Raw genomic sequence first — 96,120 nt, forward strand, 5'->3', positions numbered from 1 at the left:
ATTTGCTTCCTAGGCATACATCGATGATAGAGGACCTTCTCTTTTTTTGCCAATCATCAGTCTTCGTCGTTACCGAGAACTATTTTACACATACGCACCTTGTGCCGTGCTGTTCTATTCATTATAATATACTGGGTTCAAATGTCCGGCAGAAAAAGGAGTAATTCCATGACACAGCATATCAAAAACATCGTTTTTATCGTTCTCGGCTCCGCTGTAATGGCTTTCGGACTCGTATATTTTAATATGCAGAATAATCTGGCAGATGGGGGATTCACCGGTATCACACTGATTCTTTATTCTTTGATGAATATCGATCCAGCCGTGTCCAACATTGTATTGAATCTCCCTTTTTTTCTGATTGGTTGGAGGATCCTTGGAAGAACCGTGTTTATATACACCATCATTGGAACCGTCGGTCTTTCGTTCTTCTTATGGCTGTTTCAGCTGTACCCTCTTCTTGATTTCAGTCTGCAGGAAGACATGACGCTCGCCGCCTTGTTTTCAGGCGTATTCATCGGCAGTGGTCTTGGTTTGGTCTTCCGCTTTGGCGGAACAACCGGCGGGTCGGATATTATCGCCAAACTCGGCGTAAAATACCTCGGCTGGAGCATGGGCCGGACCCTTTTTATGTTTGATGCGGCGGTCATTACTTCTTCTTTGATTTATCTGGACTACAGAGAGGCGATGTACACGCTCGTTGCCGTCTTCACTGCCGCCAAAGTCATTGACTTCATTCAACAGGGGGCCTATGCCGCTAAAGCGGCTTTTATCATTTCCGAGCATCCACAAGTTATCGCGGATTTGATTTTAAAAGAAATGAACCGCGGCGCCACTTTGTTCCAGGGCAGAGGCTCTTTCACCGGCACTGAAAAGGAGGTCCTGTACTGTGTGGTAGCCCGAAACGAACTGGTCCGGTTGAAAAATTTGGTTGAACAGGCCGACCCGGCAGCGTTTGTGACAATTAACGAAGTACAGGATGTTGCGGGAGAAGGGTTCACGCTCGATCAAAACAAAGAACCGATTGACTCATAGATTCGCAGCGCGCAAAAAGAGTCTGGGACAAAACCTCTATAAGATAGAAAAATGCCGAACGATTTTAAAAAATCGTTCGGCATTTTTCGTTGCTGAGACAAACCGCTGCGCCAAAATGCTTCGCTTTTACTCCAGAGCACAAGGGCGACATCGATTCGCTGGCGCTTATCGTGTCTTCTTTGCCGCGGGCACGGCTCAAGCCTCCTCGGAAGAAAATCGCTTCCTGCGGGGTCTTGAGACTCGTGCTGTTCCCGCAGGAGTCGAAGCATTTTGGCTCCGCTACCATTCGACTGTTGAACAACGCCGCAAGACATTCGTGTTGTCCTTCATCTATTTTACTTTTGTCCCAGACTCTTAAGCAATATTTTTATCCTGGTTACTCATCCATGAAGAAATACATGGCGATAAAACGGCCGAGTTCCAAGACTGCTACCAGCGCTGCAGCAACGTAAGTCAATGCCGCGGCATTCAGTACTTTTTTCGTCTCTTTTTCCTCATTACTCCGGATAATACCGGTCGACACAATTTGATCCATCGCCCTGCTGCTTGCGTTAAATTCCACCGGCAGGGTGATGAGCTGGAACAACACAGCCGCCGACATGAACACGATACCAACAAGCACTAAATTGGAAATCGTCAGCAGAACACCGGCAATAATGAAAATGAACGACAAGTTAGAGCCGGTGCTGGCTGCCGGCGCAAGAGCGCTCCGAAATTTCAGGAAAGCGTAGTCCTCTGCATCCTGGATGGCATGTCCGACTTCGTGGGAAGCGACAGCCTGCCCGGCCACGCTCGTCCCGTAATAATTATCTTCAGACAACCGGACCGTCTTCTTTCTCGGATCATAATGGTCGGAGAGCTGCCCTTTCACGGGTTCCACCCCGACGTCGAAAATACCATTTTCGTGCAGGATCTTCCGGGCTACTTCCGCTCCGGTCATGCCGGAGGAGTTGGATATTTTTGAATATTTTTTAAACGCTCTTTTCACTTTAGCCTGAGCCATGAGCGGAATCGCCATGATGATAACAAGGTATACGAGCATTGATATAATACTCATTGCAATCCCTCCACAATTAGTTACTATCCTTATTTTATTTAAAACGTCAAAGAAAGTCAATAAAACCAATTCCGCAGCTTTGACGGTTCTGTGACGCCTTATTTATCCCGCATACGGTCATGCTGTTTTTCCCCTTTATATTTTTTCCATCCGGTATACGTCAACGAAACAAACAGGATGCTCCCTATCGAGAAGATGACCGCCCACAGGGAAGGATCCGCTCCATCCCTCGTATGATTTTCAATTACATCCGTCATAAACCGCTGAAGCGTTTCTATCCGTGGTATCTGCTCATTGTCTTCCCAGTTCAAGCTGTCCAGATAGCGGATATAGGACACAAGCGGCATGTAATCTTCTTCCTTCTCCGATGTATACATGGCAGAACGGATGATTTCAAATCCGGTCTGCCACTCATGGAACCTTTGCTCGGCATCGTTTGTATTTCCCTGCTTCAGGTTTTCTTTTAACGGTTCCAGTCGTTCTGAAAGAGTGCGGGCATATTCTTTCCATATCGGATTGGATGTCGTCACTGCTGCATCCACCGAAAGACGAAATGCCAAAATAATCCGGACACGCTCTGCCTCATCCATATCCGCATCCACAAGTGCCGTACCGGCTCGGTCGAACGCCCGAAGCAGTGCTGTAAGCTGCGTGGTGTCCATGTCATAATCATCAAATGAAACTTCAGGCAGACGCCCGGCAATCCACGAATGGACAGCTTTTGCCTCTTCAAACTCGCCGTTTACAGCCAAATCATGCATGGCGGCTGCTTTATCATCCACCTTCTCAAGCGGTAGCGCGGCATCTGTTTGTGCCTGCAGGTGGTGTGTATGAAAAAACATGAGGATAACAGCTGCGGCGCTGACAATCCAGGCCGCCCGCTTCCCTGGTATGTTGGACGTCATAAAAACCCCCTCCTTCTCATGGTCCATTGTATGACGAAATGGACAAGAGTAGACCGGAGGGGGATTTTTTGACTTTTTGTATCACAAAACGTGTTCTTGTGAGTATTCAGCCGGTTTTTATAGTTTTAAATAATGCCGGCGCTTTACGCTGAACACATATACAACGCTCACAGAGATGACACTCAGCCAGAAAGTGAAATACCCTATATGCATAATATCATCGGATAACACAGAAGAGACCCACGGGTTCATGCCGTACACATAATCAATGATATCATTATGTACCGTCCAGACTGCCGCGGCTGCCAAATGCCAGATCTTTATCCGGTAATAAGGGATAAACAAGAGAGCCTGCACCGCCATGGCCCCGTGGGAAACGATCAACATGTAATGCGACCAGATCAGATCTCCGCCTGCTGCTCCCGCTGCAATGTTCATAACTACCGCCCACGTGCCGTATTTCAGCAGGGTGACAGCGGCCAGTGCTTCAAGAAGTCCGTTGTTCTTTTTGAAAAGAAAAAAAGCAAGAACACCGCAGAAAAAAAGGCTGGCGGTCGGACTATCCGGAACAAAAATCAGGAAAACCGGAGGAGTCTCTACGAGCTGCGGTTTGTACCACCAGTATCCGTAGATGGTTCCAAGCAGATTTACGGTTAATAAAACCGCAAGTACCTGCGGCATACCTAGAATTCGTGGTATCATGCCCATTTTTAAACACCACCATTTTTTATCTCTCGTAAAAAAGGCTGCCCCGGTATACGGGGCAGCCTTAAACAACGAATGTATTATTCGCCTCCGCTGTTTTCACCTTGTGATCCTTCTCCTGAAGACTCTTCTCCGGATGATTCATCACCGGATCCTTCCTGAGAAGATTCCCCGGATCCACTGCCGCCGCTGCCGGGATTTCCACCGGAAGAAATGTATTCAGCAAGCGTCTGAAGGTCTTCATCACTTCCGTCAAACTGGCCGGCCGGCATTTCACCGATACCATTTACAGCGATGTCCTGCACTGTTGCCGCATCATACTGCGTGTTATAAAGGGACGGACCGGCTGATCCAGACCCTTGCAGCTGATCTCCGTGACAGCTGATACAGCCCTGGTCGGAGTATATCTGATACCCTGCAGCTTCCGTATCCACCTGCGACATCGCCTGCTGTTCTTCCTGATCAAGCATTTCCCCCTGATCAGCCGCTGCTTCCCAGTCATGGTGTTCCACTGATTCCCATGTAAGGAAAACAGTGGCCAGCGTACCGAGAATCATTAATCCTGAAGCTATCGGTCTTCTCGAAGCTTTCCGTTCCGGTCCTGTATCCAGCCACGGAGCAAGCAGAAGAGCGCCGAATGCAAGCCCCGGAATAACGACCGCTCCAATTACGGTAAAGTCACCGGCTGCGTATTCATACTTTAACAACTGATATAAAAACAGAAAGTACCAGTCCGGCAGCGGGATATAACCGGAATCAGTCGGGTCGGCAACCCTTTCAAGCGGGGAAGGGTGTGCTACCGTAAGACAAAGATAACCGATCAGAAATACTGCTCCAACCAGCCATTCTTTCAGCAGAAAGTTCGGCCAGAATGCCTCTGTCTTTCCGGGAAATTCCGAATAGTCTTTTGGAATATTCGGCTTACGCCCGGCCGGTATACGTGAATCCCCGACAAATTTCATGCCCTTTCCACGATGCATCGGTTTCCCTCCTTAGATTCTCAAACATATAAGTTCTGCTGCGGGCTTTTACAACGGTCCGGATATTCCCTGTTTCCGGATCATAATAAAGTGTGCCGCCATCAGACCCAGCAGTGCCCCCGGAAGGAAAAACACATGAATCGCGAAAAACCGGGTCAAGGTCTGTGCCCCGATGATTTCCGGATCTCCGGCAAGCAGTGTCTTTGTCAATGTTCCCACTAAAGGAACACTCTCTGCAATCTGCAGTCCTACAACGGTTGCGAAGTAGGCTTTCATATCCCACGGAAGCAGATATCCCGTAAAACCAAGTCCAAGCATAACAAAAAATATGAGAACACCAACTACCCAGTTCAGTTCTCTCGGTTTTTTATACGCTCCTGTAAAAAATACACGCAGAGTATGTAGGAATATCATGACGATAACAAGGCTCGCCCCCCAGTGGTGCATTCCCCTTACAATCGTGCCGAATGCCACGTCCCCTTGAAGGTACTTCACAGATTCGTGAGCGTTGACAATATCAGGAACATAATACATGGTTAAAAACATGCCGGATAAAATCTGAATGACAGTGATAAAAAATGTCAAACCGCCGAAGCAGTAGACAAAGGCTGAGAAATGGTGTGCCGGATTAACGTGTTCAGGCACTTCATGGTCAGCAATATCCCGCCACATCGGAGTAATATCCAGGCGTTCATCCACCCAATCATATACTCGCTGCAACATAAATAATGCCCCTCCTAAACTTGTGGTTCTGCCTTACCGACATAGACAGTTCCTTCACGTACTTCCACTTGGTATTTGTGAAGAGGTTCTGTCGGTGGAGTCCCTTCGATGTTGGTACCATCTTTCTCATAACGTCCTCCGTGGCAGGGGCAGTAGAATTGATTGGGATGGTCGGAACTTGACCCCCAGCTTACTTTACACCCCAAATGCGTACAGGTATTGGAAAGTGCCACAATTTCCTCTCCGCTTTGGTAAATAAATGCAGTCTCTGTCACTTCCGATGTGTTCCAGGCATCTTCCTGCTCGTAGGAAAAATCAAACCGCTGCGGAGTATCTGTCAGCTCCGATACATCGGTTACCGCTTTCATGTCCCCTTCAGACTCAGCCTGTAGAACAGGATCAATGGCAAACCGCGCCATCGGCAGTATGATGCCTGCAGCCATAAAGCCGCCCACACCGGTAAGAGTATAGGTTAAAAACTGCCTTCTTGAAACATTGTGATTCTGTTCATCACTCACCAGTATCCCCCCCTGTTGTATATCCGTCCTCCCGGACATTGTTTACACACACGTTACAAAACTAGGACATACTCATGATAGCCCAGCGGACAACGGCCTGTCAATCTTTTGTAGCACCAATTATGCAGGAATTTCAGCTGTTCCCTTCTTTCTTCCATATGTCCATGATAACAGGAAGAAGCTGTTTGATCTGCTCCGATATTACCTGCTTCTTATAGGAAGCCTCCAGATTTTCAAGTGGAACAAGCGGCATCCAGATCAAAAAGGCATCCAGATCATGTTCAGCTTTCTTCCAGGACGAATCAGCTGTAAGCAGAATAATATGCTTTAGCTTTTCCTTTTTCATGGATTCTATCCATTTATTCAGTTCTTCTGACGAAGGCCTGCTCTCTTCATCTGCTGCCAGGTATGTATAAGACGGGGCAAGCAGAATGCGGCCCCTGAACTGTTTTTCCAGCTCCGCTGTCATAACGGTAATGAATTCGGTCATTGCTGCACTTTGACGAATCCCGTCACCGAATTCGACCGGAAGAAGTGGAAGCAGCACGGTATCAACGTACTGCCTTTCTTTGACAAACGAAGGAATGTCTTCGGTCGACCATCTCATCACGATTCCCCTTTCTGTTCCAAAACATGAGAGACCGCCTCCCTGTTCCAAAGAAGATGGAAAATGACAGGGAGGTCCGGGGACGGTTTACATTCCGCTGTCCTCAAGATCTGTCACCAATTCCTGAATTTCTGTGTTGGCTGGATCCAGTGACAGCACACTGCGGAAATAACGCAATGCTTCCGTTCTGTATCCAAGTTCCAGAAGCAGACGCCCGTAATCTTCCAGAAATGATTCATTCTCCGTGTATTCCTGCTGAATTCCCTGATAGGTTTCCACCGCTTTGTCGAAGTCTTCTGTTTCCCACTGGGCTTTACCGAGGTACCATTCCAGCTTTGGATCATCTTCTTTAATTTCTTTCAAGTAGGAAATCAGGTCAATCATGGACTCATAGTCTTCCTGTGTAAGCCATAATTCAAGCACTGCAAATGCGGCATCTCTGTTAGCGGGGTTAAGGGACAGAGCTTCCCGCAGTCTTTTTTCAGCGGCATCCTGATCATCCAGCGCCATATTCAGTTTCCCTGCTTCAAGAAACAATTGATCATTAAACTCATCGACAGAAAGACCATCTTCTGCTGTCTGTAACGCCTGATCGAAATTTTCCAGTCCTTCGTAAGCCCGTACCAAATAAGGATACAGGGTGACAAATTCCGGATCCATCGCTTTCAGCTCTTCCAGCTGTTTTGACGCGGTCTGATAATCACTTATCTGAAGCGCTGTGTATCCGTAGCCAAACAGCGCCTGCGGCTCCTGCTTTTCTTTTATGCCTTTTTCATAATAAGACATTGCATCTTCAAAAGCCCCCGTTGAGCTGTAGGCTTCAGCGAGCCGCAGATCCAGGCTCCCTTCCGGAAATTCAAAGCCCTGCCGCTCTGCCTGCTTAAGATATGGAATACTTTTTGAAAAATCACCCTGGTCCAGATAATAATCTCCAAGGCCGGCAAGTAATATAGGTTCTTCAGGCGCTTCCTGAAGCGCTGCCTTCAGTTTTGATTCTGCGACCTCATTCAGCCCCTGCAGCTGATATAAATCCGCCAGAAGCATCTGAGCCTGAAGAAAAGCTTCATCTTTCCTGTCAACTTCCAGAAGCCATTCAATGGCTTCATCTTCCTTATCCATGTCTATTGCTGTCTCCGCCGCAGTGGTCAACAGCTCTCCTTCATCAGGATAATTCTGAATAAGCTCCTGAATGAGCGGTTCGGCTTTATCGGGTCTTCCCAGTTCATTATAAAGCTGCACAAGATCGTACTTCTGTTGATGATCAGCTTCTTTTTCAAATTCACTAAGAAGTTCCAGTCCTTTTTCGGTGTCACCCTGTTGAATAAACTCCATGATTTGTTCGAGACTATACTTCAATCCACTACCCCTTTGCTCGTTACGCGTAATCAATAGAACGCAGCCGCCCCGGGAAAATTCCAGCGCAGCAGTTTCCGGATGGAGCGGTCGATGTGAAGACACTTCCCGCTTTCAGGACGCGCCCTCTCATGACGACAATATCCGGATTTCTGTCCGAAATCAATGTCTGTTTCCGGGTTCTTCCCGCCTGTTCTGATTTATAGTATAACAGATAATCAGCATCACCTCGAACGACAGAACCCTTTTTCGGGTACAGGCCGCAAAACTGAAGCTCTTTTTTATTCAGCACCGGCCCTGTTTTCAGGGAAAGGACCGGAAATGCAGCAGCCAAACTGTTTTCCCATTCTGTTTTTAAGCGGATCTCTTTCAACGTTTCAGAAGGCGGAAAACGAAATATGAAACTTATGGTCGATGGCCCAACCGCCTGACGGATCCAGTCCCAGGGTACACTTTTGCAGGCTTCATACGAGGAAAATGTGATTTCAATGAGCGGGTATTTGTTTACAATCACCCCCTGAATAAATGAAGAAGTGAGTCTGTTCGAAGGAATGGATGGGACGAGCATATAATCAACCGGTGGTGCCAGCTTACGTTGAATATTTATCCTGTTATCTTCTAATTCACGACGCGATTGGACCGGCATCAAGAGAAGAACTGTCGTGATTCCTCTACAGATAATGTTTGTCCACTTTTTGTCTGCCTCCTTTCCGAAAAAGGAGTACACACTTCCTCCCAGAGCCGTTGCTGCCGGAGTAATAAGAAACTCTCCGGCCTCCATTCTCATCATTCTTTCACGTCGGTTCCGGTAGAGTCCGGTAAATGACTGGTTTTGAACCTTCACATTGCGCTCCTTTTTGCGGCCTGGTTCCTCTGCCGACATAAGCCAGTAGTTCATTCCGCTTCCCCCTCCTTTTATGTGAAGCATTATATGCAGGACAACTTCAGTAAAGAAGGGAATATCCAGAAAGGAGAAACAGCCTCCATACAAAAGACCCGGTAAGTAAACGCTTACATACCGGGTTAACAAAAAGTTATTCCATTTTGAGTATGGATAGGAGTGGAGAGAAACCATACGCTTGCCTTTATTATAACTTTTCTCACCTTTTTGTCAAGCGTACTTCAAAAAGATCTGGAAGGAAACGCCAGTTATACGCTTCCTTCTCTGCAGGTTCTCTAGTTCATAATATATGTTTCATAGAATGCTTGTTCAAGCCGTGTTTTCCCCTCAAGCCTTTCCTGGTCGGAGCGGAAAGTCAGCTGCAGCACCCCCATAATGTCCTCTCTTGTTTCAATGATTCTAATATTAATGATACTGATCCCGCTTTCAGCAAGCATGCCGGTAATGTCAGATATGACGCCGGGATGGTCCGGTACATCCACAAATAGATCATAGTGGGAAGGAAGTACTCCCCGTTCCTTGGCGGGAAGCCCGTCCCGAAACGATTTGGCAGATCCGAAGTATTCAAGAATACCTTCACTGTCTTCTTCTTTAAGCATAGCCTCTACAGATTCCATCTGGGCCTTCCACTGCTTCATAAGATCAAGCATCACCTGTTTATTATGGAGAAGAATATCCCGCCACATGACCGGACTGGCCGAAGCAATCCGTGTAATATCACGAAACCCTCCTGCTGCCATTCTCGTTACCAGGGAGTCGTCTTTATGGGTGTTTTTCACCTGCTGCACAAGACCTGCTGCAATAATATGCGGGAAATGACTGATCAGCCCGGCCAGCTCGTCATGCTGATCTGCTGTCAGCTCCAGAAATTGAGCACGGGTTCCTTTCAGCCAATCCTGCAGCTGCATAATAGTAGAAGCAAGTGTACCCTGGACAGGAGTCAGTACATAAAAAGCATTTTCAAATAAATGTGCTTTAGCAGCCTGGACGCCGCTTTTATGTGATCCTGCCATAGGGTGGCCTCCGACAAACTCAACCCCTTTTTCATGCAGCATGCCGGCTTTTTCCACAATTCTTTTTTTTGTGCTTCCGACATCTGTAATAATGGTCCCCTTACGCAGAGGCATATCGAGAAGCTGTTCTATCATTACTTCCGTTTTTGTTACAGGTACAGCAAGTATAATCAGTTCTGCCTTCCCTGCCGCAGTGGAAATATCAGTCGTATCATCATCAATGACACCCAACGAGCGCGCGAGTCTCAACTGATTCTCGTCTATATCGACTCCGGTAATATGTACATCATGTTCGTTTTTAATGGACAGGGCAATCGAACCGCCTATCAGCCCCATCCCCACTACACAAATGTTCCTTGGCACTGTCTCTCCCTCCTTCGTACCTGGGTGTCTGAATCACTAGACACAAAACAGACGCTCTGCGCACAGGCAGAGCGGCCGTTTAACATTACTGTTCAGACAACGTGCTGTTTTCGCTCAGGCTTTCGTCGAGCGCCTTCAGGAATAATTGATTCTGTTCTTTCGTTCCTGCTGTCACCCTTATGGAATCAGGGAAACCAAGGGATTCACCGGAACGGACGATAAACCCTTTTCTCAGCAGTGAATCAAACATCCTGTTTCCTGGAATGCCCGTATTTATCAGCAGAAAGTTTGTCTGGGACGGAAGATAGGATAGGCCGTGTGATTCGCAGAAACGTTCAAATTCATCCAGTGCTTCCCTGTTTTCTCTCCGGCAGCTTTCTACATATTCCTGATCTTTTAAAGCGGCTGCAGCTGCTTTCTGGGCAATCGTTGTCGTATTAAAAGGAGGCCGGATTGGATCAAGTGCCTGCACGAGTTCCGTTGAACCTGCACCGTACCCGACCCGGAGCGAAGCCAGCCCGTAGGCTTTGGAAAACGTGCGGAGCACCATAAGGTTCGGGTAATCATTCAATAAAGAAAGAGTGTCCGGGTAGTCCGGCGCTGTGACGTATTCGATATAGGCTTCGTCGGAAACGACGAGGACATCAGACGGAACCTGCTCTAAGAAAGATTCAAATTCCTCTTTTGTTGTATACGTACCTGTAGGGTTATTAGGGTTGCACACCCAGATGATGCGGGTGTTTTCATCGACTTGATCGAGCATCGCCGGAAGATCATGATACCCGTTTTTAAGAGGAACTTCTCTTATTTCAGCCCCTTCCACAACAGCATTATGTTTGTACTGTGAAAATGTGGGTGATGCCATTACTGTATTTGTCTCCGGTGTTAAAAGTGCACGGCACAACATCAGAATAACCTCATCGGATCCCGCTCCAAAAACAAGCTGCGACGGATCTATATTCAGGTGCGCAGCTGTTTGCGAGCGGAGTTCTGCCGCGTAGCCGTCCGGATAAATTTCCGGATGACCGGCAGCTTCAGCAGCAGCTTCAGCCGCTGCCGGAGAAGGGCCGTATGGATTTTCATTGGATGCCAGTTTATGCACTTCAGACAGCCCGAGTTCCTGTTTTACTTCTTCCATCGGCTTGCCGGGTTTGTAAGGCTCCATACCGATAATTTGTGTTTTTACCTTCATTGTCATCTGCACCTTTCATCGTTTCACAAAAATCTTCTTTCTCTATCTTACGACGAAATGAGAGAGGACACAAACGATTTTACCGCATCAAGTGCGTTTGATTTTTCTTCCGGATTCTTGAAACGTTCCAAGTTTTCCTCCACTTTTTTCATAATCGCGCTTCCTACAATAACACCGTCACAAACACCATCCAGGCTTTTAACCTGAGCCGGGGTGGATATTCCAAATCCAGCTGCGACCGGAACACTGCTGTTCTTTTTCACTTTTTCAATAAAGGAATAAGCCTCCGGAGGAAAGCTATCTCTCGTCCCTGTCACACCCAGACTCGAAACGCAGTACAAAAACCCTTCTGCTTCTCCGGCGAGTTTTTCAATACGGCCTCCGGATGTCGGAGCAACAAGCGTTATGTTTACCAGTCCGCGTGCCGCAGCCATGTTATGGATATCTCTACTTTCTTCATAAGGAAGATCAGGTATTAAAACACCATCGCCGCCATTTTCTTTTAATTGGTCAAAAAAGTACTTCTCCCCCATCTGCAGTACAGGATTGTAATAAGTAAAAGCAATCACAGGGATGGTCAAACCTCTCTGCCGCATAAACGGAATCAGCTCAACGGCGCGCCGCAGACTCATTTCGTTTTGCAATGCGCGGGAGGCGGACCGCTGCAGAAGTGGTCCGTCAGCGAGCGGATCGGAATACGGGATGCCGAGTTCAAGGATATGTGCGCCCGCTTCCTCAAGCTTCAGAGCTAGATCAATGGTCGTTTCCGGATCAGGGTCGCCCGCCATGATAAAAGGAATGAAAAGCGGGTATTCTGCCTGTTCAGCTGCTTTTTGCACCATGGTTCCTTCCATCATTGTTCCTCCTTTTCCATGAATTTCTTAATGGAATGGACGTCTTTATCGCCTCTGCCGGAAAGACAGATTACAATGGTCTGCTCCTTTGACATTTTTTCTGCCTCCTGAAAAGCAAGGTGCAGAGCATGCGCTGATTCTACGGCGGGAAGAATACCTTCTTTTTTTGTTAAAAGGGTTAATGCATCAAGTGCCTCTTTATCCGTCACTCCTTCATAAGTCACACGTCCTGATTCCGCGAGATGAGCATGCTCGGGGCCTATACCAGGGTAATCAAGACCTGCCGAAATGGAATACGGTTCAATAATCTGACCGTTTTCATCCTGAATCAAGTAAGTGAGCGAACCATGAATAACACCTTTTGTTCCTTTATTGATCGTGGCTGCATGGTTATCGGTGTGCATACCTTCTCCAGCAGCTTCAGCACCATAAAGCTTCACATCGTCATTCAGAAAAGGGTGGAACATTCCGATAGCATTACTGCCCCCGCCTACACAGGCAAAGACAGCGTCCGGAAGGGAGCCTGTTTTCTGCACCGTCTGTTCTCTTGTTTCATCCCCTATCACTCTCTGAAAATCCCGGACCATTCTCGGATAAGGGTGAGGGCCGACAACGGAACCGATGAGATAAAATGTATCTTCCACATTTGCCACCCAGTACCGTATCGCGTCATTAGTGGCATCTTTTAATGTTTTACTGCCGGAGTGCACCGGTACGACTTCAGCTCCAAGCAGCTCCATCCGAAAAACGTTCAGCTCTTGTCTGCGGGTGTCTTCCTCTCCCATAAACACTTTACACTCAAGACCCATAGCAGCGCATACCGTAGCCGTTGCGACGCCGTGCTGTCCGGCACCTGTTTCGGCAACAATTTTTTTCTTTCCCATTCTCCTGGCAAGCAGAGCCTGTCCGATGGCATTGTTCAATTTATGCGCCCCGGTGTGCAGAAGATCTTCGCGTTTCAGATAGACCGAAGCGCCGCCGAGATAATGTGTAATACGTTCAGCGTATGTCAGCGCTGTCGGTCTCCCCGCATATTCACGGAGGGTCTGGTGGTATTCATCAACAAACGCCTGATCCTGCACCGCCTCATCCAACGCTTCTTCCAATTCCTCCAAAGCATACATCAACGTCTCCGGCACAAATTTTCCGCCGAAATTTCCATATCTTCCTTTTTCATCGGGATACATGGTTTTCATTGCTGTTCAACCTCTTTTCCATTTCCATTACAAGGGATTTATCTTTTTTTCCTTCTTTTTCAATGCCGCTTGAGACATCGACACCCCACGGATGAAACGAGACAAGCTCCCCTGCGTTACCGGGATTGACGCCCCCGGCAATCAAAACAGGGATGCCGTGTTCTTTACCAAATGAAACATAGCCGGGAACGTGGGACCAGTCAAACTGCTGTCCGGTACCACCCCTGGCTCCCTTTACTTTGGCATCTACAATAAATCCATCCGCTGCTTCGTACTGCTTCATTTTTTCCAGCGTCTTTGTATCATGAGGTACTGCTTTCCAGATTTCTCTGCCGGTTGTCTTCTTTATATTTTCAAGATCACGGACTGTTTCATCTCCGTGCAGCTGTATAATGTCCGGGTTCACTATTTCCACCGCTCGTTTTATTTCCTCCAGGGGAGCGTTAACAAACAGTACAGCAATTTTCTTCCCCGGAAGCGGACATGTATCGAGCCAGATTTTTACGGTTTCCGGAGAAACGCGCCGGCGGCTCTCAGCCATTACAAACCCCGCATAATCAGCACTCGACTCCGCCACGGTCACCACATCATCCAGAGAGTGCAGGCCGCATAATTTCAGTTTCGGCACCGTCATATCAGGATTCTCCTTTCAACGCTCTCAGGGCTGACTCCACGTCGTCCCGGCGCATCAAAGATTCACCCACGAGCACAGCCTTGGCTCCTGCCTGCTGAACAAAGGCCATATCTTCGGGTGTATGAATCCCGCTTTCGCTTACCAGCAGAGTCTCAGGTGGTATATGGCGGCTTAGTTCGTTCGTAACTTGAAGAGTCGTTTCAAACGTTGTCAGATCTCTGTTATTGATACCGATAAGCATGGGACAAAACAATCCAAGCACTGCATCGAGTTCGGCCAGGGAATGGCATTCGACCAGTACTTCCATTCCTTTTTCCACCGCTGAAAGATATAAGTCATGGAGCTTTTTTGGTTCAAGGGCAGCTGCGATGAGCAGAACGGCATCCGCCCCCATCCGCCTGCTTTCTTCTATCTGGGTTTCTTCTATCATAAAATCTTTGCGCAGGACAGGCAATCCGGTTTTATGTTTCACTTCTGTTAAGTAATCCCGGCTTCCCTGGAAATACGTTTCATCGGTTAACACCGAAAGAGCTGCCGCACCGCCCTTTTCATACTGGCGGGCAATATCTGCGGGATCAAACGGAGAACGGATCAAACCTTTTGACGGAGATGCTTTTTTCACCTCGGCAATGACCTGCACCTCATCTGCTTCTGCTCTCAATGCCTTTGTCAGGGAATACCTTGTAACCGGTGCCTCCTCAGGCATTGTCAGTGTCTTCAATTCTTCTCTTTTAGTCTCAAGAATTCGATCAAGCATGATTTGCATCCACCTCGCTCTGCTGCAGATTGTTCAAGTGCTGCATTACTGTACCGTTATCGATCACTTCTGCAGCAAGGGCAGCCCCTTCTTTAAACGTACGGCAGCGCTCTGATGTATAAAGACCCGCAGCCATATTCATGAGTAGAATGTCTCTGGCTGCCCCCTGTTTCCCGCCATTGAATATAGATTGGATGAGTGCTGCACTTTCTTGTACATCCTGTACCTGTGCGTCTTTAACCGGTGACGTGCGGAGTCCAAAATCTTCAGGACTCACGGTATACTCATTCACTTCACCGTTTCGCAGTTCCGCTACATACGTTATCCCGGCTGTCGTAATTTCATCCATGCCGTCACCACCTGTCACAAAAAGCGCCCGTTCCGCTCCGAGTCTGTTTAATACTTGTGCCATTTTTCTGCCGTAGTCTTTGTTGAACACTCCTATCACCTGCGCGCGCGCCCCGGCCGGGTTTGTGAGAGGGCCCAGGAGGTTGAAAATAGTCCGGAATCCGATTTCTTTTCTCGGGGTCACAGCATGCTTCATCGATGTATGGTATAAAGGAGCAAACAAAAATGCCAGATGGTACCGGCGCAGCGACTCTGCCGCTGTTTCCGGGGTGGTCTGCACAGGAATACCGAGTGCTTCCAGGACGTCGGCGCTGCCGCTTTTTGAGGAAACCGACCGATTTCCGTGCTTAGCTACAGGAACACCCAGCGAAGACAAACCGATAGCGGATGCTGTCGATATATTATAGGTGGAGCTCATATCGCCTCCGGTGCCGCACGTATCTATAACGTATTCTTCATCATGCTTCATCGGTATGACATGGCTCCGCATCGAAGCCGCAAAGCCGGTCATCTCTTCTACCGTTTCCCCGCGGTAACGAAGAACCGTAACGAGGCTTGCGATCTGACTTTCTGTAGCCCGCCCTTCCATAATTTCGTCCATTGTTTCTTCTGCCTGTTTCTCTGAAAGGCTGCCGCCTTCCATACATGTTTCTAATATCTCTTTAAACATGATTAGTGTCCCCCTTTTCCGAAAACACCGCTTCTGCTGCTTCAACTGCCCTCAACAGAGCTGCTGCTTTGTTCTGTGTTTCCTCATATTCTTTTTCAGGTACAGAATCCGCTACAATGCCTGCACCGGCCTGTATCTTTGCTTTGCCGTTTTCAACAACCATTGTGCGGATGGAAATACAGGAATCAATATTGCCGTCATATCCAAGATAACAGACCGCACCGGAGTAAATGCCGCGTCGGTGCGGCTCAAGACTTTTAAGTATTTCCATTGCACGGAATTTCGGAGCTCCCGAAACGGTTCCTGCGGGAAAAGATGCCTGAAGCGCTTCAACAGGGGTTATTTCCTTTTTGAGCTCCCCGGTAACTTTGGAAATGATATGCATAACATGGGAAAACTTACCGACTTCCATTAGTACCGGTGTTTTTACCGATCCGTACTCTGCCACCCTTCCCGCGTCATTTCTGGCGAGATCAACAAGCATGTAATGTTCGGCGCGCTCCTTCTCGTCTTGAAGAAGCTCACGGGTCAGCTCTTCATCCTCTTCCACTGAGCGCCCTCTCTTTCTTGTTCCGGCAATAGGGTGGATTTCAATACGGCGGTCCTGCACCTGTATAAGCCTTTCCGGTGAACTGCCGACCACTTCTTTTTCCCCCAGCTTCAAATAAAACAGATAAGGGGAAGGATTGATCATTCGAAGCGCCCGGTAGATGTCGAAGGCTTCAACGGATACCCTCCGCTCAAAGCGCTGGGACAAAACAGCCTGGAAAATGTCCCCTGCATTTATATACTCCTTGATGCGTTCGACATCCTGTTCGAATTTTTCTTTCGGGTAACACGTGTATACCTTTGAAAAATCAGCTTCCGCGCTTTTCCCAAGGGGTGCCTGGAGATGTCCGGTCGTCCGGGCGCCAGCTGTCAAAACATCCAAAAGCCGTTTCACTCCGGCAGCCGCATGGTCGTATCTTTCAGATAGAGTGATATCCGTATCTTTGTTGTAATGGATAAATGTCAATTCCCTGTTTTCATGATCCATGGCTATAATCGTTTCACAAAACTGCAGGGTTACATGATCTTCTCCGGGAGCGTCTTCTTCCTTTTGAAGATCGGGTTCAAAATCTTCGATACTGTCATACGGAATGACACCAACGGCACCACCCAGAAAAGGAATATCAACTTCCGCCGGGGCAGGAGCAAGATACTGGATTGCTTCATCAAAAAGAACCGAGAGCGACGTGTTTTCCTTCAGGAGCGCTCCTTTTTCATTAACGAACGCATAGTTTCCACCGCGGTCCGTAATGGTAAATTGAGGATGCAGTCCAATAAAAGAATACCTGGACCACAGGGAAGCTTCATCTTTGCTTTCCAGCAGAAAAACCGCTTCTTCCTGAAACTTCTGAAACACTTCTATCGGGGTCAGGGTATCGGTGAAAAATGTACTGACATAGGGGATCATACTGTAAGTTTCTGCTTGTTTACAAAAAGTTGAAAAAGATGTTTCGGACATGTGCTCACCTCTTTACGTACTTGGAAGAAGAGAGCGGGCAGAAGTAAAGCGCATAAGACGGTTCACACGGAAACCGCCGCCGCTGCATATAGGCGGGGAAGGGTGTATTCATATAAAAAGCCTGAAACAGCGCTGTTTCAGGCACACGTATCCAATCCATGCTCTGCTGCGCTCTTCTCTGCTATTCTCATCACTCTCTGCTCTACTCTTCTCATGTACTGGCTATTCTAATCTATCTTTATCTTACCGGTTTTCTTTTCGTTTTGTCAACTCTAAATCCGGACGCAGGGTGACTGCGTCATTTAAGTAAACGTGATTGACTTCTTGCTGCATGGCTTCGGTCTCTGCCGTCATCATCACCCGTATACAAAGCGGCAGACTTTCCGGAACCGGTATTTCCTGTGCACACATCACCGGTACAAACTGCCACCCATCAATTAATCTAGTCGCTTTTGCCGGAAATGCTGCATCAAGGTCCTCTGTTACCGTAAACCATATGTGGGACACACTTTCAGGGAACATATGATTTTCCTTGATCATTTTTTCCAAAAGTCGTTTCGTGCTGCTTACAATCTGCTCCTCGGTATTCTTCTTCACCGTCGTCGCTCCGCGTACTCCTCTAATCATCCCGGCATTCCCCCTTTTTCATTTCTGACAACAGATGAAGGATGTCGCGTTCCTCCACATTTGCAAGAAATGGTTTCCCAGGGGAGGCAGCCAGTACAAACGTCAATTCGCCGGCTCGTGCTTTTTTATCACTTTTCATCGTTTCAACGAGTGCAGCCGGTTCAAAAGCAGCCGGTGCTTCCACCGGATACCCGAGTGCTTTAAACCACGCGGTTTCCGCGGCAGTATCCCACTCTGAATACTGAAGATAATTGCTTACTTTCATCGCAAAAATCATTCCTGCTGCAACAGCTTCCCCGTGGGTTAAGTCTTTATAACCCGATGCTTTTTCCAGTGCGTGGCCGAGCGTGTGGCCGAAATTAAGAAATGCGCGCACCCCTGCTTCGCGTTCATCTTCTTTGACTATATCAGCTTTCACAGTCATGGATTGTTTCAGAAACTGTTTCAGGGAGTCTTTTTTCATATCCTCCGTGTTTTGAACTTCCGTTCTGAGGCGGACCAGAAGATCCGGGTCTTTAATAACGGCATGCTTAATCATCTCGGCAAATCCGGAACGCCATTCCTTGTCGGGAAGAGAAGCAAGGGTGTCTGTGTCATACAGCACGGCTTCCGGCTGATGAAACGCCCCAATGAGATTTTTTCCTAGAGGGTGATTAATGCCTGTCTTTCCTCCTACACTGCTGTCCTGGGCAAGCAGGGTTGTGGGCATCTGTACAAAGGATATTCCTCTCATATATGTAGCAGCAGCAAACCCTGCAAGATCACCAACCATTCCGCCGCCAAGTGCCAAAATGACAGAATGCCGGTCGAGACGGGCATTGATACAGGCTGTCATCACCTGATCGTACCCTTCCAGCGATTTAGAGTGTTCTCCTGCCTGCAGCGTGTGAATATGAACCGAAAGCAGCGGTTCCAGTGAATCACGCACCGTTTCTGCATAAAGTGGTGCTGTGTTGGAATCACTGATAATCAGCGCCCGGCTCTTTCCTTCCAGTACAGAGGCCAAAAGCTCTGCACTCCGGTGCAGCAGACCTTCTCCTATATATACCGGGTACTCCCTGCTTGACGTATCAATAATCAACTGCTCCACTAAAAATCCCTCGCCCATTCTTTGTGCTGTTCTACCGCCTGCTTCACAGCGTCCACTCTGTCAGAACCGAACATATCCAGTACCGCAGCAGCCACTTCAAATGAAATCACATTTTCCATCACAACCGAAGCTGCCGGTACAGCACAGCTGTCCGACCGTTCGATGCTTGCGTTGAAAGGCTCCTTCGTCTCAATATCAACGCTCTGAAGAGGTTTATACAGTGTCGGAATAGGTTTCATGACTCCCTGGATGATTACGGGCATCCCATTGGTCATTCCACCTTCAAATCCACCCAGGTTATTTGTTTTTCGGTAATAACCGGTTGCAGCATCCCAGGCTATCTCGTCATGCACCCTGCTTCCCGGCATCCCTGCTGCATCAAAACCGATGCCGACCTCGACGCCTTTAAACGCGTTAATGCTGACGACAGCGCCCGCTATTTTGGAATCGAGCTTCCTGTCATATTGAACGTGACTCCCCATCCCTACCGGCACTCCACTGATTACAGTCTGCACGACTCCACCAATGGAATCACCGTTTGCTTTCGCGTCATCAATCGCTTGTTTCATTTTTTCCGCGGCATCCTCGTCAAGACAGCGCACCGGGGAGGCTTCCGACCGTTCCTTGAGATCCAGCATGTTTTCGTATTCTACTTTTTCCGCCTCGATTCCCCCGATTTCAAGAACCTGTCCTCCAACATCCATACCCAGCGTGTGCAGAACTTTTTTGGCAAGAGCTCCTGCACACACCCGGGATGTCGTCTCCCGGGCCGAGGAACGTTCGAGCACATTACGGAGGTCACGGTGTCCATATTTAACAGCGCCGTTTAAGTCAGCATGCCCGGGTCTTGGACGGCTGATCCGGCGTTTTACGTTCTGCTCTTCCTCTTCAGATAAAGGAGCCGTTCCCATAATTCCGGTCCAGGACTGGTAGTCTTTATTTTCCACTACCATCGTAATGGGGGCTCCAGTCGTACGGCCGTGACGGACGCCGCTCATAAACTGTACCTTATCTTTTTCAATCTGCATGCGCCGGCCGCGTCCGTAACCACCCTGGCGGCGCCGGAGCTCTTTGTTGATATCTTCTTCCACAAGCTCCATACCCGCCGGCACGCCTTCCACAATCGTAGTTAACTGGGGACCATGCGATTCTCCAGCTGTTAAGTATCTCATGTTCGTATTCCACTCCTTTTTCCGTATTCTCTCTTTCGTGCTTTTATGCATTAAATGATAACATATTTACAGACGCTTGTGTCGGGAAATACACATACGTTTCATGCTTTTATATATCTTTTGTTTTTTTATAAAAAAATGTATCTTCTGTTTCAAATCCGAACTGTTCCGGGTTGAAAATCTGTTCTGTACTTCCGACAAAAAGGATACCGCCTGATTTCAGCGCTCTATTAAATTTCCTGTAAATCTCCCGTTTCGCTTCATCGGTGAAATATATCAGAACATTCCGGCATATAATAATATCAAAGCCGGTTTCATATGTATCAGCAAGCAGATTATGTTTTCGAAACGTTACGTTACGTTTAACATCGTCTGTGATGCGCGAGCCTGTCTCCTCCTTTGTAAAATACCGGTTAATCACCGGGGTGGAAAGTTCTTTCAGCGCCCTTTCCGTGTACAGTCCAGCTTCCGCCCGTTTTAATATAACATCATCAATATCGGTAGCTGTAATACTGTAATCCTTTACCGAGTTGTTTTCTTTCAGGATTATCGACATCGTATACGGCTCTTCTCCTGTTGAACAGGCAGCCGACCATATTTTCAGACGGGAAGACTGTTTCAGAAGACGAGGCAGAATAACTTCGGTCAACACGTCCCAACGTTTTGAATTACGGTAAAATTCAGATACGTTTATCGTCATGCGCTCCAGAAACTTTTCAAGAACAGATTCATCTTTACTGATACCTCTATTAAAAAAGTCATGGAAGTTTTGATATCCGCGTTTCTCATAAAACGAGGTCAGACGCCGTTTCATCTGCGCTTCTTTATAGAGCGACAAATCAATGCCAGTCTTTGTTTTTACGTCCCTCTTAAATCTCTCGTAATCGGACTCCGTTCCGGTACGGAGTCCAGATTTTTCTTCTTTTTCACTCATGTGGGTGCCCTCTTTCACTTTCTAAATCATGCTGTTATTGTATCATGACATTCAGTAGGTGAATAGTCCGCAGATAAAGAGCCTTTCTCTGGTTTTCCATACAAAAAAGAGCAACGAAAAATGCCGAACGATTTTAAAAAATCGTTCGGCATTTTTCTGAATGATAAAGGTTTTGTCCCGGACTCTCCGTAAACTTTTATACCCAATCTGCTACATGCTTTTCATAGGATTGTATCTCACTTTTGTCAAAAAACAGGTCAATTTCACGTGCTGCACTTTCCGGGGAATCGGAACCATGAATGACGTTCATCCCGACCTGTACGGCGTAATCGCCGCGGATTGTACCGGGAGCAGCTTCGGCCGGATTGGTTGCCCCCATCATTTTGCGGGCTTCGGCGATGACGTTCTCCCCTTCCCAGACCATCGCAAACACAGGACCGGATGTAATAAACGATATCAGGCTGTCAAAAAACGGCTTGTCCTTTAATTCGTCATAATGTTTTTCCGCCATTTCTCCCGGGATGGACATTAACTTTGCTGCTGCCAGGGTGTAGCCCTTGTTTTCAAAGCGCTGCACGATGTCCCCGACAAGATTCCGCTGTACGCCGTCCGGTTTCACCATAATAAACGACTGTTCCATCTTCATCCCTCTTTCTTATGTAATCGTTTTCTGAACCCGTCTGATTATATCAAACACTGAAAGCGTTAGCAACTTCCATTACATAAGGTCTTCAGCTGTTTCGGCTTCCAATATAGGAAGCAATATCCAGAAGAGATTTTTTGGCTGAAATATCCTCCAGACCGTCCAGGGAACGAAATGCTTTCTGCAAATACTGTCTGCTCAAGGTTTTGGAGTATTCAATGCCGCCGGATTGGTTGATCATATCCAGAAGTGGAGATATGTCCCCGGGATCATCCCCTGATCTCCCGATAATGCGGTTGATTTCTTCCCGGCAGAACGAGTCATGATGCATCGCATATAAAGCCGGAAGAGTGACATTTCCCTGCCGCAGGTCGCCTCCGGCCGGTTTACCCAGTTCCTTTTCCGTCCCTGTGAAATCGAGGATATCATCAATAATCTGATAGGACATACCAACGTTATATCCATAGTAGTAGAGACGGTTTTGATCTTCACGTGACGCTCCCGCACTGATGGCCCCCAGCTGACAGCTTACTGCTATCAAAAGCGCGGTTTTACGCTTGATGCGGCGCAGATAGGTTTTGAAGTTCTGATCCCAGTTATACTGATCACGTATCTGCTCTATTTCACCCAGACACATTTCCATCATCGCATTGGAAATCACCCGGTGAATCGTTTCATTTTCAAAAAACGAGGCCTTTTCAATCGCTTTCGCAAAAATGTAATCCCCTGTGTACATTGCAACCCGGTTGTCCCACCTCGCCTTGATCGTTTTGCTGCCCCGGCGGAGATCCGCATCATCAATGACATCGTCATGAACGAGAGATGCCATGTGGATCAACTCAAGAGCTGCAGCAATATGTTTAACACGGTCTATTTCATACTGTCCAAATTTTGCACTAAGCAGCACAAATACCGGCCGGATCCGCTTTCCCCCTGAATGAAGGAGGTGCAAAGACGCTTCCTGAAGTACCGGATGATCAGCTTCCACCGCACGTTCAAGTTCTGATTCTATTTTTTTTATATCCGGCTTGAGAAACATGTACAGATCGGCCAACTTCATGATATTCACCTTCAAAATAAGTATTGCACCTCGTTTCCGGCTGCCCATAACGGAATATGGTTTACGGGGGTCTTCAAAAAACCGTATTTGTACAGAAGTTCAAAATAATAAAGCAATCCTTCTTTTTCTTTGTCCCGAAAATCATAATGCAGTCCGCGGAAATAGTCATCCCAGAATGAAAGGGTTCCGCCATGCTCCTTTTGCACATCCTGCACCATCTGTTCAAAGCAGCTGTGAAGTGAAAGAGCCTTGCTGTAGTGAAAGGCTTTGAACAGAGTTTTTATTATGCTCTGGTCCTTTTGAGCAGCTGCGTTGCGCACAGCAAACACCGCATACGTCATGGGGAGTCCGGTGTGTTGGTACCACAACTCGCCCAGATCATAGCAAAAGAAGGATCGGTCCGGACTCCAGGATTCACGAATCGCATCGTCCCCTATTAATAAAAAGGCGTCATGCTCCATTTTCATTGTTTTCGGATCAGGATGCATCGTCTCATAATTAATGTGTGTTAAATTATAAAATTCTGCGAGGATAATTTTCAGCAGGTGGACTGAAGTTGCGCTCGAAGAGGTGAGAGCAATCGAACTGCCTTCAAGCTTATCAATCTCTTTTTTGGAAAAAAAGAGAATGGATCCTACTTTTCCGTATGAGGAAACAGATAAGTCCGGAAACAGTTCCAGTTCTTCAGCATTTTCCCCGTAGGCGAAGGAGGAAATACCTGCTGCATCAATCGAGCCCTCTTTTATACCTGCATTCAGCTCGGCAGGCACCTTCGGGTAAAATAAGCATCCCTGGGTTTCCAGTTCCCTTTTATCAAGAAAATGAAAAGCAGGAATAATGTTTGTATAAGAAATTTCACCGATTCTAATGCTCACTTTTTCTGCCCCCATCTCGTAAATAAAGCGTGCCCCACACCAAGACTGTCCAGAATTTTGCCGGCTACAAAATTAATCAAGTCGTCCTTTGTCTCAGGAAGGTGATAAAAACCCGGCATTGCCGGTACAATCAGAGCCCCGTTTTTCTCTGCTTTGGACAGATTTTCAAGATGAATACCGTGCAGCGGGGTTTCTCTTGGCACAAGAAGGAGCGGTCGTTTTTCCTTGAGCTGTACATCCGCCGCCCTCTCAATTAAATTCCCTGAAATGCCGTTTGCAATCTTGGATAATGTTCCCATAGAGCATGGAGAGACAATCATTCCATCGGTATGATGAGAACCACTTGCGATTGGGGCTTTGAAGTCCTGGAGTTCATGCATCACCCATTGTTCGCTGTTGTATCCGGCAAACAGCTTCCGCACACACTCCTCTCTATCTGTCGTATCAAGGAGTAGTTCTTCCCGGAAAACCTGCCATCCTGCCTCGCTGACCAAAAAATGAACATAATGCCCCTGTCTCAGCAGTTCTTCTGTGATACGGATGCCGTATACTGCTCCACTGGCACCAGTAATAGCTACAGTAAATGTTTTTACAGTCATAACAGCATGTCCCCAATTGTGAAAAACAGCATGACAAAGCTGATGACCCCGTTCATCGGGAAGAAAGCCACCCCTACCCTGGACAGATCATTGGGTTTCACGATGGAGTGTTCATAGGTCATCACAACACCGGCAATCAGAACGCCCGCCAGATACACCCAGGACAGCGGCGAAAGAAAATGCAGAGACAATAACGCTAGAAAACTGATGCAGTGAAAAAGTCTCGCCGCCATCAAAGCTTTTGGAACGCCGAACCGGGAAGGAATGGAATGAATGCCTTCTTCATCGTCATGCTCTTTATCCTGTGTGGCGTAAATGACATCAAAGCCCGCAATCCAGAATGCTACAGCAAGAAAAAGCAGTAATGCTTCCGGACGAAGAGTTCCGGTTGCACCAACCCATCCTCCGAGCGGTGCAATGGCTATCGTTACACCAAGAAAGATGTGACAGAGCCAGGTAAACCGCTTTGTATAAGAATAAAATGTCAAAAAAAACACCGCCGCCGGAAGAAGATAAACCGACAACATGTTAAGTTGAAAAGCTGCTGTCACTAAAACAAGTAGTGATACAGCGATAAACAATATACTTTGATTCATGGAAATCAACCCGGCCGGAATCGCACGTCCGGCTGTCCGCGGGTTTCGTTTGTCAATGCGGGCATCAATAACACGGTTCATCGTCATGGCAGCACTTCTCGCCCCTACCATGGCAAGAGTTATCCATACCCATTCCCCAATGGCGGGCCATGTCCCTTCCACCATTAAACTTCCAAGTACCGCCCCGAGAAAAGCAAACGGAAGGGCGAATACGGTATGCTCAAATTTGATCATTTCAAGTATGATTTTTACTTTTTTCATTTATGTACTTCCTTTCCAGTACTTCAGCTGCTCTTCAAAGCGGAATGGGAAGCAGCTGTTCCCATCGCAAACGACGTCACATCCACTTCACAAAATCCGGCTTCTGCGAACATAATCGTGAGGAGGTTCTTGTTAGGAAAGGCGGCGGTTGACTCTTGAAGCCAGGAATACTCCTCATAATTTCCTGCAAACAGTTTTCCTAAGCCGGGCATCATATAGCTGAAATATACGGAATACATCCGCTTGAAACAGTTGTTTTCCGGTGTCGACGTCTCAAGACAGACCGCCCGTCCTCCTTTTTTAAGGACTCTGTGCATTTCGCGCAGCACCGTTGGATAATCCGCAGCGTTGCGCAGCCCAAAACCAATCGTAACATAATCGAATGATTCGTCGGGAAAAGGCAGATCCATCACATTCGCCTGAAGCAGTTCAACCTGGGAAAGTCCTTTTTGCTGTACCTTTTCCTGTCCGGTTTGAAGCATACTGCCACTAAAATCAACGCCTGTCACACTGCCGGCACTGCCCGTGGCTTCTGCAAGATCAATCGTCCATTCCGCGGTACCACAGCAAAGATCAAGTACTACGGCTCCTTGTTCCACATTCAGCGCCTCCATCGTTTTCTTTCTCCATGATTTATGAAGACGAAAGCTGATTACCGAGTTCATCAGATCGTATTTGTGGTGTATGTTTTCGAATACTTCATGTACTCGTTCTTCTTTTGTTCTATTCATGGAATTCCTGCCCCCGTTACTTAATCTCTGCTTTTATAAAATCGCGGGACCATGATGTCAGCACATTAAAGAGCAGCTCGTTTCCAATGGAAGTTGTTGTATGTAATTTTTGATGCAGTTCTTTTTGCAGCCTCGTGATATGATGGGTCAGCCACTGTTCTACACTTTGTGCCGGCCAGGAACCTGTCCATTCTATTCCGCCTTCCAAAAACGCATGGATAGAATTCGCCGGGGCAGAAAGATAACAGCTTTCTTTTGGGTTCCGTTCATGAACAAGACGCTTTAACAGAAAAAAAGTCTCCGCAAGCGATCCGGCCTCAGGCTTCTGATAAAACGAAGCAATATTCTTTAAAAAAGCACCTTCCACTAATGCAAGCCGGGAGAGGAGCACCTCTTCGCTTTCATTTTCGCAGAAATGAAGGCTCATTTTTTCTTCGTTGATTTTTTGAATAGCATCACTGAATACAGGTATCACCTTGGCATGGACATCTCTATCGAGCATGCTGTGGTAAAGGCTGCTGAAAAAATCACCGGCCAGAACGGTCAGCTGCCGGGGCTTTTTACCGAGAAGTACTTCCTGACCTCCGGTTTCCACCTTTTCATGGGTAACAAAGGCTGCCTGGACCAAAAGAGCCGATAATATCTGTTCTCTTTTTGCATCTGCAGAAAGAGGGGAATCCAAGAGCAGCTCCATCATGAACAAAATATAATCATATTCGATACCGGCCTCTTCGATATATTCTTTTAAATATGGATGACTTGTCAGCTGCTTAAACTCGTGTTCAATTTTCTGCACCTCTGCATCTTCATACAGCTCTTTCATACTTGAGAGGCCCCCCGATCTATTAAAATTTTCCGCTTTATTATTCTTCTGTTCTCAACTCGCCGTGACTCGTCTGAATCACTGCTTTTCCTCTGACCTTCACTGCGGAAGTATGTTCAGTGAACTGGGCAATCATCACTTCTCCCCGGTCAAGCTTCTCTGAATGATGGAATCTGGTGTCGGTTCCCCGGGTCAAGCCGATAACATGCACTCCGTCTTCTTCGGCCTTAATAACACAAAAATCATCAGACGACATTTTCTTTCCTCCTCTAGTTATGAACGGTTAATAAGTGTCAATACTTCCGCCCTTGATGCTTCATCGTTTTCAAACGATCCCCGGACCGCTGATGTTACCGTTTCGGTTCCTGGTTTCTGGATACCGCGCATCGTCATACACATGTGCTCGGCTTCCACCACGACAATCACACCATGAGGATTAAGTGTTTCAAGAATGCTGTCAGCCACCGTGGATGTGATTCTTTCCTGAAGCTGCGGTCTTTTCGCCACTGTTTCCACTGTTCTTGCCAGTTTACTTAACCCGGTAACCTGTCCTTCTTTTGGTATGTAACCGACGTGGGCTTTTCCGTAGAAAGGAACAAGATGATGCTCACACATCGAGTAGAACGGAATATCTCTTACAAGAACGAGTTCCTCATGTTCTTCTCCGAAAACGGTTTGAAGGTGTTCAGCCGGATCCTGCGACAATCCCTGAAAAACTTCCTCATACATTCTTGCTACCCTTTTGGGCGTGTCCAGAAGACCATCCCGGTCTGGATTTTCCCCGACAGCTTCCAAAATGGAGTAAACTGCTTTCTCTATTTTATCGTGATTAACGGTAGACACTCTCTTTTTCCCCCTGTCTCCACTTAATATGACCTTTGAAAAATTTTAGCATAAGGGTATGTAGAAAGCAAAGAATCAGAATTTTAGTTTTCTATAATATTATTATGTAAACTTAATTTTGAGATAATAGGTTTCTACGTAATAAAAAATGCTTCCGAATATCATAAAAGATAGTCGGAAGCATTTTGCCCGCACTTCAGAAAAGTACAAAGCGCCCTTAAAAGCCAGGGGCTTATTTAAAGATTCATTTATTACGAATCAAACACCCATTTCCCTCATACCACACCTTCTACAGTATGATCGCTATCAATCCTCCGGAGCCCTCATTGATAATACGTTCCAATGTTTCTTTCAGTTTGTATCGAGCATTTTCCGGCATCAAAGACAATTTTGCCTGTATTCCTTCGCGGACTATAGAGTTAAGGGAACGCCCGAAAATGTCCGAATTCCAGATGGACAATGGATTCTCTTCAAAGTCCTGCATGAGATACCGGACGAGTTCTTCACTTTGTTTTTCCGTCCCGATAATCGGAGCAAATTCAGATTCGACATCCACCTTAATCATATGAATGGACGGCGCCACCGCTTTCAGTCTTACTCCAAAACGCGATCCCTGTTTAATAATTTCCGGTTCATCGAGGCTCATGTCTGTTAAGGCAGGAGCTGCAATGCCGTACCCTGTCTGCTTCACCATTTTCAATGCTTCACTGACTTGATCATACTCTTGTTTGGCGTGAGAAAAATCCTGCATCAAATGGAGCAGATGGTCTTTTCCTCTGATTTCCACCCCGACGACTTCTTTTAATATCTGGTCGTATAGGTGCTCCGGCGCGTACAGATCTATTTCAGCAACACCGCGTCCCATTTCAATGCCCGCCAGACCGGCTTCTTCTATGAATTCAAAGTTTCCTGCAAACTGCTGGACCACTCGGTCTACATCCCGAAGCCGTTTAATGTCTTTCACCGTGTTGCGTACGGATTGTTCATATTCCTCACGAAGCCAGTGATTGTCCCGCAGCACCATGACCCAGCTCGGCAGGTTTACATTCACTTCATGAACTGGAAACTCAAAAAGTACTTCCCTTAAAACGTTGTGAATATCGTGCTCTGTCATACTTTCTATGCTGAGAGCCAGTACCGGAACATCATGTTCTTCCATCAATTGCTGACGAAGTGCCTCTGTTTCCGGATGGTGCGGCTGAACAGAGTTAATCACCATAATATAAGGTTTTCCTACTTCATTGAGTTCTTCCATAACCCTGTCTTCAGCTTCCACATAATCATCACGGGCAATGTCTCCAATTGTTCCATCCGTTGTAATCACTACTCCAAGTGTCGAATGTTCCTGAATAACTTTCCGCGTACCGATTTCAGCTGCTTCCTGAAATGGAATGGGATCTTCGTACCACGGGGTATTAATCATACGAGGGCCATTTTCATCCTCATATCCTTTTGCCCCTTCCACCGTATACCCGACACAATCGACGAGCCGTACATTCACTTCCAGGCCTTCTTCCACTTCGAGCGAAACAGCATTATTGGGCACAAATTTGGGTTCTGTCGTCATAATTGTGCGTCCTGCTGCGCTTTGCGGCAGTTCATCCGTTGCCCTTGTTTTATCGACTTCACTTCCCATGTTGGGAAGCACAACCAGCTCCATGAATTTTTTAATAAACGTGGATTTACCGGTACGGACGGCGCCGACAACTCCTAAATATATATCTCCTCCGGTCCGTTCTGCGATATCCTTGAAGATATCCACTTTTTCCACTGGATCCCCTCCTGTTCAATAAAATTCCGATACCGGTCTTACATGTATGACAATATATATCTATGATGAATACGAAAACTTATGCCTTGTTTATGTACAGGACTTCTATAGAATGTGGGACTGGCGGGGAGGGAGGCCGCTGACTCACCGTATAAAAAAAGCAGCACTCCGAAGAATGCTGCCAAACATCGTTCTATTGCACGCCTGTTGATTTACCATATAAAGGAATGGGAAAGGATTCTATGAGGAGGGTGCATCTGTGATCAAAGCATGTATACCCCCTTCTTTTTCGTTGGACGGAGCTGTCTGCCCGACTCCAGCGGGAGAAGCGTCAGCCGAAGATCACCGGGTGATTTTCCCGGTAGCTGAGGCGACGCCCGCGGAAAGCGGTCAGGAAAGGCGGAGTCCAACGAAACGCTTCCTATATTTGCATAATCAACAGCCGTGGTTCTATTGATTTCTTTCCTTGAAAACAGGATCCCCGTTTTCATCAAGTGTATACGGGACTGAGTAAGCTGGTACTATAGGAGAATTTTGTGCCAGGATGGATCTGATGTCGTCTCCGGACTGCAACTGATGTTCGTGTTCCTGAAGGGCGATATTCAGGTCTATCGCGTAATCAATACGCACTTCCCCTTGCGCATTAATCAGCATAGGCAGCGATGTATCAGCATGATAAGGGCTTTCTACTTTCAATTCGCCGCTGTAATCAAGGCGCTCATTATCTATTTCAAATACTCCGGGACCCGCAGGTTCCTTAATTGGAGCATACTCATTGCTGTCGATATAGCTGTTGACCGCCCTCTGCAGCTTCTGCACTTCATCCATAATGCTTAAATCAATAACTTTCACCGTCGGTTCTTCTTCGGGGGTGATAATAACATACCGGTACTTCCCGCCGTTTTCAAAAGAGTTTCCGGGCGGCTGCTGCATATAACGTGGTATTAATTCATTAAATGAAATCTGATATTTCTGGTAGATAGGCGTATCCGCCTCGACTGTCCGGATGGGCAGTACACCCGTATCTTTTTGATATTGTTCAACCGCCTGCTGTACTGATTGCAGCTGGGATTCATAAGGAACCTGATTTTTCGCACGCTCGTCCTGCGGAAACAGACATCCCGATAACAGCAGCACTACAGCTGCCATTGCGCCAAACAGCGGAATATACCGCTTCAATAGCTTTCACCTCTCTGTCGTCAGGGTTGTCCTGTAACAGCTTTTATATCTACTCCGCAAGAGGTCCTCTTACGACAGTAACGAATACAATCAATCCAGCCGTAACAAGAAATATAAAAGACACAGCTAAAACAAGAAAACGTAAGAATCCGGATAATTTATGGGATAAAACAGATAATGCTGCTGAAGCGAACATTAAAAATATCCCGAAAAAAGCAAGCCACATACTTTGTAACGCCGTCATTACCCCGTCCTCCTTTTTCCAGACCACATTATAACACAACAATATCAGCCTATGGCACATTAGTGGATAGCTGTGTGGTGACAAAATCATGAAAAACCAGCCGGTACCGGGGCGGAGTACGGCTGGTTCCAGCTATATTCTTTCCTTTTTCAGCACAGCCTTCCTTCTACTCTGTTTACTATATTCATGAACGGATCTGTTGGAATGAGCATTCGCCTCTGAAACGGAAAGAAAATTTCTGTTTTCAACGACTGGACTGAAACCATTTACTTAAAGAAGCCAGGTCAAGTGGGATATCATTGTTCATGACAGCCTTCACCAACTCATCTTCTTTCCGGGCGGATACGGATTTGCCGGCAAGAGAACCAACATCTCTAATTACTCTGCGGACTGTCTTCTCATCCTGGAAATCGGCTCCCTGCAGCGATTGGACGAGTTTCATGATATCTTCCTGCTTCACGTTCGTATTTTTTTCGATATTGTCAAACATTGAATCACTGTGCTTCATACAGCAGCCTCCCTTTCTCACGATTCATCCCATTCTATGCGGGACAGGAAAGAGACGTGCTTTTTCATTACCCGTTTGTCCACGGACCTTGACTTGTATCGTCCCATTTTCTCTGAAAATCGGGATCAAGCAGCAGTGACATGTTTTCTTCTTCATGTTTACGTTCTCTAGCCATCAATTGACGGACGGACTCTTCTGGTTTTGTTCCTTCAAATAGAACGTCATATAAAGCTTCTGTAATCGGCATTTCCACGTTCTGAGCTTGAGCGAGTCCGTGAACAGCTTTCGTGGTACGGACTCCTTCCACAACCATCCCCATCTCTTCAAGAACGTCATCAAGATGAGCGCCGCGGCCCAATTTATCTCCAGCGCGGCGGTTCCGGCTGTGGCGGCTGAAACAGGTGACAATCAAGTCTCCGAGACCAGAAAGACCGTTGAACGTCAAGGGGCTTGCTCCAAGCGTCACTCCCAGCCGGGAAATTTCAGCAAGACCCCGCGTCATAAACGCAGCCTTGGCGTTATCCCCAAAACCAAGTCCGTCGGTCATTCCAATTCCGAGGGCAATGATATTTTTTAAAGCGCCTCCGATTTCGACTCCAATTATATCCTGATTCGTGTATACACGAAAATAGTTATTCATGAAAAGACCCTGAACTTTTTCTGCGGACGGCTTATGACTGGAAGAAACAGTTACGGTTGTCGGTTGTTTTTCACATACTTCCTCCGCATGACTCGGTCCGGAGAGCACGACAATATGATTCGCAGCGGTGCCCGTCAGTTCTTCTTCCATTACTTCAGAAATCCGTTTAGACGTGCCTGGCTCAATTCCTTTGGAAGCATGAATCAGTACTGCTTCTTCCGAAAGAAATGAACGCAGATCTTTCATCATCTCCCGGACGGCTTTAGCCGGCACAACGAGCAGTATATAACCAGCATCTTCGGTACATGTTCGAAGATCGGTGAAAGCCTGCACCGTCCCAGGTAAATGAAAACCGGGAAGATAATGTTCATTCGTATGATGTTGATTCATTTCTTCTGCTTGATCTTCTCTTCTCGTCCATAAGCGGACGTCCTGCCCATTATCGGCAAGAACAGACGCCAAAGCTGATCCCCAGCTTCCTGCTCCAATGACTGCAACCTTTTCCGCCATATTTGCCCGCCTTTCTTATCAAGATACTTTACTGCCTATCTTATGTTCATTTCCTTTAATCAGCCGTTGAATATTACTGCGGTGCTTCCAGACAGCCAGTACGCCGATGACAGCTGTCAAATAGAAATAGGAAGGCGGATGATCATAATGGAAATTAGTCAGGATAATCACTACAGGAGTAACGACAGCAAAAATGAGGGAGCCAAGGGATACATACCGTGTCATAACAATCGACAATATAGCTGCAATCCCAACATATACCGCCGGGAAAAATACGAGACTGGCTACGACACCAATGGTTGTAGCCACACCTTTCCCGCCTTTAAAACCGTAGTAAACAGGCCAGTTGTGACCGGCAATCGCGGCTGCTCCGGCGAGTGCCGAAGCCACCCCCTCGACTTGACCGAAAGCTGTCCATACAGGAAGTATATCTGTTATCTCAAGCAGTCGTGCTATCCAGACCGCGGCCACCCCTTTTAACACATCAAGAGAGAGAACCGTAATGGCCGAACCTTTTCCCAGCACCCTCAGTATGTTTGTTGCACCCGCATTACCGCTCCCGTGCTGGCGGATATCTATTTTTTTTATATTCCAGGCGATAACATAACTGAAACTGATCGAACCTAGAAGATAAGCGATTACAATTGAAAAAATAAGTTCCACTTGAATTCTCCTTTAGATGAGAAATAATACCGGCTAATCGCTTTTCTTTCTTGCGATGATCTTGATGGGGGTGCCTTCAAAATGAAAAGCTTCCCGCAGCCTGTTCTCCAAATAGCGGTGATAGGAAAAATGAAGAAGATCAGGGTCATTAACAAATAAAACGATGGTCGGTGGTCCAACCGCAACCTGGGTTGCATAATTGATACGCAGGCGTCTGACCCCATCAGTCGGTGTCGGATTCATAATGACAGCATCAACAATGACATCATTAAGTACGTTCGTCGGCACCCGCAGGTTATGGTTATCGGCAGCTTCTTTCACCATTGGCAGAAGATGCTGCATGCGCTGCTTTGTAACGGCAGAGAGAAAAAGAACCGGCGCATACGGCAAAAACTGAAATCCCTCACGGATATCTTCGGTAAATCGGGACATTGTTTTATCATCTTTTTCAACGGCGTCCCATTTGTTTACGACCATCACGATGGCTCTTCCGGCGTCTTCGGCGTATCCGGCTATCTTTTTGTCCTGCTCTAGAATCCCTTCTTCTCCGTCGATAACCATCAACACGACATCCGACCGCTCAATCGCACGAAGGGCCCTCATAACGCTGTATTTTTCGGTATTTTCATACACTTTACCTCGTTTCCGCATGCCGGCGGTATCAATCACCGCATACTCCTGCCCGTCTCTTTCAAATACCGTATCGACAGCATCCCTCGTCGTTCCCGGCATATCACTGACAATGACGCGTTCTTCTCCCAGCACAGCGTTCACGAGGGAAGATTTGCCAACATTCGGCCGCCCTATGACTGCCATTCTAATGGTATCTTCTTCGTAATCGTCGCCTTCTACTTCGGGAAAATGGCGGAGAACCGCATCCAGCATGTCTCCCAGCCCCAGACCGTGTGATCCTGACACAGGATATACTTCCCCGAATCCGAGGCGGTAGAAATCGTAAATATCCATCTGCATCTCGAGGTTATCAATCTTGTTCACACCCACTACGACCGGTTTGTCCGTCCGAAACAAAAGGGAGGCTACTTCTTCGTCTGCTCCTGTCACTCCGTCGCGTCCATTAACGAGAAATACGATGACATCCGCTTCTTCCAATGCAATTTCCGCCTGGTGACGCATCTGCTGGAATAACGATCCTCCACCGACATCAATGCCGCCGGTATCAATAATATTAAATTCCTGGTTCACCCATTCTGCTTTGCTGTACACTCGGTCCCTGGTGACACCAGGAACATCCTCCACAATCGCCAGTCTTTCCCCAGCCATTCGGTTAAAAATGGTGGACTTGCCGACATTCGGGCGGCCGACGATTGCAACTACGGGTTTGGACATTGTGCTCTTTCCTTTCTTATCGTTCACATAATGTTACATTTGTTTTTCTTCATCTTTCATTCATCAACAAATCAGACCTGCAGATGAAAAGAAGCAGGCTTCTCTCTTATTAACTGCATAAAACAGCTTACTTATTGTAGCAGATGCAGACTTACCGGGGCAAACTGGATAACGTCCTGTTTTCACTACGCTTCAGCATCTTCATCCCTTTTGCCGCCGTATCATATATATGAAGCAAAAGAATCAGAAAAAGAATGATTTTCAAAAGCAAAGGGTCTCCAAGTATAACATTATCCGTTAAAGTTCTGAGGTGAATCCGGCTGAGTATCTCTCCGGAAGAACAGGCCGTTACAGCCATGGACACGCGCTCATGCAGAGATTTTCCGAACACAAAAAAAAGAACTGAAAAAATAGAAAGATAGGTGACGGAGTGTCCGAATAGAAATACCACGGGTTCGTACCATTCCGCCAGTCTTACTGCAGCAAACAAGAATGCAAAAGCTGCGGAAAAATAAAAAACTCTTCTTTTTCTATCGGACGGCAAAAGAGGGAAAATCAGCAGTCCACCGGCATACAAAAGTAAAAAGGCTGGATGAACAACGATAGAAGCTGCCTGCCACTCCATGGGGAAAAGAATAATCAATACCAGAATAAAAGCGGCGGAAGTGGTTCTGTATTTATTTTTGACTGCAAAAAAAGTCTGAATCATCCATATGTACCAAAGAATGATTAAGCAGAGAATACTATTCATTTTTTTCCTTTTTTTTAAGCAGTATAACCGTATTTAATGTTTTTAAAACAGGAAAAGCATCTACCTGTCAATCATCCTGCGGCTGTAGGATGTTGTGTCAATGCCTCTTTCAGTAAGCCATTCTTTCGTTCTTCCTTCAACAACAACCGGTACTCTTTTCAATTCGGAAATGGTAGATGCTCCTGTGGCAGCCATCACCATTTTCAGCTCATCCATACATTGATGCAGAAATGCTTCAGCCTGCTTTTGCCCCCCGCTTTTTAATGCCGAAAGAACCGTACCGGCCAGAGCAGCTGCATCTGCACCGAGAGCAATGGCTTTGGCCGCTTCCACCCCGTTACGAATTCCTCCGGAGCCTGTTATTGAAAGGGTATGTCGAACGGATGCAGCTTCTGCAATCGATGATGCTGTAGAAATACCCCATTCATCAAAAAAAGAGAGGTGCTGTTCGCGCCGTTGATTTTCAATCCTGGAGAAATTAGTGCCGCCGTGGCCGCCTACATCCACAATCGCTGCTCCGGTGTGTTCGAGTACTTTTATGTTCTCTGCACTCATTCCAAATCCTGTTTCTTTCACTATAACCGGAATGTCGAGTGCCTGGACGGTTTGCTGTATACGGTCAACAGCCCCTCTGAAGTCGCGGTCACCTTCAGGCATCACAAGTTCCTGAATAACATTCAGATGAATTTGAAGGGCATCAGCTTCAAGCATCTCTACAGCTTTCACCGCGTGCTCCGGTGTCAGTTCACTACCCAGGTTCGCAAATACACGACCGTTTGGATAATTAGCACGCACCGTTTCAAACGTGTACCGCTCCTGTTCATCTATGACAGCTCCCATCTGGGACCCCACAGCCATAGCTGCACCCGTTTCGGCGGCAGCCAGGGCCAGAGAACGATTAATGTATTCTGTCTCTGATCCACCGCCTCCGGTCATCGCATTAATAATAAACGGCGAACTTAAAGAAAGTCCGCCGATTATTACAGATACATCGATTTCCGAAACAGAAGTTTCAGGTAAGCTGTTATGAACGAAACGGATGTCATCCAGACTGTTCCAGGAAGGCATTCCTGTAGATAAAGCGTATTGAATGTGATCCTTTTTCCGATCAGATCTTGTCACGCTACCCGGCTCCTATTCCTTATACTTTTTGAGTTGATCTCCAATCATATCTCCAAGTGAGAATCCGGAATGATCTTCCTCCGGTGCTTCATACTCTTCCTGAACTTTTGGATTAGGAGTATCTTCTCTTTCAAGTTCCCGAATGCTGAGGGAGATACGTTGTTCAGCCGGATTAATGTCCAGTATTTTCACGTTAACCGCCTGACCTTCTTCCAGTACTTCACTTGGTGTTCCGATATGACGGTTGGCAATTTGGGAAATGTGAACAAGACCTTCCACTCCGGGAGCAACTTCAACAAAAGCTCCGAAAGATACAAGACGTTTAACCTGTCCCTCGATAATGTCGCCTGCTTCCATCTGTCCATCAATTGTTGTCCATGGTCCCGGAAGCGTCTCTTTAATGGAGAGCGAAACCCGCTCGCTTTCCGAATCTACTGCAAGAATCTTGACGTCAATTTCATCGCCCTCATTCACAATTTCTCCCGGTGATTCTACTCTGTGATGAGCCATCTGGGAAATGTGAACAAGGCCGTCTACGCCGCCGATATCTACGAAAGCGCCAAAATCAGTGAGACGCTGCACGGTGCCTTTAACAACATCACCGACCTGAAGATTTTCCAGCAGCTCTTTCTTCTGCTGATCAGCTTCATCATCCAGCACCGCCCGCTGGGAAAGAATGAGCTTGTTGTCTTCCGGATCGATTTCAGCAATTTTCAGGCGCAGGGTACGGCCTTTGTAATCACTGAAGTCTTCCACAAAGTGGCGTTCCACAAGAGAAGCAGGGATAAATCCGCGGACGCCGAGATCAACAACCAGACCTCCTTTTACTACTTCCGCTACTTCTGCTTCGAGAATGTCACCGTTATTGAACTTTTCCTGGAGTTCTCCCCAAGCTTTATCAGCGAGTGCTGCGCGGCGCGAAAGGACCAGTTCATCATCTTCAACTTTCGTCACCTTGCACTGCAGTTCATCATCTTCCTGCAGGATGTCGTCCACTTTTTCCACGTGAAGACTGGACAACTCACTTATCGGAATAACAGCATCCACTTTATAACCTGCATCCGCATAAGCCTGTTTTTCTTCCACTTTGGTGATTTTCGCGTTTACGATATCACCAACATGCAGTTCATTCATTCCGGCCATCTCATTATTCATTTCGTCAACCATTGACTTCTGCCTCCTTCACTGTCCTCAGGGAACTTCAAACTAAATATTTTTTAAATTCTTTCGGAAGAAAGAATTTGTTCCTGTGTTAACGCGCAGGTTATTACCCGCTTTTTTCCATATGTTCTTTTTTAAGACCACGGATCTGCTCCATGATCGTTTCGGTGGCCTCCGCAGCATCCGCCTTTTTCTCACGCATAGAGTCCATATCCACCGGTGGTCCGTAAATGATTGTTATACGGCCGAACAGCTTATAAGACCCGACGATGACAACAGGAACGACAGCGGCTTTTGACCGCAGGGCAAAAAAGCCTGATCCTGCAAGCCCGCTTCTGATTTCCCCCGTCCTACTCCTTGTACCCTCAGGAAAAAGGCACAAAACATGTCCTTCTTCAAGAAGTCCAAGGCCTTTTTTCAACGCCCGCCGGTCACTGCTCCCACGCTTCACCGGAAAAGCTCCAACCCTTGTCAGAACAGCGTTTACCAGCTTTTTTTCAAACAGTTCCTCTTTCGCCATAAAGGTCATGGAGCGTGACATAAACGATCCAAGCAGTGTAGGGTCAAGATTGCTGATGTGATTAGAGCATAAAAGAACAGGGCCTGTTTCCGGAATGTTCTCCCGGCCTACGACACGGACTCTCATAAACAGAGAAAAAAACGTGCGGAATAATGCTCTCCCAATACGGTAAAGGCTCATATCTCATGAATCCTTTCCCTGGCCATTTCACATATCTCAGCCGCCGCCTCTTCAGCGGATAGGTCTGTCGTATCAACCTTGACAGCGTCATCAGCCTGGACGAGTGGAGAAATGTCTCTGCCTGCGTCTTTTTCATCCCGGGCTTGAATGTCTTTCATCATCATCTGGAGATCAGAAGATATTCCCTTTTCCACATTCTCAAGATGACGCCGTCTCGCCCGTTCTTCAACTGAGGCGGATAAAAAAACTTTCAACTCCGCGTGTGGAAGAACTGTAGTACCGATGTCACGACCGTCAAGAACAGCTCCACGATTCTGTGCCAGTTCCTGCTGTTTTTTTACCATCTGCCTGCGCACTTTTGCGTGGGCCGAAACATCCGATACGGCAGCGGTTACGTCATTGGAGCGGATCGCAGAGGTTACTTCCTCTCCATCTACGAAGACCCTGTTCCCTTCCGGGGATGGCAACAGTTCAATATCTGTCTTTTTTAATAACACGGAAATCCCTTCTTCATCCTGAATATCCACGTTATGATGAATAGCATTCCAGGTTAATGCCCGGTACATCGCACCGGTGTCGATGTAGACATATTGTAATTGTGAGGCTGCGGTTCTTGCCACTGTACTTTTTCCGGCCCCGGCAGGGCCATCAATTGCGATGTTAATCTTGTTCATAGAGCACCTCGATGTTACAATATGTACTTCTTTGCTGTGAACAATGGATAGTACCATTGCTGGTGGTAACATTCTTAGATTATCATATCACAAAGCGTTGAACAAATCTAATGATTCCGGCTGTTTATGTGTTTTCGTGCCTGAAGCTGCTGTTCGAAACAATACTTAATTATCAGCTGTCTATCTCCATCACTTATATTATCAAACCGCAGAGAACATCTGTCTTTGGCCGCACCTTCTGCCTCCATAATCCGCACGACACTACAGGAAAGATGCAGGTAATGTATACCACCTTCGGCCGTGTGCAGTACCACCCATGCGTTAATCATATCCTCTTGATTTAGTCCATGGCCGGCGGGCAATAAGACAGCCATACCTCCTCCACTGATGTCGATTGTGGAAGAAACAAACGGGAGAACTTCTGATTTCTGCGGATATACAGCAGCATCAAGCGCCGTGTTAATTCTAACATAATTTCTTCGTTGAACCCTGATGTAGCAGTCTCTTCCAGGGTCGGTCAACAGAATGGATCTTACCTGCCCCTGTTTTCTTCCCTTCACTTCCGTTTCAAATGTGTACACTGCTTCATCTTTTCCAATAAACCAGGCGCTGAGCTCCACCCCTTCCAAAAAAAACCCGGTCCGTCCGGTTTCAGCGTTGACGGGGGGATCCACGACAAAAAGGCCGTTATCATAGTCAATCAGTTTACAACGGTACGTTTTGACTTCCGAACTGCCCCGCTCCAGAGACGCATGTACCTCTTCAAGTTCAAGATGGATGGTATCACCGATATTTATCATATATTGCCCTCCCTGTAACGGTGCTTCCAGTAATAACGGGAAAAGAAGAAGCATTCATGCTTCTTCTTTGAACGTTTCCCATATTTCTCTTACATGGTATCATATACCGGTTCGGCATGCTTCATTTTTTCCACTTTTTCTTCTTTTCCAGTTTCCGCATTTATATAAATGGTGTAGGTGTCATTATTAATGGTCCCAAAAAACTCGTAGCAGAATACTTCATCACCGTTTTCTGTTTCAATAACCGCTTTCTGTCGTTCTTTCACTTCTACTTTCGGATTTAGTTTCTGTTCGGCTTCCCCTTCGGTTATTGCCGGCTTCAGGGTTCCGCGTTCTTTTTTATTGATTAGATGTTCAGCTCCCTTAAAGCCGACAATTTCCCCGTCATCAAGTGCAGCCTCCACATAAACCGTCTCCGGATATATCTTCACCCCATTGATGACAGGTGCGAATTGAAAGGTACCGATGGAATCATACTGATTCCCTTCCATCATCTCCATATTCTTAAAACCATTTCGTTCCAGAAACGCATGGGCTTTCTGCGAGGCTTTATTCAAGCTGATTTCCTGTTCATCTACCGGTCTCGCCTGTAAGAACCAGAGAGGATGTCCACCCTTTTTTGTCATATCCATGTAAATAATGTCTTCGCCTTCGGGTTCTTCCATCGTCATCGTATAACCTTCGTATGCTGATCCCGGCTCAAGCTCTGATATTTCCACTTTCATGGAATCGGGGATTTGTAGAAATTGTTTTGCTTTTTTTGCTGCCTGTTCTTTGTTGATTGGTTTCCCTTCTATTTTCTCAGCTATCTGTTTATCAACAGCAGGATGGATTGGATCGTCAGGAGCAGCGCCTGATTCTCTGAATCCTTTTGCCTTGCCGTCGATCGTCTGAAAACCATTTGCAATGGAATTATCCATTGGACTTCCGTTTTCTGCCATCGTTTCTTCCGCTTCTGTCCATTTTAACTGATTTTTAAGAGAAGAAGCTTGTAATCGGCGCAGGTCGTTTTTAATTTCACCGGACTGCTCATAATATCGTTGAAGCTTCTCATATTCTTTGCTGGATAAAGGTTTTTGGCCAAGATCCCGCACCGTTGTTTCATAACTGAAATCTCCTATTTTATTCAGCAGTTCCTCCGTATCATGAAGAGCCATCATACCAATTGGAAGCTGTCCTAATTCACTGCGCGCCATCTCAGAAATCCTCCACACTTCAGCGAGGGAGCCTGACAGTTGATTTTTTGAGTTCATTGCAAGCGTCGTGCCGACTTTGTCCTGAAGCTCGTCTAAATGAAAGGTTAAATCGTGAAAGGCGCGTTGGTAGTTATTCTCGTTTTCGATCCGGAGTGCCTCATTCTGCTCTGCCTGACCGGCCCCCCAAAATCCGGTACTGATTAAAGCCACTCCCAGAACTCCTATAATGATGTTACGTATCACCGTTTTTCACCTCCACTATTTACTGAATTTGTGCTTTCCTATTGTTTTTATTGTTTCCCGGCTGAAAATCCAGTCCGAGGTAGCTGTGACCGGATTATAGTAATAAATCGCCCCTCCGGAAGGATCTTGTCCGTTAACAGCATCCAACACAGCTTTACGGGCTTCTTCATTTGGTTCCATGTAAATCTGGCCGTCGGCTACAGCCGTGAAGGCTCTTGGTTCAAAAATGACCCCGGACGCCGTGTTTGGAAAAGAAGAACTCTCCATACGGTTGATAATAACCGCTGCTACAGCGACCTGTCCTACATAAGGTTCACCTCGCGCTTCACCGTAAACGGCATTAGACATAATTTGAATGTCATTTTCAGAATAGCCGTCTGGCACATTCATGGCTTTTTGAATATTAGCCTTATTGGATTGGTTTTCGTCTACACTGCCATTGCTATCGCTGCCTTCCCCTTTCTGATTATCCCGTTCTTTCCCTGTCTGGCCGTTTCGCTGGGTATTCCGCTGATTTTGCTGCGGACCGCCGTTTTCTTCCTTTTTCCGGGGCTGCTCTTGTTCCTGCTTACTGTCCGCACTTCCTTTCGGCCCTTTTTCGATCTTATCGGGGGTGCCTCCGTAATGCGTGAAGTCCCTCCCCTCTTCAAGTGCCTTTTTAACAAACGCTTCGTTATATTCAGTGGATTTCTCGAGCATTGCTTTCATGTCCGGACCGACCAGTCCATCAACATCCATTCCGAATTCCTCTTGATAATTTCTTACCGACCAGTACGTACCCCATCCAAACACACCATCTATCGTGCCTTCATAAAAACCGTTATACTGAAGTCTTGACTGAAGTTCCACTACATCGTCTCCGGAGGCACCTTTTTGAACAATCTGATCGGAAAATGCTTCTGCCTGCCGGACAGGAAAGGCCGTCAGAATGATACCGGCGAGCATTATTCCCGCCATCCGTTTCCGGGCTTTTCTGTTAGTCATTTCTTTGCTGAACCCCCTTCTTTGCTGTCACTTCATGCCGGTTATGGTTATTTTCTTCCCACCTGCACTTTTTATACATTCCTATCCGGCGTGTAACATTTATTTTGTAAAACCGCTTCTTCTGTATGCTCACAAACATCCTTTCCCGTGCAGGGACACGTTTCCTTTCATTCAAACTCAACAATCCATTTTCCCTATGAAAAAAAGTTCCGGACGATTCAACATTGAATCGTCCGGAACTTTTTAGTTCATCATGGTTTTGTCCAGTCTCTTCGTGCTTACAGCTGCTGGAACTTTTTAATTTGTATTATTATTTTCGCGTACATACGCTGTTAATTCTGCCGTAATATCATAACGCAGGAATGGTGTTATTAAATACACTCCATGAAAATACCGCAGAGATTCGTCAATCAGTTCTTTGGAAATGGCGATCCCTTCTGCCTGCGCCGCTTCACGATCTTCCCCGCATGCTGCCATTCTTGATCTAATTCCATCTGTCAGCTGGATTCCGGGAACTTCATTATGGAGAAACTCAGCATTTCTACTGCTGACAAGCGGCATTATCCCTATATAGATGGGAACAAAAAGATTTTTCACTTCTTCATATATGTTTTCAAACTGATCTTTTCCATACACCGGCTGTGTCATAAAATAATCCGCCCCGGCTTCGATCTTTTTTTCCAGTCTCTGTGCTGCTTTATGCAGATTTCTCACATTAGGATTAAAAGCAGCGGCGACGGTGAATGATGTTTTTTCACCTAGAGAATTACCGGAATACGAACGACCCTCATTCATTTCCTTTATCAAGGTAATAAGCCTGGTGGAATTCATGTCATATACGGATGTTGCCCCTGGAAAGTCGCCGACTTTGGATGGATCTCCGGTCACAGCAAGGATATCCTGAATCCCCATCGTATGCAGACCGAGTAGATGAGACTGCAGGCCGATCAGGTTCCGGTCCCTGCACGTAAGATGCAAAAGCGGACGCGCTTTTGTTCTGTTCTGCACAGCGGCCGCCATTGCCAAATTATCAATCCTCGGGCTCGCAAGAGAGTTATCCGCCATCGTTACTGCATCTGCTCCTGCCTCGTGGAGCGCTTTTGCACCGTGTATGAACTTTTCCGTAGCAAGTTTTTTCGGAGGATCAAGCTCTACAATCACCGACGGCCTGTCGCGATTCACTACATCAAGCCGCTGTTTCGGTGGATGGATCCGTGACGCAGCCGGAATTTCCCGGGCAGGCTCCGGTACAGTTTCCTTCTCTGTGATCGGCATGGTGTTTTTTACCGCCTCTGCCGTCCAGGCAATGTGATCCGGGGTCGTGCCGCAGCATCCTCCGATAATATTAACACCTTCATTTTTAAGATCAAGTGCCCTCTGGTAAAAGTACTCCGGGTTGGACTGATACACGAACCGGCCGTCATCAAGATTGGGCAGACTGGCATTTGGATAAGCGGAAAAATACATTTCTTCCATTAAAGGAACGTGTTCAAACGACTGTACCAAATGATATGGACCCATCCTGCAGTTCAGTCCAGCCACTTCAGCTCCCGCTCTTTTCAGTTCCTGAAATACCTCAGTGACCGGAGTACCTCCGTGCATAACGCCAACGTCCCCTAGAGCAGCCTGGGCAATGACCGGCACGTCAGTCATACTCCGCAGCAGCCGTACCGTTTCCAAAAGTTCCTGCCAATCATAAAAGGTTTCGAGGATGAAGACATCCGGACTTTCTTCCACCAGGGTTTGGATCTGCCTCCGGTAGGATTCACCGATTGTGTCCCTTGAAATATCGAGCGCCTGCACACCGGTTATCCCCCCTACAGTTGCTGCTGCAAAAGCGCGGGAACCGGCAGCTTCTTTTGCCAGGCGCATTCCCTGCCGGTTAATGTTTTCCACTTCCTCATCAAGTGTATATTTTTTTAGTTTTACGTCATTGGCAGCGTACGTATTCGATTGAATAACATCTGCTCCGGCATCTACGTATTCCTGATGAACCTGTTGAATAACGTCCGGTTCCGTCACATTCAGCGACTCAAACGAGCCACTGTACCCTTTATCATAAAGGTAGGTTCCCATCGCTCCGTCCCCTACCAGTACTCTTTTGTTTAACTCACTGACGATATTCAATGCCTGACACCCTTTCTGCCCGTCCCTTGATCAGGAAAGGTTGTTCAAAGCCTGGTCCAGATCAGCGATCAAATCATCTGCATGCTCTATTCCTACGGAAAAACGCAGAAGTCTGTTGCACACTCCGTTTGCCGTTCTTACTTCTTCAGGCATATCTGCATGCGTCTGGGTAGCCGGATACGTAATAAAACTTTCCACACCGCCCAGACTCTCCGCGAAGGTAATCACCTGCAGGTTCTGCAGGAGCGGATTGACCCATTCTTCATGGTCAAGGCGGAAAGAAAGCATACCACCCTGTCCCGGATAAAGCACGTCTTTGATCTTTTCATGATTCTCAAGAAAAGAAGCAACAGCTCTCGCGTTTTCTGTATGTCTCTGCATCCTTAGAGAAAGAGTTTTCATACCTCTCATCAGAAGCCAGGAATCCATCGGAGAGAGTATCGTTCCCATACCGTTCTGGAAGTCCCCGATAGTATTCCCGGTTTCTTCATCTTTTGTGACAACAAGACCTGCAATAACATCATTGTGTCCGCCCAGATATTTCGATGCACTATGAACAACGATATCCGCTCCTTCCTGCAGAGGCTGCTGCAAAAGCGGCGTATAAAACGTATTATCTACGATCAGAAGAAGATTGTACTCGCCGGCAAGCGCCGACAATGCTTTAACATCGGCCTCCTGCATCAATGGATTGGTCGGTGTTTCAATAAACAAGGCGCGTGTATTCTCATTAATAAGAGAGGCAAAATCCTCCATGTTACGGGGATCCCCGTATTGGATTTTCACGCCCCAGCGGGTCCATCCTTCTTCAAAAAGCCTGTAGGTTCCCCCGTATAAATCCTGAGAGGCCAGGACTTCATCACCATACGAAAACATCGAAAACAGAGTCTGAATAGCAGCCATTCCAGAGCTGAAAGCAAAGCCTTGCGCCCCTCCTTCCAGTTCAGCTATCGACCGTTCCAAAATATCTCTTGTTGGATTGCCCGTTCTCGAATAATCATAACCAGTCGACTCCCCAATACCACGGTGACGGTATGCAGTTGAAAAATAGACGGGTGGATTCACAGCTCCTGTCTTTTCATCGGCATTATTGCCTATCTGAACAAGGCTGGTTTCTACATGATGACGATTGCTCATTTTGTTTCACACCTTTGCCGGTAAAATATATGTAAAATAAAGAAAGACCTTCTCCCGGATAAGAAGAAGGTCTGTGTTCCAGACGGATGTTCACCTCTTCTCATCTTCCAGGTGTCCTCCACCTGTTGGACTTAGCACCGGGCCGGACCGATTCTCCGGCTGGCTGCTGAGATTTCTTCGGGCCTGTCCCTCCATCTCTCTTGATAAGAATCTGTATGACATTGTTGTTAGTAAAACCGTACACGATAACTTAAAGTTTTGCAACAAAGAATATTATTCAGGAGTTACATCAATGCGGAGATTGGATTGATTACCGCAAACGCATTGTTTGAATCCTGTTTCAAGTTCTCCTTTTTTATTCGTTCTGCCGCGGAGTACATATTTTTCCCCGCACCCGGGACAGCGCACAATAACGCGGTAGCGTGTATCAACCGCCATATTTTCCGCATCCTTTCTATGCTGTTTTTCCATCTGCCTTTTTCGTCCGCGATAACGCAAACCACCATAAAAAAAACATAAACGGAATAATAATATATACTACATTTTCGTGGATAGTCAGTAAAATGTAATCATACAAACCGTGAAGAGCAATCGGAACAATAATGGAAAGCAGCATCCACACCAAATGCCGGCGATTCCCCTGCTTTTTGGCACTTCCCATGTAATACCCCATTACAACACCGAAAAGAGCGTGACTGGACACGGGAAGAAAGGCACGGCCTATCGCCGAGTCAATACCAAGTGCCATTAAGTACATGATATTTTCAGCGGAAGCAAATCCAAGGGACAGTGCCGCTCCGTACAATATACCGTCATACCTCGTTTGAAACGGAACAAACCGGTAAACCGCAAAATAAAGAAGAAACCATTTAAAAAATTCTTCCATTGCAGCAGCACTGCCGAATGCCTTTACCCAGTCCCGGGTAAGGAGCGATTCTGCTTCCAGAGCATACTGCAGCACCATGATGGGAAATACAAGCAGTGCGCCTATCACAAAAGCTCTGATAACCTGGATGAGTGTATTGGATTCATATTCATTGCGGAGATAAAAGTAACTGAGAAGCGCAATGGCCGGCGCCAGAGCCGCTGTTATAAGCGCAATCACTTTCGCTTTCAACCCCTCTCATTCTCTTATCTTAACACGGTATTTTCAGACGGGAAAAGAGAGCTTATGATAGTATTACATTGCAGGATCAGCGAAAGGAATGATATGTATATGAAAACCATTGTTATTCTACATACCGGCGGCACAATTGCCATGCAAAAAGACACCGAAACCGGCGGATTAACGACCGGTGAGGTCAATCCTCTGCAGCAGTCCACAATCCCGGGTGCGGATACGCATCACATCATCTCGGAGGAACTTCTGCAGGTGCCTTCTCCTCATATGACGCCGGATTGCATGGTTTCTTTGTATCACGGAATGAAAGACCGGATCTATCGTTTTCAAGCTGACGGGGTTGTGATCACTCACGGTACGGATACGATGGAAGAAACCGCTTTTTTGCTTGACCTTTTTCATGACAGTGACATCCCTGTGGTAATCACGGGCGCCATGAGGTCTGAGAACGATCTGAGTCCGGACGGACCGCTTAACCTTGCCGCCGCCGTACGTACAGCAGCTGACAAACAAGCGCGCGGAGCAGGAGTACTTGTCGTGATGAATGAAGAAATTCACACCGCAAAAGATGTAATGAAAATGCACTCTTCCAACGCAGCAGCATTTCAAAGCCCGGGATCCGGTCCGATCGGACGTTTCGCAAACAACCGTATTCATTTGAATCACCGCCCTGTGCAAAGGCATCTGTTTCCTGCTGCACCGATGAATAAAAAAGTACCGCTTCTTAAAACGTACACCGGGATGGAACCGGAAGTTGTCGAACATCTTTCCTCTCTTCCCCTGGACGGCATTGTTTTGGAGGGCATGGGAATAGGAAACATCCCGCCCTCTATTACCGCTCCTGTTTATAATCTGCTTGAACGCGATATCCCGGTTGTTCTTACATCGCGGTGTCCAGGCGGTACCGTCGAGGAGGTGTACAGCTATGAAGGAGGCGGGCGCAGATTGAAGGAGGCCGGTGTCGTGTTTACAGGTGGATGGAGCGGCCCGAAAGCAAGACTAATGTTAATGGCTGCTCTTGAATTCTGCACCTCCCGGGAGGAACTCCGACAATGCTTTGAAGAAATTTAAGAATCTGTGCAGCTGTTTTTCCTAATTGATGATGCGATACGGTTCCCGTGGTGGCGCCCGTTTTCAATAAATATCTCATTGGCATCGTTTCCCGCAGCAAGCACCCCGGCAATATAAATGCCCGGCTCGTTTGTTTCCATCGTCATGGGATCGTGAACCGGGCGTCCGGTATCAGTCTCCACTTCCACTCCCATGTTCTTTAGAAAAGAATGATCGGGGTGGTACCCTGTCATCGCAAACACAAAATCAGATGCTACACTGCAGGATTGTCCATTTTTTTCGTACCTCACATGTGTGGGCGTGATCTCCTGCACTTCAGCTTCATAAACCATGTCCACTTTCTTATGACGGACCAGGGAGTAAAAATCAGGGAGAATCCACGGTTTTACAGCGCTTGAAAATTCGCTCCCCCGGTATAAAACCGTAACAAGCGCTCCTGCTGACTCAAGAGCAAGAGCCGTGTCCACAGCAGAGTTTTTTCCTCCGATGACCGTTACTTTTTTCTGGAAATAAGGGTGACTTTCCCTGAAATAATGAAAAACATGAGGATAATCCTCTCCAGGAATATCCATGATATTCGGATGATCAAAATAACCGGTTGCCACCACGATTTTTTTTGCATGATACGATGTTTTTGGCTGATTCCAGGGCTTTGTTTCCACTGCAAAATATCCGGATTCTTTCTCTACACTCTCGACCTGCTCATAGGAATGAATGCGGAGACCGCTTTTTGCTGCTACCTGACGGTAATAGACAAGCGCTTCATGACGTTTTGGTTTACGTTCGGTGGAGGGGAAAGGATATCCACCGATTTCCAGCTTTTCACTTGAACTAAAAAATGTCTGATGAAGCGGGTAATGCGAGATGGCATGAACAACGTTCTTTTTTTCTATTAACAGCGGGTCATATCCCTGCCTTTGCAAAGCGATGCCGGCCGCAAGTCCGCATGGACCCGCGCCGATTATTATTACGTTTTCCGTATTCATTGTTATTACTCCTTGAGTATATATTCCTTCTCTATCCATCGGCGAGAAACGAAATAGCATTTTTCTCCTGCAGTACAGTACCTCTTTGACGAATGGAAGCAGCGTCCAGACATGATCGTTCCCCGTACTCTTCCATAAGCATTTCCAGCTCTTGTGAAGCAGAAGCGGAACTATCTTCAAACAGCAGATAACTGAAAGGATAAAAGAAAATCAACGTCCCTCCTGTTAAAGCAATGGACCGGGCCTGCTTTGACAGCGAGATAAGATCCTCCCTTGCTGCAAACCGAAATAAAAGTTCTGACTTCCCGGGAGAGGAACGGCTGACTTTTAACTTCCGGCCTTCCTCATCCAGGCATTCAATGATAAACAACAAAACATCATCCCATGACCTGCTGATTTCTGCATGCATCTGTGCATCTTCCTCAATATTGAAATGATCGCAAATGATCTGAAACAGCACCGCAAACAACATTTCTGATTGTTCCGAAGACCAGCATTCAACCGAATTCCCCTGGTTATAAAAACGGTCCTCTTCGTGCAGACGAACCATGAGACGATCTTCCGGCAGTGTATATAATTCCATTTTTCTCCCCCTGTTCTTCCCTCGTTTCCAACATAACGCAGCTTTCTGTCGTCATCTTATTCATACACCGGGAAAGGAGTGAGAGGGGATGCCGAAAAGACCGGCCGACAAAGCATATTTTATATCAAGTGCGGGATTTCAGTTTGATGAGGTGTGTCTCAACCCGTGCACCGAGGCGCATCGGCAGCTTTGTCGTACCGAAACCGTTGCTTATCAAAAACGGAAAACCAAACCGGTATTTCCATCCACCGGGTTCACCGAGGCTCAGATTTCCAATACGTATCTGACCACCGTGGGTGTGACCGGACAGCGCTGCATCAATGCGGCCTCTGCCTTTAATATGCCACATAGCAGCAGGATCATGAAGGACGAGGAGCACCGTCTCTGTTTCCGGTATATTCTGCAGCAGCAGAGGATCCACGCTTAATGTTTTGTCACCTGCTCCTGCGACATGAATAATGCTTGCACCGATCTTCCACACATAAGTGCTGTTTTCCAGTGCTTTTATTCCTTCTTCTTTAAACAGCTGAAGAAGTTGATCCATATTTTTTTCGATATCATTATTCCCCCACACAAAGAGAACCGGCCCAATCTGTTTCAGACGTCTAAGGTTACGGCGGATTCTTGAAAAAGGCACGCCTTTCTCGAGCAGATCCCCTCCGATGATAACAAGATCCGCCTGCTGGACTTCCTTAACGAGAGACTCCGGAACGCAGCGCCTGTGGATATCGGAAATGAAAAAAATACGTTTTCCTGTGAACGCCGCCGGGAGCGACGGTACAACCAGCTCTTCCTGAACAATATTTGTCCGCCCGGCATTGAACAACATCCACAGTAAGCCGGCACCGGCACATGCCGTCACATATTTGATAAAGGCCATTCGATGATCTACCTTTCTTTTTTAAGCAGTGCTCCGTCTAAAGAAAGACATAGCTTTCTTCTGCGGGCTTCTAGTATAATGAATATACAAAAATGATGTAACGGAGGCTGTTGTACATGGATTTAACTATATTCATGACGGGGACTTCATTTTTTGGAGCAGGATTTATTATCTTATTATTCTGCCTGCTGCGGAAAAAACAACTCTTTGTCCCCTTTCTTCTTATGGGAGCAGGCGTGCTGCTGTGTTTTGCAGGGCTTGTCTTGTCATCGCCGCTCACGGATTCGGGTAATGCGCCGGTTTGGGTGAAAGTACTATAAATCAAGCCACAGCGGAGTGAGAACTGCCGCCACAACTATTATCAGGAAAATAACGAGCAGTATCCGCGCCGCGGGGAAACGTATTTTCCAATTCAATTTTTTCGATGCTTTCGAATGAGTTTCACTGCGGGGCGGGAGAGAAGTAGATTCTTTCTCCTCCAGCTCCCGGTATGCTTTGTTTTTTCTGCGGAGACTCTCCGCTTGGTCGTTATGTTTTGAGGACACAGAACTTCCCCCTTTCTCCAAGGCTACTGATGTAGAATCCATTTCAGCCTTTCTTCCCATGACAACTCCGATTCCCGCTCCTTTCTCTGCTGGTACACATGCATCGTGTATTCCCCGCAGACGTCACAGCAGGGGGTCACAATATTTTTATTATGTTCATCAAACACTTCCAGCAGTGCTGTTCTGCGGCAGCGGTCTTTCTGATGCAGCCAGTATTCTTTTTGTTTAAGTTTTTGAAGTTTCCATTCCATCCGTCTTTGTATAACAGACGATATAAAATCTTCGAGTGGCTGCGTACGTGACGATTGGTACCATTTGTGAATATAAAACTGGAGAAAACGGGCATGAACTTCCTCCAGGCCGTATCTTTCGAGAAGAAACCGGCTTGTTGTCCACTCCGGCCGGTCCGGGTCATGACTTACCATCCTGATTTCCTCCTCGGAAGGAAATTCATGCTCAAGCATTCTTCTCGGGAGCATGCCGTCGGCCGCGTCATACAGGACGAGCGAAAGACTCTGTCTGCCGTCCCGGCCTGCTCTGCCGATTTCCTGCATGAAGGACTCCATATCTTTGGAATAGTGATAGTGGATAACAAAACGAATGTTGGGTTTATTGATTCCCATCCCAAACGCATTGGTACAGCAGATAACATCTATTTCATCGTTGAGAAACTGCTGCTGCACGAGCCGCCGGTCTTCATTGCTCATCCCCCCGTGGTAGGCCGAGGTTTTCAGTCCGTTTTCCTCTCTAATAAAAGCTGCCAGTTCTTCTGCTTTAAGACGGCTGTTCACATAAATCATGCCGGGAAGCGGAAGACGGGAACATTCTTCGCGAAGCGTTTCCCGCTTTTCTTCTTCATTCTTCTTTTTCCTCACATCGATGTATATATTCGGCCGGTCCACCGAATCACAGTGTACAAGCGGATTAGTCAGCTCCAGTTTTTCGATGATATCTTTCTTTGCATCAGCGGAGGCAGTCGCCGTCAGTGCGATGCAGGGAGGATTACCGGCGAGGCGCCTGATTTCTTTAATTCTCAGATAATCTGTCCGGAATTCATGGCCCCACTGCGAAATGCAGTGAGCTTCGTCGACAGCCAGAAGAGATACATTAAGTTTTTCCAGACGGGATGCAACTTCCGGGTGCTGCAGGCTTTCCGGAGAAATATAGACAATTTTATAGTCAGCCAGGTGACGCAGAATATGCTCTTTTTCGGGTGGACTCAGGAAACTGTTGTAAGCCGCTGCCTGACGAATCCCGCTTTGTTTCAACTCCTGTACCTGGTTTTCCATCAAAGAAAGAAGAGGAGAAACAATAATCGCGGTTCCTTTTTTCCATAAAGCCGGAAACTGATAACAAAGAGACTTGCCGGACCCTGTGGCAAGCATCGCAAACACGTCTTCCCCGTTTATCACCGCTTCAATAATCTGCCTCTGCCCTTCTTTAAATGTTGTATGACCGAAATGTTTTTCCAGAAATGGTTTAAGCTTGTCCATGATCCTCTCTCCCATAAAAAGCAAGCGTCAATCGTATCGAAAAATAGTCCAGCTGTTTTGGCTGCGCGGCTTCTTTCAGCACTTTCAGCCTCTTAGTCTGTAATGCAGACGCATGATGCAGAATAAGGTTTTGATCTTCTTTCTCCACGTAATCCCCTATCGGGAAGTTGTTTTGTTCGGAAGCAATTTCGACAACATGATCTTCAATGGTGCTCATTTTCAAATTCCGCACCCGGGCGATGCGTTCCATGCCCCACCCCTCGTTCATGTAACGGAGAGTTTTTTTCGTCGTTTCTGTCAGGACATCCCGAAAAACTAGATCCGAGGCGGCCTGGTGAAGTACAGCCGACCTGTCTGCATGTTCCAGAAGAAAATGGACGGAACCAAGAAATCGGAAATAGCATTCATCTTCGCTCATTTGAAGGCGGTTTGACAATTGTGTCCACGTCAGCCCTGTCAAATGATACCCCGTCAGCCGGTTCATGAAAAGGAAGGCATCGCGCTCATCCAGTTCATCAAGCAGATTACGCAGATCATTGAACAGGATGAAAGCCGTCTGCTGTTTTTCTTCTATCGTTTTGGGCCAGTTTTTTTTCAACCAGTGCTGCACTGAAATATCTTCAAAGACCGGGAGAAAGCGGCGGTTACCTGCCAGTGTCTGGGAAAGACATTGGACAAGAAGGGCTGTTCGTTTCCAAAAAACAGCTGCGTTTTTTCCATACAGCCACCCATTAAAGACGGGAGGCCATCTATAAAACATGCGGAAATTATCATTCTGACTTCTACCCTGCTCTGTAATCATAACCCGGTTGTTATCTGAAGCAATATACCGAAGATACTGTAGTTCGTTTGTATCTTTTTCAAAATCCGTTTCTTTCCAATAAGGAAACATGCGGAAATAATAAGTTACGTTGTACCATTTAATATCCTGTATCGTCTGGGACGATTTTTTTCCTGTTAAAATGTGATAAAGCGCCTGAATGGAACGCTCCTGATTCATTCGTTCGGCAAGTAATAAAAACATCTGCCTCCGGAAGGATAAAGCCTGCACAAGTTTACCTCCTCCCCGAAAAGACACGTCAACGCCGCCGTTCATTATTACTGAAACAGCCGGGCGCAGCCGTTTTCTGCTCTGTTGAAAAGTTTACCATGAAAGCTTAGAATGTAAAATAGAATGAGATGGATAACAACACCGCTTCGCGGCCAGAAATGAGTATGCCAGTCTTTTTAAGGGGGAATGGGTATGGCCAAATATACCATTGTCGACAAAGATACGTGTATTGCCTGCGGAGCCTGCGGTGCAGCAGCTCCAGATATATTTGATTACGATGAAGAAGGACTTGCTGAAGTCATGCTGGATGAAAATACCGGAACTGCGCCTGTTTCGACTTCCCTGGAAGATGATCTTTTGGACGCCTTTGAGGGCTGCCCTTCCGATTCTATCAAAGTGTCTTCTTCACCTTTTCACAGGGCCTTGAATACGTAAAATAAACGATGTCTCCTCTTATGCCTGGCAGGAGACCAGGCGTTTGTTTTATTTTTTTCTTTTACCTGCTATAATTTTTAAGGAACCACTACATATCAAAGGAGGCTCTCTTATGAGTACAGAGAATCGAGAAGTAGAAGCTATTATTGAAATTCCAACCGGAAGCCAGAACAAATATGAATTTGATAAGGATAAAGGCCATTATAAACTGGACCGTGTCCTTTTCTCCCCAATGTTTTATCCGGCAGAATACGGCTACATCGATAACACTCTGGCGCTCGATGACGATCCGCTTGACATTCTCGTACTGGCTACAAATCCTACATTCCCGGGATGTGCAATAGATGCACGGGTCATTGGATATCTGCAGATGGTTGATGATGGCGAAGAAGATGAGAAACTGCTTGGTGTTCCTGTTGAAGACCCGAGATTCGACAACATTCAGTCCATCGAGGATATCCCAAGTCACAAGCTTGATGAAATCTCCCACTTTTTCAAAACATACAAAGATCTCGAAAACAAAAAGACGGAAATCGGCAAGTGGGAAGACGCTGCAGCTGCTGCAAAATTAGTGGACGAATGCATCGAACGTTACAACAAGTAATAACGAACCAAAGCAGGGATAACCTCTCCACAAGTGATAACAATCTTAGAAACTCCCTCAATCCAATCAAAGAGTCTGGGACAAGAGCACATGATGCGGCAGATAATACGAATTTTCCGGGTCACTAATCAAAAGCTGTATAGCAGCGGAGCCAAAATGCTTTGACTCCTGCGGGAACAGCACGAGTCTCAAGACCCCGCAGGAAGCGGTTTTCTTCCGAGGAGGCTTGAGCCGTGCCCGCGGAAAGCAAAGCATTTTGGCGTAGCGGCTTGTCTCAGCAACGAAAAATACCGAACGATTTTTTGAAATCGTTCGGTATTTTTCTATCTTATAGAAGTTTTGTCTCAGACTCTTTTCACTGTTTAGAGATCGTCATGGTCCCGGTTTTATTTCGTAAAATTAGTAAATGTTAAGCTTTCCAGAAGAAGCGGAACTCCTGTAACCCAGATTCTTGCGGATGCCTCGGGCGGAAGTGGATTCATCCCCACACCTGTTTCAATCGTGAATCCGGGCCTGCGGAATGTTTTAATAAACCAATCTTTATATCCAGCGCTGCTTCCAGCGTCCTCGACCGGGCGAAATGACCCTGCTGCTGCCAGTCGTCTTCCCAATTCGGCGCTCTCCGGGGGTTCCAATCCACTATAACCCCAATAGACTTCTTCCCCCTGGGAATGAAGCGCGAGCACATGCGAAAATTCTTCCTGCATGCTGAGCTGATATACAGCTTTTGCCTCGGGCTCTGTGAGCGGGGCTTCTCCTCCGTAATGTCTTGGAAAAGGACAATCAGGAGAACCTGCTGCTTCTTCTTTCCAACCTGCCGGCCACTGATGATTTAAATCAACACCGCGTGCGTTGGCGGACCAGTGCCGGAAATCATTCATTCCACCGTTTATCTTCATCACTTCATCCTTTTTCTCTTTGTCCAGTACAGCCGCCCCTTCCTGAACGAGTTCCACCCCATCCGGATTGACAAGCGGTACTACGTAAAGAGTCACTTCCTGAAGAATTGTTTCAGGGTTGACATCATACCAATGCTCTTTCGACTCCTCCTTTGATATAAACATATGAAGAAATGACATTAAAAGCCAGGTATTCAGCCATTCATTCCCATGCCAGGCGGCCGAAAATAATATTTTTTTCGGACCGCTCCCTGCACGAAACAACCATATCGGTTTTCCAAGCACGGAAGTACCGATCTGTTCCGAATAGATTGAAGACGGAAGACTCTTTCTGTCTTCTTCAAGCTCTCTCCATCCGTACTCATAAACACAACCTGTCTGTGTTTCACGAAGCGGATGATTTGTTTGTTCGGTCTTTGGAACAAGGATCGTCGTTCCTGGTTCCAGGTAGGTCTCCAGTGACATATTGTTTCTAGAAAGCAGCTGTTCTGTCGACACTTGAAAACGAACCGCTATTTTACGCACGGTATCCCCCTGCTTGACGTTATATTTGATCACATCATTTCACCCTCCTCAAGCGGCACGCCTTTTACCTGAAGTATATTGACTTTCCCACCCTCCTATGATACATTTACAATCAATAAATGAAGGACACTTGTCCTCCATGAGTACACAGTTACAGTATAATGCCTGGATGAAGAACGACGAATTACAGGCCCATTCCAGAGAGCCGGATAAGCTGGAAACCGGTATGGCCTTTTTTCCGAGAGCACTTCTGAGCAGCCGCTTTGAACAAAAGTAGAAGCGGACGGATAATCCGTTACCTTGGAGCTTTGGCTCCCTGAGAAGTATAAAGGATACTTGAAAAAGGGTGGCACCGCGGAAACTTCCGCCCCTTGCGAATTTATTCGTGTGGGCAGGGAGTTTTTTTTATAGGTTTTCCCGGGGGCGGTATTTAAACTGTGACGCTATGATTTTATTACAGGTGAAGGAGTGGAGAGAGATGATGCAGCAACCTGCAGCAGAAAAAAAAGCAGAAGAAGAACAAAAGACAAAGGCACGGATTCTCGTGTCGGATGCAATGAGCAAGGAAGGCCTGGCCCCCCTCCTGGGTCAGGATCAGATTGAGTGCGTCGAGCAGAATGTAAAAGACGTGGACGATCAGGATACCTACGATGCCCTTCTTGTGCGGAGTGGTACGACGGTGACTCCGGAGATCATGGATCAGATGACGAACCTGAAAATTATTGCCCGGGCAGGTGTAGGCGTCGACAATATTGATGTAGACGCGGCCACCAAACGGGGCATTGTAGTCATTAACGCTCCGGACGGCAACACGATATCCACCGCGGAACATACTTTTGCCATGATTATGTCTCTTGCCAGAAATATACCGCAGGCAGATGCTTCCATCCAAGGCGGGGAGTGGAACCGTAAAGCATTTCAGGGTGTGGAACTGCGCGGCAAAACGCTGGGTGTCGTCGGTTTCGGCCGGATCGGATCCGAAATCGCAAAACGGGCCCGAGGGTTTGATCTATCGCTTCTCGTTTACGACCCTTTTCTCACCGAAGAACGTGCGGAGAAGCTCGGCGTAGAGATCGGCACACTCGATGAAGTGCTCGAAAGTGCGGATATCATTACCGTCCACACTCCGCTGACAAAAGATACAAAAGGGCTTATCAACCGTGACAACATAGGAAAAACCAAACCCGGCGTTCTTCTCATTAACTGTGCCCGAGGCGGTATCATTGATGAAGAAGCGCTTTATGAACATCTGGAAAGCGGGAACGCCGGAGGTGCGGCACTGGACGTGTTTGAAGAGGAACCAGCTCAGAACAATAAACTCGTCGGCCTCGGCAACGTTATCACAACACCCCACATCGCCGCTTCTACCAAGGAAGCACAGCTGAATGTAGCCGAACAGGTATCCGAGGAAGTACTGCAGTTTTTAAAAGGAATGCCTGCTCTGAATTCGATTAACCTGCCGACGATGTCGAAGGAAAAATTTGAAACACTGCAGCCGTATTATGAACTTTCCAAAAAAATGGGGTATATTTTATCCCAGAGCATGAAGACTCCGGTTCAGGACATTGATGTGCATTACAGCGGGGAAGTCACGGAACTTGAAACATCCGTTTTGACTCGTTCACTCGTCGCAGGTTTTCTCCAGACAAGAATTGATGCCCCTGTTAATGACGTCAATGCGTCCGTTATCGCAAAAGAACGAGGCATCACATACGGAGAAAAGCACCATACAAACGCTCTGGGCTATTCCAATCTGATGCAGGCAACAATACGCGGGGAGAACCGTCATTTCACGATTCACGGTACCTACGTCAAGGAATACGGACCGCGCATCGTCCGGATTAATGACTTTAACGTGGATTTCTACCCCACCGGACACTTGATTTACATCCAGCATTCAGATAGACCCGGCGTCATTGGAAAAATGGGACAGCTTCTCGGCGAACATGACGTGAACATCGCCACGATGCAGGTCGGCCGGAGAGAAGAAGGCGGAGATGCAATTATGATGCTCGCAGTCGACAAAGAGGCGGGAGAAAACGTTGTGAAACATTTAACTTCCATTGAAGAAATTAAACAAGCAGACAAAATCGAAGTGTAACAAAACAACTCACGATGAAATGCTTCCACGGCCCCCTGGATAAAAATGTCCAGGGGGCTTTTTATCTTACACTCTTGTTCAGGGATCAGGCCAGATGTAGCCGAGAATCCGATTCCACTGGTTTTTTCTCGATAAAGCAAGAAACTTTCGTCCTTGTTCGGTGATGACTGCAGAGGTTTCTTCTTTTCTTATCCAGCCTTCCACCAAGGCTACATTTTCCATAAACTGATACAACACGATGTCTTTTGGTTTCTTTCGTCTGCTCATCAGTTTATACTGCAGAGAATCTTCCATCCCTTTCCAAAAACGTTGGTGAAGAAAATAGTGATGATCCAGACGTATCCTTTCATGTCGTGAAAACTTGATTAAAAAAAACAAAAAAGCATCCAGCATCCACTCTTCGTTATTTTGTTTATCTTCCTGCTGATTGAGCCACAATAAAAAAGACGTGTTCAGAGCAAAGTCTTTCGGCGGGTTGGAACTACTCATCTGTTCATGCTTCCTTTGCTGCTAATATTCTCAGGATACTGAGGTTATTCTATCATATTTCCCCCCGAAGACGTACGTGTTTCTTTATATTCAAGCTATTAGTATCTCTTGATCCGGATAGATTAAAGATCCTTCAATATCATTTATATCCTGAAGGTTGTCCACCGTTGTGTCATAGGTACGGGCTAAGTCCCACAGGGTATCGCCTTTTTCTATTGTGTAACTGAAAGAGTCCGTCTCATTTTTATCTTCTGCATTCCTCACCATTCCTGCTATTTCTGCGGTTCGGTCATTACTTGCAGCAGCATAGGCATGACTATCCTGCTGCAATACCGGAAGTGGATCAGCGGCATACGTTTTATTCGGATTCCATTCCCCGAAATGCAGCTCAAAATGAAGATGAGGGCCGCGGGATCGGCCTGTGTTTCCAACTTGTCCCACGATTTCTCCCTGCTCTACTTTTTCTCCATCCTTTACCATTCGTTTTGACAAATGGGCATACACTGTCTCTGTATCGTTATCATGCTTCATCATCACGACATGTCCGTAACTGGATGAGTAATCAGAACGTGTGATTTCTCCATCAGCAGCAGCTTTCACTTTTGTTCCCGTTTCAGCAGCGATATCAATACCATCATGGTTTCCCTGCCTTGAACCGAACGTATCGGTTAATGTCCCGCCTTCCAGGGGCCATATGTAATCTTTTTCTCCCTGGGAGACAGCATACATCGAAGAAGCCCCGATGAAAAAGAATAACAGCAGAAGGAACAGTGAAAAGAAACCCACCAGCACAAACCGTTGTACATATGACATGGTATGGATAACCTCCATTTTTTGATGTGAAATATAATGCCACTATAAGCTTATGAGGGCTTGTCTGTCTTTATGACAAGTTTTACTCGATAGCCCCAATCTCCTGGTTGTGCTTCTATATTTTTCTCCAAAACCAACCGCATTAATATCTGTATTCTGAAACCGGCGTATCAAATCCACTGTTTCTGTCTTTATCTGGTTTTTTATTTTGCATTCTATGATATCTATATCTTTTTTATTCCATAAGGGGACGTTTGTGTAAAAAGGTAAAAGGCGGACGGATAAATGTATCTTAGTAGATAAAACGGTGCAAAATACGGCCGGCCCAATGATTTCAGGCGGTCCGGCCCAGCTTCGCCGAGTCTGTCGTGATTTCCAGAAAAACTGCTTCAATCAAGGGTGGAAATGGTATATTACTTCTGGAGGGGATCAGGCTGTCTCTCCCTTTGGATTGCTTCCAAGTAGTATATTACGACCGCAGAACTCCTATGCAGACGGCTTCAGACATGGTGAAGACATAATAAAAGACTCTCCTGTGAAATAGAGGAGAGTCCAGCTGCATTATTCTTTGTTATGTCCTTCGCGGAAGACGACAGCACTTCGGTTGTATTCTACATCGGCAATTTCCAACCGGTAATTAACAATTCGCGCTGCTGCAAAAAAATAGTCGGATAAGCGGTTGATATATCTCTGCACTTCTTTATTTATATTTTCTATTTTTGCAAGTGTTGTTATCTGCCGTTCCGTACGTCGTGCAACCGTACGACAGATATGCAGCTCGGCAGAGGCGGCAGTTCCTCCCGGAAGGATGAAACGTTGGAGTGCCGGGGCTTCTTCGGTGTATATATCTATACGTTGTTCAAGGTAAGTGGTGGACTGACGGCCGATTTTCCATACCGTGTCTTCCTTTATGCTGGAAAGGTCACTCCCGCAGTCGAACAATTCATGCTGAATCTGCATCAGCTCTGGTCCAATATCCGGAAACAGATCATCGTCCAGAACCGCTGCTGCTTTGGCAGTACATGCGTTTAGTTCATCGCATGTCCCGTATGCTTCAATTCTGATATCATCTTTATCTCTGGTTCCGCCTATGACCCTCGTTTTTCCCTGATCTCCGCTTCTTGTATACAATCTCATCCTCTGCACCACACTTTCTTTTCATTATCAACTGACCCCCTATATAGAGTGCCTGCTGTTTTACCTGAGTCTGTTATACACGAGACGGGCACTGCGCCGCCGTATCTCTTCTTGTGTATCAATGGAGGACCGCTGTCCCGAAACCGCGACGGTTACCGGTCCCTCTCCAAACATAATCTCCCGGTTATGTACAGTATCTACCGCCGCCTGCCCTTTTGCTTCTGCTGCTGCTGCCAGGACGCCTGCCATTTCCCCCTCGTTTAATTCAGAATCGATAAAAAGCAGGATACAAACAAAATCCGGCCTGTAGGTCCACCCAGCATCAGCGCCGCCGACTTTGTTGATAACAGCCGTATAGACCTTGATGCAGCCATCCATGTCCTCTTCAACATGCATGTCAGAACTGGATACATCCAGCCCTTCAAAAGCTGCCTTCTTTCTTGCCCAATTCTCCATAGAAAGAGAAAAGGTCCGCGCCCATATAAAACCGTTTTCCTCCCCTGCAGATGACAGCGTCTTCCAGTCCATAGCAGACGTTACATATAATTCATTATTTATTTCTTCCTTCTGCAGCGTTTCAAGCGGCCCGTTAATAATATTTCCTGTAAGATGGTCAGGTTCAAGCATCAACTGAGGACGGGGTGCGAACGGATGGATGACACGCGACAATGCCGTACCATACACCCGCTGAAGAAGTTGTTTTTTCAGGACATTGGAAGGTTCGTCAAGTAACTCCTGGTTCCCTTTATTCAAAAGAAGTAGTTTATCACTGTATAAAGCAGCCAGATTCAAATCATGAATCGCTGCAATGACCGTCATCTGTTTTTTGGCTGCCCATTGTTTCAATGTGTCCAGCAGATGCACCTGATACGCGATATCCAGATGATTCGTCGGTTCATCAAGCAACAGGTAATCAGGCTCCTGTGCCATCGCTCTCGCCAGATACACCCGCTGCTTTTCTCCTCCGCTTAATTGGTCCAGTGTTCGATGCGCTGCATGATCCACGTAAGTCTGCCGCATCGCTTCTTCTACTACTTCCCGATCTTGTCGGCTGGTTCGGCCGAACCAGCCTTTCTGATAAGGATAGCGCCCCAGCTCCACTACCTCGCAGACCGTATAGGAAAATGCTTCTTCTTCCTGCTGAGGAAGAACGGCGAGCTGAGCAGCTATCTGTTTTTGTGTCAGCGAATCAAGTGGTGTCCCGTTAAGATTTATGGTTCCCGTTTCAGGATGAAGTTCTCTGTACAGCATTTTTAAAAGCGTGGACTTGCCGCTTCCATTCGGGCCGATAATACCAACAAACTCCCCCGGCTCTGCCTTGAAATGAATGTTACACAGAACCGTAACACCAGAATAACCACCACTAAGCTGTTCTACTTCAAGCATGATGTCACCTTCTTTTCGGCCGGCGCCGTTGATGATAGAGAAGAAACCCAAAGACAGGTGCCCCCGTTGCAGCTGTAATAACACCGATTGGAAGTTCCGTCGGTGCAATGATCGTTCGAGCCGCCAAATCCGTTAACACGAGAAACCCTGCGCCGCTGAGAATGGAAAGCGGCAGCAGCAGCCGATGGTCGGGCCCGGTCAACAGGCGTACCAGATGGGGGACAACCAAGCCGACAAAACCGATTGTACCGGACACTGCCACCGACGCACCAGTTAGAAGAGAAGCTCCAGCTAAGACAGTGATTCTGCTTTTCTCCGGGCTTACCCCCAGGGTGCGTGCTGTCTCCTCCCCGAATACGAGGGCGTTTAGTTCCCGTATATTCATAAACAAAAGAAGGATGCCGATCAAAAAGAACGGAACCACAAGGGCAGCATAATCCCACCCCCTCATGGAGACGCTTCCCATCAGCCAGCTGATGATCTGTCTCAGTTCGTTTCCTGTTAAAGCAATGATCAGCGATAAAAAGGCCCCCAGGAACGAACTAACAATAATACCTGCGAGGATAATGGTCTCTGTCCTCATCTGCTGCTCCATCCAGCGGACGAACGTCAGAATAAAAAGCAGGGTTATAAATCCTGAGATAATACTTACAACAGGCAGTGTGAGCGTCCCCAGAAGCGGGATTGTAAAACCAGTATAAAGGACAACTACCGCCCCCAATGCCGATCCGGAAGAAACACCAAGTGTATAAGGATCCGCCAGTGGATTTCTCAGAAGTCCCTGAAATGCTGTCCCTGCCGCCGCAAGAGAAGCACCTACAAGAGCGGCCAGTATCACTCTTGGAAGCCTTATATTTGTAATGATGGATACATCGGCTTCTGGAATGGAGGGCGGCATATCAATCCCGAATAAGATGCGCCATATAATCTCCAAACTTACCGGAATAGGAATAAAAACACTTCCAACAGACACACCGATTATCAGGCTGAGACCCGCAAACGCCAGCCCGGTCCCCATACTGATCCAGGCTTTATTCTGCGAAAACATCAGGATAAATCAACTCCGCCAATTCCTCTGCCCCTTCTGCCAGTCGGGGGCCGGGACGGCTGACCAGATTACTGTTCACATGATAGATTTCCCCGTTTTCAACGGCAGGTACATTGCTCCATCCATCCCGGTTCTTTATCTGTGCTGCCGGATTACCATCAACAGACTGCCCATACGTCGTAATAATCACTTGAGGATTTTGTTTCACCGCATCTTCTGTCGTGTACGGAATCCAGCCCTTTTCACTGCCGGCAGCATTTTCCGCATGAATAAGCTTCAGCATGCTATGCTGGAATGTACCGCTTCCAGTCGTATAAAGATCAGGCGGAGGCTGAATCTCCATCCAAACCGTTTTCTTCTTTTCTTCCGGGATCTGCGATGCCTGTTCCCGCAAGTGCTCAACATCATCTTTCATCGATGAAATTATCTCTTTGGCTTCTGCCTTGGCACCGGTGGCCCGGGCGATCATGTTAATAGATTCATACGTTTCTTCAAATGAGGCTGCTTCATTGACTACAAGGACATCTATTCCTGCTTCTTCGATTTGCTGCAGACCCTCTTTTGACTGCTGAAGGGACGAAGCATGAGCCAATACCAAATCCGGTTCAAGAGATATGATTTTTTCTACATTGAATTGGAGTCCACCGATTTTTTCCTTTTCTGCTGCTTCTTTTGGATAATCCGCGTGATCGGAAACACCGGCGATCTCTTCTTCCAGACCCAGTGCAAAGGCGATTTCGGTGTTGCTTGGTATGATACTGATGATTCTTTCGGGTTCTTCTTCGATCGTTACACTGTCTTCTGAGGCATCGTTAATTTCAACTGGAAAAGTTTCATCTTCAGAGGTTGATTCTTTTTGTACTGTATTCCGGGTTTCATTTTTAGTCTGTGCATCTTCTGTATCCTGTCCGGAACTACAGCCCGGTATGATCAGAATGCTTGTCAGGCAGAGCACCGGCAGCATATGTTGTTTCACTTTTGTTCCCCCTTTTGTTCCTGATTTATCATAAAAAACTCCCCCTGATTTCAGGGAGAGCTCATAAACGGCTGCAAAACAGCACACGTCGGACGGGCTGCATGTATGACCGGCGGTCCCTTTCCTCGAAGGCGTGCACCGTATGAAAAGGCAGGTCTCCTGACTTACATCATCCGCAGTTTCCTTCCCGTTCCATTCAACAGTGGATTCTATAGCTGCGGCCTGTCATGCTTACAGTGGCGGGACCGTACCGGAGTTTCACCGGTTTCCCTTTTAACATTTCTTTTACAGAGAAATGACCTTTTCACATCGGTATTCTGTTTTTTGTCCCCATCAGTATAAAGGAAATCAGAGAGAATATCGAGACTCATCTGCTTCTTTATTGGGACGGGCGTTTCCGGCAGATAAAAATCTGCCGCGGCGATGATTGTTCCTCAAAAGGAGAAGCATCGTAATCTCCGAATAAATATTCGATATCAAATCCATTTTGCCGGAGCATTTGTTTTAATGTATCATTGCTGTACATTTTCACCCGTTCCCGGTACTCCCGCCTGGAACCATTCTCTTCAATCGAGATCTTTTTGTGTATAAATCCGTTTTCGATATAACGCTTCTGGCTCACGGTGAAACCATTCTTATCTGTAGAGTCATAGGGAACGAGATTGGCAGCTGTATGAACGGGGTTCAAATAATCAAAACAAAACCATCCATCGTCTTTTAAGGCTTCCGACGCACGGACAATGACCAGTTCATTTTCATAATCCTCCACAAAGTAACCAAAACTGGTAAACAGATTAAAAGCAGCATCATACTCCTGTTTAAGAGAGATATGCCGGACATCTCCGCGCATGTACTGTACCGGAAGACCAAAAGTGAGATCAACAGCTTTTTTCAAAAGAACTGGAGATAGATCCAGCGCGGTGACATGAATGCCCGTGCCTGCCATATAACGCGCATGGCGGCCGTTACCGCAGCACAGATCGATGGCTTTCATACCTGCTTTCAGCGGAATATGATTCATAATATCATGCAGCTCAGCAGCTGCTTTCTCTTCATCCCGGTGATCATATACTTTTAGATAATCTTCCTGAAAATGCTCTTCAAACCAAGCCTTCACATTTGTCCTCCTAACACTGCCTATTTATTCTTCCTCAGCGGATGCAGGAATCGTAAATCGGAAAATGGTGCCTTTATCTGTCCGGCTTCTTGCAGAAATCTCTCCGTCGTGGGCTTCGACAATGTTTTTCGCTATGGAAAGACCCAGTCCGGTACCGCCGTTCCCTCTGGTTCTCGCTTTATCGGCTTTATAGAAGCGCTCAAATACATAAGGAAGATCTTCTTCCTGAATGCCCGAACCTGTATCCTCGATATCCACGCTCATTTCAGAAGCGTCTGATTTAACAATGACCTGAACTTCTCCGTTATCACCGGTGTGTCGAATCGCATTATGAATAAGATTGGTCATGACCTGCTCCACTCTGTCAGGATCAAAATAGGCATAATCGCGGTCAAGCCGTTTATCAAGCTGCATGTTCACGTCCGCATCACGGGCCGGTCCCTGAAACTTTTTAAACACCTTGTCTGCAAATGATTCAACGTTGATCCACTGTCTTTCAAGCTGTGTATAGCCGGCCTCCATTCTGGCCAGATCCAGCAGTTCATTAACAAGTCTGCCCATCCGCATGGATTCATCATAAATGATGCGTCCGATCTCCTGTTTTTCTTCTTCACTGCCGGCAACATCATCGACAATTGCTTCGCTGTAGCCCTGAAGCATGGAAATCGGCGTACGAAGTTCATGTGAGACATTGGCAATGAAATCTTTTCGAAGTTTATCGTGCATGCGCTCTTCTGTCATATCCCGAATAACCGCAACGACACCCCGAACAAATTCTTCATCATAAAGCGGGGTCATTAAGACGACGTAACTTCTGCCCTGCACGTCCATTTCTATCCACTGTTCCTCTTCCAGCGTCACGACTTTCTGGAACAGTTTTTTCACTTCTTTTGGCAGCCGGTCCTGCGGTTCGGGCGCTCCGGTTTCGTAGTGGTAGGACTGCAGAAAATAATGAGCCGGCGGGTTCGTAAGAGCAATCGACCCTTTACGGTCCACCGTAATAACACCATCTGCCATACTGGTCAGAATCCGGCTCAATTGTTCTTTCTCCTGATTTAGCGCCGTAATATTACGGTTCAGTTCGCGTCTCATTTTATTGAACGCGTTACCGAGCTGACCGATTTCGTCATTTGTCATAATCGGTACTTTCGTTTCAAAGTCACCTTTAGATACATTCAGGGCAAGTTCCCTCATCTTCCGGAGCGGAGCCGTAATTCGTGATGATAAAAAGAAGGCAAAAACGGTCGTCAGGATAATGGCAATGCCGGCGGAAAGCAGAATAATCTGCTTCGTTTCTCCGGTCGTGTCCTCGATAATGTCGAGCGACTGATACAGATAAAGAGAGCCTTCTTCTCCCTCTGTCGAGACAAAGGGCACACCAACAACAAAAATTTCCTGCTGTCTCTGCTCTCCATTTTCCCGCGCAGAAAAATTCCCATGTGTGGTAACGGTCTCACGATCACGCTGTACCGGCGCGAGCCTTGGTTCATCTTCAAAAAGGGAAACAGGAAGGTTTACCCCGGCTTCTTCATCGGGGTACTCCCACTGGTTTCCATTCTGGATAATAACAACAGATGAATTGTAGGAGTCCGCCATATGTTCCACGGTATCAAGCGCACCTTCCGGATCGTTATACCTTTCCAGCAGTGATACCATGACATTGGCATGATTGGTTAACTGTTCTTCTGCTTCTGTAATATGAAACCTTTCAAAAAACTGAAGCAGCAGTACCGTCAATAAGACCAGTACTGCTGATACCAAAAGCAGAATCGTCCCCCACAGTTTTCCGACAACACTGCGCCAGATCATTCGTCTGCTGCAGCCTCAAACTTATATCCAACACCCCATACGGTGGAGATCATATCAGCAGCCTCCTCCGACACGCGGCTGAGTTTTTCACGAAGCCGTTTCACATGCGTGTCGACAGTCCGGAGATCTCCGAAAAAGTCATAATCCCACACATCTTTAAGAAGCTGCTCTCTTGAAAAGACTTTGTCCGGAGCCTGCGCAAGGTAAAGAAGCAGTTCGTATTCTTTCGGCGTCAAACTGATGACTTCTTCGTTCACCGTAACCCGGTGGGCATCATTATCAATGGTCAAATGGGGAAACACCAATACATCTTTCGTCTGTGTTTCCGTCTGCAGAAATTTTGTGGCAGAAGCCCGGCGCAGTATCGCTTTCACCCGCAGAACCACTTCTCTTGGACTGAACGGTTTGACGATATAATCATCGGTGCCGACTTCAAAACCCTGCACCCGGTTGCTTTCCTCGCCTTTAGCGGTGAGCATAATAATAGGGGTCGCTTTAGATTTACGGAGTTCACGGCATACTTCCTCCCCGTCCATTCCCGGGAGCATTAAATCCAGCAGAATGACTTCATAGTCGTTATGAACTGCCATATCCAGTGCTTCTTCTCCGTTTTCCGCCTCTTCTACAATAAATTGTTCCCGTTCCAGATACATTTTCAGAAGCCGGCGGATTCTATCCTCATCGTCCACGACAAGTACTTTTGATTCTTTATCCATTATATTGTACCTCCTGCATAGCAGTTTGTATAAGATGCTGTACCAGCCGGCAGCTGCCAAAAGCGTCACGCATAAGAATGAAGTCCGGCGATAACAAGGTTAACAAAGACCAAGTTAAACATGATAATAACAAAACCTATGACACAAAGCCAGGCAGAAGGTTCCCCGTGCCAGCCTCTGGAAAGCCGAAGATGCAGGTATGCCGCATAGAACAGGAATGTAATCAGCGCCCAGACTTCCTTAGGGTCCCAGCCCCAGAACCTGGTCCATGCTATCTGCGCCCAAATCATGGCAAAAATAAGACCTCCCAACGTGAATACCGGAAAACCGATCGCAATCGCCCGGTAGCTCACTTCATCGACGGTCTCTGGATTAATGTTTTTCAAAAGAGGCTGCAGTGCACCTCCGATCGGCCGGCGCAGAATCAACCTTAGAAGGATGTAAAGAACAAGACCGGCCGCAAGGGACCAGACAACGGTATTGGCGTCATCACTTCGTATCCAGGACGGCATTGTCACCAGCGGTTCCAGTGCTCCTTGAGTCTGCAGACTTGCTTCATTCGGTCCGAGCAGAGCCGGAAGATAATACATCATTTCCGCCTCTTCGCCGTTTTCGTTTACATACGTAAAGGCCGCTTCATAGTCAGCCAGGCGGAAGATGTAGCGCACTAAAATGAAACTGACCAAGCTGATGAGACTGTACATAATCGTCTCCAGCCAGAACACTTTTTTATCTCTTTTGGTAAAATCAAGTGTACGTATAAGATAGATGAGTCCGGCGGCAAATCCAATCGATAGAAGGCCCTGTCCAAGTGCTGTGGTGGTAACATGGATTTTGAGCCAGTTGCTCTGCAGAGCCGGGATAAGCGGCTCCACTTCCGTTGGAAACACCGAGGCAAAAGCAATAATCAGCATGACAATCGGCATCGTAAACATGCCGAGGACAGCGGTTCTATAGATACCATACAAAATAAGAAATGCTATCGTCAGAGCCATCCCGAGAAATGTCGTGTATTCAAACATATTGCTGACCGGAACGTGGCCGGCTGCGATCCATCTCGTGAAAAAATAGCCGACCTGCAGCACAAAGCCGATCCATGCTGCAACGTAACCGATTGTACCGAGACGGTTGCCTGTAACTTCTCCTTGTTTATCCCGCCATTTTCTTCCTGTTACGCTCACAGCAAAACAAATGGTTGCTGCCAGGTAAAGAAAGAATGCGGCAAATAACAAGTTTGAACTAATTTCGACCATTATCGTCATCCCTTCCATCGGAGGTTTCTTCCTCCATTGCTTTCTTTGCCTGCTTATCCTCCGGAACCGTCAAACCTGTTTTTTCGGACAACGATTGAAAATCTTTTTTCAACGAAGCCCAATGTTTGTTCGTATGCCCGGCCGCCCATAGTTCATTTCCAAATCTGCGCAGCCAGATGCGGCGGTGCGACCAGTAGGATCCCTGGATCAGACCTATCATAAAAATACTGCCTCCAGCGATTAAAAACGGAAGCGTGTGGTCTTTTCGCACTTTCAGCGCCGTCACATTTTTCGTCTCAACGCCTTCAAAGGACATTTCATACGTATTTTCACCAAATATATCTTCATTGCTTCGGATGGCGACAAAGCTGTATTCCCCTTCATCCGGGTGCTCAGGTGAAAACATCCGGAAGATGAAGGCAGGGTTATCCGGAATATCAGATATCGTGGAAGGTTCCCCATTTTCGTCGAATTCAAAGTTAGGGAAATAGGATTCGATTACGACCCGGTAACCATTTCCGAGGTCATATTCTCCCTGAGGATCAAAAAGATCAATATCAATGGTTCCAATGGTTTCCCCGCTCTCCCGGTCGTTCATGGACAACGACATGACATTCAGTTCATTAAGCTTATAATCATATTGATAAAGAGCATAATCATCAAAACGCAGAGGATGATTCACCTCAATATTATCCGTTTTGATTTCCGTCAGGTCCGGTTCTGTTCCAACCGTTCCACCACTGCTTTCGTAAAGTACGGCGTCGGTCTGGTAGGTTTTAATCTGGCTTCCGCCGGCACGTTCCAAAGCCGGAGCGAATGTTTCATTGTTTTCATCATAGGTTTCAATCGAAAATTTTTCATTCTCCACATAATACTGGCGTTCGGTGCCGGCAACAGCTTCCGTTTCCCCTTCTCTTACCCAGATCAGTTCATCTACATACATGCCCGGGAAAAAGCGCAGCATACACCCTGTTAAAAAGAGAATAAGACCAATATGATTAATATAGGGACCCCACCTGGCAAAACGGTTTTTTTCTGCCAGCAGGCTTTCATTCTCCACTTTCACATTATAGCGTTTTCTACGCAGGTAATCTTCTGATTTTTCCAGCATATCTTCTGCATTTTTTGTTTCGCTGACGCTGAAAAGACGCTGCCTTTTCAGAAACCCTTCATTTCGTGATGTTTTCTGTTTTTTTAGTGCGCGGTATAACGGTACGACCCGGTCCAGACTTGCTATAATAAGAGAAATGCCGAGTCCTGCAATAAGGGCCATGTACCACCAGGATCCGTAAAGATTATGAAAACCGAGAGTATAATATATAAGTCCCGCAATTCCGTATTCTTCTTCGTAGTGTTGTGCCGGATCCACATTTCCGGGTATGTACATTTCCTGAGGAAATATCGTTCCAATGGAAGAGGCAATCAGCGTCAAAATAATGATTGTAACTCCTATTTTAACAGAAGAAAAAAAGTTCCATATTTTATCAATTACCGTTTTGTTGTAAGTCTGCGAACGTCGGGCCACCCCTTCATAACGCATGTCCACCATTGATGCCTGTTTATCCTTTTCATCCAGCGGTTTGCCGCAGGATTCACAGAGATGTGTGCCGTAAGGATTCAAATGGCCGCATTCGCCGCATGTCACTTTCTCCATGAAAACACCTCGATCTTCCCGATTGCCGTGCTGTGCACTCTGTGATCATTATAACGCTGTCATTGGTTATTGTATAAGGAGCTGATTATGACACTTATGTGACAGCAAACTCTTTCAGCTGTTTCACTTCTATCGGCTTCAGCTTTCTTTTCTCTCCGGGACGAAGGTTTTCAAGAGTCAGCGGACCATATTTTTCCCGTTTCAGCTTTATGACGGGATGATCGATCTCTTCAAACATTTTCCGCACCTGTTGGTTCCTTCCTTCATGTATGCTGATTTCTACAATCGATGAATTCGTTTTTTTATTCGACGATTTGATTTTTACTTTGGCGGGTGCGGTCTTTCTTCCCTCAAGCTCGATACCTGTCTGTAAACGATGCAGTGATTCTTTGGAAGGTCTCCCCCGGACTTTTGCAACGTAGGTTTTAAACACCTTATTTTTCGGATGCATCAAAAGGTTGGCAAATTCCCCGTCATTAGTCATGAGAAGCAGACCGGACGTATCATAATCCAGTCTGCCTACCGGAAAAATTCGTCTTGTTTCCTCTTCAAAAAAGTCCGTCACGACACTCCGGTTTTTATCATCACTGACTGCTGAAATAACCTGCTTTGGTTTGTACAGCAAATAATAGACAGGCTCTTCCCGGTCAATTGGTACGTGATCAACTTCAACCGTGTCTTTGTTCGGGGTAACTTTTGTACCCATTTCTTTTACTACACTTCCATTTACTTTTACTCTTCCTTCCTCTATCAATTTTTCTGCTTTTCTGCGGGATGTTACTCCTGCGTCTGCTATAACTTTCTGAAGTCTTTCCATCTTTTTCACCTCATGTTCCATCTTACCCATCTAAACCTCGTTTCACAAGTGCCGCAGTACCAACCCTGCCCACGGAACGCAAAAAATCTTCCGCCGAACGGAAGATTTAAGATTATAAAAAAATCATGCTGACGATAAATACAGATGCTGCGACACCGGCAGCATCCGCGGCCAGTCCGACTTTTAGTGCATCCCCGATATGTTTTACACCTGCTGCGCCAAAATAAATGGTGATCACATACAATGTCGTATCGGTGCTGCCCTGCATCGTAGAGGCCAGACGCCCGATAAACGAATCCGGACCGTACTCATTAAGCAGCGAACTCATCATCCCGAGCGCACCCGTTCCGGAAATCGGACGTATCATGGCAAGTGGTGCAATCTCAGCCGGTACTCCCGCCAATGCTAAAACCGGTGCTATCGCTTGAACCAAAAGATCCATCGCACCGGACGCCCGGAACACTGACACCGCTGTCAGCATTCCGACAAGGTAGGGAATTAATGATACAGCCATCTGAAAACCGTCTTTTCCACCTTCCACAAAAGCGTCATATGCCGGCACCCGCTTCACTGCCGCGTGAAGAATAACAGCAAAAAGAAGCATTGGTACCACCCAGATGGACACCGTATTCATCCAGCCCATGTTTACCCCTTTCCTTTACGGGTACGCCGGAGATGAAAAAAACGATCGATGACAAGCGCACAAGCTGTGGAACAGCCGGTAGCCAGTATCGCCGCCCCGACTATTTCGGCGGGTTCCGACGAACCGTAGTTCATTCTCACCGCGATAACGGTGGTCGGTATCAACGTCAGCCCTGCCGTATTCAATGCCATGAATGTAATCATGGAACGGCTGGCTTCGTCTCTGTCGTCATTAAGCTTTTTCATTTCTTTTACTGCTTTGATTCCCATTGGGGTTGCAGCGTTTCCAAGTCCCATCAGATTGGCTGTCATATTGGAAAGAATGTAGCCCATGGCTGGATGGTCAGGGGGAATATCAGGAAACAATCGGACCACAGCCGGCCGGAGCCATGTTGTAAATTGATCCAGAAGGCCGCTGTTTCTGGCCACATTCATGATACCGAGCCAGAATACCATGATACTGACTAACCCAAAACAGAGTGTAACAGCGTCTTCCGCCCCTTTAAACAACGCTTCCGACACTTCTTCCATTCTCCCGTTAAACATAGCCGTTATAATTCCGGCACCAAGAAGAAACATCCAGATGTAATGTACCACCGTTTACCGCCCTCCCATGAACATCTGTACACATTCACGAAATGCAGGGAACCATCCCGGGCTGCTTTCTTCCGGCTGGTCAATAAACACGGGCATGCTGTGGATAGAACGGCCTTTAAGCTTCCAGGTTATTTTTCCCGCCGCCGATATTCCTTTAGGGTAACGGTGGTCCCGGTTTGATAACGAGAGGGACCGTGATACGTCATCACTTTCTTCTTCTGTCAATGGATAATGGAAATCCCTCGGCAGAAATAATCTCCCCTTCTCTTTGTGTTCGCTGGTTATCGTTTCGTCTGCATTGGCAAGCTGAATAAGCTTAAATGAGGAAAATCCCCATTCAAACATAGAAATATGGTCCTGCCAATCGGAAGGAGCATCCAGTGTAACCGCGATAAGATCCATATTATCTTTTTCCGCGCTTGAGACAAGCGTACGGCCTGCCTTCCTGGTATAGCCTGTCTTTCCACCTGTTGTATACTCATACATAGAGGTGAGAAGTTTATTTTTATTCTGCCAGATGCGTTTCCCGTCTTCCTGCTGCGGTGCTTCGTACGTTTTAAGACTGGTTACTTCTCTAAAACGTTCTTTCTGCATGGCATATCTCATAAGAAGCGCCATATCGTATGCCGTTGAATAATGATTCCCGTCGTCGTCAAGACCGTGAGGATTTGCGAATCTGGTATTTTCCATTCCGATCTCACGGGCTTTCTCATTCATCATATAGACGAATCCTTCCGAACTGCCCCCGACAAATTCCGCCACCGCAACGGCTGCATCATTTCCTGAACGGAGCATCAAACCCGTCGTCAAATCTTTCAGTGTCATTTTCTCACCCGGTTTCAGATAAAGAGAGGAACCCTCTACGCCGGATGCATTGGCACTGATTTCTGTCGTCTGATTCCATCTGTTTGACTCCAGAGCCAATACAGCGGTCATGATTTTCGTTATACTAGCGATATCCCGCTTTTCATGGGCGCTTTCGTCAAATAAAACCCTGCCGCTCTGCTGTTCCATAAGTACTGCCGCTTCCGCTGACGTATCGACTCCTCCTGTATGTTCCGCCTCTGCTGTCAGGGGGAAAGTCCCTAACAGAAAAAGAAGGACGGCCGCTGTGCACCATTTCATATCCATCCCATCTTCCTTGTCCATTTCTTATCCTCATATCTATTCCGGCTTCAAGGTATTATGAATGGAAGAATAACAAAGATGTACAGCCTTTTCAGGAAAGCCATTTATCCTTTCGGCTTAAAAAGAAGTGCAGCGGCAAACGAGAAAATAACCGCAGCTGAAATCCCGGCGCTTGTTACTTCAAAAATTCCGGTAATTACCCCGATAATACCATTTTGTTCTGCTTCGGCCATCGCTCCGTGAACGAGAGAGTTCCCAAAACTTGTGATGGGAACAGTAGCACCGGCTCCTGCAAAATCAACAAGCGGTTCATATAATCCGATGCCATCCAGCACAGCTCCCGACACAACAAGAACAGTCATCGTGTGGGCCGGTGTTAATTTTGCTGCATCCATCAAAATCTGACCAATCACACATATTATTCCACCTACAATGAACGCCCAGACATACATCATGGCTGTCCTTTTCCCCCTTTCTGTTCAATAGCGGCAGCATGTGCAATACATGGTATAGATTCATTCTGCCGGCTCGTCAAGGGACTCAACAGTGCCCCTGTTGCCGCAACAAGGACGCGGGTTATTTCTCCTTGCTGCATGCGGTTGATAATATTTCCGTACACAACAGAAGCGGAGCATCCGGAACCGCTCGCCCCGGCCTGCACATTCTGTTCCTCCTTGTAAAGCATGACGCCGCAGTCAATGCACTGCTCGTTTGTCACCATAATACCGCGTTGACGGAGAAGTTCCTTCATAATTGGAAGACCGATTTTTCCAAGATCTCCTGTAATGATGTAGTCATAATAAGAAGGATCACGATTTAGATCAGTGAAATGTGCTTCAATAGTATCCGCTGCTGCCGGGGCCATCGCAGCTCCCATATTATAAGGATCCGTCAGCCCGCGGTCGATGACTTTTCCAATCGTGGCAGAACTTACCGCTGCTCCTTTTTCCCCCCTTCCGATTACAGCGGCACCTGCTGCAGTAGCCGTCCACTGAGCCGTTGGAGGTTTTTGTGCCCCGTATTCGGTTGGATAACGAAACTGTTTTTCCACAGCAGCGTTATGACTGGCCGATCCGGTCAGTATATAATCTGCTTCTTCGTGTTCAATCAGAAGTGATGCCAGCGCAAGCCCCTCCATCGAGGTGGAACAGGCTCCAAACAACCCAAGATAGGGAATACCCAGACTCCGGCACGCGAAATTAGTTGCAGTCATTTGATTGATCAGATCCCCCGCTAGAACAAATTGAATATCTTCAGGGTTTTTAGCGGCTTTTGCTATCGCTGTACGTGAGGCTTCTTCCATTAATTTTTTCTGAGCATTCTCAAAGGAGGACTCCGCCATCCATATATCATCAAACAACTGATCAAAATCCCGTGCCAGGCTGCCTTTTCCTTCAAATGGACCGCCGACAACACCTGTAGCTGCGATGATGGGCCGTCCCGGAAAAACCCATGTGCGGCTGCCCTGAATCATAATGATCCCCCCGTAACCTGAATCCATATCGTTTTGATAAGAGCGATAATAAATGCCGCCACTGTCCCGAACACAATTACAGAACCGGCCAATTTGAACATATTGGCACCAACTCCAAGTACCAGACCCTCTGTCCTGTACTCCATAGCAGCACTTGCCATAGAGTTGGCAAATCCAGTAACCGGTACCGCAGTGCCCGCTCCGGCGAACTGCGCAATCTTGTCGTACACTCCCAGCCCCGTCAAAAGTACGGAAAGAAAAATCAGCACAGCAATGGTTGGGTCTCCTGCTGTCTGTTCATTAAAATCAAAATTATGAATAAATAAGGATCGGATCCCCTGTCCAAACGTACAGAGCGCACCGCCGATCAAAAAAGCTTTAACACAGTTGAAAACAATTGGTATAGATGGTTCCGACTGTTTCGCAAATGTTTGATAGGCTTGGTTTTGTTTAGGTTCCGTTTTGTCACTCATCGACAGCACCTTTTATCCTTTCATATGATCTTCAATGCCGGTTAATCTTTTTTTACGCTTTTTTCCAGATAAAGATTTCTTCTGTAACTCTTCTTTGAATCCATTTAATTCGAGCCACACTTTGTAATCCGTCGAAAAATGAATGGTTTTTTCCGGATAATGTTTTTTCAAAAGGGCATGTCCTTTTTTCCGGACAGAGTCAAGCCGCAGCCTGGACCATTGTGTCACCGCCACTCCTGCGTAAAGATTTTTACCTTCCATCACCGCGTGGGCGGACGTTACCTCATCCATGTCCTCGAGCAGCTTTTCCGGATAATTTGTAATGGCTGTCGTATTGGTTAAAGACGACTCTTCCTTATCACCGCACCCCGCAGCAGGCAGAATCAGGACTGCGGTCAGTAGAACCGGCTTCATTACCAGGGAGACAAACTTTTTCATTTTTCTCTTCCTTCCGTAACGTCGTGCCTTTATAGTATGAAATAGCATGTCTTTTTTTATGTACACCGGCATCCAGAGAGAAGAAAGAGGTGATTGCTTGGCACTTGAATTGGTGCTGCTGTCGTTATTTATAGTCTGTGTGTTTCTGTTTTTGCTTGTACTTTGGAGGAAAATAAAAAAGCTGGAGCAATGTCAAACAAAGATGGCTCGTCGTCTTGAAAGCATGCAGAAATTGTTCAAAGATAAAGAACTGGAGCAGGAAAAAGAGGAAGTACGCCATCACCTGCACATGAAGGCGCTTGACATCCGCAATACCGTTTATAAACAGACAAAAGGTCCGCATCCGCAGGCTGTTCATCATACACCCCAGTCCTCCGGATATACCGATGAATACCTGAAAATACTGTTCGGCCCGGAAAGAGCAGGGAATATTATTCACTTGTTTCTCTCCTACCAAACGTACGTAAAAACGTATTGGGAGACCGAAAAAGGGAGGATTCGGACGGTTTTCCGAAAAGATACGTCAAACAACGGGATCGGAGAAGTCGAAGACATTCAAGCCGCCTCCCGCGATCTTTTGGAACAGCTGGATGATACACTTCACCACTTTCATTGAGCGGAGCGTATTTTTCTTTCCATAAGGGGAGACTAATCAGGGAGCAAGGATTTTAGCTTATGGGAGGATGCTATGGGGGTTCATTTCTTACAGCTGACGGTGGAATTGACTATTGGTTTCATCGCTCTTTTGGTTATCACGAAGGTACTCGGTAAAACACAGATCAATCAATTAACTCCGTTTGATTTCATTTCTTCCATTGTTATGGGGGAATTGGTCGGAAATGCGATCTACGATGACGAAATCGGTCTTCATTATATTCTGTATGCCGTGACATTATGGGCAGTACTTGTAGGGATTGTGGAAAGCATTACCCAGAAAAAAAAAGAAACCAGAAGTATGCTGGAGGGAAAGCCGGCTATCGTTATCCGGGAGGGGCAGCTGGATTATGACATGCTCCGTAAAAACAGGCTGGATTTAAATCAGCTGCAGCATTTGCTCAGAGATAAGGACATATTTTCGATGCAGGACGTGCATTATGCGATTCTTGAAGCAAATGGAACAGTAAATGTGCTGAAAAAACCTCACGCCGCCTCCGCCCTCAAAACAGATTTACATGCCGATCCGGGACCGCCGCCGCGGCTTCCGCTCGCGGTCATACTGGACGGGGAATGGGTGGAAGACAATATTACAGAATCCAGCATTTCAAAGCGGGACATTCTCGAGCGTCTTCAAATGAGAAACATCCCGGAAATCAACCGGGTTCTTTATGCGGAATGGAGCGGAGAATATCCCCTTTATATCGTTTTGTACGACGAACCCGGAGCTACCTAGTTCTCATCTTCAAGTTCTTTAAAGAACAGATCCGCCTCTTCTGTAGAAGGTTCTTCCGGCTCTGCTCCAAGCGCAGGCAGTTCCTCCAGTGAAGAAATATTAAAATGTTCCAGGAATCGTTCTGTCGTCTTATAGAGAATCGGCCGGCCTGGTGCCTGGGCGCGTCCGCTTTCCTGAACAAGTGCCTTATGTATAAGTGTCTGAACAGCTCTTTCGGATTTGACTCCGCGGATATCATCAATTTCTATCCGGGTAATCGGCTGATTATAGGAAATAATGGCAAGCGTCTCCAGGGCAGCTTGAGACAATTTAGCCTGCCTGGGTCCTTCTGCCAGTTTTTCAATGTACGGAGCAATACTGTCCGCTGTCACAAGCTGAAAACGCGTGCCGAAACACTGCACCTGCAATCCCGGTACGTCGTCTTTCATGGACTGCTGTAATAAAAGGAGCTGCTGTTTTGTTTCCTGTTCCGTCAGGTCAAGAACCCCGGCAGCGTCCTGAAGTTCGAGCCCTTCATCCCCACATACATACAGCAGTCCCTGCAGTATATGCTGATAGTTTTCTTCACTCACCGACGAGCTCCTCCTCTGTTTGGTATACCATAATCTCTTCAAAATTTTCTTCCTGTACACATGTAATCTGCTTGTGTTTCATTAATTCCAGTACGGCCAGAAAGGAGACGACCATATGGGATCTTTCTCCGGAAGGGAATAGTTCAATAAATGTAATGCCGTTCTGTTTATCTTCAAGAAAAGAAAGAATCGAGGTCATTCTGTCTTCAATTGTTACTTCTCCGCCTTTAATTTTCGTTTCTTTCGGAGTGTGGTAACGGACACGCTCTTTCAGTTTCTGGTAGGCATCCAGCATATCAAACAAAGACAGATTTTCCGGCACGGCCGCAGCATATTTCTCCTCGATAGCTTCCTCATCCATAGAAGATCCTTTTGCATACCGTCCGGCTCCTTCCTGTTCTTTTTCACGAAGTTCCACCGCTGCTTCCTTATATTTTTTATATTCAACAAGCCGGCTCATCAGTTCCTGCCTTGGATCTTCTTCTTCCACAAATGCATCTTCGCCCGGATCCTCTTCACCAGGAAGCAGCATCTGGCTTTTAATTTCCAGAAGTGTGGCAGCCATCACCAGGTACTCACTTGCAATGTCAAGCTCAAGCTCCTGCATTGTCTGCACATAATGCAGATATTGTTCGGTGATTTCCGCCACCGGAATATTGTAAATATCAACTTCCGCCTGCTGAATCAGATGAAGCAGCAGATCCAGAGGACCCTGAAAAGTATCAATTTGCACACTGTATCGTTCCATAAGCTGAATCCTTTCCCGTCATACTGGTTTCCATTATACCATATCCTTTCCCTTCCAGGCATTGCAACTTTCGAATGAAGAAACTCCATTCATCGTGATATAATGTTTTGAATAAAATCTTTCAGCCAAAGGATGATACGTTATGTATCCGGAAGCATACATTCAATTTCTTGTTCAGTTTCACGCCTATCGTGACTACTTTGAATGCCATGAAATACTGGAAGAGTACTGGAAAGAACATGACTTTGAAAATCGAACCAGCGTCTGGGTTGGACTCATTCAAACGGCTGTCGGGCTTTATCACCACCGGCGCGGCAATGAAAAGGGTGCCGTTAAAATCTGGGCAGGTGCCCGCCGCATTATTGAAAAGAATACAAAACGGCTGTTTGATTTAGGTGTAGATGCCAAAAGCCTCCTTCAGCTTCTCGAAAAACATCAATCCGATGCAAAATATCACCGGCCGTTTGAAGATATGAACCTGCCGCTTATAGACCCGGATCTTATAAATCAATGCACCGCCGAATGTGAACGCCGCAGCATATCATGGCAGCATCCAAGCGACATGTCAGATAAACAGCTTGTTCACCGTCATATCCTGCGGCATCAAACGGCGGAGCCCGAAAAACGTCTGCATCAGAAACGGAACATATAAAAAGCCGCTCCGGATTGCATCCGGAACAGCTGAGTAACTGGATTTATCCACTTGCTTCTTCCGTTTTCCCTTTTTCGTCGCGGGATACTTTCTCTTCACATGTGTCGAGAAACTCTTCGGTCTCCACACAGCCGGTAAGATTCCCTTCAAGCCGGTCTTTCATTGTCAGAACCATTTTCTTCCCGATTCCTTCTTCCCTATAGGAAGGATTAACGCAGATATGTTTCAGTTCGGCGGAACCGTCTTCATGGAAATACAGTCCCATTACACCGATAACATCTTCCTGCTCCTTCCACAGATAAAGCTGCCAGTTTTTCTCGTTCTCATAATACTGCATCGTTTCCTGCAGCTTCTTGACTTCTTTTTCTTCCGGCATATAAGACAGGAGACCCATCGCGATTTTTTTGTATGCTGACTTGAACTTGATAAACATTGACATCATCCCTTATTAGAGAGAGTATGTTTCTTCTCTCTCATTATACTTCATCTTCTTCTTTTGAAAAGAGTGAAACCGGATTCTTTAAGCTGAATGTATGACTTTCTCTCCTATTCAGCCTATGCATCTCAAGCGTTAACTACCGCCCAAATGTAACACAATTGCAATCGTTATGCCAACTCTATCTTAACCGCCCTTTTACAGCGTTCGGGCGAAGAATCAAATGACAGTCCTGCTTCCCTTTTCAGTTTCTTCAAACGGTACCTGCACTGGAGCTGCATCTCAAGTTTCCCATCATTTTGCCGTTTTCGCGCAGACAAGAGAAAACATGGCGGATTCCCGCCATGTTTCGGTGATTTCTGTCATAGTCTACCCTTTTTAAAGATTTTTATCAAGGTTAGCCATCTCCACAGCGGATACTGCTGCGTCCGCTCCTTTATTGCCGGCTTTTGTACCGGCGCGTTCCACCGCTTCTTCAATAGTATTTGTCGTCAAAATACCGAAAATGACCGGAAGATTGTAATCTAGAGAAACCCGGCTTATTCCTTTAGCCGATTCGGCACAGACGTAATCAAAATGCGGGGTCGATCCTTTGATGACGGTGCCAAGTGTTATGATAGCATCGTACTTCCCGGAGGCTGCCATTTTCTGTGCGGCAAATGGAATTTCAAATGCTCCCGGAACCCAGGCAATATCCACATTTTCCTCTGCTGTGCCGTGCCTTTTCAAAGTGCCTTTCGCACCTTCAAGAAGTTTTTCGGTGATAAAATCATTAAAACGGCCTACCACTATACCAATATTCAAATGTGTTCCATTTAGATTCCCTTCATATATCTGTCCCAATGTTGTCTCTCCTTTTATAAATGGAGCATATGCCCCAGTTTGGAATATTTTGTGCGCATGTAATTTTCATTGTCTTTATGATGGGGCATCTCAAGTGCAACCCGTTCCGCTACTTCAAGTCCGTATCCGTTCAATCCGGTAATTTTGCGGGGGTTGTTCGTCAACAAACGCATACTCGATATGCCGAGATCGCGTAGGATCTGAGCACCGATTCCGTAATCCCGCAGATCGGGTTTGAACCCGAGTTTTTCATTAGCTTCCACCGTGTCATATCCTTCTTCCTGCAGTTCATAAGCTTTCATTTTGTTAATCAGTCCGATACCGCGGCCTTCCTGCCTCATATAAAGAAGGACGCCCCTTCCTTCTTTTTCAATCTGCTGAAGTGCTGCCTGAAGCTGAGGTCCGCAGTCACAACGGTGGGAACCAAAAACATCTCCGGTCAGGCATTCAGAATGCACTCTCACAAGCGTCGGTTCACCGGGGATGAGCTGCCCTTTAATAAGAGCAATACTTTCTTTCTCATCCACAACAGACGTATAGCCGACAGCCCGGAAGTCTCCAAAATCGGTAGGAAGGTTGATGTCTGCTTCTTTTTGCACGAGTTTATCTTTTTTGTGACGGTACTGAATCAAGTCCTTTATCGTAATCATTTTAAGCTGATGTTCATCTGCTATTTCACGCAGTTCAGGAACCCTTGCCATCTCTCCGTCTTCCCTGATTACTTCGCAAATTACTCCCGCCTGTTCCGCTCCTGATAACGCAGCCAGGTCCACCGCTGCTTCTGTATGTCCTGCACGCCGCAGTACTCCGCCTTTTTTGGCAATAAGCGGGAACACATGACCCGGACGTTTAAAATGCCGGCTCCTGCTTCGTGGATTCATCAGTTCCCGGATGGTTTCGGCGCGCTCTCCCGCTGATATACCTGTTTTGGAGGACTCATGGTCGACACTGACAGTAAACGCCGTTCCGTGCGGATCTGTGTTCTGATCAACCATCGGCTGCAGTTCAAGCTCATGCGCCCGCTCTTCAGTGATCGGGGTGCAGACCAATCCTCTGCCGTACGTAATCATAAAATTTATGGACTCCGGTGTGATCCGGTCGGCAAGCGCCACAAAGTCTCCTTCATTTTCCCGGTCTTCATCATCACAAACAATGACCGTGCGACCCTGCATCAACTCATAAATAGCTTCTTCAATCGGATCAAACCAATTTTTTTCTGCCATCACATTCACCCTCTTTTTCTCTTCGTATCCTGCTTCAGGATGATATAAAATTGTTGTTTTTTATGCCTTTTTATCCGGGTTGCTTATATTTTCACCAAACCTGGCGGATAAGAGTCTTTCTGTGTACTTCATCAACATGTCAGCCTCGATGTTGACGGGATCTCCCACCTGTTTATCACTAATGGTTGTTTCCTGCCAGGTATGGGGTATAAGAGAAAGTGTGATGGTGTCTTTGTCATCATTCACATCAAATATCGTCAGACTGATACCGTCGACAGCGACCGATCCTTTTTCACTCATATAAGGAAGAACGGCAGCCGGCATGGAAATGTCTACATAATAAGCATTTTCGTAGGGGGAAACAGCAGCTATTTTCCCGGCAGCATCAACATGACCACTGACAAAATGGCCGCCGAATCTATCGGAAGCCTGCAGCGCCCGTTCCACGTTCGCCCGGGCTCCCTCTTCCAGTACATTCAGGCTGGATGCATACATTGTTTCCGGCATCACGTCTACAGTAAATGCGTCTTCACTGAAACCGGTCACGGTTAGACAGACGCCATTTACCGAAATGCTGTCTCCTATTTTTATATCTTCTGTTATTTTAGGAGCCTGCAGCGTGAGTACCATGGTATCCGAGTCTTTAAGAATACTTCGGACAACGGCTGTTTCTTCTACAATACCAGTAAACATTATTCATTCCCCTTCCGGACTGCTGTTACTTTTATGTCTTGACCGAGTTGTTCCACCGAATGTACTTCAAGGCGCGGCGCTTCATTCAAATGTGCAATACCTGAACCGCCGGCTGACGTTGGTGCCAGGCGTCCCCCGATCAACACAGGTGCGGTATAGGTGATAAACTCCTGAAAACGCTTTTCTTCGACAAATCTGCCGTGAATTTCAGATCCTCCTTCGACAAATACAGAGAGGATGTTTTCGTTTCCTAGAATACTCAAAACTTCTGCGAGCTGTACGTCCGCCTCTGAGGCCTGATAAATGACCGCGCCCGTCTGTGCCAGGTTCCGTTTTTTTTCCGTGGATGCCTCTGCTCCGCAGAAAATCCATACCGGAGCCATATTGTCCTGCAGCATCGATGCTTCAAGCGGTATACGCAGATGCCGGTCCAGTACTACACGGACGGGTTGTAATCCCCCTTCCACAGCCCTCGCCGTCAATGACGGATCATCATGAAGCACAGTGCCGATACCTGCCAGAATGGCATCGTGTTCATGACGCAGACGGTGACTGTCCTTCCTTGATTCTGTGCCGGTTATCCACTGGCTTTCACCGGTGGCCGTCGCCGTTTTCCCGTCCAGAGATACAGCTGTTTTCAGTGTGACATAAGGAAGTCCGGTTTTCATAAAATGCATGAAATACCTGTTCAGCCACTCCGCACGATTATTTCCTGTGCCGATGGACACCTCAATCCCGGCTTCCTGCAGCCTTTTTACTCCACTCCCACTTACTTCAGGATTTGGATCCAGGGCAGCGATGACCACCCGGCGGATACCACTTTTTATCACTGCTTCCACACAGGGAGGGGTTTTTCCGGTATGAGAACACGGCTCGAGTGTTACATACATTGACGCCCCTTGTGCATCGTTACCTGCTGCCTGTAATGCATGAATTTCTGCGTGCGCCTCTCCTGCCTTCAGGTGCGCACCCATTCCAGCTGTCGTTCCGTTTTTTACAACGACAGCACCGACAGATGGATTCGGGGAAGTCTGCCCTTTTGTGCTTTCCGCCAAGTGAAGAGCAAGATCCATATATTCTTCATCCGTCATACCGATTGCCTCTTTTCTTTTAAAATAAAAAACCCTGAAAACGGTATACGTCTCCAGGGTGGTTCAACATACGAAAATAAGCATTGTTCATTTACAAGCCTCTAACGAACCGGTCTGATCAACGTATGCGTATTGCTCAATAACGGCACACATCAAACTTCCCGGATACGTTCCGGCTCTGAACACGGCTTTTCTTCTCCCATCCAGACTATCACTGTCGGTCTCGGATTTTCACCGAGTCCACCGCCGAGACAGAGCCTCTGCGGGTCGCGGACTAAAAAGCAAAGAGCTTCATCACCGCCGGCTGGGAATTTCACCCCACCCCGAAGTGGTTACAATGTAACCAAACCGTTTCATATTTATATACTGATTTTATCTTCCTTGAAACATACCCGTCAACTATTTGAACCGCTCTTCTCAGAGCGGTTCAAATGTGTTGTTATATTTTTTCTTTCAACCGAAGGGGAAGATCGTTTTTCAAAAGGTCTTCGATTGATTCCCTCTGCACGACAAGGTCGGACTCTCCGTCCTCAACGAACACAACCGGCGGCCGGGTAAAACGGTTATAGTTGCTCGCCATCGCAAATCCATAGGCTCCTGTACAGAAAACCGCAAGAATATCTCCCGGCTCTGCGTCCGGAAGAGGGAGATTCCACATCAGCATATCTCCGCTCTCGCAGCATTTGCCGGCTACAGCTGTACGACCCGGCGCTTCTTCGTCAGCACGATTGGCCAGGATTCCTTCGTATTCTGCATTGTATAGTGCCGGCCGGATATTATCTGTCATTCCCCCGTCTACCGATAAATAGTTACGCACACCGGGAATGTTCTTTTTTGATCCTACTGTATAAAGAGTCGTACCGGCATCACCGCTGATGGAACGTCCAGGCTCAATCCATATTTCCGGGAGTGCCATATCTGCATCAGCTGCTTCTTTTTTGACGGCAAGAATAAGGTCTTTGACGTAATTCTCCGGTGCAAGCGGTTCGTCGCCTTCAACGTATCGGATTCCAAATCCACCACCAGCATTGAATACTTCCGGAACGAAATCATATTCTTCTCTCCACCGCTTAAACTCGGCAAACAACTTTTCCACCGTCAGCACAAAACCGTCTGTATCAAAGATTTGGGACCCGATGTGGCAGTGGATCCCCCGCAGATTTATAAAAGGATCAGCCTGCAGTGAGGCTATGGCCTGATCAGCCTGTCCACTCTGCAGATCGAACCCGAACTTCGAATCTTCCTGCCCGGTGGAAATATACTCATGGGTGTGGGCTTCAACTCCTGGTGTTGTACGGAGAAGCACCTGAACTGTCTGATTATTATCCCGTGCCTGCTCTTGAATCATTGATAATTCGTGAAAATTATCGACAACGATGCAGCCGACGCCGAGTTCCAGCGCGAGAGCTATTTCATCATCACTTTTATTGTTTCCATGCAGATGCGCCCGCTCCATCGGAAAGTCCGCTTTCGCCGCTGTTATCATTTCACCGGCAGATACCACATCAAGACTTAAGCCAAGCTCCGCGGCCAGCTGTACCATAGCTATGCAGCTGAATGCTTTGCTTGCATAGGCGACCTGATAAGGAACGTCCGCCTTTTCAAATTCCTGTTGAAATCCTTTTGCCCTTTCTCTCATCAACGCAACATCATATACATAAACAGGCGTGCCGTACTCACCTGCAAGCCGGGTCGTATCCACCCCGCCGATTTCAAGCCGCCCGTTTTTATTAATCCGACTGGTTCCGTGTAGATACATGACTCGTTCTCTCCTTCTAGGCATCAATGAATGATTACATTTTAGCATCATTTAAGAAGGAGAAAAAGAAAAACTGTTCTCCTGCCCGTCATGCTTTCGGAGGCTGCCGGATTTTATCCTGCGGATTCACGATGCCCGGGCGCCGGCGCAGATTAGGAACGGTTGTGCGCACAAGAACCTGCCAAAGCGCCTTACCGTCAAACGGAAGAAACGGCCACAGATACGGTTTGTTTAATGACCGGATCGAGGCAAGGAACAAGAACAGAACAGTAGTTGTGATAACAAATCCTACAGCCTGAAAAGAAACAACCGCAATCAAAAGGATAAAGCGGAATATTTTCAATGCAATCCCAAGCTCATAGCTTGGTGTAGCAAATGTTCCAATCGCCCCAAGCGCAACATATAAAATAACTTCAGAGGTGAACAGCCCCACTTCTATCGCTATTTCCCCAATCAACAAGGCTGCAACGAGACCGAGAGCTGTTGCAAGCGGGGAAGGGGTATGAATGGCTGCCATCCTCATTAATTCTATGCCGATTTCGGCGATAACAATCTGCATAAATTCCGACACATTCGAATCTTCCGTCGGACCGATATAGTTCAGCTGATCCGGCAGCAGCTGCGGTTCGAGTACGACAAGCAGCCACAATGGAAGTATAAAAAGAGAAGCAAACATGCCGAAAAAGCGGATCCATCTTAGATAGGTGCCGATAAATGGTGCCTGCCGGTATTCTTCGGCGTGCTGCACATGATGGAAAAAGGTAGTTGGTGTGATGATAACGCTTGGAGAAGCATCTACAATAATGACGACATGTCCTTCAAATAAATGAACCGCAGCAACATCCGGCCGCTCCGTATAACGGACAAGAGGCATCGGATTGGCACCCTGATCGACAATATACTCCTCCACTACTTTATCGGCCATTGAAAGACCGTCTACGTTAATTGCTTTCAGTTCATCTTTTATGATATTAACCATGTCAGGGTCGGCAATGTCTTCAATATACGAAATACAGATATCGGTTTTCGAACGTACGCCGACTCTCATAATTTCGTGGCGGAGTCTTTCATCTCTTACCCTTCTTCTCGTTAACCCTGTATTTTCGATAATATTTTCTGTGTAGCCGTCCCGTGCTCCGCGCACGACTTTTTCATTATCCGGTTCCTTCGGACTCCTGCCGGGATAATTACGCACATCGACGACCAGGGCCCGTTCTTCCCCATCTATGAGAATGAACACAAGACCCGAAAGCATTTCTACTATGCAATCTTCAAGGTTGTCTTTATAATCAACCTGGACTTCTGTTAGATGGTTTTCCACCGCTTCACGAACATAAGGCGTTTTCCGGTCTCTTGCCTCCACTTTCATAAGTTCTTTTAAAAGTTCGGTCAGCGCCTCCATATCAACGAGACCGTTCACATAATAAATCTGGATTTCCCTGTCCAATATGTGCAGTCTTCGGATGCCCGTATCAAAACTGGTTCCTATACCGACTCTTTCTTTTAAGATTTCTTCATTTTCTTCGATACTTGGGGAAATGCTCGAAGCTTTAGTGTCTTCCGGAGGTATCCCCTGTTTCTCCAAGTCCATCGCATCGGGTTTGTTCCGGAATATCCATTTTCCTTTACGCATGTTAGAAACTCCTCTATATATTAGAATGAGAGCGATACATAAACAAGCCAGTGAAATAATGACCCTGCCGTTTTACCAAGAACGATGGCCATCACTAAACTCATTACGTCATTTTCCATTCCAACCCTTTTAGCAAGAATAGGGAACACATTTAATACTTCTGCAAGCGCCGCAGCCAGCATGCCGACAAATACCCCGGCGGCAAGACCGACAGGTACCGTAAAAAAACCGGGAAGGGAAAAGCGAATCGGATGAAGGACGGCAATAGTGCCAAAAACTCCTCCGCCGGTAACCGCAAGTTCATACAACCATACGGCCTTTTTAGTGCCGGTGATCTGAACGAGTCTTGGTATGATTCCAAGAACAGAAATAAAAGCAACAAAACCGCTTCCTACCGCCAGTCCGCCGCTCAAACCTACAAAAATAATAATCAGGACTTCGACGGCCATTTTGAACTCCGGTCCGACTTGGATTCCGCGGCGTATTCTTCCATGTCCTGGCGGTATTGAAACATTTCTATTTCCAGTGGACTTGGTTCTTCATTCAGCCGCTTTTTAAAGAGACGATTAAAAAACAAAATCATTCCAAGACCAAGACCGAAAGAATAAGGAATCTGCAGAAGCAGAGGCTGCTCCAGGTGTTCTCCGGTGATCAGCTGATAGATGGTCTGATGGACTGCCAGCATACTTACATCTTCATGAAAATTCATAATGGCAAGAGCCGCCCCGGTAAACAGCAAAAACCATACGAGCAGTACCGAAATCAGCTTTACCTGTCCGCGCCCGGTACGAATGTCGACCACTACCTGTGGTCTTCCAAGAACATTCACTTCAAGATCAGGATACACCGAATGAATGCGCTGCAGTACGGTCAATCCATCGACAACAATGTGGTGTTTATCCTGAGCTGTCACCTCATACACTTCAATATCCAGAACTCCTGAAATAAGCTCTTTATCTCCTTCGACAAGTGCAACATCCTTCACAAACAGATGCTCTCCGGGAAGTACAGAACCGGGTGAAAAAAACTGCAGATACACACGATTTGCCATATCCACTCTCTCCTTTGGCTTAGTATGACAGCACCCGGGTCATGCTATACAAAAAAAGCCAGTCATCATTCCGATAACTGGCTTTTCATTTTTTCAAGTATCCGCTTTTCAAGGCGTGATACCTGCACTTGTGATATGTCGAGCCGCCGGGCGACTTCGGACTGTGTATTATCTTTATAGTAACGGAGATATACAATCACCCGTTCCCTTTCTTCGAGCTGTTCTACAACCTCTTTCACCGCAAGCTGATCGAACCATCTGTTGTCCTTTTGATCCGCAATTTGATCAATCAGCGTGATAGGATCCCCGTCGTTTTCGTAAATTGTTTCATGAAGGGAGGAAAGAGACCTTGCAGCTTCTGTCGCGAACACTATTTCCTCGGAAGGTACGTCGAGCTTTTCCGCGATCTCATTCAACCCCGGAGCTCGTCCCATTTCCTTTGTCAACTCTTCTTTTGCTTTGCGCACACGGTTGTTCAGTTCTTTCAGAGAACGACTCACTTTCACTGTACCGTCATCACGGATAAACCGCTGGATTTCGCCGATAATCATTGGCACTGCATACGTGGAAAACTTTACGTCATACGAAAGATCAAATTTATCAACTGATTTTATTAGCCCTATCACACCGATTTGAAATAAATCTTCCGGATCATACCCACGGTTGATAAAACGCTGCACAACAGACCAGACGAGCCTCGTATTGTGTTGGACAATATCGTCTCTTGCCTCTTTGTTCCCGTCTTGGCTTTTCTGTATCAACCCCCTGATTTCATCATCCTGAAGAGGTTTCTGTTTTTCCAGTTTAGTGTTCATGCCCATTCCCCTTAATTGCAGAGTGTCCGGGCGCCGGCCAACCTTTTTTTCAGGTAAACTGTCGTCCCGGTTCCAGGCTCTGAAATAATTTCGACCTCATCCATGAAGTTTTCCATAATGGTAAATCCCATACCGGAACGTTCCATATCCGGTTTTGTCGTAAACAGTGGTTCTTTCGCCTGGTCAATGTTGTCAATTCCATTTCCATCGTCTTTGATGGTGATTTCCAGCGAGTCGGTTTCAATTTTCACCATGACACGGATAGTGCCGGCCGGATTCTCGTCATACCCATGGAGAATGGAATTCGTCACCGCCTCTGAGACAACCGTTTTCAGCTCAGTCAGCTCGTTCATGTCCGGATCCAGCTGTGCAGCAAAAGCACCAACGCTCACTCTTGCGAATGCTTCATTTTCACTCAACGCGGAGAATTCAAGTTTCATTTCATTTTTCATCCTCAGGCTACCCCCAATATCCGTAATGCGTCCGTCTCCCTATGCTCAAGCCGCAGAATCTTAAACAACCCGGATAATTCAAATAAGCGTTTCACCGGTGCTGAAATGGAGCATACCACCATTTCTCCTCCCAATTTTCGAATCTGCTTGTACCGCCCAAGAATGACGCCGATTCCTGAGCTGTCCATAAACGTCAGTTCCTCCAGGTTCAGTACGATATGGAGCGGACGGTACTTTTCCATATGCTCTTCCACCTGCCCGCGTAATTCTCTTGACGCATGGTGGTCCAGTTCCCCTTTCAGCCGGATGCACATTACATCACCGACCTGCTCCAGGTTAACAGTAAGACTCATGTTCTTCCCCTCCAGTTCACGTAATTAAATGGTTCAGTGCTCTGTTCTCTAAGGGACAGTGCTTTTCCTTCACGCATGACAAAACTAGTGTGATTTCGTTAAAAAACCCCATCAGGACGCATTCCCCATCATCCGCTGCATGGACCGCCCAAACAGTTCCGTCCAGCCTGCCGGTACAATATCTTCTTTTAAGACAAGATCCGCTTCGGATAAAAGGTCGTTTTCATTATAATACCGGATGGTTCCTACCTGTTCTCCTGAAGAAGCAGGTGCTGTGACTATCTTTTTTGTTTTTATTTCTTCTGTAATATTTCCAGCATCCTCTCCCTTACGGAGAACAACACCTGCGTCTTTTTCAAGTACCGCTTCTGCTTCAGCATGTTTCCCTTTTTCTACACGTACTGAAGTCACGGTGTCCCCTTTGCTTGCAAGTTGATGATATTCATGGTGTTGAAAGGCATCATCAAGAAGCGATGCAGTAATCTGATTCCTTTCTTTCGGAGAATCCGCTCCCATCAGTACTGTAATGATTCTCATCCCGTTCTTTTCTGCCGTAGCAGTGAGATTATACCTGGCTTCTTTTGTGTATCCGGTTTTCAGCCCGTCCACCCCGTCATAGTGACGGACAAGTCTGTTCGTATTGACCAGCCAGAATTCGTTGTCCTTCCCTTTTCTTAAGTAATCTTCATACAATCCGGTATACTCCAGGATTTTTTCGTACTGCAGCAGTTCACGGCTGATTGCTGCCAAATCCTGTGCCGATGTATAGTGCTTATCTGCCGGTAGTCCCGTCGTGTTTTTAAAACTCGTATGTTCCAGGTCCAGGCTCTTTGCTTTTTGATTCATCTTTTCAATAAACGCGCCTTCCGATCCGGAAATATGTTCTGCCATTGCCACTGATGCATCGTTTGCTGAACCAACTGCAATTCCCTTCAGCATCTCATCCACTGTCATGACTTCGCCTTCTTCAAGAAAAATCTGCGATCCGCCCATCGAAGCAGCCCGATTACTGGTGCGCACCTTATCATTGAGCTGTATTTTTTCATCCTCCAGAGCTTCCATTATTAACAGCATCGTCATGATTTTTGTCATGCTGGCCGGCGGCAGCTCTTCTGTCTCATTTTTTTGATAGAGCACCTGACCCGTTTGTGCATCCAATACATAAGCCGATACGGCATCTTCGGCTGCCTCCTCAAACTGCGCTTTTGCTTCACTGCTTCCAAGAAGGATGACAGAAGCTGCTGCTGCGATTACCACAAATTTAAATCTTCTTTTCTTTCTCAAAACCAGCCACCTCCCAATTCCGTTTTCAGTTTTAGTATTTCCAATGATTTCTTTGTATATACAAAAAGATCTTCAGGATAATTATCCTGAAGATCTTAATGGGTCACTGCCTAAATGGAGTCGTATATTAATTCCGGTTTTTCCACTTCGCTTGGGGAAAAACTGTAAGCCTGTTGAATCATATCGGAGACAGCTTTGATATCGTCCTGATTGACATGCATAACCGCAAGTGTCTCTCCCTCTGCAACGTAATCACCGATTTTTGCTTTCAGTTCAATTCCTGCTGCGTAATCAATCACGTCATCTTTGGCAGCGCGTCCTGCCCCGAGCATCATCGCAGCCTGACCAATCCGTGCGGCCTGCATGCGGCTGACGTAGCCTGAATCCGCAGCCGGCACTTCTACTTGTTTCTGAGCGGAAGGGAACAAATCAGGGTTATCCACCGGGGCGGAATCACCTCCCTGGCTTTTCACAAACTGTTTCATTTTTTCAAGCGCTGTTCCATCGTTGAGTACGTTCTCCACGAGTCTGCGTCCTTCTTGTTCATCTGAAGCTTTGCCGCCGAGTACCGCCATGTGTGAAGCCAGAGTAACACTTAATTCGTGCAGATCCTCCGGCCCATTTCCACGCAGGGTATCGACCGCTTCTTTCACTTCAAGAGCATTTCCGACAAAATAACCAAGCGGCTGGTCCATATTGGAAATGACAGCCATCGTTCTGCGGTTCAATGAATTTCCGATATCCACCATAGCGCGCGCCAGTTTTTTTGCCTCTTCGAGATGCTCCATAAACGCGCCGGAACCTGTTTTCACATCCAACACGATGGCATCCGCACCGGCTGCGATTTTTTTACTCATTACAGAACTGGCTATAAGCGGTATGGAATTTACGGTTCCAGTGACATCCCGAAGCGAATATAATTTTTTGTCGGCGGGAGTTAGATTTCCGCTCTGCCCGGCGACAGCGAGCTTATTTTTATTGACGAGATGAACAAACTCCTCTTGGTCCATTTCGGTCCGGAATCCTTCAAAAGCTTCCAGCTTATCAATGGTTCCCCCGGTATGACCAAGTCCTCTCCCTGACATTTTGGCAACAGGAATATCGAGTGCTGCCACGAGGGGACCCAGAATCAATGTTGTTTTGTCTCCCACTCCACCAGTGGAATGTTTGTCCACTTTTATTCCATCAATTGCCGATAAATCAAGCTGATCTCCTGAACCTGCCATCTCTATCGTGAGAGCAGCCGCTTCCTGCTGGGTCATCCCCTGGAAAAAGACGGCCATTGCAAAAGCGGATGCCTGATAATCAGGAATATCCCCTTTGCTGTAGGCTTGAATAAACCAGGTGATTTCTTCTTCCGACAACTCGAATCCGTCTCGTTTCCTGGAAATGATATCGACCATTCTCATCGTGAGCACCGTTCCTTTCCTTCGTTATGTGGAGGACTGTAAAACCAGTATTTCCTTGACGAGAGAAATGAATCGGGGTTTCGTCCGGGACGCGGTCTCCATCACTTCTTCATGGGACACCCCTTCGATTTCCTCCCCTACAGCCATATCTGTAATACATGATATGCCAAGAACTTTCAGCCCGGCGTGATTCGCCGTGATCACTTCCGGAACGGTGGACATTCCCACCACGTCACCACCCAGGCGGCGCAGCATAATAAGTTCAGCAGCTGTCATGAATGAAGGGCCGGAAATGCCGGTATATACTCCTTTCTGCAGAGAGAAGCCAAGACGTTCAGCTGCTTTCACAGCTGTCTGCTTCCAGCCGCTGTCGTAAGCCTGGCTCATATCCGGAAACCGCGGTCCGAGACTGTCATCATTCGGACCAAGAAGCGGATTCGTACCGGTTTGGTTGATATGGTCTTCAATAACCATCAGATCGCCGGGCCTGAATAAAGGATTCATGGCGCCGCACGCATTCGTTACAATGAGAGACTGGGCACCAAGTGCTTTCATCACACGAACCGGAAACGTCACTTCCTGCATGGAGTATCCTTCGTAGTAATGAAAGCGTCCCTGCATTGCAATCACTTTCTGTCCCTGAAGCGTTCCTGTTACGAGACGGCCGGCGTGTCCTTCAACCGTGGAAACCGGAAAATGAGGGATGTCTTCATAATCCACTTTCACCGCACCTTCTATTTCTTCGGCCAGATCTCCGAGCCCTGAGCCGAGAATCATACCGATTCCGGGTTCGATGTCGATCGTTTCCTTTAGATAAGCGGCGGCTTCTTTTGTCTTTTTGGACATTTCTTCCATGTTATTCGTCTCCTTTTTCCACTCGTCCTATGATTTCTTTCATCAGCTGCAGAAAATCTTCACGAACCTTTTCTGTCGTTTCGATAACTTCACTATGACTGAGCGGCTGATCCAGTATTCCTGCTGCCATGTTGGAAAGGCAGGAAATGCCTAGAACATTCATTCCTGCGTGGTTCGCTGAAATGACCTCGGGAACAGTGGACATACCGACCGCATCTGCACCCAGTGTCCGGATCATTTTCACTTCAGCCGGTGTTTCATAAGCCGGCCCTGTATTGGCAGCGTAAACGCCTTCCTGCAGCGTAATTCCAAGGGAAGAAGCAGCGGATTTCGCCGTGTCTATCAGCTCCGGCGAATAAGCCGACGATAAGTCAGGAAACCGTGGACCAATTGATTCATCATTTTTTCCGATAAGCGGATTATCACCGAGCAGATTCAGATGATCTTTAATAATCATCAAGTTCCCCGGGGAAAAGGTTTCATTTACACTGCCTGCCGCGTTGGTGACAAGCAGATTCTTTACGCCGGCACTGCGCATGACCCGTACGGGAAACGTTACGTCCTGAAGAGTATAACCTTCATAATAATGAAAACGACCCTGCATAGCGATAACTTCGCGGCCCTGCAGTGTACCAGCTACCAGCTGTCCGGCATGCCCCTCTACGGTTGAGACAGGAAACCCTGGAATGTCTTCATAAGGAATCTTCACCGCATCTTCAATCTCCTCAGCTAAAACGCCGAGTCCTGATCCGAGAATAAGCCCCGTTTTTGGAGTGATGTCCAATTGATCCCGCAGATAATTTGAGGCCTCTTCCAATAAGTGTCTCGTTGTCATTTTTGTCCTCCTGATTCATGTATCTGATGTAAGAAGCTGGTCCCGTATTCCGGTGACGTAATCTGGAAATTGTCAGCAATGGTGGCACCGATGTCTGCAAACGTCATCCGGCGTCCCAGATCAATTCCATAAGCCGCCCGTTTTGTATAGGCAATAAGCGGTACAACTTCACGAGTATGATCGGTACCGTGGTGAACCGGATCGTTGCCGTGGTCCGCGGTTATAATAAGCAGATCGTCTTCTCTCATCTCGTCAAGCAGCGCCGGAAGACGGGCGTCATATTCCTCGAGGGCGCGGCCGTATCCTTCTGGATCGCGGCGGTGCCCGAACTTGGCGTCAAAATCGACCAGGTTTAAAAAGCTGATACCATGGAAATCTTCTTTTGCCGACTCCGTAATTCTCTCCATTCCGTCCTCGTTGGAATCCGTCCGCACTGCTCTTGTGATACCTTCACCGTCATAAATATCGCTTATTTTGCCGATGGCGATACTGTCCAGACCGGCGTCTTTCAATTCATTCATCACCGTCCGGCCAAAAGGTTTCAACGCATAATCATGGCGGTTGGATGTGCGTTCAAACGCGCCGGGGGATCCGGCAAAAGGTCTTGCAATCACTCTGCCGATCATATAAGGCGCTTCGTAGGTAAGTTCTCTTGCTTTTTCACAGATACGGTGGAGTTCCTCCACCGGTACTATTTCTTCGTGCGCTGCAATCTGAAGTACCGAGTCCGCAGATGTATATACAATCAACGCACCAGTTTCCATATGTTCTTCCCCGAGTTCCTTTATAATTTCCGTACCCGAAGCTACTTTGTTTCCAATAACGCTTCTTTCTGATACTTCCTCAAGCTGTTGGATCAATTCGTCCGGGAAGCCGTGCGGAAATGTACGGAACGGTTCACGGATGTGAAGACCCATGATTTCCCAGTGACCGGTCATGGTATCTTTACTGTTCGAAGCTTCCTGCATCACTCCGTAAGAAGCTGCAGAACGGGCTACAGGATGAATGCCTTCCGCCTTTTTAATATTTCCAAGTCCGAGCTGTTCCATCGCCGGCATCCGGAGTCCGTTACAGTGTTCAGCTGTGTGGCCGAGCGTATCTGCTCCAGAATCTCCGTACTCAGCAGCATCCGGTGCCTCTCCAATACCAACGGAATCCATCACAATGAGAAATATTCTTTGAAATGAATCATGTGTCATGTTTATTCTCCTTCCTCTCCTTCTTTATGCTCTGGGGTGATAGTGAAGATAAACGTCTTTCAGTTTCCTGTTGGAGACATGCGTATAAATCTGGGTAGCGGAAATATCTGCATGTCCCAGCATCTCCTGCACAGCTCTCAGATCCGCTCCATTCTCAAGAAGATGGGTTGCAAAAGAATGCCGCAGTGTATGAGGAGTCAGCGACTTCTCGACCCCCGCTTTCGCTGCCGATTCTTTTAGGATTTTCCAGAAACCCTGTCTCGAGAGCTTGTTTCCATGATGATTAACAAACAGTACATCATGCCTTTTCTTCTTCATTAAAGCCGGTCTTGCTCTTTGCACGTATTCCTCAACGGCATCAGCAGCCGCTTTACCAAGTGGAATGATACGCTCTTTATTACCTTTTCCAAGACAGTGTACAAAACCCATCTGCAGATGAATATCCCCGGTTTCCAGGCTGCACAGTTCACTGACCCGGAGCCCCGTGGCATACATCAATTCAAGCATCGCCTTATTCCGCTTGGCAAAAGAGGTTGTCCCGCCTGCTTCGGTCAATAAAGCTTCTATGTCTGTTGTTGATAATACGTCCGGAAGTTTTTTTCCGCTTTTAGGAAGTTCAATAAGTTCAGAAGGGTCTTTCACTGTTCTTTGTTCCCGAAGCAGAAACTGATGAAAAGCCCGGATGGAAGAAATGGTTCTGGCAATGGTTGACGATGAACGCCCATTTTCTTTTAAGTGATGCAGAAATTCAACAATCCAGGAACGTTCGATATTCTGCACATGCGTGATATTATGCTCCGTGAGATAATCAATGTACTGCCCGATATCTCTCTCATAAGAGCGGAGGGTGTTCTCCGCAAGCCCCTTTTCCACCTGACAGTAATGAATAAAATCGAGTAGGTCCGTCTTCAACTGCATTCCCATCCTTTTCCCAGTTACAGACCGGCAGAAAAGCATCACCGTTCCATACCTGTCTGGCGTCCGTTTCTGTTTTCCTGAGCCGGTCATCCCCTTCATATGTTTCACTTAACCATAGAATACCATAATAGAAGGAGAGAAGACACGCACTGAAAACAATAAAAATTTTAAAAGCCTCCATGATATGTGACAAGGTTTTTCCCAAGTATAATCTTCCTTTCTTTCAATCTTGAATTGCAATAATAAATGCAACAACCACCGAAATTCCATTATCTGTCATTATATAATTGTGGCCAACGCCTGTTCGTATCGGTCATTAG

106 protein-coding genes, 3 riboswitches and 1 other annotated feature are annotated in these 96,120 nt (G+C 46.8%); of the genes, 10 read left to right on the top strand and 96 right to left on the bottom strand.

Annotation, left to right across the window (positions count from 1 at the left end):
- Positions 1–168: 168 nt before the first annotated feature.
- Positions 169–1,035, top strand: a complete 867-nt coding sequence (locus BM058_RS09355) for a YitT family protein (RefSeq protein ID WP_090926776.1) — start codon at positions 169–171, stop codon at positions 1,033–1,035.
- Positions 1,036–1,411: 376 nt separating this feature from the next.
- On the opposite strand, the gene BM058_RS09360 is transcribed toward BM058_RS09355, so the two are convergent.
- From BM058_RS09360 to spoIVA, 31 genes are all read right to left on the bottom strand, one after another.
- On the bottom strand, positions 1,412–2,092 hold the full coding sequence (locus BM058_RS09360; RefSeq protein ID WP_177195499.1) for a zinc metallopeptidase: 681 nt from the start codon (positions 2,090–2,092) through the stop codon (positions 1,412–1,414).
- 98 nt (positions 2,093–2,190) lie between these two features.
- Positions 2,191–2,997 carry a sporulation protein YpjB gene (locus BM058_RS09365; RefSeq protein WP_177195500.1) on the bottom strand — a complete coding sequence of 269 codons (807 nt, stop codon included), beginning with the start codon at positions 2,995–2,997 and terminating at the stop codon, positions 2,191–2,193.
- 117 nt (positions 2,998–3,114) lie between these two features.
- Complete coding sequence (gene lhaT, locus BM058_RS09370; RefSeq protein ID WP_090926778.1) at positions 3,115–3,705, bottom strand: lipoprotein heptaprenylglyceryl N-acetyltransferase LhaT; 591 nt, start codon at positions 3,703–3,705, stop codon at positions 3,115–3,117.
- A 77-nt stretch (positions 3,706–3,782) separates the two neighbouring features.
- Entirely contained in the window at positions 3,783–4,682 is a 900-nt protein-coding gene (locus tag BM058_RS09375; protein ID WP_090926779.1) for a menaquinol-cytochrome c reductase cytochrome b/c subunit, read from the bottom strand.
- A gap of 48 nt (positions 4,683–4,730) precedes the next feature.
- Positions 4,731–5,405, bottom strand: a complete 675-nt coding sequence (gene qcrB, locus BM058_RS09380; protein ID WP_090926780.1) for a menaquinol-cytochrome c reductase cytochrome b subunit — start codon at positions 5,403–5,405, stop codon at positions 4,731–4,733.
- Positions 5,406–5,419: 14 nt separating this feature from the next.
- Complete coding sequence (locus tag BM058_RS09385; RefSeq protein ID WP_090926781.1) at positions 5,420–5,962, bottom strand: QcrA and Rieske domain-containing protein; 543 nt, start codon at positions 5,960–5,962, stop codon at positions 5,420–5,422.
- A 94-nt stretch (positions 5,963–6,056) separates the two neighbouring features.
- Complete coding sequence (locus BM058_RS09390; RefSeq protein WP_090926782.1) at positions 6,057–6,530, bottom strand: YpiF family protein; 474 nt, start codon at positions 6,528–6,530, stop codon at positions 6,057–6,059.
- Positions 6,531–6,617: 87 nt separating this feature from the next.
- Positions 6,618–7,886: a tetratricopeptide repeat protein gene (locus BM058_RS09395; protein WP_143083007.1), complete on the bottom strand. Its 1,269-nt coding sequence runs from the start codon at positions 7,884–7,886 to the stop codon at positions 6,618–6,620.
- 19 nt (positions 7,887–7,905) lie between these two features.
- Positions 7,906–8,781 carry a hypothetical protein gene (locus BM058_RS09400; protein WP_090926784.1) on the bottom strand — a complete coding sequence of 292 codons (876 nt, stop codon included), beginning with the start codon at positions 8,779–8,781 and terminating at the stop codon, positions 7,906–7,908.
- 278 nt (positions 8,782–9,059) lie between these two features.
- Positions 9,060–10,160: a prephenate dehydrogenase gene (locus BM058_RS09405; RefSeq protein ID WP_090926785.1), complete on the bottom strand. Its 1,101-nt coding sequence runs from the start codon at positions 10,158–10,160 to the stop codon at positions 9,060–9,062.
- 85 nt (positions 10,161–10,245) lie between these two features.
- A complete protein-coding gene (gene hisC, locus BM058_RS09410; RefSeq protein WP_090926786.1) occupies positions 10,246–11,352 on the bottom strand; it encodes a histidinol-phosphate transaminase in 1,107 nt (368 codons plus the stop codon).
- 47 nt (positions 11,353–11,399) lie between these two features.
- Positions 11,400–12,209 (bottom strand): tryptophan synthase subunit alpha, encoded by an 810-nt coding sequence (trpA, locus tag BM058_RS09415; RefSeq protein ID WP_245736918.1) that lies wholly within the window; start codon positions 12,207–12,209, stop codon positions 11,400–11,402.
- Positions 12,206–13,402, bottom strand: a complete 1,197-nt coding sequence (trpB, locus tag BM058_RS09420) for a tryptophan synthase subunit beta (RefSeq protein WP_090926787.1) — start codon at positions 13,400–13,402, stop codon at positions 12,206–12,208. The genes trpA and trpB overlap by 4 nt, the downstream gene beginning before the upstream one ends.
- Entirely contained in the window at positions 13,380–14,036 is a 657-nt protein-coding gene (locus tag BM058_RS09425; RefSeq protein ID WP_090926788.1) for a phosphoribosylanthranilate isomerase, read from the bottom strand. Before BM058_RS09425 ends, trpB begins: the two co-directional genes overlap by 23 nt.
- Before the next feature lies 1 nt (position 14,037).
- Entirely contained in the window at positions 14,038–14,793 is a 756-nt protein-coding gene (trpC, locus tag BM058_RS09430) for an indole-3-glycerol phosphate synthase TrpC (protein ID WP_090926789.1), read from the bottom strand.
- Positions 14,786–15,811, bottom strand: a complete 1,026-nt coding sequence (gene trpD, locus BM058_RS09435) for an anthranilate phosphoribosyltransferase (protein WP_090926790.1) — start codon at positions 15,809–15,811, stop codon at positions 14,786–14,788. The genes trpC and trpD overlap by 8 nt, the downstream gene beginning before the upstream one ends.
- A complete protein-coding gene (trpE, locus tag BM058_RS09440) occupies positions 15,804–17,318 on the bottom strand; it encodes an anthranilate synthase component I (RefSeq protein WP_090926791.1) in 1,515 nt (504 codons plus the stop codon). The genes trpD and trpE overlap by 8 nt, the downstream gene beginning before the upstream one ends.
- 243 nt (positions 17,319–17,561) lie before the next feature.
- A complete protein-coding gene (aroH, locus tag BM058_RS09445) occupies positions 17,562–17,945 on the bottom strand; it encodes a chorismate mutase (RefSeq protein WP_090926792.1) in 384 nt (127 codons plus the stop codon).
- On the bottom strand, positions 17,938–19,053 hold the full coding sequence (gene aroB, locus BM058_RS09450) for a 3-dehydroquinate synthase (RefSeq protein WP_245736919.1): 1,116 nt from the start codon (positions 19,051–19,053) through the stop codon (positions 17,938–17,940). Before aroB ends, aroH begins: the two co-directional genes overlap by 8 nt.
- The gene (gene aroC, locus BM058_RS09455; protein WP_090926793.1) at positions 19,035–20,207 is read right to left on the bottom strand and encodes a chorismate synthase; all 1,173 of its coding nucleotides are present in this window, start codon (positions 20,205–20,207) and stop codon (positions 19,035–19,037) included. Before aroC ends, aroB begins: the two co-directional genes overlap by 19 nt.
- A gap of 109 nt (positions 20,208–20,316) precedes the next feature.
- The gene (locus BM058_RS09460) at positions 20,317–21,141 is read right to left on the bottom strand and encodes a CheR family methyltransferase (RefSeq protein ID WP_090926794.1); all 825 of its coding nucleotides are present in this window, start codon (positions 21,139–21,141) and stop codon (positions 20,317–20,319) included.
- A 196-nt stretch (positions 21,142–21,337) separates the two neighbouring features.
- A complete protein-coding gene (gene ndk / locus BM058_RS09465; protein WP_090926795.1) occupies positions 21,338–21,781 on the bottom strand; it encodes a nucleoside-diphosphate kinase in 444 nt (147 codons plus the stop codon).
- Between the two features lie 91 nt (positions 21,782–21,872).
- A complete protein-coding gene (gene hepT, locus BM058_RS09470; protein ID WP_090926870.1) occupies positions 21,873–22,844 on the bottom strand; it encodes a heptaprenyl diphosphate synthase component II in 972 nt (323 codons plus the stop codon).
- An 11-nt stretch (positions 22,845–22,855) separates the two neighbouring features.
- Positions 22,856–23,719, bottom strand: a complete 864-nt coding sequence (locus BM058_RS09475; RefSeq protein WP_090926796.1) for a menaquinone biosynthesis protein — start codon at positions 23,717–23,719, stop codon at positions 22,856–22,858.
- Entirely contained in the window at positions 23,716–24,318 is a 603-nt protein-coding gene (locus BM058_RS09480) for a UbiX family flavin prenyltransferase (RefSeq protein WP_090926797.1), read from the bottom strand. Before BM058_RS09480 ends, BM058_RS09475 begins: the two co-directional genes overlap by 4 nt.
- The gene (locus BM058_RS09485) at positions 24,315–25,175 is read right to left on the bottom strand and encodes a UbiA-like polyprenyltransferase (RefSeq protein ID WP_090926798.1); all 861 of its coding nucleotides are present in this window, start codon (positions 25,173–25,175) and stop codon (positions 24,315–24,317) included. The genes BM058_RS09480 and BM058_RS09485 overlap by 4 nt, the downstream gene beginning before the upstream one ends.
- A gap of 23 nt (positions 25,176–25,198) precedes the next feature.
- Positions 25,199–25,906 (bottom strand): demethylmenaquinone methyltransferase, encoded by a 708-nt coding sequence (locus tag BM058_RS09490; protein WP_090926799.1) that lies wholly within the window; start codon positions 25,904–25,906, stop codon positions 25,199–25,201.
- A gap of 16 nt (positions 25,907–25,922) precedes the next feature.
- Positions 25,923–26,729 carry a heptaprenyl diphosphate synthase component 1 gene (locus BM058_RS09495; protein ID WP_090926800.1) on the bottom strand — a complete coding sequence of 269 codons (807 nt, stop codon included), beginning with the start codon at positions 26,727–26,729 and terminating at the stop codon, positions 25,923–25,925.
- A 40-nt stretch (positions 26,730–26,769) separates the two neighbouring features.
- Positions 26,770–26,985, bottom strand: a complete 216-nt coding sequence (gene mtrB / locus BM058_RS09500) for a trp RNA-binding attenuation protein MtrB (protein ID WP_090926801.1) — start codon at positions 26,983–26,985, stop codon at positions 26,770–26,772.
- A 17-nt stretch (positions 26,986–27,002) separates the two neighbouring features.
- A complete protein-coding gene (gene folE, locus BM058_RS09505; protein ID WP_090926802.1) occupies positions 27,003–27,572 on the bottom strand; it encodes a GTP cyclohydrolase I FolE in 570 nt (189 codons plus the stop codon).
- A gap of 289 nt (positions 27,573–27,861) precedes the next feature.
- Entirely contained in the window at positions 27,862–29,343 is a 1,482-nt protein-coding gene (gene spoIVA, locus BM058_RS09510; RefSeq protein WP_090926803.1) for a stage IV sporulation protein A, read from the bottom strand.
- A 259-nt stretch (positions 29,344–29,602) separates the two neighbouring features.
- Here spoIVA and BM058_RS09515 point away from each other — a divergent pair, with 259 nt between their 5' ends.
- Positions 29,603–29,800 carry a hypothetical protein gene (locus BM058_RS09515; RefSeq protein ID WP_090926804.1) on the top strand — a complete coding sequence of 66 codons (198 nt, stop codon included), beginning with the start codon at positions 29,603–29,605 and terminating at the stop codon, positions 29,798–29,800.
- On the opposite strand, the gene BM058_RS09520 is transcribed toward BM058_RS09515, so the two are convergent.
- From BM058_RS09520 to prsW, 18 genes are all read right to left on the bottom strand, one after another.
- On the bottom strand, positions 29,794–30,522 hold the full coding sequence (locus BM058_RS09520) for a hypothetical protein (protein ID WP_245736920.1): 729 nt from the start codon (positions 30,520–30,522) through the stop codon (positions 29,794–29,796). The genes BM058_RS09515 and BM058_RS09520 overlap by 7 nt on opposite strands.
- A 49-nt stretch (positions 30,523–30,571) precedes the next feature.
- The gene (locus tag BM058_RS09525; protein ID WP_090926805.1) at positions 30,572–30,766 is read right to left on the bottom strand and encodes a DUF2768 family protein; all 195 of its coding nucleotides are present in this window, start codon (positions 30,764–30,766) and stop codon (positions 30,572–30,574) included.
- Positions 30,767–31,010: 244 nt separating this feature from the next.
- Positions 31,011–31,274, bottom strand: a complete 264-nt coding sequence (locus BM058_RS09530) for a stage VI sporulation protein F (RefSeq protein ID WP_090926806.1) — start codon at positions 31,272–31,274, stop codon at positions 31,011–31,013.
- A 67-nt stretch (positions 31,275–31,341) separates the two neighbouring features.
- Positions 31,342–32,424 carry an NAD(P)H-dependent glycerol-3-phosphate dehydrogenase gene (locus BM058_RS09535; protein WP_090926807.1) on the bottom strand — a complete coding sequence of 361 codons (1,083 nt, stop codon included), beginning with the start codon at positions 32,422–32,424 and terminating at the stop codon, positions 31,342–31,344.
- 18 nt (positions 32,425–32,442) lie between these two features.
- Entirely contained in the window at positions 32,443–33,087 is a 645-nt protein-coding gene (gene plsY / locus BM058_RS09540; protein WP_090926808.1) for a glycerol-3-phosphate 1-O-acyltransferase PlsY, read from the bottom strand.
- 33 nt (positions 33,088–33,120) lie between these two features.
- Entirely contained in the window at positions 33,121–34,434 is a 1,314-nt protein-coding gene (gene der / locus BM058_RS09545; RefSeq protein WP_090926809.1) for a ribosome biogenesis GTPase Der, read from the bottom strand.
- A gap of 151 nt (positions 34,435–34,585) precedes the next feature.
- Positions 34,586–35,185, bottom strand: coding sequence for a YphA family membrane protein (locus BM058_RS18945; protein ID WP_090926810.1), 600 nt, complete (start codon positions 35,183–35,185; stop codon positions 34,586–34,588).
- Between the two features lie 60 nt (positions 35,186–35,245).
- A complete protein-coding gene (gene fni, locus BM058_RS09555) occupies positions 35,246–36,307 on the bottom strand; it encodes a type 2 isopentenyl-diphosphate Delta-isomerase (RefSeq protein WP_090926811.1) in 1,062 nt (353 codons plus the stop codon).
- 12 nt (positions 36,308–36,319) lie between these two features.
- Positions 36,320–37,474 carry a 30S ribosomal protein S1 gene (gene rpsA, locus BM058_RS09560; RefSeq protein ID WP_090926812.1) on the bottom strand — a complete coding sequence of 385 codons (1,155 nt, stop codon included), beginning with the start codon at positions 37,472–37,474 and terminating at the stop codon, positions 36,320–36,322.
- 100 nt (positions 37,475–37,574) lie between these two features.
- Positions 37,575–38,168, bottom strand: coding sequence for a lysophospholipid acyltransferase family protein (locus BM058_RS09565; protein ID WP_090926813.1), 594 nt, complete (start codon positions 38,166–38,168; stop codon positions 37,575–37,577).
- Positions 38,165–38,842, bottom strand: coding sequence for a (d)CMP kinase (gene cmk, locus BM058_RS09570; RefSeq protein ID WP_090926814.1), 678 nt, complete (start codon positions 38,840–38,842; stop codon positions 38,165–38,167). The genes BM058_RS09565 and cmk overlap by 4 nt, the downstream gene beginning before the upstream one ends.
- Before the next feature lie 107 nt (positions 38,843–38,949).
- Positions 38,950–39,642, bottom strand: a complete 693-nt coding sequence (locus BM058_RS09575; protein ID WP_177195501.1) for a flagellar brake protein — start codon at positions 39,640–39,642, stop codon at positions 38,950–38,952.
- A gap of 89 nt (positions 39,643–39,731) precedes the next feature.
- The gene (ypeB, locus tag BM058_RS09580) at positions 39,732–41,081 is read right to left on the bottom strand and encodes a germination protein YpeB (protein ID WP_090926816.1); all 1,350 of its coding nucleotides are present in this window, start codon (positions 41,079–41,081) and stop codon (positions 39,732–39,734) included.
- A gap of 15 nt (positions 41,082–41,096) precedes the next feature.
- Entirely contained in the window at positions 41,097–42,038 is a 942-nt protein-coding gene (gene sleB, locus BM058_RS09585; RefSeq protein WP_177195507.1) for a spore cortex-lytic enzyme, read from the bottom strand.
- 324 nt (positions 42,039–42,362) lie between these two features.
- Complete coding sequence (locus tag BM058_RS09595) at positions 42,363–44,192, bottom strand: bifunctional homocysteine S-methyltransferase/methylenetetrahydrofolate reductase (protein ID WP_090926818.1); 1,830 nt, start codon at positions 44,190–44,192, stop codon at positions 42,363–42,365.
- A gap of 30 nt (positions 44,193–44,222) precedes the next feature.
- Positions 44,223–45,329: a methionine biosynthesis PLP-dependent protein gene (locus BM058_RS09600; RefSeq protein WP_090926819.1), complete on the bottom strand. Its 1,107-nt coding sequence runs from the start codon at positions 45,327–45,329 to the stop codon at positions 44,223–44,225.
- Between the two features lie 97 nt (positions 45,330–45,426).
- A riboswitch (SAM riboswitch) is annotated at positions 45,427–45,539 on the bottom strand.
- 63 nt (positions 45,540–45,602) lie between these two features.
- The gene (locus tag BM058_RS18235) at positions 45,603–45,767 is read right to left on the bottom strand and encodes a hypothetical protein (RefSeq protein ID WP_177195502.1); all 165 of its coding nucleotides are present in this window, start codon (positions 45,765–45,767) and stop codon (positions 45,603–45,605) included.
- 16 nt (positions 45,768–45,783) lie between these two features.
- Complete coding sequence (gene prsW, locus BM058_RS09610) at positions 45,784–46,446, bottom strand: glutamic-type intramembrane protease PrsW (protein WP_245736921.1); 663 nt, start codon at positions 46,444–46,446, stop codon at positions 45,784–45,786.
- A gap of 99 nt (positions 46,447–46,545) precedes the next feature.
- Between prsW and BM058_RS09615 the strand changes: the two genes are divergently transcribed.
- Entirely contained in the window at positions 46,546–47,520 is a 975-nt protein-coding gene (locus tag BM058_RS09615) for an asparaginase (protein ID WP_090926821.1), read from the top strand.
- On the opposite strand, the gene BM058_RS09620 is transcribed toward BM058_RS09615, so the two are convergent.
- The 3 genes from BM058_RS09620 to BM058_RS09630 form a co-directional block, all read right to left on the bottom strand.
- Positions 47,517–48,506, bottom strand: coding sequence for a YpdA family putative bacillithiol disulfide reductase (locus BM058_RS09620; protein ID WP_090926822.1), 990 nt, complete (start codon positions 48,504–48,506; stop codon positions 47,517–47,519). The two genes, BM058_RS09615 and BM058_RS09620, sit on opposite strands and share 4 nt — an antisense overlap.
- Before the next feature lie 31 nt (positions 48,507–48,537).
- Complete coding sequence (locus tag BM058_RS09625; protein WP_090926823.1) at positions 48,538–49,089, bottom strand: hypothetical protein; 552 nt, start codon at positions 49,087–49,089, stop codon at positions 48,538–48,540.
- Positions 49,090–49,213: 124 nt separating this feature from the next.
- Positions 49,214–49,969 carry a metallophosphoesterase gene (locus BM058_RS09630; RefSeq protein ID WP_090926824.1) on the bottom strand — a complete coding sequence of 252 codons (756 nt, stop codon included), beginning with the start codon at positions 49,967–49,969 and terminating at the stop codon, positions 49,214–49,216.
- A gap of 116 nt (positions 49,970–50,085) precedes the next feature.
- Here BM058_RS09630 and BM058_RS09635 point away from each other — a divergent pair, with 116 nt between their 5' ends.
- Positions 50,086–50,289, top strand: a complete 204-nt coding sequence (locus tag BM058_RS09635; RefSeq protein WP_090926825.1) for a hypothetical protein — start codon at positions 50,086–50,088, stop codon at positions 50,287–50,289.
- On the opposite strand, the gene BM058_RS09640 is transcribed toward BM058_RS09635, so the two are convergent.
- From BM058_RS09640 to BM058_RS09650, 3 genes are read right to left on the bottom strand one after another with little or no spacing between them, the layout of a single operon-like run.
- The gene (locus BM058_RS09640) at positions 50,284–50,514 is read right to left on the bottom strand and encodes a hypothetical protein (protein ID WP_090926826.1); all 231 of its coding nucleotides are present in this window, start codon (positions 50,512–50,514) and stop codon (positions 50,284–50,286) included. The genes BM058_RS09635 and BM058_RS09640 overlap by 6 nt on opposite strands.
- Before the next feature lie 23 nt (positions 50,515–50,537).
- Positions 50,538–52,007, bottom strand: a complete 1,470-nt coding sequence (locus tag BM058_RS09645) for a RecQ family ATP-dependent DNA helicase (RefSeq protein ID WP_177195503.1) — start codon at positions 52,005–52,007, stop codon at positions 50,538–50,540.
- On the bottom strand, positions 51,994–53,058 hold the full coding sequence (locus BM058_RS09650) for a helix-turn-helix domain-containing protein (RefSeq protein WP_177195504.1): 1,065 nt from the start codon (positions 53,056–53,058) through the stop codon (positions 51,994–51,996). Before BM058_RS09650 ends, BM058_RS09645 begins: the two co-directional genes overlap by 14 nt.
- Positions 53,059–53,250: 192 nt before the next feature.
- Here BM058_RS09650 and BM058_RS09655 point away from each other — a divergent pair, with 192 nt between their 5' ends.
- Both BM058_RS09655 and BM058_RS09660 read left to right on the top strand, forming a co-directional pair.
- Positions 53,251–53,493 (top strand): ferredoxin, encoded by a 243-nt coding sequence (locus BM058_RS09655; RefSeq protein WP_090926829.1) that lies wholly within the window; start codon positions 53,251–53,253, stop codon positions 53,491–53,493.
- 112 nt (positions 53,494–53,605) lie between these two features.
- Positions 53,606–54,097: an inorganic diphosphatase gene (locus BM058_RS09660; protein WP_090926830.1), complete on the top strand. Its 492-nt coding sequence runs from the start codon at positions 53,606–53,608 to the stop codon at positions 54,095–54,097.
- Positions 54,098–54,483: 386 nt separating this feature from the next.
- Here BM058_RS09660 and BM058_RS09665 read toward each other — a convergent pair whose 3' ends face one another.
- A complete protein-coding gene (locus BM058_RS09665) occupies positions 54,484–55,554 on the bottom strand; it encodes a M14 family metallopeptidase (protein ID WP_245736923.1) in 1,071 nt (356 codons plus the stop codon).
- Positions 55,555–55,678: 124 nt separating this feature from the next.
- Positions 55,679–55,896, top strand: a binding site (T-box leader).
- A 103-nt stretch (positions 55,897–55,999) separates the two neighbouring features.
- Between BM058_RS09665 and serA the strand changes: the two genes are divergently transcribed.
- Positions 56,000–57,622: a phosphoglycerate dehydrogenase gene (serA, locus tag BM058_RS09670; protein WP_090926831.1), complete on the top strand. Its 1,623-nt coding sequence runs from the start codon at positions 56,000–56,002 to the stop codon at positions 57,620–57,622.
- 78 nt (positions 57,623–57,700) lie between these two features.
- Here the strand turns inward: serA and BM058_RS09675 are convergent, their stop codons facing one another.
- The 19 genes from BM058_RS09675 to BM058_RS09765 all read right to left on the bottom strand — a co-directional run bounded on the left by BM058_RS09675 (position 57,701) and on the right by BM058_RS09765 (position 75,589).
- On the bottom strand, positions 57,701–58,111 hold the full coding sequence (locus BM058_RS09675) for a hypothetical protein (RefSeq protein ID WP_090926832.1): 411 nt from the start codon (positions 58,109–58,111) through the stop codon (positions 57,701–57,703).
- Positions 58,112–58,201: 90 nt separating this feature from the next.
- Entirely contained in the window at positions 58,202–58,924 is a 723-nt protein-coding gene (locus tag BM058_RS09680; protein WP_177195505.1) for a peptidoglycan DD-metalloendopeptidase family protein, read from the bottom strand.
- A gap of 561 nt (positions 58,925–59,485) precedes the next feature.
- The gene (locus tag BM058_RS09685) at positions 59,486–60,061 is read right to left on the bottom strand and encodes a cob(I)yrinic acid a,c-diamide adenosyltransferase (RefSeq protein WP_090926875.1); all 576 of its coding nucleotides are present in this window, start codon (positions 60,059–60,061) and stop codon (positions 59,486–59,488) included.
- Positions 60,062–60,121: 60 nt separating this feature from the next.
- A complete protein-coding gene (locus tag BM058_RS09690) occupies positions 60,122–61,447 on the bottom strand; it encodes an ABC transporter ATP-binding protein (RefSeq protein WP_090926834.1) in 1,326 nt (441 codons plus the stop codon).
- A 4-nt stretch (positions 61,448–61,451) separates the two neighbouring features.
- Positions 61,452–62,495, bottom strand: coding sequence for a FecCD family ABC transporter permease (locus BM058_RS09695; protein ID WP_090926835.1), 1,044 nt, complete (start codon positions 62,493–62,495; stop codon positions 61,452–61,454).
- Positions 62,479–63,459 (bottom strand): ABC transporter substrate-binding protein, encoded by a 981-nt coding sequence (locus BM058_RS09700; RefSeq protein WP_090926876.1) that lies wholly within the window; start codon positions 63,457–63,459, stop codon positions 62,479–62,481. The genes BM058_RS09695 and BM058_RS09700 overlap by 17 nt, the downstream gene beginning before the upstream one ends.
- Before the next feature lie 144 nt (positions 63,460–63,603).
- A riboswitch (cobalamin riboswitch) is annotated at positions 63,604–63,790 on the bottom strand.
- 60 nt (positions 63,791–63,850) lie between these two features.
- Positions 63,851–64,588 carry a class I SAM-dependent methyltransferase gene (locus BM058_RS09705; protein ID WP_177195506.1) on the bottom strand — a complete coding sequence of 246 codons (738 nt, stop codon included), beginning with the start codon at positions 64,586–64,588 and terminating at the stop codon, positions 63,851–63,853.
- A gap of 24 nt (positions 64,589–64,612) precedes the next feature.
- Positions 64,613–66,397 (bottom strand): ATP-binding protein, encoded by a 1,785-nt coding sequence (locus BM058_RS09710; protein WP_090926837.1) that lies wholly within the window; start codon positions 66,395–66,397, stop codon positions 64,613–64,615.
- Positions 66,394–67,113, bottom strand: coding sequence for a response regulator transcription factor (locus tag BM058_RS09715; protein ID WP_090926838.1), 720 nt, complete (start codon positions 67,111–67,113; stop codon positions 66,394–66,396). Before BM058_RS09715 ends, BM058_RS09710 begins: the two co-directional genes overlap by 4 nt.
- 65 nt (positions 67,114–67,178) lie before the next feature.
- A complete protein-coding gene (gene ccsB, locus BM058_RS09720) occupies positions 67,179–68,366 on the bottom strand; it encodes a c-type cytochrome biogenesis protein CcsB (RefSeq protein ID WP_090926877.1) in 1,188 nt (395 codons plus the stop codon).
- Positions 68,353–70,020: a cytochrome c biogenesis protein ResB gene (locus BM058_RS09725; protein ID WP_090926839.1), complete on the bottom strand. Its 1,668-nt coding sequence runs from the start codon at positions 70,018–70,020 to the stop codon at positions 68,353–68,355. The genes ccsB and BM058_RS09725 overlap by 14 nt, the downstream gene beginning before the upstream one ends.
- A gap of 94 nt (positions 70,021–70,114) precedes the next feature.
- Positions 70,115–70,837: a pseudouridine synthase gene (locus tag BM058_RS09730; protein WP_090926878.1), complete on the bottom strand. Its 723-nt coding sequence runs from the start codon at positions 70,835–70,837 to the stop codon at positions 70,115–70,117.
- Between the two features lie 112 nt (positions 70,838–70,949).
- Positions 70,950–71,480, bottom strand: a complete 531-nt coding sequence (locus tag BM058_RS09735; RefSeq protein WP_090926840.1) for a spore maturation protein — start codon at positions 71,478–71,480, stop codon at positions 70,950–70,952.
- Between the two features lie 2 nt (positions 71,481–71,482).
- Positions 71,483–72,076, bottom strand: a complete 594-nt coding sequence (locus BM058_RS09740; RefSeq protein WP_090926841.1) for a nucleoside recognition domain-containing protein — start codon at positions 72,074–72,076, stop codon at positions 71,483–71,485.
- A 3-nt stretch (positions 72,077–72,079) separates the two neighbouring features.
- Positions 72,080–73,225 carry a D-alanyl-D-alanine carboxypeptidase family protein gene (locus tag BM058_RS18745; protein ID WP_281244693.1) on the bottom strand — a complete coding sequence of 382 codons (1,146 nt, stop codon included), beginning with the start codon at positions 73,223–73,225 and terminating at the stop codon, positions 72,080–72,082.
- 83 nt (positions 73,226–73,308) lie between these two features.
- The gene (gene spoVAE / locus BM058_RS09750; protein WP_090926842.1) at positions 73,309–73,659 is read right to left on the bottom strand and encodes a stage V sporulation protein AE; all 351 of its coding nucleotides are present in this window, start codon (positions 73,657–73,659) and stop codon (positions 73,309–73,311) included.
- The gene (gene spoVAD, locus BM058_RS09755) at positions 73,656–74,678 is read right to left on the bottom strand and encodes a stage V sporulation protein AD (protein WP_090926843.1); all 1,023 of its coding nucleotides are present in this window, start codon (positions 74,676–74,678) and stop codon (positions 73,656–73,658) included. Before spoVAD ends, spoVAE begins: the two co-directional genes overlap by 4 nt.
- Entirely contained in the window at positions 74,675–75,151 is a 477-nt protein-coding gene (gene spoVAC / locus BM058_RS09760; RefSeq protein WP_090926844.1) for a stage V sporulation protein AC, read from the bottom strand. The genes spoVAD and spoVAC overlap by 4 nt, the downstream gene beginning before the upstream one ends.
- Before the next feature lie 12 nt (positions 75,152–75,163).
- The gene (locus BM058_RS09765) at positions 75,164–75,589 is read right to left on the bottom strand and encodes a hypothetical protein (protein ID WP_090926845.1); all 426 of its coding nucleotides are present in this window, start codon (positions 75,587–75,589) and stop codon (positions 75,164–75,166) included.
- A gap of 97 nt (positions 75,590–75,686) precedes the next feature.
- Between BM058_RS09765 and BM058_RS09770 the strand changes: the two genes are divergently transcribed.
- Both BM058_RS09770 and BM058_RS09775 read left to right on the top strand, forming a co-directional pair.
- Positions 75,687–76,205, top strand: a complete 519-nt coding sequence (locus BM058_RS09770; protein ID WP_090926846.1) for a hypothetical protein — start codon at positions 75,687–75,689, stop codon at positions 76,203–76,205.
- Positions 76,206–76,277: 72 nt separating this feature from the next.
- Positions 76,278–76,979 (top strand): DUF421 domain-containing protein, encoded by a 702-nt coding sequence (locus tag BM058_RS09775; protein ID WP_090926847.1) that lies wholly within the window; start codon positions 76,278–76,280, stop codon positions 76,977–76,979.
- Here BM058_RS09775 and scpB read toward each other — a convergent pair.
- Entirely contained in the window at positions 76,976–77,551 is a 576-nt protein-coding gene (scpB, locus tag BM058_RS09780) for an SMC-Scp complex subunit ScpB (protein WP_090926848.1), read from the bottom strand. The two genes, BM058_RS09775 and scpB, sit on opposite strands and share 4 nt — an antisense overlap.
- Positions 77,544–78,299: a segregation/condensation protein A gene (locus BM058_RS09785; protein WP_090926849.1), complete on the bottom strand. Its 756-nt coding sequence runs from the start codon at positions 78,297–78,299 to the stop codon at positions 77,544–77,546. Before BM058_RS09785 ends, scpB begins: the two co-directional genes overlap by 8 nt.
- A gap of 142 nt (positions 78,300–78,441) precedes the next feature.
- On the opposite strand from BM058_RS09785, the gene BM058_RS09790 reads away from it, so the two are divergent.
- The gene (locus tag BM058_RS09790) at positions 78,442–78,951 is read left to right on the top strand and encodes a DUF309 domain-containing protein (RefSeq protein ID WP_090926850.1); all 510 of its coding nucleotides are present in this window, start codon (positions 78,442–78,444) and stop codon (positions 78,949–78,951) included.
- A 43-nt stretch (positions 78,952–78,994) separates the two neighbouring features.
- Here the strand turns inward: BM058_RS09790 and BM058_RS09795 are convergent, their stop codons facing one another.
- The 19 genes from BM058_RS09795 to BM058_RS18855 all read right to left on the bottom strand — a co-directional run bounded on the left by BM058_RS09795 (position 78,995) and on the right by BM058_RS18855 (position 95,981).
- Entirely contained in the window at positions 78,995–79,384 is a 390-nt protein-coding gene (locus BM058_RS09795) for a GNAT family N-acetyltransferase (RefSeq protein ID WP_090926851.1), read from the bottom strand.
- A 381-nt stretch (positions 79,385–79,765) separates the two neighbouring features.
- Positions 79,766–80,230 (bottom strand): 6,7-dimethyl-8-ribityllumazine synthase, encoded by a 465-nt coding sequence (gene ribH / locus BM058_RS09800; protein WP_090926852.1) that lies wholly within the window; start codon positions 80,228–80,230, stop codon positions 79,766–79,768.
- Positions 80,231–80,244: 14 nt separating this feature from the next.
- On the bottom strand, positions 80,245–81,453 hold the full coding sequence (locus tag BM058_RS09805; protein WP_090926853.1) for a bifunctional 3,4-dihydroxy-2-butanone-4-phosphate synthase/GTP cyclohydrolase II: 1,209 nt from the start codon (positions 81,451–81,453) through the stop codon (positions 80,245–80,247).
- Between the two features lie 60 nt (positions 81,454–81,513).
- Positions 81,514–82,146, bottom strand: coding sequence for a riboflavin synthase (ribE, locus tag BM058_RS09810; RefSeq protein ID WP_090926854.1), 633 nt, complete (start codon positions 82,144–82,146; stop codon positions 81,514–81,516).
- On the bottom strand, positions 82,146–83,237 hold the full coding sequence (ribD, locus tag BM058_RS09815) for a bifunctional diaminohydroxyphosphoribosylaminopyrimidine deaminase/5-amino-6-(5-phosphoribosylamino)uracil reductase RibD (RefSeq protein WP_090926855.1): 1,092 nt from the start codon (positions 83,235–83,237) through the stop codon (positions 82,146–82,148). Before ribD ends, ribE begins: the two co-directional genes overlap by 1 nt.
- A gap of 187 nt (positions 83,238–83,424) precedes the next feature.
- Positions 83,425–83,572: riboswitch (FMN riboswitch) on the bottom strand.
- Positions 83,573–83,676: 104 nt separating this feature from the next.
- A complete protein-coding gene (gene lysA, locus BM058_RS09820) occupies positions 83,677–84,996 on the bottom strand; it encodes a diaminopimelate decarboxylase (protein ID WP_090926856.1) in 1,320 nt (439 codons plus the stop codon).
- Positions 84,997–85,084: 88 nt separating this feature from the next.
- Complete coding sequence (locus BM058_RS09825; protein WP_090926880.1) at positions 85,085–86,587, bottom strand: spore germination protein; 1,503 nt, start codon at positions 86,585–86,587, stop codon at positions 85,085–85,087.
- A 62-nt stretch (positions 86,588–86,649) separates the two neighbouring features.
- Positions 86,650–87,078, bottom strand: a complete 429-nt coding sequence (locus BM058_RS09830; protein ID WP_090926857.1) for a stage V sporulation protein AB — start codon at positions 87,076–87,078, stop codon at positions 86,650–86,652.
- On the bottom strand, positions 87,060–87,680 hold the full coding sequence (locus BM058_RS09835; RefSeq protein WP_090926858.1) for a stage V sporulation protein AA: 621 nt from the start codon (positions 87,678–87,680) through the stop codon (positions 87,060–87,062). The genes BM058_RS09830 and BM058_RS09835 overlap by 19 nt, the downstream gene beginning before the upstream one ends.
- A 65-nt stretch (positions 87,681–87,745) precedes the next feature.
- Complete coding sequence (gene sigF, locus BM058_RS09840; protein ID WP_090926859.1) at positions 87,746–88,501, bottom strand: RNA polymerase sporulation sigma factor SigF; 756 nt, start codon at positions 88,499–88,501, stop codon at positions 87,746–87,748.
- A 5-nt stretch (positions 88,502–88,506) separates the two neighbouring features.
- Entirely contained in the window at positions 88,507–88,947 is a 441-nt protein-coding gene (spoIIAB, locus tag BM058_RS09845; protein ID WP_090926860.1) for an anti-sigma F factor, read from the bottom strand.
- A 2-nt stretch (positions 88,948–88,949) separates the two neighbouring features.
- Complete coding sequence (gene spoIIAA, locus BM058_RS09850; protein WP_090926861.1) at positions 88,950–89,300, bottom strand: anti-sigma F factor antagonist; 351 nt, start codon at positions 89,298–89,300, stop codon at positions 88,950–88,952.
- Between the two features lie 111 nt (positions 89,301–89,411).
- The gene (locus BM058_RS09855) at positions 89,412–90,584 is read right to left on the bottom strand and encodes a D-alanyl-D-alanine carboxypeptidase family protein (protein ID WP_245736928.1); all 1,173 of its coding nucleotides are present in this window, start codon (positions 90,582–90,584) and stop codon (positions 89,412–89,414) included.
- A gap of 110 nt (positions 90,585–90,694) precedes the next feature.
- Entirely contained in the window at positions 90,695–91,993 is a 1,299-nt protein-coding gene (locus BM058_RS09860) for a pyrimidine-nucleoside phosphorylase (protein ID WP_143083008.1), read from the bottom strand.
- A 24-nt stretch (positions 91,994–92,017) separates the two neighbouring features.
- Entirely contained in the window at positions 92,018–92,848 is an 831-nt protein-coding gene (locus BM058_RS09865) for a purine-nucleoside phosphorylase (protein ID WP_090926862.1), read from the bottom strand.
- Between the two features lies 1 nt (position 92,849).
- Positions 92,850–93,683, bottom strand: coding sequence for a purine-nucleoside phosphorylase (locus BM058_RS09870; RefSeq protein ID WP_090926863.1), 834 nt, complete (start codon positions 93,681–93,683; stop codon positions 92,850–92,852).
- Positions 93,680–94,882 carry a phosphopentomutase gene (gene deoB, locus BM058_RS09875; RefSeq protein WP_090926864.1) on the bottom strand — a complete coding sequence of 401 codons (1,203 nt, stop codon included), beginning with the start codon at positions 94,880–94,882 and terminating at the stop codon, positions 93,680–93,682. The genes BM058_RS09870 and deoB overlap by 4 nt, the downstream gene beginning before the upstream one ends.
- Before the next feature lie 24 nt (positions 94,883–94,906).
- Positions 94,907–95,794, bottom strand: coding sequence for a site-specific tyrosine recombinase XerD (xerD, locus tag BM058_RS09880; protein WP_090926865.1), 888 nt, complete (start codon positions 95,792–95,794; stop codon positions 94,907–94,909).
- Entirely contained in the window at positions 95,715–95,981 is a 267-nt protein-coding gene (locus tag BM058_RS18855; protein WP_407690172.1) for a DUF4227 family protein, read from the bottom strand. Before BM058_RS18855 ends, xerD begins: the two co-directional genes overlap by 80 nt.
- Positions 95,982–96,120 lie beyond the last annotated feature (139 nt).

The organism is Salibacterium qingdaonense (genome assembly GCF_900114715.1).
Lineage (GTDB): Bacteria > Bacillota > Bacilli > Bacillales > Marinococcaceae > Salibacterium > Salibacterium qingdaonense.

Excerpts from the sequence above, each read along its gene's own strand:
- BM058_RS09355 (WP_090926776.1), top strand. The coding sequence starts at position 169 with ATGACACAGCATATCAAAAACATCGTTTTTATCGTTCTCGGCTCCGCT.
- BM058_RS09360 (WP_177195499.1), bottom strand. The coding sequence starts at position 2,092 with ATGAGTATTATATCAATGCTCGTATACCTTGTTATCATCATGGCGATT.
- BM058_RS09365 (WP_177195500.1), bottom strand. The coding sequence starts at position 2,997 with ATGACGTCCAACATACCAGGGAAGCGGGCGGCCTGGATTGTCAGCGCC.
- lhaT (WP_090926778.1), bottom strand. The coding sequence starts at position 3,705 with ATGGGCATGATACCACGAATTCTAGGTATGCCGCAGGTACTTGCGGTT.
- BM058_RS09375 (WP_090926779.1), bottom strand. The coding sequence starts at position 4,682 with ATGCATCGTGGAAAGGGCATGAAATTTGTCGGGGATTCACGTATACCG.
- qcrB (WP_090926780.1), bottom strand. The coding sequence starts at position 5,405 with ATGTTGCAGCGAGTATATGATTGGGTGGATGAACGCCTGGATATTACT.
- BM058_RS09385 (WP_090926781.1), bottom strand. The coding sequence starts at position 5,962 with ATGTCCGGGAGGACGGATATACAACAGGGGGGGATACTGGTGAGTGAT.
- BM058_RS09390 (WP_090926782.1), bottom strand. The coding sequence starts at position 6,530 with ATGAGATGGTCGACCGAAGACATTCCTTCGTTTGTCAAAGAAAGGCAG.
- BM058_RS09400 (WP_090926784.1), bottom strand. The coding sequence starts at position 8,781 with ATGAACTACTGGCTTATGTCGGCAGAGGAACCAGGCCGCAAAAAGGAG.
- hisC (WP_090926786.1), bottom strand. The coding sequence starts at position 11,352 with ATGAAGGTAAAAACACAAATTATCGGTATGGAGCCTTACAAACCCGGC.
- trpA (WP_245736918.1), bottom strand. The coding sequence starts at position 12,209 with ATGATGGAAGGAACCATGGTGCAAAAAGCAGCTGAACAGGCAGAATAC.
- trpB (WP_090926787.1), bottom strand. The coding sequence starts at position 13,402 with ATGAAAACCATGTATCCCGATGAAAAAGGAAGATATGGAAATTTCGGC.
- BM058_RS09425 (WP_090926788.1), bottom strand. The coding sequence starts at position 14,036 with ATGACGGTGCCGAAACTGAAATTATGCGGCCTGCACTCTCTGGATGAT.
- trpC (WP_090926789.1), bottom strand. The coding sequence starts at position 14,793 with ATGCTTGATCGAATTCTTGAGACTAAAAGAGAAGAATTGAAGACACTG.
- trpD (WP_090926790.1), bottom strand. The coding sequence starts at position 15,811 with ATGTTTAAAGAGATATTAGAAACATGTATGGAAGGCGGCAGCCTTTCA.
- trpE (WP_090926791.1), bottom strand. The coding sequence starts at position 17,318 with ATGTCCGAAACATCTTTTTCAACTTTTTGTAAACAAGCAGAAACTTAC.
- aroH (WP_090926792.1), bottom strand. The coding sequence starts at position 17,945 with ATGATTAGAGGAGTACGCGGAGCGACGACGGTGAAGAAGAATACCGAG.
- aroB (WP_245736919.1), bottom strand. The coding sequence starts at position 19,053 with ATGGGCGAGGGATTTTTAGTGGAGCAGTTGATTATTGATACGTCAAGC.
- aroC (WP_090926793.1), bottom strand. The coding sequence starts at position 20,207 with ATGAGATACTTAACAGCTGGAGAATCGCATGGTCCCCAGTTAACTACG.
- BM058_RS09460 (WP_090926794.1), bottom strand. The coding sequence starts at position 21,141 with ATGAGTGAAAAAGAAGAAAAATCTGGACTCCGTACCGGAACGGAGTCC.
- ndk (WP_090926795.1), bottom strand. The coding sequence starts at position 21,781 with ATGGAACAGTCGTTTATTATGGTGAAACCGGACGGCGTACAGCGGAAT.
- hepT (WP_090926870.1), bottom strand. The coding sequence starts at position 22,844 with ATGAAGTTGGCCGATCTGTACATGTTTCTCAAGCCGGATATAAAAAAA.
- BM058_RS09480 (WP_090926797.1), bottom strand. The coding sequence starts at position 24,318 with ATGACTGTAAAAACATTTACTGTAGCTATTACTGGTGCCAGTGGAGCA.
- BM058_RS09485 (WP_090926798.1), bottom strand. The coding sequence starts at position 25,175 with ATGAAAAAAGTAAAAATCATACTTGAAATGATCAAATTTGAGCATACC.
- BM058_RS09490 (WP_090926799.1), bottom strand. The coding sequence starts at position 25,906 with ATGAATAGAACAAAAGAAGAACGAGTACATGAAGTATTCGAAAACATA.
- BM058_RS09495 (WP_090926800.1), bottom strand. The coding sequence starts at position 26,729 with ATGAAAGAGCTGTATGAAGATGCAGAGGTGCAGAAAATTGAACACGAG.
- mtrB (WP_090926801.1), bottom strand. The coding sequence starts at position 26,985 with ATGTCGTCTGATGATTTTTGTGTTATTAAGGCCGAAGAAGACGGAGTG.
- BM058_RS09525 (WP_090926805.1), bottom strand. The coding sequence starts at position 30,766 with ATGACGGCGTTACAAAGTATGTGGCTTGCTTTTTTCGGGATATTTTTA.
- BM058_RS09530 (WP_090926806.1), bottom strand. The coding sequence starts at position 31,274 with ATGAAGCACAGTGATTCAATGTTTGACAATATCGAAAAAAATACGAAC.
- BM058_RS09535 (WP_090926807.1), bottom strand. The coding sequence starts at position 32,424 with ATGGCGGAAAAGGTTGCAGTCATTGGAGCAGGAAGCTGGGGATCAGCT.
- der (WP_090926809.1), bottom strand. The coding sequence starts at position 34,434 with ATGTCCAAACCCGTAGTTGCAATCGTCGGCCGCCCGAATGTCGGCAAG.
- BM058_RS18945 (WP_090926810.1), bottom strand. The coding sequence starts at position 35,185 with ATGAATAGTATTCTCTGCTTAATCATTCTTTGGTACATATGGATGATT.
- rpsA (WP_090926812.1), bottom strand. The coding sequence starts at position 37,474 with ATGGTTGACGAAATGAATAATGAGATGGCCGGAATGAATGAACTGCAT.
- BM058_RS09565 (WP_090926813.1), bottom strand. The coding sequence starts at position 38,168 with ATGAGCCTTTACCGTATTGGGAGAGCATTATTCCGCACGTTTTTTTCT.
- cmk (WP_090926814.1), bottom strand. The coding sequence starts at position 38,842 with ATGAACAAGATTAACATCGCAATTGATGGCCCTGCCGGGGCCGGAAAA.
- BM058_RS09575 (WP_177195501.1), bottom strand. The coding sequence starts at position 39,642 with ATGATAAATATCGGTGATACCATCCATCTTGAACTTGAAGAGGTACAT.
- sleB (WP_177195507.1), bottom strand. The coding sequence starts at position 42,038 with ATGGCGGGAATAATGCTCGCCGGTATCATTCTGACGGCCTTTCCTGTC.
- BM058_RS09600 (WP_090926819.1), bottom strand. The coding sequence starts at position 45,329 with ATGAGCAATCGTCATCATGTAGAAACCAGCCTTGTTCAGATAGGCAAT.
- BM058_RS18235 (WP_177195502.1), bottom strand. The coding sequence starts at position 45,767 with ATGGCGGTTGATACACGCTACCGCGTTATTGTGCGCTGTCCCGGGTGC.
- BM058_RS09615 (WP_090926821.1), top strand. The coding sequence starts at position 46,546 with ATGAAAACCATTGTTATTCTACATACCGGCGGCACAATTGCCATGCAA.
- BM058_RS09620 (WP_090926822.1), bottom strand. The coding sequence starts at position 48,506 with ATGAATACGGAAAACGTAATAATAATCGGCGCGGGTCCATGCGGACTT.
- BM058_RS09625 (WP_090926823.1), bottom strand. The coding sequence starts at position 49,089 with ATGGAATTATATACACTGCCGGAAGATCGTCTCATGGTTCGTCTGCAC.
- BM058_RS09630 (WP_090926824.1), bottom strand. The coding sequence starts at position 49,969 with ATGGCCTTTATCAAATATGTGACGGCATGTGCCGGTGCCGGCTTACTG.
- BM058_RS09635 (WP_090926825.1), top strand. The coding sequence starts at position 50,086 with ATGGATTTAACTATATTCATGACGGGGACTTCATTTTTTGGAGCAGGA.
- BM058_RS09645 (WP_177195503.1), bottom strand. The coding sequence starts at position 52,007 with ATGGACAAGCTTAAACCATTTCTGGAAAAACATTTCGGTCATACAACA.
- BM058_RS09655 (WP_090926829.1), top strand. The coding sequence starts at position 53,251 with ATGGCCAAATATACCATTGTCGACAAAGATACGTGTATTGCCTGCGGA.
- BM058_RS09660 (WP_090926830.1), top strand. The coding sequence starts at position 53,606 with ATGAGTACAGAGAATCGAGAAGTAGAAGCTATTATTGAAATTCCAACC.
- serA (WP_090926831.1), top strand. The coding sequence starts at position 56,000 with ATGATGCAGCAACCTGCAGCAGAAAAAAAAGCAGAAGAAGAACAAAAG.
- BM058_RS09675 (WP_090926832.1), bottom strand. The coding sequence starts at position 58,111 with ATGAGTAGTTCCAACCCGCCGAAAGACTTTGCTCTGAACACGTCTTTT.
- BM058_RS09680 (WP_177195505.1), bottom strand. The coding sequence starts at position 58,924 with ATGTCATATGTACAACGGTTTGTGCTGGTGGGTTTCTTTTCACTGTTC.
- BM058_RS09685 (WP_090926875.1), bottom strand. The coding sequence starts at position 60,061 with ATGAGATTGTATACAAGAAGCGGAGATCAGGGAAAAACGAGGGTCATA.
- BM058_RS09690 (WP_090926834.1), bottom strand. The coding sequence starts at position 61,447 with ATGCTTGAAGTAGAACAGCTTAGTGGTGGTTATTCTGGTGTTACGGTT.
- BM058_RS09695 (WP_090926835.1), bottom strand. The coding sequence starts at position 62,495 with ATGTTTTCGCAGAATAAAGCCTGGATCAGTATGGGGACCGGGCTGGCG.
- BM058_RS09700 (WP_090926876.1), bottom strand. The coding sequence starts at position 63,459 with ATGCTGCCGGTGCTCTGCCTGACAAGCATTCTGATCATACCGGGCTGT.
- BM058_RS09710 (WP_090926837.1), bottom strand. The coding sequence starts at position 66,397 with ATGATCTGGCGCAGTGTTGTCGGAAAACTGTGGGGGACGATTCTGCTT.
- BM058_RS09715 (WP_090926838.1), bottom strand. The coding sequence starts at position 67,113 with ATGGATAAAGAATCAAAAGTACTTGTCGTGGACGATGAGGATAGAATC.
- ccsB (WP_090926877.1), bottom strand. The coding sequence starts at position 68,366 with ATGGTCGAAATTAGTTCAAACTTGTTATTTGCCGCATTCTTTCTTTAC.
- BM058_RS09725 (WP_090926839.1), bottom strand. The coding sequence starts at position 70,020 with ATGGAGAAAGTGACATGCGGCGAATGCGGCCATTTGAATCCTTACGGC.
- BM058_RS09730 (WP_090926878.1), bottom strand. The coding sequence starts at position 70,837 with ATGGAAAGACTTCAGAAAGTTATAGCAGACGCAGGAGTAACATCCCGC.
- BM058_RS09735 (WP_090926840.1), bottom strand. The coding sequence starts at position 71,480 with ATGGGCTGGATGAATACGGTGTCCATCTGGGTGGTACCAATGCTTCTT.
- BM058_RS18745 (WP_281244693.1), bottom strand. The coding sequence starts at position 73,225 with ATGGACAAGGAAGATGGGATGGATATGAAATGGTGCACAGCGGCCGTC.
- spoVAE (WP_090926842.1), bottom strand. The coding sequence starts at position 73,659 with ATGATGTATGTCTGGGCGTTCATTGTAGGTGGAATAATATGTGTGATT.
- spoVAD (WP_090926843.1), bottom strand. The coding sequence starts at position 74,678 with ATGATTCAGGGCAGCCGCACATGGGTTTTTCCGGGACGGCCCATCATC.
- spoVAC (WP_090926844.1), bottom strand. The coding sequence starts at position 75,151 with ATGAGTGACAAAACGGAACCTAAACAAAACCAAGCCTATCAAACATTT.
- BM058_RS09765 (WP_090926845.1), bottom strand. The coding sequence starts at position 75,589 with ATGAAAAAGTTTGTCTCCCTGGTAATGAAGCCGGTTCTACTGACCGCA.
- BM058_RS09775 (WP_090926847.1), top strand. The coding sequence starts at position 76,278 with ATGGGGGTTCATTTCTTACAGCTGACGGTGGAATTGACTATTGGTTTC.
- BM058_RS09785 (WP_090926849.1), bottom strand. The coding sequence starts at position 78,299 with ATGGAACGATACAGTGTGCAAATTGATACTTTTCAGGGTCCTCTGGAT.
- BM058_RS09790 (WP_090926850.1), top strand. The coding sequence starts at position 78,442 with ATGTATCCGGAAGCATACATTCAATTTCTTGTTCAGTTTCACGCCTAT.
- BM058_RS09795 (WP_090926851.1), bottom strand. The coding sequence starts at position 79,384 with ATGTTTATCAAGTTCAAGTCAGCATACAAAAAAATCGCGATGGGTCTC.
- BM058_RS09805 (WP_090926853.1), bottom strand. The coding sequence starts at position 81,453 with ATGGCAGAAAAAAATTGGTTTGATCCGATTGAAGAAGCTATTTATGAG.
- ribE (WP_090926854.1), bottom strand. The coding sequence starts at position 82,146 with ATGTTTACTGGTATTGTAGAAGAAACAGCCGTTGTCCGAAGTATTCTT.
- ribD (WP_090926855.1), bottom strand. The coding sequence starts at position 83,237 with ATGACGGATGAAGAATATATGGATCTTGCTCTTCACTTGGCGGAAAGC.
- lysA (WP_090926856.1), bottom strand. The coding sequence starts at position 84,996 with ATGTATCTACACGGAACCAGTCGGATTAATAAAAACGGGCGGCTTGAA.
- BM058_RS09825 (WP_090926880.1), bottom strand. The coding sequence starts at position 86,587 with ATGGACTTGGAGAAACAGGGGATACCTCCGGAAGACACTAAAGCTTCG.
- BM058_RS09830 (WP_090926857.1), bottom strand. The coding sequence starts at position 87,078 with ATGGCCGTCGAAGTCCTGATTATTATTTTTGTAGGTTTGAGCGGCGGA.
- BM058_RS09835 (WP_090926858.1), bottom strand. The coding sequence starts at position 87,680 with ATGGCAAATCGTGTGTATCTGCAGTTTTTTTCACCCGGTTCTGTACTT.
- sigF (WP_090926859.1), bottom strand. The coding sequence starts at position 88,501 with ATGGGCATGAACACTAAACTGGAAAAACAGAAACCTCTTCAGGATGAT.
- spoIIAB (WP_090926860.1), bottom strand. The coding sequence starts at position 88,947 with ATGAAAAATGAAATGAAACTTGAATTCTCCGCGTTGAGTGAAAATGAA.
- spoIIAA (WP_090926861.1), bottom strand. The coding sequence starts at position 89,300 with ATGAGTCTTACTGTTAACCTGGAGCAGGTCGGTGATGTAATGTGCATC.
- BM058_RS09860 (WP_143083008.1), bottom strand. The coding sequence starts at position 91,993 with ATGAGAATGGTCGATATCATTTCCAGGAAACGAGACGGATTCGAGTTG.
- BM058_RS09865 (WP_090926862.1), bottom strand. The coding sequence starts at position 92,848 with ATGGAAGAAATGTCCAAAAAGACAAAAGAAGCCGCCGCTTATCTAAAG.
- BM058_RS09870 (WP_090926863.1), bottom strand. The coding sequence starts at position 93,683 with ATGACAACGAGACACTTATTGGAAGAGGCCTCAAATTATCTGCGGGAT.
- deoB (WP_090926864.1), bottom strand. The coding sequence starts at position 94,882 with ATGACACATGATTCATTTCAAAGAATATTTCTCATTGTGATGGATTCC.
- BM058_RS18855 (WP_407690172.1), bottom strand. The coding sequence starts at position 95,981 with ATGGAGGCTTTTAAAATTTTTATTGTTTTCAGTGCGTGTCTTCTCTCC.